Origin of the sequence: Kiloniella antarctica, assembly GCF_042682825.1 — a bacterium.
GTDB lineage: Bacteria > Pseudomonadota > Alphaproteobacteria > Kiloniellales > Kiloniellaceae > Kiloniella > Kiloniella antarctica.
Genome location: NZ_JBHUII010000011.1, coordinates 105,684 through 221,026, shown reverse-complemented (window position 1 = coordinate 221,026; position 115,343 = coordinate 105,684). Strand labels below are relative to the sequence as shown.

Below are 115,343 nucleotides of genomic sequence, written 5' to 3'. Positions count from 1 at the left end.
AAATCTTCAACTTTTAAACTTGCGCCACCGACAAGCGCACCATCAACGTTAGAAACTGCTAGCAATTCTGCGGCATTAGAGGGCTTCACAGATCCGCCATACAGGATGTTAATTTTTTGCGCAGGCTCATCGCCAAAACGTGAAACCAGCAGTCCTCTAATAAAATTATGAACTTCGGCAACATCATCAGGTGTCGCTGTTTTACCGGTACCAATTGCCCATACAGGTTCATAAGCTAAAACAATCTGGTTGGGATCCGCCTCATCAGGAAGAGACTGCACGACCTGCTCTTCAATAACCTTAAGAGTATTACCTGAAACTCGTTCAGATTCTGTTTCACCGATACAAATAATAGGTACAAGTCCTGCATTCAAGGCCGCTTTACTTTTAGCCCTTACGTCTGCATTGCTTTCACCGTGGTCAGTTCTTCTCTCTGAGTGGCCTGTCAGCACATACTGGCAACCAACGTTTTTTAAGAGTTCAGCAGAAGTATCTCCAGTGTGAGCACCCGATACATTTTCGTGACAATCCTGGCCACCTACCGAAAGCTTGGTATTTTTTGTTAAAGCAAGGACGGAACCAAGAAGGGCCGCGGGGGGGCAAACGACAAAATCGGCGGAAACATCTTCTTGCTCAATCCGTGTTAACAACCCACCAACCAGCTCAGAGGCAAAAGAAACAGAACCATTCATTTTCCAATTACCTGCAATGAGTTTACGCACCATAATCGATTCTCCCTAATAAAATATCGGCACCTCTATACATCCTCAATTCCGACAAACCAAGACCGAATAGAAAATTTTCCAGATATTAAAGCCTGATATTCAGGAAGGATTTTGATGTTAAATTTTGACAAAAAGGATCACAACTCCGACACCCAGCGTATAAACTTAAAAAACGCTGTTGCCCCAAGATAGCTCCGTCCTTAATATGCCCGCACGAATTTATATTATTCAATCATTCTGTACAAATTTCACGGGTAAGTTATGGCTCACAAAAAACCAGGCCTTTTCAAGCGTATTGTTGTTATCGCTCTTTTCTCTCTTTTGATATTGAGCTTTGCTGCTTGGGGGATCCAAGACATCTTCTTGAATTTGGGGTCAAATCAGGTCGTAGCCAAAGTTGGAGATATTGAAGTCACCCAGACTGAATTTTCCAACGGTCTCACTCGTGAGACGAACAGCATCGCCCAACAACTCGGCCGTGCTATTGATTTTCAAGAAGCTCAACAGCTCGGACTTACAAATCGAGTAGTCTCTCAACTTGTCAGTCAGGCGTTGTTCACCCTTCAATCAGAAGAAATGGGGCTGACTGTTTCTGAAGCACAGTTAAAGCAAGAAATTTTAAAAATTGATGCCTTCAAAAACGAGTTGGGTGATTTCGATCCTAATCGTTTTCAAAATACGCTTTATCAAGCGGGCATATCTGAAGTTGCTTTCCTTCATGATCTAGCCAAAGACATTGAACGGCAGCAAATTAACAATGCCATCACCAATGCCATTCCTGTACCAACAAAATTAGCTGAACAGCTATACACCTATACGAGTGAAAAACGTTTGGTTGATTATATCGAAATCCCCTACTCCCGGTTCGATAATTTGGCACAACCCACAGATAGTGAAGTTGCCTCCTACTACGAAGCAGAAAAGCAAAATTATCTGGCCCCTGAATTTAAGTCTGTAAGCTACCTCCACCTAGACCCAAAGGAAGTCGCTAAAACGGTTACGCCAACTGAAGAGCAAATCGAAGAAGAGTTCCTTGCCCAAAAAGATAGCCTCTCACTTCCTGATCGTCGTAAACTAGCGCAAATGCTTCTTAGTGATGAAGCACAAGCTAAAGAAGCACATGAGAAACTTCTAGGCGGCGCAGAGTTCAATTTAGTAGCGAAAGAACTCACAGGATCAGATAGCATTGATCTCGGCACCATGGAACAATCAGATCTTCTGCCAGAACTAGGACCAGAGGTGTTTTCTCTCTCGAGCACAGGCGTAACTACTCCAGTTCAATCTCCTCTCGGGTGGCACATCATTTTAGTAGAAGAAATCTCTCCTGCCAGAGAAGCTATTTTTGAAGAAGTCCGTGAGCAAGTCACAAAAGATGCCGCTTTACGTCTAGCAACTGATGAGCTGATCTCTCTTGCAAACCAGTTAGATGATGAAATTGCATCAGGTACAAGCCTGGAAGAAACCTCAAACAAACTTGGCCAAACTTTACTATCTTATACAGAGATCGATGCCGAAGGTCATGATCGCGATGGTCTCCCTCTCATTGGCCTTTCAGAGAACAGTACCTTCCAAGAAGTTCTCAGCCAAACTGGAACTGACGCTGATAGTTTGCTTACTGAACTCGGTGATGGTGGGTATTTTATCCTCAAAGTAAATTCTGTAACGCCGGCTGCACCACGTGAGCTTCAGGAAATCAAATCTGAACTTACTCTGGCGTGGCTTGAAAACCGTAAAAACGAAGAAGTAAAAAAAGTTGCAGAAAAGTTGGCAGACGAAGTACGTAATGGCACAGCTCTTCAAGCTGTTAGCGACGAAGCGGCTGAGCTGATTAAATTCGGCGTTGAGATCAATCGCTTCTCATCAAATGTTGGCGAAGCACTTGCCCCTGCACTTGTCAGAGATATCTATAAAGCTCAAAAAGGTGACGTCCTTAGTGGCCAAAGTGCCGACGGGTATCTCATCGCAACTGTCAGCGGGATTGTACAAGCCGATATAAGTGAGCAAGCAGAAGCTATCGACGATGTGAAAAATTCTGTCGAAGGATCTTATAAAAATGATGTTTATTCACAATATCTTTCTGCTCTACGTCAAGACGTTGGTGTAGAGATTAATCAGTCCTCTATCGAGCAAGTCATCAACCCTTATGGTACGTCTCCATACTAATGACAGACCCTATTTCATACGAAGCCTTTTCGGCAATTTATGACAGCAACAAGCCACAAGTGGTTTGGACGACACTGATTGCTGATTTGGAAACACCGGTATCTGCCTTCCTCAAGCTTGCGGAACAAAGAACGAATAGCTTTCTCTTTGAATCCGTAGAGGGCGGCAATACGATTGGTCGTTACTCCTTTATCGGATTTGATCCAGATTTGGTCTGGCGCTGTAATGGCGCAAAAGCTGAAATCAACAGGCAATACAAATCCAAGCCTAAAGCTTTCGTGCCCGAAAAAGATACCGCACTAGAAAGTTTGCGGAAACTCGTCGCTGAATGCAAATTTGATCTTCCAGAAGACTTTCCTCCTATGGCCGCCGGAATTGTTGGCTATATGGGGTACGAAACAGTCAGACAGATGGAACATCTTCCCACCGATAACCCTGACCTGCTCGGGCTTCCAGAAGGCATGTACCTACGCCCAACGGTAACCGCTATATTTGACCGTGTAGAAGATCAAATTCTGGTTACAACAGCTGTTTGGCCAACTAAAAGTGTAAGTGCACGAGAAGCTTTCGAAGAAGCTCATAATAGACTAGCTGCTGTAACTGCCGATTTCAATGCACCGTTAGAACGCAAACCTGAAGCTTTTGATGGTGACCTTGTGCTGCCTGAAACAGCATCAAACCTTACTCGTGAAGAATTCCACAGTATGATTGAGCGGGCCAAAGAATATATTTTGGCTGGCGATATATTTCAGGTTGTTCTTTCCCAAAGATTTTCTACCCCCTTCACCTTACCCCCTTTTGCACTTTATCGAGCGCTGAGGCGACTTAACCCTTCACCATTTTTATTCTATTTAAACTTTGGTGATTTTTCGGTGGTAGGTTCCAGTCCAGAAATTTTGGTTCGGGTTCGCGATGGTAAAGTTACAATCCGCCCCATTGCCGGAACAAGAAAACGCGGCGTGAATGCAGCTGAAGATAAAGAACTTGCTGCTGACTTGCTGTCTGATCCTAAAGAACTTGCTGAACACCTGATGTTACTGGATTTAGGTAGAAACGATGTTGGCCGTGTCGCTGAAATCGGATCTATTCAAGTAACCGAACACATGATCATCGAATTATACAGCCATGTGATGCACATCGTATCCAACGTCGAAGGTACGCTTGATACCAAACGCGCAGATATGATTGATGCTCTTGCCGCAGGTTTTCCAGCAGGAACTGTTTCTGGCGCACCGAAAGTACGGGCTATGGAAATCATTGACGAACTGGAGCCTGAACGGCGCGGTATCTACGGTGGAGCTGTTGGATACTTTGGTGCCGGTGGCGGCATGGATACATGTATTGCCCTGCGCACTGCCATCGTCAAAGATCAAACCATGTATATTCAAGCAGGTGCTGGTGTTGTCGCAGATTCTGTACCAGAATCTGAATATCAGGAATGCCACAACAAGGCCCGCGCACTCATTAGAGCTGCCGAAGAAGCCGTTCGCTTTGCGGCTCAAAAGAGCAATATATAAAAGAACCAATTCAAATTTAAAAAAGCCGGTTAGAGATTTACTCTACCGGCTTTTTTAGTGTTAAAATTTTTGAGATGGGGACAATATCAAATCCACGGCTTTCTGCTGACTTAACCCATTCATGCAACACTTTAACGGTTGTCCTGTGCGGATGCCCAATGGCAATGGCATGACCGTTTTTGATAGCTATTTTTTCAGTTAATTCTAACTGGGATTCTATTTTATGTGTATTCTGGTAATCGTTATCGATAAAGGTATCCCGCTCAAGAACGGGAACACCAAGTAAAGAAGCTGTCTGCGCCGCGACACTCCGAGGAGAAGTTCGTGAGTCCATAAAGAAATAATCTGTCTTTTCAATCCGCTGCATCACAACCTGCATACCACGTTCCCACCCCGTGAATTTACTACCCATGTGGTTGTTGATACCGATATAACCATCAAACTGCACCATCCCCCATTCCAGACGAGATAAAATTTCTTCATCCGAAAGCTCAGTAAGAAGTGCTTGAGGACCAGGATCAGCACTCCCCAAAGGTTCCATTGGTACATGCAACATAAGCTCATGTCCTTTTTTCTGCGCAGCCTTGGTCATTTTTTGAACATCTGGGGCATAAGTCATAAAGGATAGCGTTATCGCACTCGGTAACTCTATGGCAAGCTCAGCCCCTGTTCTGTTAACCCCAACATCATCAAGTACAATTGCGATCATAGGGCGCTCGGGCCGTCTCCAAACATACTTTTGTTCTCCCGGGTTATCGGGTGGCGGAAGTGAGGCAATCTGCCTCTCTTGTGTACTCGGCTTAGGAACTTCCGTCTGGATATTCTTTGTTGCGGTTTGTTTGCGAGACGGATTTTTTTTGGATGGAGGCTTTGTTACTGTCTTTTGAGGCTCAGAAAGCGTTACATTCGGCGGTAACTTAACAACCTCGGTCTCGGCGCCTTCAACAATGACCGTATCATCAATAGAAATATCACCGAGATTTACTGGGTGCGGTCGATTTGCAGGCGCCGCTTCCAGCGCCTCTGCCCTTGCCTGTTCTTGAGTTTGTTTTGCAGGTGATTTTACTACAGCCAGATCGTTATCACTGCGCTGAAAAACCAGAAGCGAGGCAATTGTTATCGCGAGAAAAAATACAAAACCAGCAACAATAAATAAACTTCCAGTATGAGATCGGCCCTTACTTGGGGAGGATTTTAATTTTCCAGATTTTGATTTACTTTTATTTGACATGAATCCGCTCGTTAATGAGGGTCCATATGTATATCAGCAGTACATAAGTTGATAGAAGAAACTCAACCCCTCCCGGAAATAACAAAAAAATAAGTCATAAGCCAATTTATCACTTATTCTTGCCACTCGTTCGCGCAAAATCATTCAAGATCGGACAATCCGGACGATGGTCACCCTGACACTTGTCTATAAGATCGCTCAAAGTATCTTTCATTGATTGTAACTCGGTAATTTTACGATCAATTTCCGTCACATGACGTCTCGCAAGCTCTTTCACCTGAGCGCTTGCTCTATTGCGATCATTCCAAAGCGTTAACAAAGCAGATACTTCACTAATAGAAAAACCAAGGCTTCTCGATCTTTGGATAAAACGAAGTGTTTGTATGTCTTTTTCCTCATAAGCCCTATAGCCGGAAGATGTTCTTCCGGCTGGGTCGATTAGGCCGATTGATTCGTAATAACGAATTGTCTTCGCAGGCAGGCCTGATTTGCTCGCAACTTGTCCTATTTTCATGATCTTAGTCTATCCGTTTCAAAGAAGAATAGAGAGAGAGTGAACTTGTCATAACAGTAACAGAACTTAGAGCCATTGCGACCCCAGCCAAAACGGGGTTCAGCATTCCTGACGCAGCTAATGGAATACCAATCACATTATACACAAAAGCACCAAGTAGGTTTTGCGCTATCTTTTGACGGATAAGGCGCCCAGTACGGATTGTTTTATACACGAGATAGGGATCACTTACGGTCAAAGAAGCATCGGCAGAGCTAATCGCTACATCTGTACCGTCACCCATGGCTAAGCCGACGTCCGCGCCAGCAAGTGCTGGCGCATCATTGATACCATCACCAACCATGACGACCTTCTCACCCCGAGCATGGAGTTCTTTCAGGTGCGATAACTTATCTGCGGGTAACAGATTTGCCTGCACATGATCAATGCCTAACTCCTTGGCAACCATATCAGCTGCAGACTTCTGATCTCCACTTAACATGATGACTTTTAGTCCATCAGCCTTTAACGCCTTAATAGCTTTATAAGACTGAGGTCTGATTTTGTCTTTTAAGGCAAAAACAGCCCGCACTCTGATTTCATCCCCTGATTTTTCAGCCAGCCAAACGTGGGTTGCTCCTTCTTGTCCTGTTCGTTCTGCAAAATCCTGAAATTCAGTCATTTTTGCGCCTTCATTATCCATTAACTTCGCACTGCCCATAAAGAGTTCACCCTTTTGAGATTCGCCTTTCACACCAAGGCCCGGGATTGCCCGTGAGTTTTCAACTTCAATGGGGTGGACCGTGTTACTTTGTGCAAAGTTGGAAATAGCCTTGGAAAGAGGATGTGAGCTATCTTGCGAAAGTCCAGCTGCCAACGCCAAAGCCTGTGCGCGAGATCCCTCATCTTCGAACAGACTACCAAATACTTCTGGTCGACCGGAAGTTAACGTCCCTGTTTTATCAAATATCACCGTTGTAGCACTCGCCAACCCATCAATAGCATCAGCATTTTTAATCAATATCCCCATTTTCGCAGCCTGGCCGCTCCCAACCATAATCGCTGTCGGAGTAGCTAAACCAAGAGCACAAGGGCAAGCAATCACAAGGACCGTAACCGCATTTATAATGGCCGTTTCAAAGCAAGCCCCCCCGATAAACAACCAGGATAAAAAAGTTGCCAGTGCTATCACCAATACAACAGGTACAAAAATCGCACTCACCCGATCGACGAGTTTTTGTATCCGGGGTTTACTTGTTCTTGCCGATTTAACCTGCTCGATAATCTGAGAAAGTTTAGAATCTTTTCCCAAGGTTGTTGGCTTGACCCGCAACAAGCCCTCACCATTAATAGTACCACCAATCAACAGGTCGCCTACATTTCGGGTGACAGGCATTGATTCACCCGTAACCATTGCTTCATCAATCTGGCTATGGCCCGACATAATAATACCGTCGACTGAAATCAAATCTCCCGGTCGCACGATAACAATATCGCCGTCTTGGACTTTACTCGCGGGGATTTCCTGCTGTTTCCCATCACGCTCAATGATAGCGACGGAAGGCTGTAGCTTCATTAAAGCCAACAGAGCTTCATTCGTTTTTCCCTTCGCGCGCTCTTCAAGAATTTTCCCAAGTAGAACAAGCGTAATAACTGCAGCGGAGGCTTCGAAATAAAGGCTGTGTGCAATATGGGAAGACCAAGAGAGCCATTCAGTTCTATCGCCAAGCATAACCGCCATCGACAGGCCAAAAGCTGCTGTTGTACCGATTGCAACAAGGGTATCCATATTACTTTTCCCATAGCGAAAAGCATGCCAGACTCCCTTGTAAAAACGGGCTCCGGCAACAACTTGAACAGGAAGAGCAAGAAAAAATTGAAACAATGGTGGAATAGTTAAATCTATGCCAAAAGGCATCACGATCATTTGCCCAACCAATGGAATAGTTAACATCATTGAAACAATGAAGATTCTAAAGGATTTAGTCTGTCTCTCTTTCTCGGACAATCCCGAAATTGCCAAAACGTCATTATCCAGAGCAATGGCTTCATAACCAGACTCAGAAATTTTGATAATGAGTTGATGCTCAACTGAATTGAGATCATCGACGTCCTCATTCAGATGAATCCTTGCCGCACCGTTCATCAAATCGACTGAACTGCTAAGCACGCCGGGCACTTGCGCAATCGCTTTTTCAATTGAACTGACACAGCCGGCACAGGTCATGCCTTTGATACTTAAATCAATCAGCTTCTCTCCAGGTGTCAACATTGTTGATACTGAAATCGGGTTAACAACCTTTGCTTTATATCCCTTGGCGGATAATGCTTTCACTAGGTCCGCGCCTTCAACCGTGCCATCGGATGTGACAATTGCCGTATTACTCATAAGGTCCGGCACGGCGTCAAGGACACCTTTAACAGACTTTAACGCCTTACTGACAGATCCTACACATCCAGCACAACTCATACCATCAATGGTTAATTCAATTGCTTCAGACATCTCTTCACTTACTCACCCAATTACCTCGGTTAAGTTTAATATGGAGTTTCCAGTTACTAGAAGGTCAAGCTGTAAAAGCAGAAAAACAGAAAGAGAAATCAGAATCACTCAAAAATCACAGTTTTCTTTATTTCTTCGCCTTCACCTTACTGCTATAACTTTCTAAATTTTTTACATTACTCACTTATGCGAAAGCCCGCGTGCCGATATGTTACTACTCATCGACAACTATGATAGCTTTACCTATAACCTCTACCATTTTCTGGGGGAACTCGGCGCGACCATATCTGTCGAGCGTAACGATCAGATTTCTGTCGATGAGATTCTCGATATGAATCCTGAAAGAATTGTTATCTCTCCGGGTCCTTGCGATCCCTCTTCCGCAGGTATTTGTTTGGAACTCGTTGAACGAGTTGCCGAAAGAATTCCTGTACTCGGCGTTTGCCTCGGCCATCAATCTATTGGTCAAGCATTTGGGGCTAAAGTTGTCAGGGCGCCAACGCCAATGCACGGTAAAACCAGTGCAATACGCCATAACGGCAAAAGTGTTTTCAAAGGATTACCAGATCCTTTAACCGTCACGCGCTATCATTCATTGACCATTGCTCCCGAGAGTATGCCTGATTGTCTTGAAGTGACAGCTTGGACAGATGATGGGGTGATCATGGGGTTACAACACAAGGATCTCGCGGTTCATGGCGTACAATTCCATCCTGAGAGTATCGCTTCTGAAAAAGGGCACGATCTTTTAAAGAACTTTCTCACTATATAATAAATAACCTTTAAAGCTGCGATAAGCTTTAGCAAAACAGGGTTTGTCATAAGGGAGCCGCTCTCCATGTCTAGTTCCAATTCTGCCTCGAGCTCTACATCAAATTCTGCTGTGAGTTCTGCGGCGAGTTCCCATCCTTCGGAATTAAGCGACATTAAATTTTTTATTGCCTACACAGCAGAAGGAAATAGCTTGTCTGCCAAACAAGCAGAACAGGCCTTTGACCTTCTCATGACAGGCGAAGCGACTCCTTCACAGGTGGCAGGCTTGCTTATGTCCTTGCGCGTACGCGGAGAAACCGTCGATGAGATTACAGGTGCGGCACGCGCCATGCGCAGTAAAATGCTGACGGTCAAAGCCCCTAAAGGCGCTATTGATGTTTGCGGCACGGGTGGCGACGCCAAAGGCACGCTCAATGTTTCAACCGCCACAGCATTTGTTGTTGCTGCCACAGGGGTAACCGTTGCCAAACATGGTAATCGTGCTGCTTCGTCAAAAAGCGGTGCATCTGACGTCCTTGGCGCTCTCGGAATTGGCCTGGAAGCAAGCGTCGAAGCGGTTGAGCACGCGCTTGTGTCAAATGGCACCTGCTTCCTCGCAGCTCCGCTTTATCACTCAGCAATGAGACATGTCGGCCCAACCCGCGCAGAGCTCGCTACACGCACCATTTTCAATGTCCTCGGGCCTCTGTCCAATCCATGTAAAGTAACTCGTCAGATTATGGGCGTATACAGTCGTGATCTGGTTGAACCTATAGCAAATGTTCTCAAGGCTCTCGGGCATGAAAAAGCCTGGGTCGTTCATGGCGCAGAAGGTTTGGATGAACTCTCTATTTCGGGATTAAGTTTCATATCTGAGTTAGATCAAGGACGTGTTCACAACTTTGAGATAATTCCAGAGATGGCCGGATTAGAAAGATCCCCGATCGAAGAAATTATTGGCGGAGATGCCGAGTTTAACGCCAAGGCCATGAGATCTATGCTTGGCGGAGAGAAAAATGCCTATCGTAACGCAGTTATTTTAAATTCAGCCGGCGCCTTGATCGTCGCAGGCATTACAGACGACCTTAAAGAGGCAGCCGTAATTGCAGCTAAAGCGATCGACAGCGGTGCTGCCTTGGCAAAACTTGACGGCCTTGTGTCACTTACAAATGAGGGTTCACCATCATGAGCGATGTTCTAAAACGTATCTGTGATGATAAACTAGCTTTCGTAAAAGCACGCAAAGAAACCACCTCTCTGGCTGCCTTGGAAGAACAGACACGCAATCAGAATGCTCCGCGCGGCTTTTATCGCGCCCTTAAAGCAAAATACGATCAAGGTCTCTACGGCTTGATCAGTGAAATCAAAAAAGCCTCTCCAAGCAAAGGTTTGATCCGCGCAGACTTTGATCCTTCCTCCTTGGCCAAAGCATATAAGGCAGGTGGTGCCACCTGTTTGTCAGTCTTAACAGATGAGCCTTATTTTCAGGGTGCAGATCAATACCTGCTGGAAGCAAGATCTGCGGTTGATCTACCCGCTCTTCGCAAAGACTTCATGTTAGAACCATATCAAATCGTGGAATCTCGCGCCCTTGGTGCTGATTGTATATTGCTGATTATGGCTGCCCTTACAAACGAACAAGCCCGCGACCTAGAGGCCCTTGCTTTTGAACACGGCATGGATGTGCTGGTCGAAGTTCACAACGCAGAAGAACTCGAGCGCGCACTTAAACATCTTAAATCCCCTCTTCTCGGGATTAATAACCGGAATTTAAAAACACTGAAAGTCGATATTGCAACAACCGAAGAATTATCCCGGATGGTACCGTCTGATAAGTTACTTATCGCCGAAAGTGGCCTTTATACACCAGATGACCTCAAACGTATGAAAGCAACGGGTGCGACAACGTTCCTCATTGGCGAATCTCTTATGCGTCAGGAAGATGTCGCAGCCGCAACTAAATCACTGTTGGCCCAATAAGCATAAACGAAAGAAATAAGCAGATGTCTGGCAGCACGTTCACACATTTCGACAAAGAAGGTAAAGCTGTCATGGTCGACGTCTCTGATAAAAAAGAGACGACGCGGAGCGCAACCGCGATGGGACGTGTTCTCCTTCAACCCGAAACCATGAAGTTGATCCAAGAAGGTGGTTTTAAAAAAGGAGATGTTCTCTCCGTCGCGCGTCTGGCTGGTATTATGGGAGCAAAAAAAACACCCGAACTCATCCCGCTCTGCCACCCCTTAATGCTGACATCCGTCAAAGTCGATTTCGAACTGCACCCGGATGAAAATGCCATTGATGTAATTGGTACCTGCAAGCTAACCGGACAAACCGGGGTCGAGATGGAAGCGCTCACAGCCGTCTCTGTTGCCGCTTTGACTATTTACGATATGTGTAAAGCCGTTGATAAAGGCATTCAAATTACAGACGTCCGCCTGGTAAAGAAAACTGGTGGTAAATCTGGCACTTACGAGGCAAAATGATGTTATCGGTTGAAGAAGCTTTAGAGAGAATTCTTGCTGGGTTTACCCAATTATCTCCTGAAACCGTTTCTCTGCACGACGCCTTAGGGCGCGTCCTCGCTAAAGACATCAAGGCCCGTCTGACCCAACCACCAACAGATGTATCCGCCATGGATGGCTACGCTGTCAGGTCCGCAGATATTGCAACCATACCCGCTCAGTTAACCGTGCTCGGTGAATCCCCTGCCGGGGGAAGTTATGATCAGTGTCTAAAAGTTGGTGAAGCCGTTAGAATATTCACTGGTGGCCCGGTGCCACAGGGGGCCGATTGCATCGTAATACAAGAAAACACCCAACAACAAGGTGATCAGGTTACTGTAAACCAGAGCGAAAGTGCCGGACGCTATATCCGTCCGGCGGGCCTTGATTTCAAAGAAGGCCAGGTTGGCCTTGAAAAAGGAACAATCTTAACGGCCAGAGATCTTGCCTTGGCTGCAGCCATGAACCACCCTTGGTTGGAAGTATATCGTAAACCCCGCGTAGCGATCCTGGCCACAGGAAATGAAATTGTTCTCCCCGGAGAAACACCAGGCCCGAACCAAATCATCAGCTCCAACACGACGGCACTCATGTCTTTTGTACGTGAATGTGGAGGAGAACCTATTTCCTTGGGCATTGCTCCTGACGATGGCGAAGCTCTCTCAACCATGGCCAGAGGCGCAGAAGGCGCTGACCTGCTTCTTACTACGGGCGGGGCGTCCGTTGGTGATCACGACCTTGTTCGTTCCGTGCTCGGCAAACAAGGATTGGAAATCGATTTTTGGCGTATTGCCATGCGCCCGGGTAAGCCTCTTATTTTTGGGAAACTGGGCAACACCCCCATGATTGGCCTTCCCGGAAATCCGGTCTCAACCTTGGTCTGTGCCTATATTTTTGCACGCCCTGCTCTTTGGAAAATGACCGGACAAGACCCATACTCTCAAAGAAGAGAACGAGCGATACTGGCAAATGATCTTGGCGAAAACGATAAACGTCAGGACTATTTACGCGCACAACTTACGACAAATGATAAAGGGCAATTACTTGCAACACCCTTTAGTCGCCAAGACAGTGCAATGCTTAATTTATTACGCAAAGCAGATTGCCTTCTCATTCGCGCCCCTTTTGCACCAGCAATTAAAAAAGATTGTGAAGTTGAAATTATCCGGCTTTAAGCTCTTTTCAATCACATTTTGGCCTTGACCCCTTAAGAGAACCAAAGTAGAACAAAAGATATGTTTTTGTTTTGTTCTACTGACAAAACGCGATATTATTCGGGGGATTTTCGATGCTGACCAAGAAACAACGTGAGCTTCTATTGTATATTCGGGATCATCTGTCCCGCACAGGAGTTTCTCCGTCTTTTGACGAAATGAAAGACGCGTTGAGTCTAAAGTCAAAATCCGGCATCCATCGGCTGGTGACAGCTCTGGAAGAGCGTGGCTTTATCCGCCGCCTGGCCCACCGTGCCCGTGCCGTTGAAATCCTTCGCCTACCAGAAGATCTTGGACCCGTTCCCCAAATAAGAAATTCAGATCAAACATCAAGCAATAATCCTCTGCTATCCTCAGGCATCCAAGCAGCCAATCAATCTCTATCAGAAAATGAAAGCGTACACCTTCCTCTTTACGGCAAAATTGCTGCTGGTACGCCTATAGAAGCCTTAAACGATCCATCTTCGTATGTTGATGTACCCATGGGCCTCATTGGCAAAGGGGATCATTACGCCCTCATTGTTGAAGGAGATTCAATGATAGAAGCTGGCATTTTGGATGGTGATACTGTTCTGATTCAACGCTGTGATGTTATCGAGAATGGTCAGATCGGCGTCGCCTTTGTCGACAATACGGAAGCAACTCTTAAACATGTCAGACGCCAAAGCGGCAAGATTGAACTAGAACCCGCAAACCCATCTTATGAAACCAAAGTTTATGATGCTGATCGCGTTCAGGTTCAAGGGAAACTTGTTGGACTACTTAGAAACTATCATTAACAAATAATATCAATATATTGAACTACATTTTTAATAAATTAGTTTACTAAGTAAAATACCAAATTATCGCACCCAGGGTCTTGTCCCTTCGTTCTTATACACATTCACGACTTTGAACTTAACACGGGTTTCTGAATGCGAAGTCGTCGGCTGCACGGAAGACGCACCTAAAGGCAAGAGCGTAATACTGTGAACACCTTTTTTTCTTAAGTCCCAATAATCAATAACGAGATGCTCTTTTCCCTGACACCACCCAGGGGCTTTTAAGGCCGTAATAATATAATCTGCTTTAGTACAATCTTCGGCAAAGGCGTTTCCTCTTTTAATAAAAGATATCGTTTTCCCTCCTGCCCTATATAGACAAGCATTCTCGTCACAACGAAAAATACTTTCAGGCAGCTCGCGCCAGTTTCTGGTATGATCTATCGCTAAATTTTGTTGCCAGACTTTTGATATGAAACGCGCCTTTCTGGTGTGATTTGTAAAGAGTTCATTATCAATACGAATAGCAATCAATCCAGTTTTACCATCAATCAAAATATCCTGACGCCGTTCGGTAAAAGTAACAACGAGCACAAAGACTAAAATTGGTAAGCTCCCCAAGAAGCGCATCTTATTTTTTATCAGGCACATCCACAATCCCCCTGTAGACACCAGAGCAAGATAGCCAACAGGAAAGTTTGGTGCCTTTACCTCCCCATTTGGAATTGCGGAAACCCAATCTGCAAGCAATAGTAAAAACTCGAATGCCCACCCCAAAGGGGTCAGTGATAAACCTTCTAAACCAAAGGGTATCAAGACATAACTGAGCAGTACCAAAGGCATAAGAACAAGTGCAGTAAAAGGAACAGCTACTAAATTGGCTAAAATTCCATAAAGAGGTAAACTGTGAAAATGATATAAAACAAATGGTGCTGTCGCCAAAGAAGCAATCAGAGAGCAAAGAACCGTAACCTTCAGCCCACTTATAACTCTTTCGAGAAACGATCTTCCTCTTTCCAGCTTGTTATAATATTCAAAAACGGCGACCAAAGCGATAACTGCAGCAAACGACAGATGAAAGCTCGCTGATATTAAAACTTCTGGTGTTAAAATAAGTAGAACCAATGCCGCAACAGACACCGTCCTCATAGAAATCGCCTGCCTATCGAGGATAATCGCGAAAAGAGATACCCCCGCCATCATAAAAGCACGCTGTGCCGATAGCGGCATACCAATCAGCGCCAAATATCCAAAACAAATAATGAACGTCACAAAGGCTGAGATTTTCTTTATCGGATAGTTCAAAGCCAGAACTGGCACACATGCCATGAAAAAACGAAGCGTAAAGAATATTATTCCCGCAACTAATCCCATATGTAACCCGGAGATTGCGAGAAGATGCGCCAATCCCGACTGACGTATATCATTTCTCGCCTTATTGGAAATTCCTCCCTTTTGCCCCGTTAAGAATGTAATGGCTAAATCGCGTGCATCTCCATGTAAATGGGTTTCAATCCTTTGAACCAAATCGTTTCTCAGGCCATTCCAAAAAAGATCAATGTTCGATAAATCCTTGGTGTTGCTTCTAATGCTTTCGACCCTCCCCCAAATATAACCAACTCCACCAATTTGTTTATAATAAGCATAACGTGCAAAGTTAAATCCAGAAGGATAGACTGGTTGAGATGGTGGCTTTACGATGACCCGCGCCCGTATACGGTCTCCTACCTCGATTTCATTTTGTCGGATGTTCGATCTTAATCGAATGTATTTGGGGACTGTTTGATTTTTAAAACCTTTACGATCCAAGTTACCTAAAACATAGCGCTGCCCGGGAGATGAAGGTTCAATGGAAAGAATAGAGCCCTCAATCATCCGGGGGCCAATTTCATAACTCAACACAGGTGCTTGAACTGTATCCGAACGATATGTAGCAAGACTGACCTCTGATAAAACTAAACTAACAATAAGTAGAGGCAGCCAAGCATTTTCCCCCAAGATCTTACTATACCGGCCAATGATCGTACAAAGCCAAAGGGTTAAACTCAGGGTCGAGACAAGATAAATATTTGGTTCGAATGGTAATGAAAAGTATAGAGCAATTCCTAGCCCAAAAAAGACAGGGATCCAGTTGAGCAGCCGCGATCTTTCGTCCTCAATCATTGACTTCATATACAAATTGAAATGTACCCAACTTATCAGTCCATTCCTTCCACTATCAGATTTACTACAAAAATACATTGAATATAATTGAGATATAAATAACAACTAAAACTAGTATTTAGCACTCATATCCCAATTATATTCACTCTTTGTATGACCATTTGTATGACCATCGAAATTATTTGTAGAAATTCACGTCATCATCGGATAATAAGAACCCGTCTTTTATTGATAAAGACATGTTCTCGGGGCGGGGTGAAAATCCCCACCGGCGGTAATAGCCTTTTGGCTTAAGCCCGCGAGCGCCTTTCAGCTTTCATCTGAAAGGGTCAGCAGACATGGTGAGATTCCACGGCCGACGGTTATAGTCCGGATGGTAGAGAACGGAGTGGCGAAACCTCAACTGAGATTGTTGAGGTTATACCATTACGTGCGCCCTGATTCTCGTTTTGTGTTTGATTGGAAAAATCGATGAATCAGAATTCTAATAGTAAGTATCAAGACATGCACTTTGCTTTTATTCAAGCACAGTGGCACAGCGATATCGTTGGCAATTGTCGAAAAGCATTCTTAAGCGAAATTGAAAAACAATCCAATGGATTGGCCAGGGTTGAAATATTTGATGTCCCCGGTGCCTTGGAAATTCCTCTGGTCGCAAAGAAGCTTGCAAAGACAGGACGTTTTTCTGCGATTGTTGGGACAGCCTTTGTCGTTGATGGCGGCATATACCGCCACGACTTTGTCTCACAAACCGTAATTTCAGGTATGATGCAGGCACAAATGGATACTGACATTCCGGTACTAAGCGCCATATTGACTCCACACCACTTTCATAATTCAGAAGAACATCTTCATTTCTTCCTTGAGCACTTCAAGGTCAAAGGCAAAGAAGTTGCAGATGCCTGTCTCTCGATTTCAACTCTGCATCAAGACATAGCCCGTACAGCGTAATAAAAGAGAGCCCTGCACAAACGTTACAGGGCTCTCTTAATATCCACAAAAACATTTCCTAGATGAATATATTTTCATCTAGGAAGAAGCTAAAATTGATTCACCGACCTCTTCTAGCTTTAACTTTACAGTTCGCTTTAACCCATTGTTACAAGAAGCCCAGACAACAAAGAGAGATAACAATTGAAAACCAAATGAAGACGCAAGTCCAACATAAGACCCGTCAACGAACAAACAACGACACTTTCTCTTTATCAAAGTAAATTTTACGATCCAACACCCGCACAAATGACGAACATCATTTGCGATATCTTAGACAATATGCTAAACATTTGACGAAACAGAAGTCTCTGTTGTTCCTAGATAGGCCTGAATTTGTTCCACAAATCATGAACAACCACCACTGAGACAATACCCAAACACTCTTGATTTACGAAAGATCATTATGAGCCAGCCCACGAAACAGGTTGTAACCCGTTTTGCACCCTCACCAACTGGATTTCTACATATTGGCGGTGCCCGTACAGCATTATTTAATTGGCTTTTTGCACAACATCATGGCGGAAAATACCTCCTGCGAATAGAAGATACTGACAGGAAAAGATCCACGCCAGAAGCTATTGAAGCTATAATAGACGGTCTCGATTGGCTTGGCTTAAATCATGATGATGAGATCACTTACCAATTTTCAGGTGCGAGCAGGCATCAAGAAGTTGCAAACCACCTACTAGCCGAAGGTAAAGCTTACCATTGTTATTGTAGCCCTGAAGAGCTTACCGAAATGAGGGAAAAAGCCAAAGCTGAAGGCCGTCCTATGAAATATGATGGCCTATGGCGCGATCGTCTTGCGTCTGAAGCTCCAGAAGGTATCGCCCCCGTTGTTCGCTTAAAGATGCCTCTTGATGGGGAAACGGTAATCAAGGACTTGGTACAAGGTGACGTGACTGTAGCAAACGCACAGTTGGACGACATGATCCTTCTTCGAGCTGATGGCACACCAACCTATATGCTTTCAGTTGTTGTCGATGATCATGATATGGGCATTACCCACGTTATCCGCGGCGATGATCATTTAACAAATGCTTTCCGTCAGGTACAGCTCTTCAAAGCCATGGGTTGGGATCTTCCTGAATTTGCGCATATCCCCCTTATTCACGGCGCTGACGGCGCAAAGCTATCTAAACGTCATGGCGCACTCGGGGTAGAAGCCTATCGCGATGAAATGGGGTATCTCCCAGAAGCTCTTAGAAATTACTTACTTCGCCTAGGTTGGGGACACGGTGATGAAGAAGTTATTTCCACTGAACAGGCTATTGAATGGTTTGATATCAGTGGTGTCGGTAAATCACCGTCCCGTTTTGACTTCGCAAAGTTGGAAAACCTGAACGGGATCTATATCCGTAATGCAGAAAACACTTATCTTACAGATATCATCGCACCTTTGATTGAGAAAGATGAGGCTATCACCATTACTAATGATGCCAAAAACAGATTAATCAAGGGTATGAGTGGTCTCAAAGAACGCGCTAAAACTGTAAACGAGCTTGCAGAAAGTGCCGCATTCTACGTGAGAGCAAGACCTCTAGCCTTAAATGCCAAAGCTGAAAAACTACTCTCGGATGAAGGTAAGGAGAATTTAAAAAATTTACTACCTTTATTGCAAGAGCACACAGAGTGGAAAGAAGAAATTCTGGAAACAACCGTTAAAACATTTGCAGAAGAAAATGAGATTAAACTTGGTAAAGTAGCTCAACCCCTTCGTGCTGCACTAAGTGGTTCTAATGTTTCTCCAGGTATATTTGAAGTCATGGAGATTCTTGGTAAGGAAGAATCAATTAACCGTATTACAGACCAAATCTAAAGAAGTAAGAGAGTATAACAAATATTGCAGCGCACAATTTGATCTTAAGTAGTAAAAGCATTATGCTGCTGCGCAACAAACCAGTAAAAATAACAAAGAGCAGAGGTTCCAAAAATGTCAGATACCACCCCAAATAACAGCGTTACCCTTACGGACAACCGTACGGGAAAAAGTTTTGACATGCCAATCCTAGACGGAACCTCTGGTCCTAGTGTTATTGATATCCGTAAACTTTATAGTGAGTCCGGATGTTTCACTTACGACCCTGGGTTTACATCTACGGGTAGTTGTGATTCTTCAATTACTTATATTGATGGCGACAAGGGTATATTGCGGCACCGCGGTTACTCTATTGAAGATCTCGCTACCAAAAGCGATTATATGGATACATGCTATCTTTTGCTCAATGGCGAGCTTCCAAACAAAGATCAATCCAAAGAGTTTAAACAAACCATCACTTACCATACGATGTTACATGAGCAGATGATGAACTTCTATCGCGGCTTCCGTCGTGATTCTCACCCGATGGCAATTATGGTTGGCGTTGTTGGCGCACTGTCCGCTTTTTATCACGACTCAACCGACATCCGAGATCCAAACCAACGATTGATTGCATCGCATCGCCTCATTGCCAAAATGCCTACGATTGCAGCTTATGCGTATAAGTATGCGATTGGTCAACCATTCGTATATCCAAAAAACGATTTGAGTTTTGCAGAAAACTTCTTACACATGACCTTCTCTGTGCCATGTGAAGATTACAAAGCAAGTCCGGCACTTGTTCGTGCTATGGACAGAATTTTCATTCTTCATGCTGATCACGAGCAAAATGCATCAACATCAACCGTTCGGTTAGCTGGCTCTAGTGGCGCCAATCCCTTTGCTTGTATTGCTGCGGGTATTGCTTCACTTTGGGGACCTGCCCACGGCGGGGCAAACGAAGCTGTTCTCAGCATGCTTCAGCAAATTGGGCATAAAGACAATATTCCAAAGTATATCGAACGCGCTAAAGACAAAAATGATCCTTTCCGTCTCATGGGCTTTGGCCACCGCGTCTACAAAAACTATGATCCACGCGCTGCAGTAATGCGTGAATCATGTCATGAAGTCCTCGAAGAGCTTGGTATTAACGATCCATTGCTTGAGTTGGCCATGGAACTGGAACGTGTTGCACTTTCTGACCCATACTTCGCAGAGAAAAAACTCTTCCCTAATGTGGATTTCTATTCCGGTATCATTTTACGGGCTATGAATTTTCCAACTTCGATGTTTACCGTTCTCTTTGCTCTTGCCAGAACTGTTGGTTGGGTTGCTCAGTGGAAAGAAATGATCGAAGATCCTCACCACAAAATCGGCCGTCCACGTCAACTGTTCCTCGGCCATGAAGAACGTGAATTTATCCCGGTTGAGAAAAGATAACCTCAAGACCGAGTAAAATACGAGCAAAATAAAAAAGCGCTGCGATATTCGCAGCGCTTTTTTAATAAAGTGTTCCAATCTTAAGCCTCATTTTGAAGTGGCTTATCGCTCAATGAGTTCGATCTTATAACCATCAGGATCTTCAATAAAGGCAATCACAGTTGATCCGTGCTGCATGGGTCCTGGTTTACGAGGTATATTTACCCCTTCTTTTTCCAACTCCGCACACGTTGCATAAATATCTGGCACTCCTAATGCGAGGTGACCAAATCCGGTTCCAAGATCATAGGACTCTTTTTGCCCCCAATTATGAGTGAGCTCGATAACCGTATGATTTTCCTCATCGCCGTACCCTAAGAACGCAAGAGTAAACTCTCCAGATGGGAAATCTTTTTTTCTCAGAAGTTTCATCCCAAGATGCCGCGTATAAAAATCAATAGACTTGTCGAGATCAACGACCCTGATCATAGTGTGTAAAAATTGGAACGATTTTGTATCTGTCACAAAGGAATCTCCTGATAATTTTTGGCCCGGAACGATAATCAGAGAGCTGAGTGTTGTCCAATGACAGCCAAAATAGTTTTTGCCGCTTTTGTACTTGGCATTTCATCACCACATTTCAATAGCTTAATTACTTCACCATAGCTATTAATCTGTTCTTGTTTTCTTGTACCATCCAAAAGTAAACATTCAATATCACGTGCAAGAATTTCAGCCGTACAGTCTTCTTGAATACGTTCTGGTTGGACTTCTCGGTCGAGTAGAATGTTCGGTAAACTCGCAAACTTAATCTTTATTAGAAGACGCGCAATAAAGGCAGTAATAGGTGCAACTTTATAGGCGATAACAGTTGGCACCCGATCGACAGCAAGCTCTAGGGCGACTGTTCCAGACGCCGCCAATGCTGCATTCGCACACCGAAAGGCTTTGTGTTTGCCATCAACACCTTCAACAACCCTAACCTTAACTGGCCAATCACATGTAAGTGCTTCGACGGTGCTTTTTACATTACTTACTGTCGGAATAATACATTGCAGATCAGGGATTGACTTGGCGAGTAAGGCAACGGTTTCCTTAAACACAGGTCCTAGTTTGGCGACTTCACCTCTTCGACTTCCCGGCAATACTGCAAGAGTCGGCGCTTCAGTCGACAAACCTAATTCAGAACAAAGTTGTTCTCTTTTAATTTCAGTAAAGGCACCCTCTGCTTCAATAACCGGGTGGCCAACAAAGGTCGAAGCAAGTCCGTGTTTTTCAAAATACGGAGGCTCAAAGGGGAGTAACGTTAAAAGATGATCCAGATAAGTAGACACTTTTTGTGCCCGTTTTTTCTTCCAAGCCCAAACCGAAGGTGCAACATAATGGATCAAAGGAATTCCTTTACCTTTCAACCCCTTACTAACTTTGAGACTAAACCCAGGCGAATCAATAGTAACCAGCGCAGAAGGCCGTTGCTCTTCAACATCAACTTTAGTCTGCTTGATACGACGAAGGATATTGGGAATATGTGGAAGAACCTCGGCAAGCCCCATGACAGCCAGTTCATGGATAGGGAAAAGACTGACAAGTCCTTCAGCTGCCATCCGCTCCCCGCCAATACCTGCGAAGCGAACCTCTCCCTTAGTTTCATGCTTAAGGGCAGCCATCAACCTTGCCCCCAACTGATCGCCCGAAGGCTCTCCCGCAATCAAATAAATCAGAGGTATCTCATTAGAAATATTATTCATAATCGGAAGGATCAATCCCGATCACAAACAAACCATAACGATCCGCGGCACTTATTAAGGCGTCTCGATCAATAACCAAGGCTCCACCAGCTTCAATAGCAATACCTTTTAACCCTGCATTAACGGCGCCTTTAATAGTCTCCACACCTATCGTTGGTAAATCAGCACGCCGTTCTTGTTCCGGTTTTTTTAACTTAACAAGAACGCCCGAATCACCGCCTCTTTTCAGATCTAGACAACGAGAAAGTAAAGCGTCCGTACCCTCAATGGCTTCAACGCCTAGGACCAAGCCTTGTTGAATCACGACAGACTGACCGACATCGACACGCCCCATCGCTTTGGCAACTTCAACGCCACGCTTAATATCGTCATAAGCAAATGCATCAGGGATAATAGATCCGTAAACACCTTTGGTAGCCAATAAATCATTCAAGAGTTCATCAACCCCTCTAAAAACAAAACCTTCTTCTTCTACTGCAGAGATAACAGATCTAAGAAGCCCATCATCACCAAGACTTTTAGCTCCAATTTTTGCAAAAAACTGTAAGGCTCTCCAATCAGGACGAAGCTCTGCCATAGAGGGTCTTTTTACAGGTCCAATCATTACAAGCTCTTTAACTTGCTGCTCTTTTAACGTTTTTAAGATTTTTCCAGCGGCACCAAGACGAGTCCAAAGGTGTTCAACATCGTTGACCGTTTCTGGGTCTGTCTGTCCTTTGAAGGCAACCAAAAATACTTCTCTGTTCGTTTCTTCGCATAATTTGATCAACCGTCTTGGAAGGTGACCTCCACCGGCAAGTATTCCAAGCTTTGCGTTCATACTATTTCGGCTGGCAGATTGCCCGAGAAGAATCTACGGCAACAAAGTCGATTACTTCTTTGGCTGTTTCATTATCAGAAAATTTCTTTTTTACAGTGTCTAGTCGTTCTGAAAGCGTTCCTTCATCGGAAAATAAATCCTTAAAAACACTCTGCAAACTGGAAATATCTTCACGTGGAAGCCCATGGCGCTTCATACCCACCAAGTTTAGACCACTTAGACGTGCACGTTCGCCCATGACCATGCCAAACGGAATGACGTCATTTTCAACACCTGACATCCCACCAATCATAGCATTACGCCCGATACGAACAAATTGATGCACTGCAGATAACCCCCCGATAATTGCAAAATCATCGACTTCAACATGTCCACCAAGCGTTGCGTTATTCACGAGAATTACATTATTACCAAGAATACAGTCATGTGCTACATGAGCAGACATCATCAATAAGCAATTATCACCGATACGAGTTACAAGCCCCCCACCAGAAGTACCGGGATTTATAGTAACATGTTCGCGAATTTTGTTATTTTTACCAATAACAAGTTCTGACTTTTCACCATCAAATTTTAAATCTTGAGGCTGATGACCAATTGATGCAAACGGGAAAATTTCTGTCCCTTCACCGATGGTCGTATTACCAGCCACAACGACATGGCTGTGCAAAATCATATTCGCTGCTAAAGATACCTTTGGTCCGACAACACAATATGGCCCAATTTGAGCTGTTTTGTGAATCTTTGCACCATCTTCAATGATCGCAGTGGGGTGTATGCTCACAATTAATCATCCATGATCATAGCTTTGAATTCCGCATTGGCGACAACTTTACCATCAACTTTAGCCTTGCCATCAAACTTCCATACATTCCCGCGTTGTTGGACTTTTGTGACATGGATTTTCAATTGATCGCCAGGAACAACAGGTTTACGAAATTTGGCTCCATCTACAGACATAAAATATACAATTTTACCTGCGGCAGCACCATCAAGTGTTTCAACAACGAATACTGCTGCAGTCTGCGCCATAGCTTCAACAATGAGAACCCCCGGCATAACAGGCTGTCTTGGGAAATGCCCTTCGAAAAATGGTTCATTTATAGTGACATTTTTCAAACCAACGGCAGTTTCATTTTTGATAATATTATCTACGCGATCAATGAGCAGAAAAGGATAGCGATGAGGAATCATCTCTTTGATCTCGAGAATACCAACAGAGCGCCCTTCGTCCGTTACTACGGCTTCTTCACTCATACTTTTAACCTTTCTTCGTATTCAATTGTTTTTTCCACATTGCAACCAAACGGAAAAAATCTTTAATTGGCATTGCAGGAGTGCCCGCGACAACTTGCCCAGCTTCTACATCTTTAATAACAGCAGCCCGTCCAGCAATTTGGACACCAGCACCCATACTGATATGACCGGCAACACCGGACTGTGCTCCCATAACAACATAATCATCCAGAGTAGCACTGCCTGCTATACCGGACTGGGCAACAACAACACATTGCTTACCCATTTTCACATTATGCCCAATCTGGACTAAGTTATCGATCTTAGTCCCATCACCAATAATTGTGTCAGGCCCTGCACCACGGTCAATGCATGAGTTTGCACCGACTTCAACGTCATTACCGATGATCACCCGGCCAAGTTGAGGCACATCGATGTAACCGTCCGGTTCCATCGCAAATCCAAACCCTCTATTACCTATTCGAACGCCAGCATGAATTTGGCAATTATCTCCAAGCAAACAATACTCAAGAGATGAATTTGCGCCTAATAAAGTGTTTGAACCAACTTTTACACCGTCACCAATAACCGCATTAGGTTCAATAACACAGCCGTCACCAATCACGACATTTTTGCCGATATAAACTCCGGCAGAAATGTGACACTTATCACCGATCTGTGCACAATCATCAATCACAGCACTGACATGAATACTTGAAGTATTGTGTTGCGGTTTAGGATAAAATTTTTGAGCAATCAAAGCATAAGCTTTGTAAGGCTTTGATGTCAGAATAAGTGCTGTATTATTTGGTTTTTTAGATGAAAACTTCGGATCAACTATACACACACCAGCTTTAGTAATTTCAAAGTCTGATAGATATTTTTTGTTATCCAGAAAACTAACCTGAGTATGATCGCTTGCCTCCAAAGAAGCCACATCATGAATCAATAAATTTGGGTTAGCACCTTCAGATAAAATTCCACCAACAAGATCACACAATTCTGAAAGACGAAATGGACCTGCATTATGAAAAAAATGTGGGTCGGCCATGGTACAGAACTCTCTAATTATTGGAGTACAACGGACGGCAACGATGTATTGAGCTTCTGAACGACCTCGTCAGTGATGTCCAAGCTAGGCTTCGTCCAAACCAACGATTGTTTTGCAATAATTAGATCAAAGCCATGCGCTGCAACCATTTGATCAATAATTTGTCCAAGTTTGCTCTGTATCTGTTTTAAACCTGCATTACGAAGCTGGTTGATACTATTTTTACGTTCTTTTGCTTGGCTTCTTATGATCGCCGCTTGTTTATCAATATCTGCTTTTTTTTGGGCATAGACTTCAGGAGCAAGAATAGATTTTTGGCGAACTAATTTTTGATTTTCCGTTACCAGGTTTTGTTCTTTAAGTTTAAATTCTTGTTGAAATTGTCCACGAAGCCCTTCGACCTTTTGGTTGGTCTGTTTGTAGGCTTGAGAAGCTTGAATTACCCTTTGCGTATCAACGACACCAATCTTTAACTGGGTACTCTGTGCATAAGTCTCCGTTACGCCGCCTATCCCCCCGAGCGAAAGAGACAAAGCTACGGTAAATAATGTAAAGAGTCTTTTATAAGTGATCATTTTTAAAAATTTGTCCCAAAGCTAAAGCTAAATATTTCAGTTTCATCATAATCTTCTTTTAATGCGGCGAAACCAAGATCCATCGCAAGAGGTCCAAAAGGAGATTTCCAGGTCAACCCCGTACCAAAAGAAACTCTTGGGTTTGAAGAATCATCAACACCAGAACTTTGACCATCAATATCCCAAGCTGCACCAAAATCAGAGAAAACCCTGCCTTTAACACCAAATTCTTCAGGTAATCCAAGAGGAAATGTCAGCTCAATGCTACCGTTATAAAAATGTTTTCCGCCTAGAGCATCGTCACTCGCCTGATCTCGAGGTCCAACTCCACCACTTTTAAAGCCACGAAGTTTATCACCACCTAAGAAGAATCTATCCACGATTCGGGTATCTTCATCTAGGCCGATTATATTGCCGACTTCAGCTCGTGATTTTACAACCAAATCTTCTGAGAAAGAGTAATAGTGGGTTCCTCCAAGAGACACTTTCAGATGTTGAACATCTCCACCAAGCCCCGCAATTTCATTTTCCAACTTAAGGAGATAACCATCAGTTGGTGCAATCCTAGAATCAAGTTTATCATAAGTAAGCGTAGAAGATACCGCTGACTTTATCGTCGTACCTTCCTGCTCTTTAACAAGATTGGCAGCATCGTCATCAACATCTTGAATTTCAATATGTTCAAAACGATACCTCAATACCTGTCGTAGTTCCTCAGATAGATCATATCCAATCCGTAACGCCCCACCCGTTTTCTTTTCTTCAAAAGAAAGACTATCTTCGTCACGTGTAATACGAAAAATATCAAACCCTGCGGCTATTTCTTTATCCAAGAAATAGGGTTCAGTGAAACTTACATCTGCTTCAGATCCGGAACCTGCGAGAGCAATATTAAAACGTAAATCTTGCCCACGTCCTAAAAGATTCCGCTCTCGAATACCAACACTACCAAGAGGACCAGATGAAGATGAAAATCCAGCCCCAAATGTCAATTCGCCTGTCGATTGCTCTTCTACTTCTACTTTAATAACCGTACGATCGGGAGTACTTCCCGGTTGGTTATCAACATTTACTGATTGAAAGAACCCTAATTTTTGAATTCTTGAGCGTGAACGCCTTAACTTAGAACTGTTAAACGCATCGCCTTCAACCAACCTAAACTCTCGACGAATAACCTTATCTAGGGTTCGAGAGTTCCCTTCAATATCAATCCGTTCGACGTATACTTTTGCTCCTTCAGAGATACTAAAGACAAGATCAATAACCTTATTCTCAGTATCTTTTTCAGGCTGAGGTCTAATATCTACAAATGCATAACCAAGATTCCCCACAGCATCCGTAAGATTATCAACGGTTTTATCAATTAAATCGGCGTTATACCAATCATTCTCCTCTGGCAAAATTTGATCTTGAACGGTCGTTGGATCAAATTCTTTTAAGGCGCTTTCAACATCGATAGTTCCAAAGGTATAACGTTCGCCTTCAGAAATTGTGAAAGTTACAACAAAAGATTCTCTATTGGACGTTAGCTCCGCAATCACAGATCTCACTTCAAAGTCGGCATACCCTTCTTTGAGATAAAAACGGCGCAAAAGCTCTCTGTCAAATGTCAAACGATCTGGATCGTAAGTGTCCGTATCAGTAAGAAAATTCCAAAACGCGGTTTCTGAAGTCGAAACAGTTCCTTGTAATGAGCTATCTGAAAATTCTTTATTTCCAATAAAATTAACTGTTGTTACATAGCTACGATCGCCTTCAGTAATTTCGAAGACTAGATCTACACGATTTTGAGGAAGTTGAATTACTTTTGGTTCAACTGTCGCTGCAAAGCGCCCTGAACGACGATAAAGTTCTAAAAGTCTTTGGGCATCAGCCTGGGCTTTTGTTCGTGTAAAAACGACCCGTTCACGAAGGGTCGATTCTGTTCTCAGAATATCATCATCTAACCGTTGATTACCCTCGAATGCAATTCTGTTGATAATTGGGTTTTCAACAACGACAACGATAAGGTCACCGCCTTGCCTTTTAAGAGAAACATCCGCAAATAAACCCGTTGCAAAAATGCTTTTCAAAGACCTATTCAGAAGTACAGGATCAAATGTGTCACCCGGATTGACTTCCATATAGGACCGAACAGATTCCGGCTCTATTCGTTGTGTACCCTCAACAACAATGTTGTCAATTGTACCACCAGACATCAAGGCCTGCGCGTAGGCGTGATTTTGAATGTTTCCAACTCCTAGAGTTAGAATCATTCCCCCAATTAATAGTGACAGAAGCGTTTTACGCAACACATTTACCCCCGGGTAATCCGCGTATGTTTTTAATATCCACAAGCAGATCAGAACCATTGTTTCGACACAACATCGTTCCAAGTAACGAATACCATTAAGCTCAATACCAGAGCTAAGCCAAATCTGAAACAATATTCTTGTTTTCGTTCACTAAGTGGACGACCTCGAATAGCTTCATAAACATAAAAAAACAAATGTCCCCCATCAAGCATGGGTACTGGCATGAGATTCAAAAGTCCAAGATTTATAGACAACATAGCCATGAACCAAATATATGTGGCAAAACCAGCTTTAGCTGCCATACCGGACATTTCTGCTATTTTTACGGGCCCACCAAGTTCTTTAACAGAACGGTGACCATCAAACATTTGCCCAATTGCTTTAAAAGTACCAACTGAAATGTCGTAGGTTTCATAAACCGCTGCTCCAATGGCTGAAAATACATCAAATTGTTTGAAAGACGATGCACCTCTTTTTGCATGAATGCCTATCAACCAGCGTTTTGCATCCTGGCCATTAGGACCAGTATAAATATCTACTTTAGGTGTAACACTTAGCTTAACCAGCTCATTGTTCCGCTCGACAACAACATCAATTGCCTCACCAGAACCAAGTTGAACAATCCGTTGAAGTTCTTCAAATCGGTCCACGTTTGTTCCATCGGCCTCAACGACAAGGTCATCAGGTAAAAATCCAGCAACCTCTGCTGCACTTCCCTCTACAACTTGAGAAACAATTGCTGCTGAATAAGGTTGTCCGACAAAAACATACAACCCACTTAAAAGAATTATAGCTAGAATGAAATTAGCAATAGGACCTGCCGCGACAATAGCTGCGCGCTGGCCAACTGATTTTGCCTTAAATGTAGTCGCAATCTCTTCTGGCGTTAAGCTAGAGTCTTCATCCGAAGTGGAACTGGTGACGTCACCATCACCAAACATTTTAACGTACCCACCCAAAGGAATAATACTAAATTTCCAACGAGTTTTATTTTTATCATAAAAGCCAAAAAGTTCTGGGCCAAATCCGACTGAAAAGACATCAACCTTTACACCATTTTTTCTTGCCACCCAATAATGACCAAGTTCATGAAAAAAAACCAGCACCGTAAGAAGCACAAGAAAGGCGAGAGTTGCAGTAAGAAAGTCCATAAAATTTAACTTATATAGTTGTTACGTTATCCATAAGGCACAAGAAGCACCGCATAATAGCTGGTTGAGAAGCTCTTCAAAAGCCCTTTGGTGATTAAATTAGATCATTTTTCTTTTTATTATGTCTGCACTCCAGATCCGTACTTCCTTATCTAACTCAATAATTTTTTCAAGAGTATCATGGGAAGGCGTAACAAAATCTGTAATCGCTTTTTCAACCATCACTGAAATTGCAGAAAATGATATATTTTTCTTTAAAAAATTATCAACAGCAACTTCATTTGCAGCATTAAAAATAACGGTCTTTTCTTCTTTTAAAGCACGTCTAGCCAAGTTTAACGCAGGAAACCGTTCGCAATCAGGATTTTCAAAAGTCAAAGTAGCAACCTCTGCCAAATCGAGCTGCTTAACAGGTGTATGAATACGTTCGGGCCAGGCAAGAGCACAAGCAATTGGCGTCCGCATATCAGGATCGCCCAATTGCGCCAAGACAGAACCATCGACATAACTTACCATCGAGTGAATTATGGATTGTGGGTGTACCAGTACTTTAATTTTATTCTCAGGAAGGTCGAATAAATACGCCGCTTCAATCAACTCAAGCCCTTTGTTAACCATGGACGCAGAATCAATTGAAATTTTAGAGCCCATATCCCAGTTTGGATGAGCCAAAGCCTGTTCAGGAGTAACGTTAGCCATTTGAGATGCACTATAAAGTCGAAAGGGTCCTCCAGAAGCCGTTAACGTAATATGTTCAATTGCAGCCCGGTTTTCACAATCAAAGACCTGAAAGATCGCATTGTGCTCAGAATCAACCGGTAACAGTTTGGCTCCGTGTTTCTCAACCTCATGAACCATCAAATCTCCAGCACAAACTAACGCCTCTTTATTGGCCAATAATATCGTTGCACCGCGCCTAATTGCGGTAAGTGTTGGTGCCAACCCTGCAAACCCAACGATAGCCGCCATAACCATGTCAGAAGGCCGGATTGCGGCTTCAAGAATTGCTTCCGGACCCGCCCCAACTTCGATACCAGTACCAGAGAGCGCTAATTTTAATTCATTATACTTATTGGAGTCAGCCACAACAGCCAATTTGGCGTTTAGCTCAACTGCCTGCTTAGCTAACAGCTCAACGTTTCTATTCGCGGTTAACGCCTCAACAATAAACAGTTCAGGAGACCTCTTGAGCAAATCAACGGTACTCTTACCAACAGAACCTGTCGATCCCATCACAGTAATAGATCGCGGTGACCTTAAAATACCCGCTGCTTGATGAGGGAATACATTATTAGAAAGCATCAAAAACCTATTCCAGAACTAAAAAATGTGTAACCCGCTACAACAATTGAACAAGCCAGTAATCCGTCAACTCGATCAAACAATCCCCCATGGCCAGGAATTAGTTTACTGGAATCTTTGGCATCAAATGTTCGCTTTACATGTGATTCAAAAAAATCACCCGCCTGTGACACCACAGCTAGTAATGCGCCTGCGATCGCAAGTTCCCATCCGGCAAAATTATTGATCCATTGTGCAAACACATAACTGACGATGGCAGCTGATACCATTCCCCCAAAAAGACCAGACCAAGTTTTATTGGGACTAATGGCGGGCGCAATCTTAGGTCCGCCAAATTTACGCCCCGAAAAATATGCGCCGATGTCGGTTGCCCACACAACAAAGAGAACCCAAAAAATTGTGTACAGGCCACTTTCGGAACTATTTCGTATCCACAATAAAGAAAGAGAACTCATTGATATATATAAAGAACCGAACACATACCACAAAGTATTTTCAGTATCTCGGTAAACAGTTAGCTTCAACGCGAGAAAAACGCACGTTGCAACAAAAGTTATTAGTAAAGCTAATTGGAAGTGCCCCAGAACACCTATTAAAATTACACTCGTAACAGATGCAATCAGTAGTAAGCCCAATCGTTCTAAAGAACCACGGCCACATAAATTAGCCCACTCCCAAGCGAGAATGCACGCACAAAAAAGGATCAGAGTGCTACTATAGAGCCCACCAAAGTATACTGCCGCTAACACTGGCGGCCCGAGGACGATTGATGATAGAAACCTTATCAGCAGATCGCTTTTCTTTTTAGGCTGTTTCGGCTGCGGATCCATAACGTCGGTCACGTTTTTGGTACTCCTCAATGGCAAACAGAAGATCTTGTTTTGAAAAATCAGGCCAGTTTTTTTCAACAAAAACCATTTCACTATAGGCCAGTTGCCACAAAAGGAAATTACTGATCCTCATCTCTCCGCTTGTACGGATAAGAAGGTCTGGGTCCGGAATATCGTTGGTGTATAATTCATTTTCGAACAGATCAGAAGTAATTTCATCCGGATCAAGAGAGCCCGACTTTACTTTATTGGCTATATTTCGAGTAGCTTCAACAATCTCCTGGCGCCCGCCATAGCTTAGAGCCATGATCACAGTCAATTTATCATTACTCGACGTCTGACGTTCAGCCTCTTCAATCAAAGCAACGATATCATTCGCCAAACGAGATCTGTCACCGATGACTTTTAATTTAATCCCGGCCTCATGAAATGTTGCAAGTTCGCTTTGAAGATAGCGACGCAACAATCCCATAATATCATTGATTTCATTTTGCGGTCGATTCCAGTTTTCAGAAGAAAAACTGTAAAATGTCATATAGGGAACACCAATATCAATTGCTGCCTTTAACAGCTCTCGCAGAGCTTCAGCCCCCTTACGGTGACCGAAAGCGCGCGGTAAATGCCGCGCCTTTGCCCACCTGCCATTACCATCCATAATGACAGCAATATGATTTGGTATTCCCTTGATCATCGCTTTTCTTTTAAAACCACCCAGGATTAAACCTGCATGATTTCTTCTTCTTTCTGTACTGTAATTTCATCAATAGTTTTGATATGAGAATCAGTCAAAGTTTGAATTTTATCGCTCCAGACATGCATTTCGTCTTGAGAAAGATCCCCATCTTTTTCCATTTTCTTTAAAGTTTCCATACCATCACGACGGACGTTTCTGACTGCAATTTTCCCTTGCTCAGAATACTTGCCCGCAATTTTGGTTAACTCTTTACGACGCTCTTCTGAAAGCGGAGGCAGAGGAACACGAACCAATTGCCCGTCTGGAGATGGATTTAGTCCGAGACCAGAGTTACGGATTGCTTTTTCAACAGCACCAACCATTGACTTATCCCAGACCTGAACGGCAAGCATCCGAGGGTCAGGTACAGTAACTGTGCCAACCTGTGTCAGAGGCATAGCCTGCCCATAAGCTTCGACCATGATGCTATCAAGCAGCGCAGCGGATGCACGTCCAGTTCTCAGTCCAACAAATTCCTTACGGAGGGCATCAAGTGCTCCATCCATACGTCGTAACAAATCTTTTATGAGGGCATCTTGCGACACAGCCTATCCCCTTCTTACTGAATAATTGTGAAACAACCATTTCCGCTAACGGCCTTAGCGAAAGATCCTGTTTCGTAAATAGAAAACACTATAATCGGTATATTATTTTCACGTGTAAGTGCAATAGCAGAGTGATCCATAACCCCGATATCATCGGTAAATACTTTTCTGTACGAAAGAGTGTCATACCGTGTAGCTTCAGAATCTTTTACTGGATCAGCAGTATAAACACCATCTACTTTTGTACCCTTCAAGAGAACTTCACATCCCATTTCTGAAGCACGCAATGCAGCAGCTGTATCCGTAGTAAAGTAAGGATTACCTGTACCAGCACCAAAAATCACAACGCGGCCTTTTGCCAAATGCCTTTCAGCCCGTCTGCGAATATATGGCTCCGCGACAGTTTCCATAGGAATAGCTGTTTGAACACGTGTTGGTACGCCAACCTGTTCCAGTGCATTTTGCATGGCCAAGGAATTCATAACAGTCGCCAGCATTCCCATGTAATCAGCTGTTGAACGCTCCATACCAGCAGCTGCCCCAGATAACCCACGGAAAATATTTCCACCGCCAACAACGATACAAACCTCAATCCCGAGCTCAACAACTTCTTTTATATCAAGGGCGATTTGGTTGACCGTTTCAGGATCAAGACCAAACTGTCCCTTACCCATCAAGGCTTCACCAGAGAGCTTCAAAAGAACGCGTTTATATGGGGGCGTGTCTGTCACAGATATCTCCTAATTTCCACGTACTTTTGATTGTCAAAAAAACTCGCATATCTACTTACTCATAGAATGTGCTCGAAAGATGACTACCATAGTGGAATCTTGTGATTTTGAATACAAAAATGGCCACGACCTGTCCGAATTAATCTGACAAGTCGCGGCCATCTTTAAATAACTTAATTACCGAGTGTCGCAGCCACTTCAGCAGCAAAGTCTTCTTCTTTTTTCTCGATGCCTTCACCAAGCTGGTAACGAACAAAACCAGTTAGTTTAACAGGAGAACCAAGGTCTTTTGCAAAAAGCTCTACAGCTTTACCAACAGTGTTTTCACCATCGATAACATAACCTTGTTCAAGCAAGCATACTTCTTCGTAGTACTTACGAAGACGGCCAACCAGCATTTTCTCGATGATCTCTTCTGGCTTACCAGATGCACGAGCTTGATCAGAAAGAACTTCTTTTTCACGCTCAAGAGCCGTTACATCAACGGAATCACGATCCAAAGCCTGTGGATTAGCCGCCGCAACATGCATCGCAACTTGCTTGCCAAAAGCTTCAAGCTTAGCGGCATCACCAGCAGATTCAAGCGCAACCAAAACACCAATCTTACCAAGACCAGGAGCGGTCTGATTGTGGATATAGGAAGCAACAACACCTTCACTCACTTCAAGAGAAGCAGTACGGCGAAGGCTCATGTTTTCGCCAATAGTAGCGATGCGTTTTGTAAGTGCGTCAGCTACAGTACCATCTTCGCCAGGGAAGGCAGCATTTGCAAGAGCTTCAATGTCACCATTGACAGTCATTGCTTGTTGAGCAACAGAAGCCACAAAAGATTGGAACTGCTCATTACGAGAAACGAAGTCAGTTTCAGAATTAACCTCAACAACAGCACCTTTAGCGCCAGAAGTTGAAACGGCAACAAGACCTTCAGAAGCAACGCGACCAGATTTTTTCGCAGCGGCCGCTAGGCCTTTTTTACGAAGCCAATCAACAGCAGCATCGACATCACCATCAGTTTCAGTAAGCGCTTTTTTGCAATCCATCATGCCAGCACCGGACTGATCACGAAGTTGTTTAACCAGAGCAGCAGTAATCTGGGCCATTTTCCATCTCTTTTCAGAAATTAAATATCATCTTAGATACAAACACGAGAACGGCGGCCTAGTAGCCGCCGTTCCGCATCGTTCACTTGCGAACAGCTTAAGCTTTAGCAGCTACAGCTTCTTCAGTAGGCTTCTCTTCAGAGGCAGCTTCAACAGCTGGGACCTCTTCAGCAACAGGAGCAGCTTCTGGAAGTTGCTCAACAGGAGCTTCTTCAGATGCACCAATGTCTGTACCAGATGCTGTTAATTCTTGCTGAAGACCATCAATTACTGCATCGGCAAAAAGATCACAGTAGAGGCTGATCGCACGGATGGCATCATCGTTCCCTGGAATAGGGAAAGTGATGTCAGCAGGATCAGAATTCGAATCAAGAATACCAACAACTGGAATTTTCAGTTTAGTTGCTTCTGCGATTGCCAGGTGTTCCTTATTTGTGTCGATAACAACGATCACATCTGGAATACCACCCATTTCCTTAATACCACCGAGAGCACGCTCTAGTTTGTCGCGCTTACGTGTAAGATTAAGAAGTTCTTTCTTAGTCAAGCCACCCTGATTGTTTTCGAGGCGCTCATCGAGATCCTTCAAAAGACGAATAGAGTTCGAAACCGTTTTCCAGTTAGTCAGCATACCGCCGAGCCAACGATGGTTAACATAGTACTGACCACAGCGTTTAGCTGCTTCAGCCATTTTCTCACTAGCTTGACGTTTTGTTCCAACGAACAGAACGCGACCACCACCGGCCACAACTTCACGTGTAAAGGCTAGGCCTTTATGCAGCATAGGAACTGACTGCTCAAGATCGAGAATGTGAATGCCATTACGAGCGCCAAAAATGTACTGAGACATCTTTGGGTTCCAGCGACGGGTTGTGTGACCAAAGTGAACACCAGCTTCTAGAAGCTGACGCATTGTAAAAGTAGGAAGCGCCATAGAATAAAACCTTTTCTCTTCCGGTTAAACTTCCGCAGACCGTAATCTCCACTTAACAGTAGAAACACCAGAAACAGCGATTGGATAAACCAACCCCGTTAAGCCCGCGTGTTTTATTAGTAATGCTGCGGGTGATACTCCCCTACAGCAACGGATGCAAGTCTTTTCTCGTACAAAATCATAAACGAGAATAAATCCTTACACCTCTTCCAAGTCAATACCTTCGACCGCCTTGATTGCCTGACGAATTGATGGCGAAACAGTATACCCTTTTGGAAGCTCAAGTTCTAGCTCTTGTCCATCGTTTAAACCAAGGACAATCGATATCCTTCCCCTACCAGGTACAGAATGTTGATCGAGAATAGTTTTTAAGGGCTCCAAAGGACTTTCGCTACTTATATATAACTTTAACCCCGTATCAGTTAGAGAAGCAGCTTCATCTAGAGGCTTAACAGCTTGCAGCAAGAATCGAGGTTCATCATCATCAGGCTTAACTTCACCAGTTAAGGAGACAAGAAGCGGCACATTACTTTCCAAAACTTCCCGACTAGCCACTAAAACATTCGAGAAAACCATTGCTTCAATCGTGCCAAAAGCATCCGAAATTTGAACAAAAGCAAACTTGGATCCTTTTTTAGAGATCCGTTCTTGCTTGCCCAAAACAATTGCCCCAATTTTAATTGGTCCACCCTGGCCTTTATTATTCTTCGTTTGCTGGATAGCCTCTTGAATATTGATAGCTCTTAATCTTTTTAAAATCTGTTCATAGGTGTCGATAGGATGGGATGATAAATAGAACCCAATGGCATCAAACTCATGCTTCAATCGTTCAAGCTCAGGCCAGTCTGGAACTTTAGGTAAGGAAAGTTCAATCAGGGGACCGCTATCACCACCCCCGAACAAATTAACTTGATTACTGTTTCTCTCTTGAGCCGCTGCAGAAATATTTCGTACAATATTCTCTGCGCCGAGATAAACCTTTTGGCGATTATCCATCAAGCTATCAAAAGCCCCTGCTTTAGACAGGTTTTCAATCAACCTCTTATTGATCGTCTTAGCATCAACTCTTGCCACAAAATCCGTTAAATCCTTAAACGACCCATTCAAGCTACGTTCATTGGTTATATTTTCAATAGCCAACTCACCAACATTTTTTACAGCGGCCATTGCATAGCGGACAGCCTTGCTCCCATCCTCCTGAGTTTCCACCATAAACTCTGCATATGAACTATTAATATCAGGCACCAGAAGTGGAATCTTCAAACGCGAGAGTTCTTGCCTAAAAATATTCAATTTATCCGTATTTGTCAGATCATAAGTCATGGAAGCCGCCATAAACTCGACCGGATAGTTCGCCTTCAGATATGCTGTATGATAGGCAACCAAAGCGTATGCCGCCGCGTGACTCTTATTAAATCCATATCCAGCAAATTTATTAACCTGATCAAAGATTTCATCTGCTTTTTCGGCTTTAACTTTGTTTTTAACCGCGCCCTCAACAAAAATTTTACGTTGAGCATCCATTTCTGCTTGAATTTTTTTACCCATAGCACGCCGCAGAAGATCAGCACTACCAAGCGAATAACCAGACAAGAGCTGTGCTATCTGCATGACCTGTTCTTGGTAGATCATGATCCCATAGGTCTCTTTAAGGATATCCTCGATTAATGGATGCATATAATCTGGAGTTTCTTCGCCCTTTTTCCGTCGAATATAACTTGGAATATTTTCCATTGGTCCAGGGCGGTATAGAGCCACAACCGCAATAATATCTTCAAACCTATCAGGTTTCATACGCTTCAATACATCACGCATACCCGTTGATTCCAATTGGAATACCCCGACAGCTTCCCCTTTCCCTAACAGTTCAAAAGAAGCGGGATCATCAAGCGGAACTTCACTCAGGTTAATAGGTGTACCTGCAGAACGAATAAACTCACACGCTCGCTCTAAAACTGTCAGGGTTTTAAGACCAAGAAAATCAAACTTAACCAGTCCCGCTTGTTCAACAAACTTCATATTGAACTGAGTTACAGGCATATCTGAGCGTGGATCGCGATAGAGCGGAACTAATTGATCTAACGGTCTATCACCGATCACAACACCCGCAGCGTGAGTTGAAGCGTGCCGATATAGCCCTTCAATCTTTTGTGCAACTTTTAGAAGATTATCGACGGCTTCATCGGTTCTTGCCATCTCACGTAATTGAGGCTCTTGTGCAATCGCTTCCGGTAACGATGTTGGGTTCGCTGGATTATTTGGTATCAGCTTACTAAGTCTGTCCACCTGAGGATATGGCATCTGCAGAACACGACCAACATCGCGAAGCGCAGCCTTTGCCTGAAGCTTACCAAAGGTGATAATTTGCGCAACTTTATCCCGGCCATATTTGTCTTGAACATAGGTAATTACCTTGTCCCGTTTGTCTTGACAAAAATCGATATCAAAATCGGGCATGGAGACACGTTCTGGATTAAGAAACCTCTCAAACAGCAGCCCCCATCGTAGAGGATCAAGATCCGTAATTGTTAAAACCCAGGCAACAACAGATCCCGCACCAGATCCACGTCCAGGACCAACGGGTATATTATGGTCTTTGGCCCACATAATAAAATCAGCAACGATAAGGAAGTATCCGGGAAAACCCATTTGCTCAATAATACCGAGCTCATATTCAAGGCGCTCATAATAAGGCTTTGCAAGCGCTTTACGTTCATCCTCGTCTATGCCTTCTGTGAAAACATGTCTCTTTAAACGATCTTCCAACCCGACTTCGGATAAATGCCTTAGTTCTTCAACTTCTGTACGCCCAGCTCCCGTATCAAAGGCAGGCAGAATAGGACCAATAGGCTCCACAAACCAAGAGCAACGCTTCGCAACGATAAGAGTATTTGAAATCGCTTCAGGAATATCAGCAAAAAGGCGCTTCATCTCATCTGATGATTTAAAACGATGCTCTCGTGTTAAACGACGACGTTCACTTTGCGAGACATAAGAACCCTCTGCGATACAGATCAATGCATCGTGGGGCAAGTACATGTCTTCGCCCGCGAAAAAGGCTTCATTGGTTGCGACAAGAGGAATGTTGTGCTTGTAAGCCAGATTAATAAAGCGCTCTTCTATTGCCCTTTCTTCAGGCATCCCATGACGCATAAGCTCGATATACAGCCGATTGGAAAAAATTTCTGATAGCTTTACCAGAGACGCTTCGGCTTCACTGTCACGATTTTCGAGCAATTGCCGACCGACAGCCCCTTTAGGACCAGCAGTAAGAGCAATAAGGCCGTCGTGGCATCTAGCCAGATCTTCCATTTTTATCTGAGGGGTAAGCCCGGTTTCCGTTTCCATATAGGCACGAGAAATCAGGTACATCAGGTTCATGTAGCCCTTCTGGCTTTGAGCCAAAAGTACAAGTTGATCAGGTTCCGGAGCAATAGCACCAGTGCGTTGATCCGCATCTTCCCTACAAACCAGAATTTGTGTTCCCAAAATAGGCTGTACGCCTGCGGCTTTAGCTGCGAGGGAAAACTCAAGTGCCCCAAACATATTATTGCTGTCGGTCATCGCCGCAGCAGGCATATCATGCTTTTTGCACAGTTCGACCAGTTCCTTGGCTTTGATCGCGCCCTCAGAAAGAGAATAAGCCGAGTGAACTCGCAGGTGAACAAAATCAGCAAACGCCATGAAACTACCCCAGTGTAAGCTCAATTATTGAGCTAAATAATCTTAACCATTCATACTCCAACCAAGGTGGACTATGCAAAATAAAACCCAGCATATTTTATATGCCAGGTTTTATTTTGTATTCATGTTTAACTTTTGTATCAATAAGTTAAATAGTATTTTCGACCTAAAGTCAGAGCGTAAAATCTTAACATATCTTACCACCTTCAAAGTGCAGCACTCTATCCATTCGATTGGCCAGTTCGTGATTATGTGTTGCAATCAAAGCTGTCAGACCAACGGAACGAACCAGTTTCAAGAGAAGATCAAAGACACGGTTAGCTGTTTCAGGGTCAAGATTTCCTGTCGGTTCGTCCGCCAACAAAACAGTAGGCGCATTTGCCAGGGCACGGGCTATCGCCACACGTTGTTGCTCTCCCCCTGATAGCTCCCCTGGGCGATGAGCCAGTCTTTCTGAAAGCCCTACCATGTCCAGCAATTCACTTGCGCGCTTGTGTGCTTTTTTCTGTGATAAGCCAGTGATCATCTGAGGCAAAATGACATTCTCAACAGCAGAAAATTCCGGTAATAAGTGGTGATATTGGTATACGAAGCCAATGGTGTCTCTACGAAGAGCCGTTCTATGCTTGTCATTAAGAGAGGCAGAAGAAATACCGTTCACCAAAATATCGCCACTATCCGGCTTTTCCAATAACCCAGCACTGTGAAGTAAGGTCGATTTACCTGCCCCTGAAGGCCCAACAAGAGCTACTATTTCTCCGGGAACAAGGTTAAAGCTGACGTCGTTTAGAACGTGTAACTCTTTCGCCCCTTGGTGATAGGTCTTGTTAACCTTGGCAAGAGACAGTCCTTTTTCAATACTACTCATAGCGGATAGCCTCTACAGGATCCAAACGAGCCGCGCGCCAGGCAGGAAAAATTGGTGCAAGGAAAGAGAAAAATAAAGCCATACCTACGATTTGCATAACTTCCGTTGGGTCGACTACAGCAGGAAGTTTAGACAGAAAATAAATCTCTTCATCAAAAAGGTTCGTCCCGGACAAGCCTTCAAGCCATTGACGAATGGTTTCAATATTTGATGCAAATGAAAGCCCGAGAACAAAACCTGCCAAAGTGCCAAATAGGCCAATAGAAGCCCCACTCAAGAAGAACACTCTCAGGATCATGCCTCGCGTTGCACCCATTGTGCGCAAAATTGCAATGTCCCGTCCCTTGTCTTTCACCAGCATTATCTGGCCCGAGACAATATTGAACACCGCCACCAAAATAATGAGTGAGAGAATGAGGAACATAACATTTCGTTCAACTTGAATAGCATTGAAGAAACTTGCGTTTGATTGTTGCCAATCCTGACTGCGAAAACTTGTACCAAGTGATTGAAAGATTTCTCGACGTATCGGCGTCGTCTTTTCAACGTTATCGACAAAGACTTCGATTGTGTTCACTTGTTCAGAGAGTTCAAAGAATATTTGTGCGGCTTCAAGCGGCATATAAATAAAGCTACTATCGTATTCGTACATCCCAACGTCAAAAAGCGCAGCAATCGTATAGGCTTTTAGGCGCGGCATAGAACCAAATACGGTTACCGCGCTATTTGGAGAAATCAACGTTACTTTATCGCCAACACCTAAACGTAAATTTTGAGCAAGACGTGCCCCAATAACCACCACATTCGTGCCTTGAAAATCATCAAGTGAACCTGCAACTATTTTTTCTGCAATTAGTGCCCGAGCTTTTAAATCTTTCGGTGCCATTCCCCGTACAAGGCCACCCGTAGCCGTCCCGCTCGCAGTGACCATAACTTGCCCCTGAACCTGAGGCGTCGCACTTTTTACGCCTTGGATTTTCGAAACCCGTTCCGCAACAGTGTCATAATCTGCGATATTTCCTTCAACGCTCATCACTGCGAGATGACCATTTACACCGAGTATCCGACCAAGAAGTTCTTGGCGAAAACCGTTCATCACCGACATAACTATGATAAGGGTCGCAACCCCTAGGGCGATGCCAACGAGGGAAAATCCGGCAATAACCGATATAAACCCTTCTTTTCGACGGGAACGGAGATAGCGCAGAGCCACCAATCGTTCAAAGGCACCAAAAATCATCTACTCCCCACTCCCCGTCAATGTCAGCCGCTACTTGATTAAAGACCCAGTTTTGAAAGTGCAGCCTCGAGAGACAACTCTTCTTTTTCACCAGTCTTGCGATTTTTTAACTCAACTACGCCATTTTTAAGGCCGCGTGGTCCAATAACCATCTGCCATGGAACACCGATGAGATCCATGTCCTTAAATTTACCGCCAGCAGAAGTATCCCGATCATCATAGAGAACATCGACGTTTGCGTTGCTGAGCTTTTGATAAAGATCATCACAAGCTTTAGTACAGTCTTCGTCTTTGGCTTTTAGGTTGATCAGGCCAACTTTATAAGGTGCAATCGCTTCGGGCCAAATAATGCCATTTTCATCGTGACTTGCTTCGATAATTGCGCCGAGAAGACGGGAAACACCAATACCATATGATCCCATAAAGACAGGAACGTTCTGGCCTTCTTTATTTAATACAGTTGCCCCCATAGGCTCAGAGTACTTGGTGCCGAAATGGAAAATATGCCCGACTTCAATTCCACGACACTGCATGCGCTTGTTTTCTGGGACAGAACTTTCAAAATCTTCTTGGACGTGCATTTCATCTGTTGCCGCGTAAATGCTGGTCCAGTCATCCACAATCGACTGAAGATCACCACTGTAATCAACATCTGCTGATGGAGACGATTTTTCGATAAAATCAGAGTGACAGAAAACTTCTGACTCGCCCGTATCAGCCAGAATAAGAAATTCATGACTGAGCTTGCCGCCAATAGGCCCCGTATCTGCGACCATTGGAATGGCGCGCAAACCAAGACGATCGAATGTTCGCAAATAAGATACAAACATCCGATTATAAGAGGCTTTGGAAGATTCAAAATCAATATCGAAAGAATAAGCGTCCTTCATGAAAAATTCACGACCCCGCATCACACCAAAACGAGGACGAACCTCGTCACGGAATTTCCATTGGATGTGATAGAGGTTTTTTGGAAGGTCTTTATAGCTCTTTACCGAATTGGCAAAGATATCGGTCACCAACTCTTCATTTGTCGGCCCATAAAGCATATCGCGACCATGTCGATCTTGAATACGTAACATTTCCTTACCGTAATCATCATACCGACCAGATTTGCGCCAAAGATCAGCGGGCTGGATCGTTGGCATCAAAATTTCTAATGCTCCAGCACGGTTCTGTTCTTCCCGAACTATTTGTTCAATTTTCCTTAAGACCTTGAGGCCTAGCGGCAACCAGGAATAAATCCCCGATGTTGCTTGGCGAATCATACCAGCACGAAGCATATAGCGATGAGAGACAATTTGGGCCTCGGAAGGGTTTTCCTTCAGCGTCGGAAGGAAATAAGCAGAAAGGCGCATCTCGAGTATCCTGGAGCGTTATTGACGGTTGTACGGGCGGATTTTTCCGACATACATGCGCGGAAAATAATTTGGATCATGTATATGGGATCAGCGATCACTTGTCCATGCAAGACAATACATATCCAGATGAAGTATGATTAGATTATACCTGTATGACTAAAGAGAATAGAATCTCAAAACTATCAACACACTATTGAAGAACTGCCTATTCTTCATTTTTGACTATTTCCTGACATTTGATCGCCAACTCTCGCTGCTCTTCACTTTGAAGAGGCTGACCATTAAAAAACGAACGACCGTTTTTGTATACTTCAACGACCCCAATTTCAGCTTCGGCCCCAAAATTGGCTTTGTTCGCGGGTATATTGTAGCGCTCAAACAGATCAACAGTTATTGGAATTCGAATAACATCCGGTAGGGTTATTGGCTGTGCGTTCAAATCTGCTGGCACGACCTTTTTACCTCTTTTGGTAACACCTGGCACGTAAGTGACATCATCAGCTGGATGATGTTTGATCAATCGTGTACAGTCTTCTCGACTAATTTTTACAATAATTTTAGATGATGTATCCGAAGTTTCCTGAGCATAAACCTGATTAAAGGAAATGCTCATCGCCCCTATGACCAACAGGCACACAACACCCAAGAGTGCAGATAATTTAACAACAACCTTTGACATACTCATCACCAGACGAAAATTAAGCCCCAAACGATAAACAGCCTGAGATAAGAATAACCACAGGCTGTTTAGATACAATGAAAATTAATTCACGCATAAATATCAGTGAATTGTATCTCTTAATTCTACTCAAGTCTAATAAGGCAACTCACCAAGCGTGATTACTTTGTTCGTAATCAGATAGTAAGCAACGCCCCAGAGTACCGCAGTAATTATACTCGTAATAAGCGCCTTACGACCCAACATTGGATTAGCCGGAGCAGATGGTTCATGACCGACTTCCGGATTTTCATGTGGCTTGACGCCAAAAGGTAAGGCCATGAAAAAAATCAGCCACCAAATGACAACATAGACCAATAAGCCTGTTACCCAATTCATAAATTATTCTCACCAAGTTTAGTTGCGCCCAAATAATCAGGCTTGTTCAAGTTCAACCAACGTTCCGCAAAAATCTTTTGGATGTAAAAATAAAACAGGTTTGTTGTGTGCCCCATTTTTTGGCTCTCCATCCCCAAGAATACGTGCCCCATCAGACACCAGTTTATCTCTCGCGGCGATAATATCATCAACCTCATAACATATGTGATGAATCCCCCCTGCCGGGTTCTTCTCCAGAAAGTTCAAAATGGGAGACTTGTCACCGAGAGGATAAAGAAACTCTATTTTTGTATTCGGAAGCTCGACAAAAACAACAGTTACGCCGTGTTCAGGCTGATCCATCGGATCAGTAACTTCTGCGCCCAATATATTTTTATACTGCGCAACGGCAGCTTCCAAATCAGGAACAGCAATAGCCACATGGTTTAATCTGCCGATCATCTCGAGCTCCCTCTATTCAAAAAAGTCATCCAAACGTATGATATGAACATTCGTTACCGGTTTTTTTCCGTAACGCTTATTACAATGACGGCGCACTGCACGACTAACAACTTCACGCACAACCTCATCTCGTTTCATATCTGTTTTTTTGAGTAATTTTATAGCGCCTTTTATAGCCTGCATTGTTTCTTTGAAATCATCGGGCTCATCATCAAGGTCAATAACTCCTTGAATACTTAATTGAGGTGTCACTGCCAATTTAAAGTCTTCATCAATAACAAGCGTTACAACAGCAGAGCCATTATACATCATCTTTTGACGGGTGACGATAATAGGGCTGTCCAAAGGAACCAAACGACGGGATTCAATCGCCAACAATCCACAATTTACTTCGGAAATTTTACCCGGTTTACCTGGTGCAAGGCGGATGAGGTCACCATTTTTGGCAACGATTTGCGTTTCGACACCACATTCACCAGCAAGTTTTGCATGCGCCCGAAGGTGACGAGCTTCGCCGTGTACTGGAATCGATATTTTCGGCTGCACCCATTCATAGAGTTTTTTCACTTCTTCTTTTCCGGGGTGACCAGAAACATGAACATGCTCATCTTTATCCGTTACAATACGAACCCCAAGTTCAGACAGGTTGTTTTGTAAATTATAGATTGATGTTTCATTACCCGGAATGATACGTGAAGAAAAAATAATCGTATCTTCTTCTTCAAGATAAACATTCTTAAAACCGTCAGTAGACAAGCGTGATAGAGCTGAACGTGGCTCCCCCTGACTTCCGGTACAAAGAACGACGACTTCGCTACGAGGCGTATAAGAGAACTCTTCTTCGGATAATAAAGGCGCTACACTTTGTAGATAACCATTTTCACGTGCCGCAGAGTAAATTCTATGCATGGAGCGACCAAGTAGGACAACTCGGCGACCGCAAATTTCAGCAGCCTTCATCACAGATTCAACCCTGGCCACGTTACTGGCAAAACAAGTAACCGCGACCCGACTGGTGCATTTAGACATAACCTCAATCAAACCATTACGGACTGAGGCCTCTGAGCCAGACTCGCTAGAAGACATTACATTTGTTGAATCACTTACCATCGCCAAAATGTCTTCATCTGCCAGAGCTTGCAGACGTTTTTTGTCATAATGCGGTCCAACCAAAGGCTCAGGATCGAACTTCCAGTCCCCGGAATGAAATACAGTGCCACAAGATGTGCGAATTAACAGAGATGTTGGCTCAGGAATGGAATGGGTCATAGACACCAATTCGATATCAAACGGACCAACAGAGAAGCTACCTCCAACTGGTATCACCGTAATTTCTGCCTGATCTTCCAAACCAGCTTCAACAAGTTTTGAATAAACCATTGATTTGGTAAAAGGCGTACAGTAAATCGGGCACCGTAAATCAGCCCACAGATGTGGGACCGCTCCAATGTGATCTTCATGGGCGTGGGTTAAAACCAGCCCGACAAGATTTTCACGTTGATTAGCAATAAAGGCTGGATCAGGCATAATAACATCAATGCCTGGGAACTTGCCGCCATCAGCAAAAGATATACCCAGATCAACCATCAACCACTTACCATTATGGCCATAGAGGTTGAGGTTCATACCAATCTCGCCCGTCCCACCTAAGGGTAAGAACAATAGTTCATCTTTTTTGGGGACCACCGATTTACTCATAATTTTATACCTAATTTATTTCTTCTGGGTATTGAGCTCATAAATAGCAATCAATCCACGAAGAGTTACGTCTTTATCAATGTGATCAATCACATCTGTTGCTTTGATGAAAAGTTGAGCCAACCCACCCGTCGCAACGACAGTCATAGGTTTCCCATACTCATCTTTAATTCGTTTGACCATGCCCTCGACCATTGAGATATAGCCCCAGAATATCCCAGATTCCATTGCAGGAATTGTAGCTTTACCAATGATCTTATCAGGCCGTTTAATATCAATTCTTGGAAGCTTTGCAGACGCCATATAGAGAGCATCAACGGAGAGGTTTACCCCCGGTGCGATAACACCGCCCTCATAAGCACCATCGCCACCGACAATATCAAAGGTCGTGGCCGTTCCAAAATCAATCATGATCAGGTTACCACCATAACGCTGATAACCAGCCACAGCATTTACCAAGCGGTCGGCACCTGCTTGTTCAGGTAAATCAATTCGAACTTCAAGCCCGAGGTTAATTTTGCCCAACTCGACCATCAATGGCTTACAATTAAAATAGCTTTTACAAAGTGAAGTCAGATTATAATTTGATGCAGGAACAACGTTGGCAAGAATAGCACCAGATATATCTTCTGGTGCTATTCCTTTAAGTGCCATCAGTTGTGTCAGCCAAACCGCATATTCATCAGAAGTTTTCTTGCTGTCGCTTGTGGCGCGCCAATAGCCTTTTTGCTCATTGCCATCATACACTGCAAAAACGACATTGGTGTTTCCAGAATCAATTACAAGTAACATCGCTCATCTCTATTTATGATCCAATTTATGACTTTGTGAAAAAGACATCGCCAGCAGTAATCAAACGTTGCTTTCCATTATCCAAATCCAGATCTAACGCACCATCTTTATCTATTGTAACAAAACGACCCGACAGGGTTTCTCCAGGAAGTCGAACATAAATCTTTTTGCCAAGTCCATGGGCCTGATCCAGCCAGGCGGCTCTTACAGCAGCAAAGCCATCTTTGTTCCATAGTTTGTACCAAGGGTCAAAATTATTGAGAAAAGCTTTCAACATTTTACCCGGATGGGGCGTATTCTGATTGATTTGTTCAAACAAACTGGTTGCAGGGTACCTTGCATCATCGGGATAATTTTTGAGGTTCACCCCTATTCCCATGATCAAATATTCAAGTTCTGCAGAAGGTCTGGCCTTACTCTCCAGAAGTACCCCGGAAACTTTCTGTCCTTCGATAAGCACATCATTGGGCCATTTAAGGCTTAGTTTAATGTCAGGCGAAAAGTGACGAATGGCATCGGCCAATGCCAGTGAAGCAACAAAACTTAAGTTTGCAGCCTCTGCTATAGGAACTCTGGGGCGTAGCAACAATGAAAAGTACAGGTTACCTTCAGGACTCACCCAAGTTCGCCCCTGTCGCCCCCTGCCTGCAGATTGACGAAGGGCCCAGACGACTGTGCCGTCCTGGGCCCCTTGTTCAGCAAGAAGGCGGACTTCGTCATTGGTGCTTCCAACTTCATCTCTGCTGTGCAGATTAAACAAAGGTGGCAGCGTTAAGGACGAAGAGCCCTTCATAATACCATTACCCGACAAAAAGTGCCGAAGCTGCTACTGCCGCCCCGTCCATAATTGGGGTAGAAAAAAGGATAAAGAAAACAACAAAGGCAGTTGATACTGTCAATACGAATGTCATTTCTCCACCGATTGGCTTGTCAAAAGACGTACTCGGTTCATCAAAATACATCACTTTGATGATACGGAGGTAATAAAACGCTCCGATCACTGACGTTAAAATACCGATGACGGCAAGCGTTGTAAGCCCTGCGTTAACGGCAGCAGCAAAGACAACGTACTTCGCAAAAAATCCTGCCAAGGGAGGAATACCCGCCATGGAAAACATAAAGATGGTAAGAGCAAAAGCCATCATTGGGTTAGTTTTACTCAACCCTTTTAGATCATCAATATTTTCAACCATGGTTCCTTTTTGGCGCATGCTCAGAATGCAGGCAAAAGTCCCCATATTCATGAAAATATAAATGGTCATATAGATAATAAGACCTGTAATACCTTCTTGCGTACCCGCAGCAAGACCAACCAGCGCAAAACCAATGTTACCGATCGAACTATAAGCCATCAGACGTTTGATGTTTGTCTGCTTGATTGCAGCCAATGACCCCAAAATCATAGAAGCCAACGCAACGAAAACGATAATCTGTTGCCATTCGCTTACAAGAGAACCAAAAGGATCGCTGAGCAAGCGGGCAAAGAGCGTAATCGCCGCAACTTTAGGTGCAGAAGCAAAAAATGCTGTAACAGGTGTCGGTGCGCCTTCGTACACATCTGGTGTCCACATGTGGAATGGAACCGCCGAAATTTTGAAGGCAATCGCAGCACACACAAATACCAAGCCTACAATGAGACCTATTTGTGGAGTTTGATCAGCACTCGCCGCAGCAGATAATACATTACCAAGAATGTCGAAATCGGTTGTTCCCGTAAACCCGTAGATCATTGAACAACCGTAAAGCAGCATTCCAGAAGACAAGGCCCCTAGTACGAAATACTTCAACCCAGCTTCCGAAGAACGTAGGTTTTCCCGACGGATCGCAGCGATGACATAGAGTGCAAGGCTTTGAAGTTCCAAACCGACGTAGAGTGACATCAGATCATTTGCTGAAATCATCATCAGCATACCCAGTGTCGAAAGAACCATAAGTACCGGGATTTCAAACTTGGCCATTCCTTCACGTTCAACAAAACGTTGGGTCATGAGAATACCAAATCCAGATGCCACAAGGACAACCAATTTCATATAGTCGCCATAGGCATCTACAATAAATAATCCTCCGAAAGCGGTACTTGCTGGACGATCACCAAGGAAAATAAGTCCAAATGCAACTGCCAAAACAGCAACGGCCATCGCGGAAACAAAGCTGGCAGTATTTTTACCTGCATATGCCCCATACATCAAAAGAACCGTAGCTGCACATGCCAGGAAAATTTCGGGCAAAGCCAGTGATAGATCTGTTGTGATCATCTTGATAGCCCCTTACTGACCAAAGACCTGCGCAAACATTGGCGCGGCATTAGAGGCTGCGATTGCAGTCTCATAGTTAAGAACGAGATTACTCACAGAAGCGGACATCACATCAAGGAAACTTGGTGGATAAATCCCCATCCAAAGAGTGAGAATAATCAAAGGAGCAAAAATAACTTTTTCACGAAGGCTAAGGTCCATCAAGGACTTCAGATCGGCTTTTTCAAGTTTGCCAAAGATAACTCTGCGATAAAGCAATAGCATGTAAGCAGCGCCAAGAACCATACCTGTAGCAGCCAAGGCAGCAACCCAAGTGTTGGCTTTAAAAGCGCCAACAAGAACAAGGAATTCACCGACGAAACCACCAGTCCCCGGAAGACCAACTGAGGCCAGCATAAAAACCATGAACAACAGCGCATAAACAGGCATACGTTCAACGACGCCACCGTAGCTTGAAATCATACGCGTGTGCATCCGGTCATAAACAACACCGACACATAAGAACAGTGCTGCAGATACCACCCCGTGAGAGAGCATCTGATAAATCGCGCCTTCAATACCTTGCTGATTGGCTGCAAAGATCCCGATGGTTACAAAGCCCATATGCGCCACCGAAGAATAAGCGATTAGCTTCTTCATATCTTCTTGAGCAAGAGCCACCAAAGACGTGTAAATCACGGCAATGATAGACAAAGCGTATATCATTGGCGTGAAATACACAGACGCATCAGGCATCATTGGCAATGAGAAGCGTAAGAAGCCATAGGCCCCCATCTTAAGAAGAACACCCGCCAGAATAACAGAACCAGCTGTTGGTGCTTCTACGTGAGCATCAGGCAGCCATGTATGAACAGGCCACATTGGAACTTTCACTGCAAAGGAAGCAAAGAAAGCGATCCAGAGCCATTTTTGCATATCCAGAGGGAAATCATAGGAAAGCAATTCTGTAATGTCTGCCGTACCAGCCTCATAGTACATCGCCAAAATAGCGACAAGCATAAGAACTGAACCTGCTAAAGTATAAAGGAACAATTTAAAGGCTGCGTATACCCGACGTGCCCCACCCCAAATTCCGATGATCAGGAACATTGGGATCAAAACACCTTCAAAGAAGATGTAGAAAACAACGATATCCAAGGCACAGAACATACCGACCATCATGGTTTCCAGAATAAGGAAAGAAACCATGTATTCTTTAACTCGGGTTTTAACAGGTCCCCAGGAAGAAAGAATACAAATTGGTGTCAACAGTGTCGATAGAAGAACAAACAGGACAGAAATCCCGTCAACTCCCATACGATAGGTCAAGCCCAGGGACGGCATCCATTCAACTTCTTCAACAAATTGAAATTCAGCCGTGCCGCGCTCAAAGCCCGTCCAAAGCAGAAGTGAAACAACAAAAGTGACGCCAGAAACCCAGATGGCAACCCATCGAGAATTCTTAGCAACAGCTTCTTCGTTATCACCACGGATTAAAAGGATGAACAAAGCACCAAGAAGCGGTGCGAAGGTCACGATGGAGAGAATATGATCTTGCATAACTTCTAACCCGCGTTGGTAACAATGTACCAGGTAATCAAGGCAACAACCCCGATCAACATGGCAAAAGCATAATGATAGACATACCCGCTCTGGAGGCGACTTGCACGACCAGCAAGACGACGTGTCAAAGCCGTTACACCATCAGGACCATAAGCATCAATCACGGCGCCGTCCCCTGATTTCCAGAGGAAGCGACCGAGTTTGAGTGCCGGACGTACGAACAAAAAGTCATATAACTCGTCAAACATCCACTTTCTGTAAACAAAAGTGTGGATTGGCTTGATAAGACTGACAAACGTCGCAGGCAAGCTTGGTACAAACATATAGAACACATATGCCAGTACAATTCCGCTGACTGCTGCCGCGAGAGGTACAACTTTAACCCATGTTTCCACATGGTGAGCAGCTTCTACACTGTCATTGCCAGCAAGAACGAAGATCGCATCGCCCCAGAAGTCAACTCTGTCATGGCCGACGAAGTAGCTATATCCCAACCAACCAGCGAATACTGCGCCAATTGCAAGAACGATAAGCGGTATCATCATAGACTTTGGAGATTCGTGAACACCTTGCATGGTATGCTCATCAGCACGAGGATTACCATGGAAGGTCATGATAATCAGACGCCAGGAATAGAAGGCTGTCATGAAAGCCGCTGCAGTCCCAGCCCAAAAAGCAAACGTGCCTTGAGTGGTGTGTGCTGCATATGCCGCTTCAAGAATAAGATCTTTTGAGAAATATCCTGAAAACGGTGGTAATCCAGCAAGTGCGATAGAGCCAATCCACATCAGAATGTAAGTCGCCGGAATCATTTTCCAGATCCCACCCATCTTACGCATGTCCTGCTCGTGGTGCATGGCATGAATAACAGAACCCGCACCAAGGAATAACAAAGCTTTGAAGAAAGCGTGGGTCATCAGGTGGAAGATAGCACCGCCATAAGCAGAAACACCGATCGCAAAGAACATATACCCTAACTGCGAGCAGGTTGAGTAAGCAATTACACGCTTAATATCAAACTGTGTCAGACCAATCGTCGCGGCAAAGAAAGCCGTTGCGGCCCCAACATAAGTTACAACTTCAAGAGCAGCAGGTGCATATTCAAACACTGGTGAGAAACGGCAGAGCATGAAGATACCCGCGGTCACCATTGTCGCAGCATGAATAAGGGCTGAAACAGGTGTTGGACCTTCCATCGCATCCGGCAACCAAGTGTGCAGGCCAAGCTGAGCTGATTTACCCATTGCGCCAATAAAGAGCAAAAGACAAATAATTGTCAGCGCGTGACCTTCAAATGCAAGAAAACTGAACTGGGCAGTTGAAAGAGCCTCAGCCTGAGGAAAAATCTCAGCAAAATTAACAGTGCCAAAAAGAACAAAAACACCCATGATACCCAGTGCAAAGCCGATATCAGCAACACGGTTTACCAAGAAGGCCTTCATAGCAGCAGCACATGCAGATGGCTTATCATACCAAAAACCGATCAACAGGTAAGACGCAAGGCCAACCCCTTCCCAACCAAAAAACATTTGGACTAGGTTATCAGAAGTCACAAGCATCAACATGAAGAAGGTGAATAGAGACAGATATGAGAAAAACCGTGAGATTGACTTATCTTCTGCCATATACCCGACAGAATAAAGGTGAACCATGGAAGAAACCACAGTCACGACAATCAACATAACAGCAGTAAGCGTATCAATTTTCAAGGCCCAGTTTAACTGGAGATCGCCAGAATTGATCCAGGTAAACACTGGGGAAATACGCGCATTACCATCAAGCGCAACATCTTTGAAGACAACAAAAGATAGAACAGCGGATACAAGTAATAACCCTGTTGTTATGACTTGCGCCCCGCGGTCACCGATTGCTTTGCCAAAAAGACCAGCAATGAAAGCACCCAGCAGAGGCAGAAAGACTATAAAGTATTCCATCGTCGGATTAGCCCTTCATCATGTTAATATCTTCAACCGCGATAGACCCGCGATTACGGAAGTAAATTACCAGGATCGCCAAACCGATAGCTGCTTCAGCAGCAGCAACGGTGAGAATAAAGATTGCGAAGACCTGGCCAACCAGATCACCCATATGGGTTGAGAAAGCCACAAAATTGATGTTTACGGCAAGTAACATTAGTTCAATGGACATCAAAATAACGATGACGTTCTTTCTGTTCAGAAAGATGCCAAAGATGCCCAGTGTAAACAGAACTGCCGCAACAATCAGGTAATGGGCTAGACCAATTTCTAACATGGTTAGATTCCACTCCCGCTGGTTACTTTTTTGATTTCAACGGACTCTTCACGGGTACGATTTACCTGGTCTGAAATGACCTGCTTGCGAACACCTTCACGCTTACGAAGTGTCAGTACAATAGCACCAATCATTGCAACGAGAAGGATCATTCCACACGCTTGGAAGAGATATACATATTTGGTGTAGAGAACTTGCCCCAGAGCTCGTGTGTTGTGAACTGCATCAATATTCGGTATTGGCACAGCAGCAACAGCCACGGTATCCGGCGAAGCAAAGGTAGATGAAAGGATAAGAACCAACTCTACCAAGAGGACTAAGCCAATCGCCCCACCAAGAAACAGGTGTTGTTTAAATCCCTGACGCGCTCTCTCAATATTGATATCAAGCATCATGACAACAAAAAGGAAGAGAACAGCAACAGCCCCGACGTAAACGACGACAAGGATCATTGCCAGGAATTCAGCACCCATCAGGACAAAAAGTCCAGCTGCGTTAAAGAAACACAGGATCAGGAACAATACTGAGTGAACCGGGTTCTTAGAAGAGATCACCATGAGAGCCGAAGCTATGGAGATCGTTGCGAATACATAAAAGACGAGAGCCTGAATGATCATTTGGCTACCCTTTCTTTACGAGCCTGGTATTGGCATATGATATTTTTCATAAACACTTTTCTTTATCCCAAGCTCTTAGCGATACGGTGCATCCAAAGCGATGTTTTGCGCAATTTCGGTTTCCCAACGGTCACCATTCGCAAGTAGCTTATCTTTATCGTAGAAAAGCTCTTCGCGTGTTTCGGTCGCAAATTCAAAATTTGGTCCCTCAACAATAGCGTCCACGGGGCAAGCCTCTTGGCAAAATCCGCAATAGATACACTTTGTCATGTCAATGTCATAACGCGTGGTACGGCGACTTCCGTCATCCCGCGGTTCAGACTCAATCGTAATGGCCTGTGCCGGGCAAATTGCTTCACACAACTTACAGGCAATGCAACGTTCTTCCCCATTAGGGTATCGACGCAGTGCATGCTCTCCACGAAAACGTGCACTAATCGGCCCCTTTTCAAATGGATAATTCAGGGTAACCTTAGGCTTGAAGAAATACTTCAATGTTAAGGCCAATCCGGAAAGCAGTTCCGTCAAAAGAAGACTGCGGACTGGGTTTTTCATAAAAGCCATCGTCCTCTATCTCTCCACGTTTATAATTTTTTTATTATTCATAGCCATTACTCTCACTGAGCTGCCGGAAGAAGGTCGAAACCAACAAGAACACCAGCTGTTAGCAACACCCAGAACAGCGTAAATGGCAGGAACACTTTCCATCCCAAGCGCATCAACTGATCATACCGGAACCGTGGGAAGGTTGCGCGTACCCAAAGGAACCCAAACAAAACAAGGGCAATTTTGAGAGACAGCCAAACCGGACCCGGGATCCAGTTAAAAGGTGCAATGTCGAAAGGAGGCAACCATCCACCCATAAACAAAATAGCGGCCATAGCACTCATCAGGATCATGTTTGCGTATTCCCCAAGGAAGAACAGCGCAAAACTCATTGAGGAGTATTCAACCATAAAGCCAGCGACCAATTCTGATTCACCTTCCGGTAGATCAAAAGGCGAGCGATTGGTTTCAGCCAAAATGGAAATGAAGAAGATCACAAACATTGGTAACAACGGGAATGCATACCAATTGAACATGCCATAATCGCCTTTTTGGGCGAGAACAATATCAGAAAGATTCAGCGAGCCAACACACATCAAAACGGTGATGATGACCAATCCCATGGATACTTCGTATGAAACCATTTGTGCGGCAGAACGAAGAGCACCAATAAACGGATATTTAGAGTTAGATGCCCAACCTGCCATGATCACACCATACACACCCAGCGATGAGATAGCGAACAGGTACAAAATACCAACGTTAATATCACTAATAACCAGCCCGTCCCCAAAAGGAATAACAGACCAAGCGACAAGACTCAGGATAAACGTTAACATTGGTGCCATAATAAAGACGATTTTGTTTGAGCCAGAAGGAAGAATAGTTTCCTTCATCATCAACTTAACCGCATCGGCAAAAGGTTGTAACAGGCCAAAAGGACCGACCACATTTGGCCCCTTACGCAACTGCATAGCGCCAATGACTTTACGCTCAAAATAAGTCAGATAAGCAACGGCAATAAGCAATGGTCCAACGACCAGCATAATTTGCGCAACGATAATAATCGTTGGCAGAGCGTATCCTTCCCAGAAATCAACCATTGGTTCCAGTAGCTCCCTGCTCTTTACCTAGTACAAATTGTTCTGTACAGGCAGACATCGTTTCGGATGAACGGCTGATTGGATCAGTCATATAGAAGTTCTCAATATAAGCACCGAATGGCTCTGAAGAGAGCTTATCCTTAGTCTTTGCGAAGTCACCCCATACACCTGTATTGATTTGGTCAATAGCGGCGAACACAGGATTAACATCAATCAAACGTTGGCGAAGTTGACCAATATTATCATACGGTAACGCCGCCTCACCGATCTGTTCAGATAACGCACGTAGGATAGTCCAGTCTTCACGGGCTTCACCCGGTGGGAAAACAGCCAAACGACCAAGCTGAACACGGCCCTCAGTATTTACGTAAGTACCGTTCTTTTCGGTATAGGCCGCACCCGGCAAGATAACATCAGCAGCCGAAGCACCCGCGTCACCGTGATGGCCTTGATAAATAACAAAAGCATTTTTGAGTTTTGAAGTATCCACTTCATCAGCACCGAGAAGGTAAACCGCTTTCACGTTTCCTTTTTCTGCGCCATCCAAAATGCCTTCAACATCCAGCCCATCTTTACCCGGAACAAAACCAAGATCCAGACCAGCTACCCGAGATGCTGCAGTATGAAGAATGTTAAAGCCATTCCAGTCATCCTGAACAAGGTCAAACTTGTCAGTAATCGCTTTTGCCTGAGCCAAGACAGCAGCGCCGTCTTTACGTGCAAGTGCGCCCGTGCCAACAATGATCATTGGCTTTTTGGCTTCTTTAAGTACCTTAGCAAAAGAGTTTTTACCTGATGCAACTTCTTTAAGCGTGTCAGGACCTGCCCCAAGGTATTCATATTCATAAGTAAGATCGACAGCTTCACCGATCACGCCAACTTTAAAACCACCTTCTAGGAAGCGTTTACGAAGCCTTGCGTTTACAAGTGCTGCTTCCCAACGGGGATTGGTTCCAACGAGAAGAACTGCATCGGCCTCTTCGATACCTGCAATAGAAGTATTAAAGAGATAAGCTGAACGATTTGTCGTATCAATTTTTGCACCATCTTGACGGCAATCAAGATTAGTCGACCCTAGATTGCTCATCAGATCTTTAAGAGCCAGCATTGATTCTGCGTCATTAAGATCGCCTGTAATCGCTGCAATCTCATTTCCTTTAAGCGGGGACAGCTTTTCTTTAATTGCAGCAAAAGCTTCGTCCCAAGTGGCAGACTTGAGTTTGCCATCAATACGGACATAAGGACGATCGAGACGTTGTTTATTCAGACCATCTGTAATGTAACGCGTTTTATCAGAAATCCACTCTTCGTTTACATCTTCATGAATACGCGGAAGGACACGAAGAACTTCACGGCCACGAACATCGACACGAATATTCGACCCAACAGCATCCATAACATCAACAGAGTTTACTTTTTTCAACTCCCATGGACGCGCATTAAAGGCATAAGGCTTGGAAGTCAGAGCACCAACAGGACATACATCAACCAGGTTTCCGGACAACTCAGTATTTACAGCCTTTTCCAAGGTTGTAATTTCAACAAGACCACCACGATTAAGAAGTCCCATTTCTTCTATACCAGCAACTTCAGTGGAGAAACGAACACAACGTGTACATTGAATACACCGGGTCATGATCGTTTTGATCAAAGGTCCCATGTATTTCTCTGTCGCCGCACGTTTGGTTTCCTTGTAACGCCCGTGGTCCAAACCAAAAGCCATGGCTTGATCCTGCAGATCACACTCTCCCCCTTGGTCACAAATAGGACAATCAAGCGGATGGTTGATAAGCAGAAATTCCATAACCCCTTTACGGGCTTTTTGAACCACTTCTGTATCTGTCTTAATGACCATTCCCTCACCAACCGGCATTGCACAGGATGCAATCGGTTTTGGAGCACGTTCCATCTCGACAAGACACATACGGCAGTTTCCGGCCACGGAAAGACGCTCGTGATAACAAAAACGAGGAACTTCAGCACCTGCAAGTTCGCATGCCTGAAGAACTGTCAGACCGTCTGCAACTTCGATTTCTTTACCGTCAATCGTCAACTTTGGCATCAGTCTCTCCTATTCCGCAGCTTGGCGAGCTTGCTTGTACTCGTTAATCCTGCGTTCGAGTTCCGGACGGAAATTCCGGATCAAACCCTGGACTGGCCAAGCAGCAGCATCACCTAGTGCACAGATGGTGTGACCTTCAACTTGCTTTGTAACATCCCAAAGCATATCAATCTCTTCAACATCCGCTTCACCACGAACCATGCGTTGCATAAGGCGGAACATCCACCCCGTACCTTCACGACAAGGTGTACACTGTCCACAGCTTTCATGCTGATAAAAATGTGACAACCTACAAATCGCTTCTACAACATCTGTGGATTTATCCATAACGATCACAGCTGCAGTTCCAAGGCCAGATCCTGCCTCGCGAAGAGCATCAAAATCCATCGTCATGGTATCACAGACGTGTTTTGGAAGCATTGGTACCGATGATCCACCTGGAATAATGGCAAGAAGGTTATCCCAACCGCCTCTGACACCACCCGCATGTTTTTCAATAAGCTCACGTAGTGGAATACTCATTGCTTCTTCAACATTACAGGGCTTGTTTACATGGCCAGAAATAGAGAAAATTTTGGTCCCAGTGTTGTTTTCACGACCAAATTGTTTCCACCAGTCTGCGCCACGACGCAAGATTGTTGGCGATACAGCAACGGTTTCCACGTTGGTAACCGTCGTAGGACAGCCATAAAGACCACAAGCCGCCGGGAAAGGTGGCTTCAAACGAGGTTGGCCTTTTTTACCTTCCAAGCTTTCAAGAAGAGCTGTTTCTTCACCGCAAATATAAGCACCTGCCCCACGATGAACATGAACATCAAACGCCCAACCCGAACCGCAAGCATCATCGCCCAACAGACCATCGGCGCGTGCTTGTTCAATTGCCGCTTCCAAACGGGTGGATTCCAAATAGTACTCACCGCGGATATAAATATAAGCCGTATGAGCGCCCATTGCGAAACCAGCAATCAAACACCCTTCGATAAGAGTATGCGGGTCATTGCGCATGATCTCACGGTCTTTACAAGACCCAGGCTCGGACTCATCCGCATTCACTACGAGATAGCTCGGACGACTCGAATCTTCTTTCGGCATGAAAGACCATTTGATGCCAGCTGGGAAACCAGCACCGCCACGACCACGAAGGCCGGAGTCTTTCATCCGGTTAACAATCTCTTCGCGACCAAGAGACACTAAATCTTTTGTATTTACCCAGATGCCACGTTTTTTAGCACCCTCTAAACCCCAGTCATCCTGGCCGTATAGATTTTGAAAAATACGATCTTTATCTTCTAGCAGATGCATCACTCACCCCCTTTTAGGGTTGTGCGCTCGCCTTCAGGCGCCGAGGTTAAACGACCTGTCTGCGACCCGATTGGCACATCTTTACCTGCGCGGAGTTCATCAACAATCTCGCTCATACGTTCTGGAGACAAATCTTCATAGTACCAGTTATTAATCTGAACCATCGGCGCATTGCAACATGCCCCCATACACTCGACCTCGACGACAGAGAAGAGACCATCCTCGCTGACATCACCGGCTTTACTTACACCAATTTTATCCATTGCAGCTTTGAGAATATTATCAGAGCCGTTCAACCAGCAAGGCGTTGTACGACATACTTGAATAAAGTACTTCCCAACCGGTTTGAGATTAAACATGGTATAGAAAGTTGCAACTTCATGCGCACGAATAGGCGCCATATCGAGATATTCAGCAACATATTCAATAGCTTCAGGTGGTAACCAGCCATCATTTTGTTTCTGTACGATATAGAACAAACTGATAATGGCACTGGCCTGACGGCCTTCTGGGTATTTAGCAACAATTTTTTCAGCTTCACGAAGGCTTTCTTCGGTAAACTTGAAATCGCCTGTTTTAGCTTTTGGAAAACTACTGGTTTTCATCGGTCGACCTCGCCAAAGACGATATCCATAGATCCAAGAATTGCCACGCTATCGGCCAACATATGACCACGACACATGTAATCCATGGCCGCAAGGTGCGCAAAACCCGGTGCTTTAATTTTACAACGGTAAGGTTTGTTTGATCCGTCAGAAACAAGATAGACACCAAACTCACCTTTAGGTGCCTCAACGGCCACATAAGTTTCCCCTGCCGGAACATGGAAACCTTCTGTGTAGAGCTTGAAATGATGGATCAATGCTTCCATCGAACGCTTCATATCATCTCGACGTGGAGGCGTTACCTTGTGATTAGGAGCAAGAACAGGCCCTTCAGGCATATTCTCAATGCACTGTTTCATTATACTTAATGACTGGCGCATTTCTTCGATACGGACGAGATAACGATCAAAACAATCGCCATTTTTTCCAACAGGAATGTCAAAGTCGAGCTCGGCATAACAATCGTAAGGTTGGGATTTACGCAAATCCCAAGCAACGCCAGATCCGCGAAGCATTGGACCAGATAATCCCCAATCCATAGCTTCATCAAAGTTCATAACCCCGATATCTACGGTACGTTGACGGAAAATTCGGTTTTCAGTCAATAGACCTTCAAGGTCATCGAGGAATGCAGGATAGTTATCAATAAAAGTAGAGATATCGCTTAGCAGTCCAGCTGGAAGATCCTGATGAACACCACCTGGGCGGAAATAGGCTGCGTGCATACGTGCACCACAGGCTCTTTCGTAAAATTCCATCAAAATTTCACGTTGCTCAAAACCCCAAAGAATGGGTGTCATCGCACCAACATCAATTGCGAAGGTCGTAATATTAAGAATGTGATTTAATATACGTCCAATTTCACAATAAAGTACGCGAATGTATTGACCACGTTTTGGCACCTCAATGTCGAGCATCTTTTCAACAGCAAGCGCAAAAGCGTGCTCTTGGTTCATTGGCGCGACATAGTCAAGTCGATCAAAATATGGCAGAGCCTGAAGGTAGGTTTTATACTCTATCAGTTTCTCGGTACCACGGTGTAACAGACCAATGTGCGGGTCAGCACGTTCAATAATTTCCCCGTCCATTTCAAGAACAAGGCGAAGAACACCGTGAGCAGCTGGATGCTGGGGGCCGAAGTTTAGCGTAAGCGGCTTAATTGTTGCTTCAGCCATTAAGCAGTTCCCCCTTCTTTTTCTTGCTCTGCTTTCTCATCACCAGGAAGATTTATGATACCCTCCCAAGGACTTGAGAAGTCAAAATTACGAAACTCTTGAGCAAGTTTAACAGGTTCGTAGATAACGCGCTTTTGCGTTTCGTCATAACGGACTTCCACATAACCTGTAAGAGGAAAATCCTTACGAAGTGGATGCCCCTCAAAACCATAGTCCGTAAGCATACGGCGCAGATCCGGATGATTGGCAAAAAAGATGCCGTACATGTCCCAGATTTCGCGCTCATACCAGATCGCAGAGCTAAACAAAGGAGCAACCGATTCAATCGGCACATTCTCTGTCGCAGCGATTTTGACTTTTATACGCTGATTGTGGGTCAGTGAAAGAAGACAGTAAACGACCTCGAAACGCAATTCACGGCTAGGATAATCCACAGCCGTTTGCTCTACGAGTTGTCTAAACTGACAATTCTGATTGTCTCTTAAGAACTTTAGCACTTTGAGAAGAGTATCAGCTTTGGCCCAAATAACGAGTTCGTCATTTTTAAGCTCAGAGCCAGTAACTGCTTCGCCCAAAGTGGTAGCGATATAATCGCTTAAGTCCAGTAAAGCCTGATTCATATGGTTCACCAGTTTTAGGAATGCCGAAAAGGCTTACCTGCGGAATTTCGCGGTACGTTTGATTTTCTTTTGGAGCTGCAAGATACCATAGATGAGGGCTTCTGCCGTTGGCGGGCACCCTGGCACATAGATATCAACAGGAACAACACGGTCACAACCACGTACTACAGAATAGGAATAGTGGTAATACCCCCCACCATTTGCACAAGACCCCATTGAGATGACCCAACGAGGCTCTGGCATTTGATCGTATACCTTGCGAAGCGCTGGTGCCATTTTATTGGTCAGCGTTCCTGCAACAATCATCACATCTGACTGACGCGGTGAAGGTCTAAATACCATGCCAAAACGGTCAAGATCATAACGGCTACAAGCCGAATGCATCATCTCAACAGCGCAACAAGCCAAGCCAAATGACATGGGCCACAACGACCCTGTCTGTGCCCAGCCGGCGAGTTGATCCATCCGCGCCAAGACAAAACCGCGATCAGCGAGCTCTTCGCCAACATTTTGCAAAACCAAGTCTTGCTCAGGTCCAGGAGGCAGCGGAGCTCCATCCTTGAGAGCTGGATTAGAGATTACTCCCATTCCAAAGCCCCTTTCTTCCATTCGTATGCAAAACCAATCGTCAAGATAACCAGGAAGATCACCATAGACCAGAAACCAAAAAGGCCAATATCACTTAAGGATACAGCCCAAGGAAACAGGAAGGCGACTTCAAGATCAAAAATAATGAAGAGGATAGCTACCAAGTAGAAGCGAACATCAAAACGACCACGCGCATCATCAAATGCTTCGAAGCCACACTCATAAGAACTCATTTTCTCTAAATCAGGGCGTTGCTTCGCCATGATAACAGATGCCAGCAACATAGCAGTTGCCAAGCCTACCGCTATACCGAGAAAGATCAAAATCGGCAAATACTCTGCCAACATTCCATCTAAGCCCATCTCTCCATTCAATCTGTACAATGGGTATCGTACAAATCGCCTTTCATGTCGTATATGACAAGAAGCCTTAACGGCTCTATTTTTTGGTATGTCCTTAATATCGCCCAAAGACGACATAAGCAAACATAGAATCGCCACAATTTTTAAAAAAATCGTGTATTCCGAGTGCTTGAATCAAGTATTAACCCGAAGAACTTAAGAAATTACTTTAGTCCAGCAGGATACTCGATTTACAGATTTTTGGTATACTAAGAAGTGATGGCGAGGATGACGAGACTTGAACTCGCGACCTCTGGCGTGACAGGCCAGCGCTCTAACCAACTGAGCTACACCCCCGCAGAAGGTGCCATCGACGGAAGATTAAGTGGCGAGGATGACGAGACTTGAACTCGCGACCTCTGGCGTGACAGGCCAGCGCTCTAACCAACTGAGCTACACCCCCACATAATCTTCCCTGCGGACGAGGGTTTATTTAGTGTAGTACCCTCCCCCTGTCAAGCGACTGAATAGATTCTTCTTTGTTTTTTACATCTTTTTTGCAAGAAGGCTAAAAATCCTAGAAAATCCTTTAGCTTCAATGCTCTACGAATCGTATTTGGCGACCAAACTTTATTGATAAATACCGATTAAGGCGCTGGAAGAATTCTCGTTTTAATATAAATGATCGACGATTCTATTCGTGAGAAAAAAGTAATACCGAATCAGTTTTTAATTAGCATTATTTAAAATAATTTCGACGCTTAATCTCTGACCAAAACTTAAAGTCTTTATTACGGGAACAAAACTCGGCTAGGAACAAAATACATCCGATATCGATGAGCAATAGATCGAATATAAAAAAACGGCATCCTATTTCTAGGATGCCGTTTTTATGAAGACGCCTGGTGGGCGATGACAGGCTCGAACTGCCGACCCTCTCGGTGTAAACGAGATGCTCTACCAACTGAGCTAATCGCCCACCAGATGTCCCCGTCTGATGAAGAGGGTTTTAAGGTGATTCGGATACCTTGGCAAGAGTAAAAATACAGAAAAATAACATTAAATATAAAAACTTTGCTTCAAAACAAAAAAAAACCGGTTGGCGAAACGCCAACCGGTTTTTTAACAATAACAACAAACAGTTATTTATTGTTCACAGCATCTTTAAGACCTTTGCCGGCCTTAAACTTAGGCTGCTTAGAAGCAGGGATCTGGATTACTTCACCAGTACGTGGATTACGGCCTTGTGATGCAGCACGCGCGGCTACACTGAAAGTACCAAAACCAACGAGACGAACTTCATCGCCACCAGTTAGTGCGCCAGTAACGGCTTCAAATACACCATCAATAGCTTTACCAGCATCTGCCTTTGACAGACCAGTTTTTTCAGCTACAGCTGCGACCAAATCATTTTTATTCATGTTGACCCCCCCTCTAATGTTACGGGTAAGATTAAAAAAAGTATCTAACGACTTTCTTGATTGTGCGGTGATTGTAGATCGCTATTGGTTGTGACGTCAATGCAAGAAACGACCGAATCCCAAGGGTTTTGACAGCATTTTATCTATCTTGCCCCAGAAAAAGCACAACTAGTGCGTAATTACGCCTTCACGATCACTCTCAACATGCTTTTCAGAGCCTGTTTCCTCCACCCAATCCTCTATAGGTGTTAGATTCTCTGACAACGCTACTTTGAGAACCTCATCAACCGTAGCGCAAGGGATTACCTTAAGTCCCTGAAGCACGTTATCAGGAATATCAGCTAAATCTTTTTCATTTTCACTTGGAATTATAACGGTCTTGATGTTTCCACGAAGCGCAGCCAACATTTTTTCTTTAAGACCACCGATTGGAAGTACTCGACCACGTAAAGTTACCTCTCCCGTCATAGCAACATCATGACGAATCGGTATTCCAGTCAACACAGAGACGATTGACGTAACCATAGCAACACCTGCAGAAGGACCATCTTTAGGAGTCGCTCCTTCAGGAACGTGTACGTGAATGTCTTTTTTATCGAACAAAGAAGGTTTGATACCAAACTCAAGGCTTCGACTTTTGACATAGTACTCTGCCGCTTGAATGGATTCTTTCATCACTTCGCCAAGCTTACCTGTCGCAGATACTTTTCCTTTACCAGCAACAGTTACAGATTCGATGGTTAAAAGCTCGCCACCAACTTCCGTCCAGGCAAGTCCGGTAACCACACCAACTAAATCTTCCTGCTCCGCTTCGCCATAACGATATCTTTGAATACCAGCAAAGTCGCCAAGATTTTCAACAGTAACGTGAACAGTCTCAACTTCACCCATTTCAATATTTTTAATCGCCTTACGCAAAAGCTTGGCAATTTCACGTTCTAGATTACGAACACCAGCCTCGCGCGTGTAGTGCTGGATAAGCTTCCGAAGAGCTTCATCGTCAACTTTCCATTCACCCGCTTTAACGCCATGATCTTTTAATTGCTTTGGAATTAAGTGACGGATAGCAATTTGAAGCTTTTCATCTTCAGTATAACCAGGGATACGAATAATTTCCATTCGATCCAAAAGCGGCTGAGGCATACGAAGCGAGTTTGCAGTCGTAACAAACATTACATCAGAAAGATCGTAGTCGACCTCAAGGTAATGGTCATTAAATGTATTATTTTGCTCAGGATCCAGCACTTCAAGAAGAGCCGATGAAGGGTCTCCCCGCCAATCATTCCCAAGCTTGTCGATTTCATCCAAAAGGAAAAGTGGATTAGAAGACTTTGCTTTCTTCATGCCTTGAACGACTTTACCAGGCATAGATCCAATATAAGTTCGGCGATGACCGCGAACTTCGGATTCATCACGTACACCACCGAGGCTCATACGTACAAAGTTACGACCAGTGGCCTTCGCGATAGACTTACCCAAAGATGTCTTACCAACACCTGGCGGTCCAACGAGACACAAAATCGGCCCCTTAACCTTACGCATGCGTTGCTGAACAGCCAAATACTCAAGAATACGCTCTTTAACCTTCTCAAGACCAAAATGTTCCTGATCAAGTATATCACCGGCACCAGGTATATCTTTTTTGATTTTTGACCGTTTTTTCCAAGGAATAGAAAGAATCCAGTCGAGATAATTACGAACAACTGTCGCTTCAGCAGACATCGGGCTCATATTACGAAGCTTTTTGAGCTCAGCAGTCGCCTTTTCACTCGCCTCTTTGGTCAATTTTGTTTTCGTAATTTTTTCTTCGAGTTCGGCAAGTTCGTCGCGGCCATCTTCCCCTTCACCAAGTTCTTTTTGAATAGCTTTCAGCTGCTCATTCAAATAGTACTCGCGTTGAGTTTTTTCCATTTGGCGCTTTACGCGATTGCGAATTCTCTTCTCAACTTGCAGGACACCGATTTCACCTTCCATGAATCCGTAGATTCTTTCCAGACGTTCAGCAATTGTTTCACATTCCAACAATTCCTGTTTTTCAGAAATTTTGAGAGAAAGATGAGAAGCAACTGTATCTGCAAGTTTACCGGATTCATCAATCTGGTTAATAGACACCAGAACTTCCGGAGGTATTTTCTTATTCAGCTTAATGTATTGCTCGAACTGAGAAACCACACTGCGGGTCAACGCATCAAGTTCACGCTCATCCCCTTCGTCATCATCAAGAGCGACGGCTTCAGCTTGAAAAAACTCTTCATTATCAGAGAATTTTATTATTTTAGCCCGACGCACCCCTTCGACAAGAACCTTCACTGTTCCATCAGGAAGTTTCAGTAACTGAAGAACAGTGCCGATTGTACCTACAGAATAGATATCAGAAGGGCTGGGATCATCTTGAGAAGCATTTTTTTGAGTAACAAGCATGATTTGCTTGTCCTCTTTCATTACATCCTCAAGCGCACGAACGGATTTATCCCGGCCGACAAAGAGAGGTACGATCATATGCGGGAAAACAACAATGTCACGCAAAGGGAGTACGGGATAAATATCTCCGTGAGAAACTTCCAACATATATCCTCACAAGCTCGATGGCTTAAAAACGGAATTGAGGGAGGTGAAAACTCACCTCCCCATAAACTACACTTCTTATTAAATAAGAAACCCTACCAAACCTTCAAGTCCCGGTATCGGAAAATAAGGCTGTTAGGAATCAGTGCCGGTATCTTCTTTGCTCTCGCCATATATATTAAGTGGCTGTGCATTACCGAGCACAACTTCACTATTAATGACAATTTCTTCGACACCTTTTAGACCTGGCAACTCAAACATCGTATCCAGAAGAATACCTTCCATAATGGAGCGGAGCCCACGAGCGCCCGTTTTGCGTATAATTGCTTTTTTAGCAATTTCAAGCAAAGCACCATCTGTAAAGGTAATAGCAACATCTTCCATCTCGAAAAGACGTTTGTATTGCTTGACTAATGCATTCTTAGGTTGAGACAAAATCTCAACAAGAGCATCAGCATCAAGATCTTCCAGAGTTGCGACGACAGGTAAACGACCGACAAACTCAGGAATAAGCCCGAACTTCAAAAGATCTTCAGGCTCAACTTCACGCAGAATATCTCCCATCCGGCGTTCATCAGGACCAACAACATCCGCGCCAAAGCCAATCGAAGACCCTTTGCCACGACTTGAGATAATCTTATCCAGCCCAGCAAAAGCACCACCAACAATGAACAAAATGTTTGTAGTATCGACCTGAAGGAATTCCTGTTGCGGATGCTTACGTCCCCCTTGTGGAGGAACAGAAGCAACTGTACCTTCCATTATTTTTAGAAGCGCCTGCTGAACACCTTCACCAGAAACATCCCGGGTAATAGAAGGATTATCAGATTTACGGCTGATCTTATCTACCTCATCAATGTAAACAATCCCACGCTGGGCGCGTTCAACATTGTAGTCTGCAGATTGAAGCAGCTTTAAAATAATGTTTTCGACGTCTTCACCAACATAACCAGCTTCAGTAAGAGTGGTTGCATCGGCCATTGTAAAAGGCACATCCAATATACGCGCCAAGGTTTGCGCAAGCAGCGTTTTACCGCAGCCTGTTGGACCAACAAGCATTATGTTAGATTTAGCGAGTTCAACATCGCCAGATTTATTACCATGCGCCAAGCGCTTGTAGTGATTATGCACAGCAACAGAGAGCACTTTTTTAGCGTGCGTCTGCCCAATGACATAGTCATTTAAAACGTCACAGATATCTTGTGGTGACGGAACCCCATCGCCAGATTTTACCAGTGAGGATTTATGTTCTTCACGAATGATATCCATACATAGTTCGACACATTCGTCACAAATAAAGACGGTGGGTCCCGCAATAAGCTTGCGAACTTCATGCTGGCTCTTGCCACAGAAGGAACAGTAGAGAGTATTTTTCGAGTCGTTATCGCTCGATTTTGTCATTGCGTATGAGCCTCGAAATCAATTCCCAACTAGGTCATGTTGACAGACAGACCCGACCCGCACAATGGGAAATTATCCATTAATAAACAAAAAACTCAGCGTTAAGCCTGATTTTTCGTCCAATTTGTTAAAGTCTAACAAACCTTCGTTAATGAACAGTTCCCTGTGCAGGTTTAATTATAAAAAAAACTATGATGAGCTTTCATCACCCGTCGCATCACTTTTGCGATGAGAGACCACTTCATCAATCAATCCAAATTTAAGCGCCTCTTCAGGTGTCATGAAGTTGTCACGCTCCATACCCGCTTCAATTTTTTCGATTGGTTGACCACAATGCTGCGCATAAAGATCATTCAAGCGCGAACGTGTCTTGATTATTTCTTTAGCGTGAATTTCAATGTCCGTTGCCTGCCCCTGAAAACCTCCAGAAGGTTGATGGATCATGACTTTCGCATTTGGGAGCGCATAACGTTTTCCCTTTGCACCAGCCATCAGCAATAACGAACCAGCAGACGCAGCCTGACCAACACACACAGTTGAGACCTGCGGTTTGATATACTGCATTGTATCGTACATTGCCAAGCCAGCCGTAACGACACCACCAGGTGAATTAATATAAAAAGAGATATCTTTTTTGGGATTATCTGATTCTAAAAAAAGCAACTGAGCACAAATCAAACTTGCGACCTGGTCATTAACTTGACCAGTTAGAAAAATGATCCGCTCTTTCAGTAGACGAGAGTAAATATCATAAGATCGTTCGCCACGGCTTGTCTGCTCGACAACCATAGGCACGAGAGTATTCATATATATATCGCGTGGATCACTCATGGCTTCCCCTCAAAATAAAACGCGTGTCGTAGATTAACCAACGAGTTTGGGTCGTTAACTATACTGTACCAAAAAGTAATATGGGTTGCGCGAGAGATTCGCACAACCCATACCACACGTTTAGTTATCAAAAAGCCGAGACTTAAGCGTCAGCTTCAGTCTTTTTTGCTGCAGCTTTTTTCGCAGGCTTCTTTGCAGCTTTCTTTGCTGGTGCTTTTTTTGCTGGTTTTTTCTTATCAGCTTCCGCGTTTTCGGCTTCGATTTCTTTCCGTAAATCTTCAGGTGAAATGGACTTTTCAGTCACTTCAGCTAGATCAACGATATAATCAACAACCTTGTCTTCAAAAACAGGAGCACGAAGATTAGCAAGAGCCTGTGGGTTCTTTTGATAAAACTCGAACACAGCCTGCTCTTGACCTGGATAGTTACGAGCCTCTTGAAGAAGCGCACCGTTAAGCTCTTCTTGAGTTACATCGATCTCGTTTTTAGTACCAACTTCAGAAAGAAGCAGTCCAAGACGAACGCGACGTACAGCAATGGCACGATACTCTTCTTTCAACTCGTCTTCAGATTTAGCAGCGTCTTCTTCATCAAGTTTGCCCTGTTCTTTGTCTGCTTCGATCTGTTTCCAGATACCATCAAACTCAGAATCAACCATTGATTCAGGAACTTCAAAATCATGGTTTTCAGCAAGCTGATCTAAAACATTACGTTTTAGGTGAGAATGAGCGATACGGTCGTATTCAACCTTTACTTGCTCAGCAACACGTTCTTTTAGTTTCTCGAGATTCTCTTCGCCGAGTTTTTCAGCCAAAGCGTCGTCGATTTCAGCAGGCGCTGTCTCTTCGATGTCTTTTACCTTAACTTCGAAGATAGCATCCTGACCAGAAAGCTTTTCGTTACCGTAACCTTCAGGGAAAGTAACGTTTACGGTTAAGTCGTCGTCGATGTTTGCACCAACAACTTGCTCTTCAAAACCAGGAATGAACTGACCAGAACCTAGTTCAAGTTTAAAATCATCACCGGCCATACCTGGGAGCGCTTCACCACCAACAGTACCTTTGAAGTCAATCGTAACAACATCGCCTGTTTTTGCTTTACGCTTTTTCTTCAACGGGTTTGTTGTTTTGTGATTTTCAGCGATACGACTTAAAGAATCGTCGACTTCGTCAGCGGGAACATCAACAGATAGCTTTTCCAGTTTCAGTTTGGAAAAATCCATTGGCTCAACATCAGGAATGATTTCGAAAGCTATTGTGTATTCAAGATCTTTACCTTCATCAAATGAAGTAACTTCGATCTTAGGCTGCATAGCAGGACGAAGACTACGTTCAGAGATAACTTCCTGAGATGTTTCATTAACCAGAGCTTCAAGCACTTCACCCATTACGTTTTTACCGTAACGTTGCTTCATCATAGCCATTGGGATTTTACCAGGACGGAAGCCAGGGAGCTTAACTTGTGTACTTAGCTCAACCAATCGGCTGTCGATCTTAGCGTCGATGTCCGCTGAGGACACAACCACCGTAAATTCGCGTTTCAGATTATCCGCGTTAGTCTCAGTTACCTGCATTTGCCGGCGACGCCTTTCATATAACAATAAAAAGACCTGGAAGGACAAAAAGCAAGCTGCCCGGGCAGCGCTGGCCTTCCAGGGTCAAACAAATTATTTTTCGAGTTGGTGCGGGTGAGAGGACTTGAACCTCCACGCCCATAAGGCGCCAGAACCTAAATCTGGTGCGTCTACCAATTCCGCCACACCCGCAATCATTCTCGATTTGGAGGGGTTTAATACATCAAGCCGAGGTACGCAACTAAGACTTTACTGTTTTTTGATTTTTTTTTGATTTTTAAGAAAAATATTTATCAAAAAGAAGCTAAATCCTAGGATTCATACCAATATCGTTACCTTGGTCATTATTTAGATTATTATTTACACCTACGACCCGAAGACGTCTTTAAGAATCTCTGTCGTTCTTGCAACTGGATTCTTACGAATCTGTACTTCTTCTTTTGCCAAATAGTAAAAAAGCCCATCTAAAGCCTTTCCAACAGTATAATCTGTAAGGTCAGACTTCACATCTGGCACAAAGGGAATGGTTTTATAATTTGAAATCATATCCTCATAAGATTCAACAGCACCGACTTCAGACAACGTTTTATCAATAATAGGTTTAAACTTATCTGTAAGATCAGGGGTCATTTTTTCTTTAAAGTAACGTGTCGCTTCGTCATCGCGCCCATTATAAATGCGTTTTGCATCATCAAGCGTCATCGCACTGATTGCATTTAAAAACAATTCTTTGGCTTCAACTGCAGCTTTTTCTGCCCCACGATTAAGTTTGAGTTCTAAGTCATCCGCCATAGAAGAAAGCCCGACCGTACGCAGGGCGCTTTGTACCTTTACTAAAGCGTCCGGAAGCGGGATATGAATTTGCGTATCGCCGTTATAGCCATTTTGCAAACTAACCTGATCAACCACACGCTCCGACCCCACACGCAAAGCCTCTTTCAAGCCCGTTGAAATTTCTCCAACAGACAAATCACCTGCATTCGTCGCCTCTTCACCACCCAACAACTTCAGGCCCTGCCCCAGCAAATCTCCTTGAGCGGGCACTGTGGCCATAGAAACCGCCAACACCAACGGAATACTGTAAATAACTTTAAGCATAATTTTTCTAAACTTCCCAAAATACTATATAGAGAAAATAAGACTGATCGTCTTTCTTGTCATACTCATCAATATAGTTGAAATTAATACAGAAAACAGAACGTAATTATACTTAAATTTTAAACGTAAAATTATCGATTCGCTTCGCGTCCCATTTAAACCACACAAAAAAGCCTCGAAAGAATACCTCCAAGGCTTTTCAAATTCATATGATCAAATGTAATTACGATTAATTTAGCTAAATGGCTTCGCAATACCGTTCAGAAAAACTTGATAAACCAAGAGTTCTAAAGTCCTCAAATCCTATACTGCTGTCACCATCAACAGAAATAGCAAAGTGAACGTGCGGAATACCAAAAGTATCCGTTTTGACTGTAAGAACCTTAGCTGTCTCAATAACTCGATGTGGATTTACATATCGATATTTGTGGCCAACCTTAACTTCATCAGATTCACGTCTGAACTTATAAAAACTGTCGACAAAAGACATACCATCTACCTTATTTGCGAACACACCTGTCTACATGACTAAGTGAGTAATAACAGCCAGCTATTAAATAATCGTAAATAAATAGATCAAACACTTGCTAATTTTTTTGTAACTTAAAGGACTTAGCTAAAACAAACTATACTCTACCTCTTAACACTTCGAAAAAATATTTTTCGTAACAAGCCCATCGCTTACTGGCTGATTATGTCCAGCCAAGTCAGCCACAGCACAACTTACAGCCGCTTCAGGCACTCAGAGTTCCGGGCACCACTTACATCATCCCCCTCAAGACCTTGCGCAAAGTATTTCTATAATAATACCGACAAGGAAATCCCCTGCACTACTCCAAGTAAAATGCCTTGTTATATTTGAATTGATAACAATACGTCCTATTCTGAGAGTGACTGGTTATTCCGGAGCTTAATCACGAATAAGCGCAATTTATGGAAATCATTTAACTTAAACAAGTTATCACTTAAATTATAGACCGGAGCTATCGACGAGGATTAAATTTTGGCTTGGGAACAAAAAGAGAGCCAATTCCAGCATACCCGCGTGGGTTTTTAACAGGCTTGGAGACATCAGAAAATTTAATGACAGACTCTGAATCAATTTTTTCTGGTGCAGGGTTAAAGTCAGGTGATTTAGCTTCACCATCTGTAACAGGAACACTGACCACAGAAGCAGAAGTCTCGGATAACACCTCAGGAGATACAGGAACATTTAACCCCGACAAATCAGCGTCTAAAATTTGCGTTTTCGGCTGTTCTTTGATTTCAGAAATTGCAATTTCAATTTCAGCAGCCTTTGCTACGGCACGTTTATTACCTGCTTTTGCTGATTTTTGATACCATTTACGCGCCTCAAAATTATCCTTTGGGACCGACAATCCCAGACGGTAAACCTCACCCAGTGCGTATTGCGCGCCATCAACACCATTATTTGCCGATTGATGAAACCAAAACACTGCTTGTTCTATATTTTGCTCAGTTCCTTCTCCGCGAAAATACGCTAAACCAAGATTGTATTGAGCCATCGCATGCTTAGACTGCGCAGCTTGTTGCCAATATGTGACGGCCTTTTCCTGATTCTCTTCGACACCGAGCCCCCGAGCGAACAGTCGACCAAGATTATTCTGTGCAGCGGCTCCCCCCTGATCGGCGGCCTTGCCATACCACTTAATTGCTTCTTTATATTGAGGATTCCCACCCTGATCTGCCGTTTCATACAGCTTCCCAAGGCTATATTGCGCTCTTCCATCTCCAGCTTCCGCAAGAGGCAGCCAAAAAGATAACGCCAAAGCGTGATCCCCCTGCTCAAAGGCCTCTACGCCCTCCAGATAGTCATCTGCATAACTAGGATTGAATGAAAATAAAAAAAGACTTACTGCAATCACAGTAAAACTAAAGGCTCGTGTCATACGTCTGGTGCCCTACGAATCTAAATGTATGTAAAGAACCTACATAAGAGATCAATATGGCTCAACAATGTCCTTGAACTAAATATTATTTGATTTGTTCAGGCACATCTTTATCGGGGTACAAAGCAAGACAGGTGAATTGCAAAAGCTTTTCACGATTACCAGAAGACATAATGACGCGAACACCAATTTGATTTTCACCATGCCACATCACTTCACCTTGGAAATTACCTGCAATTGAATGCGTTAACGTAACTTCCTTACCCACATCAGCACCAAGGTTGCCCTTGAGACAAAATCCACCAAAAGACAGATCCGCAATGGTCGTCATAACAGACTGTCCATCTCTATCCACGACTTTGAGTGATATTGGCTCTGAAGCAGAAAACCTTTGAGCCTGGCGCCTATCTTCTCCAACGGCAGCACTATTTTCCATAACCCTTGCCTTTAATTTGATTCAACATTCCTATAAAATTAATGATAAATCACAACAAACTAAGCAGTGGTTAATAAAACAAACAACGCCTGACAGTTACCACCCCCAACGCTTTAACCATGTTCTTTTAAAGAATTTTCCAACGGCCTATATAAAATATAGACAAAAAAAGCGGCCTATTAAATATGGCCGCCATAATTAGCGCAATCACGCTCAAGGTTTAAGATGAAATGGGGTGGCTGAGGGGACTTGAACCCCCGGCCCCCGGTACCACAAACCGGTGCTCTAACCAACTGAGCTACAGCCACCACAAAGTCATCGTCAATCGAGTATAGTCTCGACCGATGAGCGAGCTTTTATACGCATCCGCCGAGTGCGTCAAGCGCAACTATTCACTTCTTGAAAATTGTTTAACAAAATCACATTATATGTCCATAAATATGCACTTAGTCATTCAAAATAATTTAAAATCAATGAAGTCATTGATGATGCAGTGGATAGTGCCACTTGAGAAACTACGTAGCAGTTTTTATGATTTTGTATAACTAGCAAAAATGAATTGTCTCGATGACTTAAATCATACAAAAAACAACATCACTGCCCTTTTAATAATCAACATATCTCCTACATGCACATTTATTGTGCACTTATAGTTTTATTTTTAATCAATATGTGACGCAGAATACCAAGAAACCCCAAAACCCTACGTAAAATAGTTGGCACACATCATGCAATAATACGGGAAAAGAAAATGGACGAAAGAGCCGCCCCTTACTGATGCTGGAGCATTCGGACACATGAAAAAGATTGAAGCGATCATTAAGCCCTTTAAGTTAGACGAAGTGAAGGAAGCCCTTCATGAGGTTGGTATCAAAGGCATTACAGTTACAGAAGCTAAAGGATTTGGTCGCCAGAAAGGCCATACAGAACTTTACCGCGGCGCAGAATATGTTGTTGATTTTCTTCCTAAGGTAAAAGTTGAAATTGTGCTTGAAGACGAACTTGCAGAACGGGCCGCAGAAGCGATACAACAAGCGGCACAAACTGGCCGTATAGGCGATGGTAAAATCTTTATTAGCCACATCGAAGAAGTCATCCGCATCAGAACAGGCGAACGCGGTAGCGACGCTATTTAATTATCTATCAAAAATACTCCACTAAGGAGTACATATAAGTACAAAGGAAAGAGCTTTATGTCTGACGTACAAAGCGTTCTTGATCTAATCAAGGAAAACGAAGTTGAATTTGTTGATTACCGTTTCACTGACCCTCGTGGCAAATGGCACCACATGACAATGTGCGCGTCTGCCGTAGGTGAAGACGAACTAGAAGACGGCATCCTGTTTGATGGCTCTTCCATCGAAGGCTGGAGAGCAATTAACGAATCAGACATGATCATCAAGCCAGACCTAACAACTGCCGTTATGGATCCCTTCTCTGCACAGTCACAGCTCATTCTTAGCTGTACCGTCTACGAACCAGATTCAGGTCAACTCTATAACCGTGACCCACGTGCGACTGCTGAACGTGCAGAAGCCTACTTACAGTCTACGGGAATCGGCGACACAGTATACTTTGGTCCAGAAGCTGAATTCTTCCTTTTCGATAACGTTCAGTTTGACACCAACAGTCACAGCACATTCTTCCAACTCGATGATGAAGAATCTCCGCACATGACTCGTGCTGAAATCGACGGCGGCAACTCAGGCCACCGCCCTCGGATCAAAGGTGGCTACGTTCCAGTTGGCCCCGTTGACACTGGTACAGATATTCGTGCAGAAATGGTTACTGTTCTCAAAGCTATGGGCGTCGAAGCTGAAAAACATCATCACGAAGTTGCCCCTTCCCAGCACGAACTCGGTGTTAAGTTCAGCACTCTGGTTCGCGCTGCTGACGAACTTCAGATTTACAAATATGTTGTTCAGAACGTCGCCCACTCTTACGGCAAAACAGCAACCTTTATGCCAAAGCCAGTCGCAGGCGATAACGGGTCTGGCATGCACTGCCATATGTCAATTTGGAAAGAAGGCGTACCTACTTTTGCGGGAGAAAGTTATGCCGGACTATCTGAATCATGCCTTTATTACATTGGCGGTATAATAAAACACGCAAAAGCTTTGAACGCCTTCACCAACCCATCAACCAACAGTTACAAACGTTTGGTGCCCGGTTTTGAAGCACCTGTTCTTCTTGCTTACTCAGCTCGCAACCGTTCTGCATCCTGTCGCATTCCACACGGATCAAACCCGAAAGCTAAGCGTGTTGAGGTCCGTTTCCCAGATCCAGTTGCAAACCCATACCTTTCATTCTCAGCATTGTTGATGGCTGGCCTTGACGGTATTCGCAACAAAATCCACCCTGGCGAAGCAATGGACAAAGATCTTTACGATCTTCCGGCAGATGAACTTAAAGATATCCCAACTGTTTGTGGCTCTTTAAGGGAAGCTCTCGATGCCTTGGAAGCTGATTACGAATTCTTAATCGCTGGCGACGTCTTCTCCAAAGACCAGATTGACGCATACATTGCACTTAAAAAAGAAGAAGTACTCCGTTATGAAATGGCGCCTCATCCTATCGAATTTGATATGTATTACAGCGCTTAGAATTAAGAGTTAACCAACCCACTAACAGCGGTTGGAACCTAAAATGATAAAAGCCTCCAGTTTTCTGGAGGCTTTTATTTTACGTAACAGATCAATTTAATACAGGTGGCTTATTAAAAAACTCGGGGCAAAACTAAAATAATCGTAACATCGCAATTTATGGATCGCGCTATCTTTAAAGAACGAAATATGATCAGAGTTCCAACCACCTCATCTTTTTTTATTTAAAGTAGCCAAACAATTGATTGCTTCAAGCAGGCGCCAAACTTGTATCACCAGATCCTGCAAGGAAATACAATCGCACCATTTCCGGTAAACTCTTTACTTCAAGCTTCTCCATAATTCGAGCCCGATGAACCTCAACTGTTCGAGTACTAATACCTAACTCATATGCGATTACTTTATTGAGTAACCCCTCTACAAGCTTGTCCAATACTTCTTTTTCCCGCGGAGTAAGCTTAGAAATTGTAGCTTCAGCCTGTTGCTTTAACTCCGCTTGCACAAAGTTAGTTTTGCTAACCTCAATTGCTTCAGTAACAATATTGATAATCTCAGTATCCGAAAAAGGTTTTTCAACAAAACTGTAGGCTCCAGCCTTCATAGTTTCCACCGCCTTCGGAATATCACCATGTCCAGAAATCATAACAACGGTAAGATTGCTTTCTTCCATTTTTATTCGTTTAAGAACATCGACACCGTTCATTCCCGGCATCCGAATATCTAGCAATACACATCCTGTAGACGAAAACAGGTCAGCAGACAAAAACTCCTCCCCCGATGAGAAGGTTTGAATTGTTGCCTCCAAATCAGATGATGCAATCAACAATTGCGTAGATTCACGTACAGCATCATCATCATCTATAATGTAAACATACATGGAATAACTCTCTATTTCTCAACTTTACCCAAAGCACAATCTAGGATTTACTAGACTATAAACTCACTGAAGAAGCCTACCGCGTCAATTAATCAATCCATTACCCTAAACTTGAAGAGCCAAACAAGATTAAGTTTAAACACTCGTAACTACAATATACAGGCTGACAAAATGGCCAAAGCCCAGAAGGTATTTTCACTTTAAATGATATTTTTAAAAAAACTATACTCTCTGTTGCATAGATTTTTCACAATTAGCTCCTTAATGGCAGCCATTGTATTTTCCTTAATATTCCTACGCCTTAGCGATCCTTGGCCTGTTAAAGTTTTGAGGTACAGCACCTTTGACAGCATGCAGGAGATTTCTCCTCGAGAAAAAGAATCAGATCAAATTGTTTTAGTTGAAATTGATGAAAACAGCTTAAGTAAAATTGGACAATGGCCTTGGCCGAGGAGTTCACTCTCTAAATTAACTGACACAATTTTATCTCAAAACCCAAGGTCACTTGGCATTGATATTATTTTTCCAGAGCCTGACAGAACATCACCGGACCTTATTGCCGCCCAAAATAAAAACCTGCCCAAGGGGATAAAAGATGCATTAGCAGCACTCCCATCCAACGATACCCAACTGGCCGAGAGCATTGATAACAACCCCGTAGTTCTTGGTATGGCCGTGGGATATGGGACCCAAAGAAAGATTCCGGATTCAACATCTGATAGCATCCTTATGATTGGCAAAGATGTTCGAAACGCAATACCCGAATACTCTCAAGTTCTAAGAAACATCCCTAGATTGGAGCAAGCTGCAAAAGCACAGGGCATATCAAATATCGCCCAAGACCCTGATGGTCTTATTAGAAGAATTCCTTTTGTATACAATATCAACGGCACTCTAGTCCCGGCGTTTGAAACGGAAATTTTAAGAATCAGTTTAAATAACACCCCCACAGAAATCATTTCAAACAACTCAAAAATCAAACAAATCAATGCGGGTGGCCTGACATTCAATACAGACCAAAGTGGCAGTGCCTGGATCTATTTTTCAAACAAACCAAACACGCAAACTGTTTCTGCAGAGTCTGTATTATCAGGAAATGTTTCAAAAAGCTTTTTTACCAACAAAATTGTTCTCGTGGGAGTAACGGCCGTTGGTATAGCCGATTACACTCCTTCTCCCACAGGCCAAAACCTTTCCAGTCTGTCGCTCCACGCCCAAGCGTTAGACAGTATGCTAACAAACACCCTACTATCACACACACATCTATCTACCAGTATTGAACTCATATTTTTTCTTATAATAGGTATTGTTTTGATATGGGTGGCAAACAGTTATGCCGCGTTGGAGTTAACAGTTGCATTTGCTATCCTATGTTGGTCAATCATTCTGGTCTCTTGGGGCGGCTTTTCATACCAAAAGCTTCTTATTGACCCCACTCTAGCTCTCATCCTCACCTTATCACTTTACCTGATTGCAGCATCTGCAGGTTTTTTCCATGAACAAAAGCAGCGACGTTCGGATGCCAAGGAAGCTTTCCTTAGAGAGAGAGAGAAAGAAACTCGCATTCGCAAACTGCAAAACGAACTTATGCACACCATAGGCAAGAGTTCCGTTCAAAAGCTATCCTCTTCAATCGCGCACGAAATGAACCAACCTATGGCCGCGATATTCAATTACACAAATGCTGCTCGAAGAATTCTTGAAAAAGATGACACAGATAAAGATATGCTAAAATCTGTCCTCGGAAAAATTCTTACCCAAGCAGACCGTGGTAGCGATATATTAAAAAGTATTAGAGAGGGTGCCGAAACAGGTAAAACCTCTGTAAAAGCCCTTGATGTTAACCGCATCATAAAAGAAGAGGTAGAGCTGATAAAAGATGTCGGCGACGTGGAAACAGTCCAAATCATTCTGGCTTGCGATGGCGACTTACCGCTAGCTCTGGCAAATGAGATTCAACTCCACCAGGTTCTTTTAAACTTGATCAGAAATGCCGTTCAAGCAATTACCCACTCCGATACAGGCAAGAGCCTAGAGGGTGAAATAGAGATTAAGACAACTTGTAACTCCGATGGTATGATTCAAGTATCCATTAGTGATTCTGGCCCTGGCTTAAGCGATCAAGAAAAAGAAACCTTGTTTAAACCGTTTTACACAAGCAAAGAACAGGGCATGGGGCTCGGCTTAGCGATTTGCCGGTCCATATTAGAAGCATTGGGCGGATCATTATGGGTCGAGGAAAACAAAAAAGGGGGCGCAGTGTTTCACTTCACTCTCCCCCCTAGTTGATTGAGAAAACTATGCTTCAACGTAAAACCATGACTACACGTCGGTTCAAGGCTTTTTCTTTAAGCACATCCCCATCAGACAAAGGATCTTCTTCCCCGAGAGATTTAATATCTATCGCAGAAGCAACCACATCGTTTTGAAGAAGTAAATCACGTAACTGTCCTGCACGACGTAATCCTAATGCTCGATTATATTCAACTGATCCCGTAGAATCTGTGTGGCCAATCAAGCTGATATCAACGGTTTTTCGAGTTTTAATTTCAGCTAATACAGCATCGAAAATCACGCGAGAATCTTCTGTGAGGACATCGCTATCGAAACCAAAGAAGAAAAAGAATGAAAGTGGCTTAGGCGGTTGCGCCTCTTCGGTTTCAGCAACCAACTTAGCCACGATATCCTCAGACAATTCCCGAGGTTTTTTAGGGGCTTTATTATCAGAAGTTTCTACAACCGAATTAACTGCAGAAGTAATTTGAGTTCCATGCTCATTTGTAACGCTAATTTCACCTGCTTCTCCACCTTCTTCTGCGAGGAGAATAACATAATTTCCCCGAGGCGTAGAACAAGCAGCCAATGCAAGTAACGTTAAGGGAGCCAAAAGTCTCAGTATCGTTTTATTATTCATTGTTAAAGCACTCTCAGATTATGTCCAAAATAACCTTTGGATCTCTTCCGTAAATTTTTGGACGATTTCCCAATTTTTTATTCGGCATTGATAAAAAGGCGGGTCCCACGAACTGTAACAGTACCAGCAGGGGTCGTAATCTTCAGGTCTTCGTCTGGATTTTTACTTAATTTTGAGATTAACCCTGAAATATACAAAAGTGTCCCCTGAAAGATCTCCACCGCAAAAGCCAATTTATTATTATCTGGATCAAATGCAAAGTTTTCTAACTTCATCAAGGAATTACTTCCCAAAGAAATCAGCGTGTTATCTCTAAATGATACTCCCATAGAAGACTGCTCTTGGGTTTTCAAAATATCATCCTTAAAGAGAGGATCACCAAGCTTAAGAGGACGCTCTACAGAACCATTGATCGCAATACAGGCACCATTCAAAACCTTAACATAAGCAATAATTGGCCTATCATCAGCAAAGGCTGTAGAGCCAGCAAATAAAGGAAATGAAAACATCATCAAAAAGGCAAAAATCGACATTATTTTGCGGAACAAAAACATAGTTTCACAACCTTTGTGTTTAAAGATCAAAACGATACTCATATTAATACTGTGTTTAAATGAAAAACTGTTAAGCCACAATAACACAGTACGTTTTTACAATACCTATACTAATTAAGTTAAAATTGAAAAATGAAATAATAAATTTGAAGAAACGAGATCTTTCTTACATTCCTCATAAAGAGAATATATTAATAAAACATAACCTATAGATCATATTTAAAAAAAATTCTAAAAAACTAATCAATTTAATTACACTTATATTCCGCATTTTGATACTTCAACTACAAATCAAATAATCTAAAAACTGTTTTGTATGTATAAAATTGACATAAAAATTATTAAGAGACGCTAAAAAATACCCCCCACACAACTCTTCCACAAAAATAAACAACTATAACGTTAAAAAACATTGAACTTCATCAAAGACAATCACACAATTAAATGGTATTTTAGATAAAATAATAAATACTTTCTTTAAAAGAATCGCAGGGCTTTAATGTATATCCCCCCACTCTACTCGCGGACGGGAGCGGTTGTTACGCCAGAACCACCTCCGAACAGGGGCGCAGGTTTAAAAGCTGCGGCAGATACCATCTTAGAAGCCCAACCAATCAAACAAATATCCAGTGGAAATAATTCTAACCAAAAAACTCTGCCTCCGGCCACAGATGGCAGAGGAAGTCGTGTGGATATTCTTGTTTAATATTACAAATCATTTAACAGTTTATTATACATATGGAATCTGGAAAAATGAGTGCTCTCAAAAGCCATGGACCAGCTCAAATAATAAAGCATTTATATAAAATACCATGCTTCAAACACAACAAAAGCGCGGTCACATAGATCCGCGCTTTTGTTGTGTGTCTATAGTTCGTACTAAAACTTAAGCAGCAATACCTTCGCGCCAAGCGGTAGAAGATTTGCATGTCTTACAAATACGTTCACCAGGCCATTCGCTAACGAATTTTTCCCGGCACTTTAGACAGTTACGTTTTTTCTTTTCATAGATCCGGTCAGAAACCGGCTTAGTATTGGACTGATCGCTCATTCATCCCTCCGTAGGATCCGGCATCTTACACCTTACGAACCGTAGTCCTAGGTAATAGATAATTTTCTAACTTCTTCTATAGATTACATAGAAGAAATCGTCTCCAAGGCTCGTCTAGAGCCATCACAATCCGACACACCCCTTTTAGGGAAGTCATATGTTAAGTCAGATGAGAACTTAAAATTTGCTCTCGAAACAACAAATCATAAATTTGTGCCTATGAGATCGTGGCGATTCCGACAGTTTGCTACGCAGAGACAATGGTAGCTAGGAACGGAACAGAGACACACCCAAGGCGCTTTGTGCATTGCACACATACTAAATAGTGTAGTTGAGAAAAAAAATCAACAGTCATCTTGGAAATTCTAACATGTCAACGTATTTTCTGATACCCTTTTTGTGTGAATTCAATCAAACGACACTGTCTGTGTTTGGCCGCTATAGCCATCGACACTATCATGCGCACGTACGATAACAACTTTCACGCCTGCTGGAATTTTCACAGAAGACAAAGACCTCGTAAAGGGTTGCTCATTTTCATGGGGGTGGTGCAAAACTCTGGTGGCTATGACTTCCCCCGTCTCAGTGACAATATCCCACTTGTTCGCATAGTGGTCCCAACCTGTGTCATCGTGTCGCACTGTAACATTGAAACGCCAGCCTCCCCGACCATCCTTATGGGTTTCCACGGCAAGGACATCAGCTTCACCCGCTAAAGAGGTGTTCACAAGAAGCATCCCCATCGAAAAAAATATGATTAGGAAGACAGGGATATTTAAAACAAAATTTTTATGGCACTTCATACTAAATTACAACTCCAGAGAAAGCACAAAACAAATAGTTGCGATTTAAACAAGGATACCACCTGTATATCAGGGAATGATCCATCCAATCACTCACAAATTGGTGAAGCTTATTCTTCCCTTATATAAGTATGGTTTATTCAACTTGAATCGGAAATTTATTAAAGAGATTTTCAACTTCTAAAATCGGAAACAAAGACCTCCTCAACAATTACGATCTTAAATTGCATAAATATGGAACAAACCGTGATTTTCCTCTCATGAGGATCTTGCCTTCCGCTCAGCTGCAACTCATAATGCGATCATGTCAGATCTTTTTCAAACTTCCATCGCAGCTGAAACCTCCGAAGATTATTCCGCTAAGGATATTCAAGTCTTGGAAGGTCTCGAACCTGTCAGACACCGCCCGGGTATGTATATTGGCGGCAATGACGAACGCGCAATGCACCATTTGGTCGCCGAGGTTCTCGACAATGCAATGGATGAAGCAGTTGCTGGACACGCGACAAGAATAGATATCGAACTAGGCTTGGACAACCACGTAACCATTCGCGATAACGGACGCGGCATTCCTGTCGATGCCCACCCAAAATATACCGATAAATCAGCACTCGAAGTAATTTTAACGACCTTGCACTCTGGTGCAAAATTTACCCAGAATGCCTATGCCACATCTGGTGGACTACATGGCGTTGGCGTATCGGTCGTAAATGCCCTCTCTGATATCATGTACGTTGAAGTTGCCAGAGATCGACTGCTCTATAAACAAGAATACAGTAAAGGGCATCCGCAAACCAAACTGGAACAAATCGGCAAAACGAATAATCGTCGGGGGACCACCATATCGTTTCACCCCGACCCAGAAATATTCGAAGAAGGCAGTAGTTTCCGTCCCGCCCTTCTCTATAAAATGACACGATCAAAAGCCTACCTTTTTAAGGGTGTGCAAATTCGCTGGACATGTGAACCTTCCCTTTTAGAAGGCACAAAAATTCCAGAGACCGAAACCATTCATTTTCCGAATGGCTTAAAAGACTTTATCTCCTCACAATTGGGAGAGCGTCCCGCGCTAACCGCAGAATCTTTTGCTGGCGAAGCCGACTTTTCTGACCAACAAGGTCGTTTGGAATGGGCTATTTGCTGGCCTCGAGATGAACAAGGCTTTGTGAACTCCTATTGCAACACAATACCAACACCCGACGGCGGCAGCCATGAAAGTGGAATGCGCAGCGGACTGTTACGTGGTCTAAAAGCGTATGGCGAGCTTACAGGTGTAAAAAAAGCTGCCCAAATCACTGGTGATGACCTTTTAAACGGTAGCATCGCAGTCCTGTCAGCATTTATCAGAGATCCACAATTCCAAGGACAAACAAAAGATCGACTTGCCACACCTCTTGCTGCCAAACTTACCGAAGCGACAATCAAAGATCACTTTGATCTGTGGCTTTCGAGCAACCCTGAGAGTTCACGCCTGCTGCTTGAACGTATTATTGAGCGCTCTGATGACCGATTACGCCGACGTCTCGATCGTGAAACCAGCCGTAAAACTGCCACGCGCAAAGTCAGGCTTCCCGGTAAGCTTTCCGATTGCAGCAGCGGGAAATCCTTGGACACAGAAATCTTTCTGGTAGAGGGAGATTCTGCTGGTGGTTCTGCCAAACAAGCCCGTGACAGAAAAACCCAGGCTATACTCCCGCTTCGGGGCAAGATCTTAAATGTTGCCTCTGCTACTCCTGACAAAATAAAAGCAAATCAAGAAATTGCCGACATCTCTCTTGCGCTTGGATGTGGTACAAAAGGCCAGTTCGATAAAGAAAAACTTCGGTATGAACGCATTATTATTATGACGGATGCGGATGTCGATGGCGCACATATCGCTTCGCTTCTTATGACATTCTTTTATCAGGAAATGCCGGGGCTAATCGAAAGCGGTCATCTATATCTTGCTCAACCACCGCTTTACCGCCTCACTCAGGGCAGTAAGACAGTATACGCCATGGATGACGATCACAGGATTGAGCTGGAGAAGAAAGAGCTCACCGGACGCGCAAAAATCGAAGTCAGTCGATTTAAAGGCCTCGGGGAAATGCCCCCACGTCAGTTAAAAGAAACTACAATGGATCCGGCAAAACGAACCTTACTTCGTGTCAACATTCATAATAATGACGACCTGGACCCTGCAGAAAGCCAGCGAGATGCCGCAGACCGCGTAAATTGCCTGATGGGAAAAAAACCAGAATTGCGTTTCAACTTTATACAGGAAAACGCACAGTTCGTATCAGATATAGATATATAACTTAGCAGTCCTAAATTTACAGAAAAAATATCCTTCTGAGGATCGCCAAAAGCACTGATGAGACATCCTCATCGGTGCTTTTTCATGTCCGCCAAATCAACAAGCAAAACACAAAACATCCCCAAATTGCCGCTTTTTAGTCACAAACCACCTCCGTTTGAGCACAAAAGACATCCATACGTAGTGATAGACAGTGTGTACTTCTACGTAATAAGGCGGCAACTAGCAGGGCAATGGCATGATAAAAACACTCAAAAGAAACATAGAGAAGCGTCCCCTTTATCCTGAACATATTAACCGTATTTGGAAATCAGCTCTCATTGCCTTAGTCATGCTGTCTTCGACATCCGCACATGCAAACAGCGTCATCACTCCAACGCCTCAACCCTTTTCACAAGCAGGCAATCCATTCTTGGTAACGCCCAACGATATGAAACGGGGGTCACTACTTCTAAACGCGACAGAAGCCGGAAAAATGGTCGAGGCCACTCAGTTAGCGACAAACGTAGAGATAGATGTTAGTGGCCCTATCGCCAGAACAAAAGTCACTCAGCGATTTAGAAACCCTTCTCAAGGTTGGGTCGAGGGAACCTACGTCTTTCCCCTACCGGAAAATTCTGCAGTAGACACTCTTAAGATGCAAATTGGAGATCGCTTTATCGAAGGCACAGTCAAGCCGAAAGAAGAAGCAAAGATAATCTATGAGGAAGCAAAACGTACCGGTAAAAAAGCGAGCCTCGTTGAGCAACTCCGGCCTAACATGTTTACAAACTCGGTAGCGAACATTGGTCCTGGCGAAATTATCGTTGTTCAAATTGAATACCAGGAAACAGTAAAGCAATCGGATGGGATTTTCTCTCTTCGCTTTCCTATGGTCGTTGCCCCAAGATACAATCCAAAACCAACCATCGTGGAAACGGTTACTTTCAATGAAGACAGTAAATCAGGTAACAGCGGTTGGGGCATTATAAATGACCCAGTTCCTGATAGAGACAAAATCACCCCTCCTGTCTTTAACCCTGCAGAAGATTCAAAAACTAATCCCGTGTCTCTAACCATGCAATTGTCCTCGGGCTTCCCAATCGAAGAAATTAAAAGCCCATTTCATAATGTGATCACTGATTACAAATCCAAAGATCAAGTCACGGTTTCCCTGGCGGATGACATTGTCCCCGCAGATCGTGACTTCGAAATTACATGGAGAGCGCAGGCCAACTACGAACCCAGAGTGGCTTTATTCAAAGAAAACACGTCAAAAGGAGATTTTATTCTCGCTTTCGTCACCCCACCAAAACTGGAAGATATTCAGGGAGTTGAGTTCCAGAAAACGCCACGCGAAGTTATCTTTGTACTCGATAATTCGGGCTCTATGTCTGGTCCCTCTATGCGTCAAGCAAAAGATAGTTTGATATTCGCCTTGAGCAAACTATCACATCAGGATCGTTTCAATATTGTGCGATTCGACGATACATATGAAGTATTATTCTCTTCCGCTGTCGATGCCACCCAAGATAACATCAAAGTCGCCAAAAAGTTCGTCTCATCCCTAGAAGCGGACGGAGGTACAGAAATGTTACCTGCATTAAAAGCCGCTCTTTATGATGCAACTCCAGAAAATAACGATCTTTTACGTCAGGTAATATTTTTAACTGACGGAGCCATCGGTAATGAGAAAGAAATGTTTGATACTATCGTCAAACAACGCGGACGCTCACGTATCTTCACAGTCGGTATTGGTTCCGCCCCCAACAGTCACTTTATGAGCCGCGCCTCTGAATTTGGACAAGGTACCTTTACTCATATCGGCTCTGAACAACAGGTAAAAGAACGCATGACAGAGCTTTTTAACAAGCTTGAAAACCCTGTCATGACCAATTTAACAGCCACATGGACACACACAAACAATGTGGAGAGTAGCCCCTCTTCTCTTCCTGATTTATATAGCGGAGAACCCATTGTCATTTCAGCAAAATCTACTGCTTTCAGCGGAGAACTGGAGCTTTCCGGAAGATATAACAATCAACCGTGGACGATAAAACTTCCCTTAGATAAAGCCACAAATGGCCAAGGGATCGACAAACTCTGGGCAAGAAGAAAAGTTGCCGAATATGAAGGACAATACTTTCTCAGCGACGACTGGAACTCATTAGACAAGTCAATCACACAAACGGCTATCGATTATCATCTCGTCAGCCGTCTCACCAGCTTGATTGCTGTCGATACAACTCCTACGCGCCCTTTGGGTCAAGAGCTTACCAGTAAAGACATCTCCTTAAACCTTCCAGAAGGTTGGGACTTTGAAAAAGTATTTGGTGAAGGTTACTCAGATACATCGTCTCCATTACAAGATGCATCCCGTGATCAAACCTATGACTTGATTTCGATGAAGCCCACCAAAGCTGCAATGAACTCAGGAAGCGCAAAATCTATCCCTCTTCCTTCAACAGCAACTACGGCGGAGCTTAGAGTAATTGCAGGCCTCTTTCTTCTTCTCTTGTCTCTTTTCGTCTTTTTTCTTACTCGAAAAGGGGAGTTTAAGAGGCAAAGTAGGGCATAATGTCTTTCTCTCTATTTCATATAAAGCGAGGCGTAATCAAGCGCCTCCTTTTTATCCCCCTTCTTGTTGCTGGTATAATTCTAATAGGACAGGGATCTTACATAAATATCAAAGCTGCCGTCGCTCAGATCTTACTTGCAAAAGCATGGCAGGAAACAGTTGAAACAGGTTTAAAATCAAAAGCATGGCCATGGGCTGACACATTTCCAGTAGCGACTATTCAAATTCCCGGTAAAAGCGACGGGCGGGTCATCGCACTAGATGGCAGTAGCGGAGAAGCACTCGCTTTTGCACCAGGGCATCTTCACAACACCGCCCAACCTGGACAAACAGGAACCGCAATTTACGCCGCTCACAGAGACACCCATTTTGCTTTTCTAGAACAAACCCGTAAAGACGATATCATTGTGATTACTGATAGATTTGGCAAAACCCACAAATATCAAATTGATCAAATGCGTATCGCCCCTTGGGATCAATCCGGCATTAACATCCACACCGGAGGAAAACGAATAGCCCTCGTGACCTGTTGGCCCTTTGGCGCGACCACACCCGGCCCTCTACGATATATCGTAGAGGGCCGGTACCTCGGACAAAACTCTATAACAGAAGCAAAGTTACATAGGTCTTTTTAACCAAGCATCAAGTGCCGTGTTCACGAGATTAGGTTCTTCTACATTTGAAAGGTGGCCGCAGTCTTCAATTACCAACAAATCCGCCTCAGAAAGTCCTGCATGCATTTCTTCTGAACACTCCAATGGCGTAATAAGATCCTGTCGACCGCATATGATTTGTGTTGGACAGGTGATATTGTTCAGAATATCCAAATGACTTTCCCTGTCCAATATCGCCGTTTGCTGACGAACGAAAGCTTGTTGCCCGACCTCTTCGGCCATTTTGTAAATCTCACTCGTCAGAGACGTATCTTCCATTCGGTCTGGATGAATAAGCAAAGGCATCAAATGAGGAGTTACTCCTTTGAATTTACCTCGCCCTGCAAGGCTGAGAAGACCGCGTCTTCTTCGCTTCTGTTCAGGACTATCTGCCCGGGCCTTGGTATCAATTAATGCTAACCGCTTCACCCTTTCTGGAGCAATCCGCATTAACTCCAGCGCGACATACCCCCCCATGGATAAACCAACTAAATTGAACCTTCCTCTCACACTCTTCAAAACCGACAACGCCAGCTTTTCGATACTGTCTTCTTGCGCAAGGTCCGGGACCTCACACATATAGTGATCTTGAAAATAAGAAATTTGAGGCGCCCAAAGGCGCGCGTTACACAACAAACCCGGCAACAAAACCAAGCGTTCTTTTTCTGACATAAAACTACTTAACTTCTTTCAATAAACTCGAGAGGGCCTTGAATTCAGGCGTCCCAGCCTTTTTAAGCATTTCGAACATCACCATTTCACTCGATACAACTTCAGCACCGGATCTAATCATTCGCTCAAGACCCAACCTTTTATTTTCTTCGGTTCGAGACCCAACAGCATCTGCAACCACAAATACATCATACCGTTCGTCCAAAAGCTGGAGCACTGTTTGCATGACACAGACATGTGTCTCTGTTCCTGTCACAATAATCTGCGTCCGCCCCAAAGCGGCTAGAGCTTCCATAAAAGAGGCACAACCCACAGAGCTAAACGAAAGTTTTTCAAAGACGTTTTTAGAATCATAAAACCCTTTGAGACGCTCAATCGTACGTCCAAGACCTTTTGGGTACTGTTCCGTCACAAAGACGGGTACGGATAATTCAGTAGCTGTCTTCAAAACCAGATCATGTGATTGTAGTATTTTATCCAAGTCATTGATGGCAGGCGCCAATCTTTCTTGAACATCAATAACAACAACAACTGAATTCTCAGCATCCATTAGCATTTTGATTGCCCTATTTTTAAATAATCATCGCGACATAGGCATGTTAACGCTACAAATAAAGAGAGAAAAGCAGTCTAATTATTGAGCTATATTTTGACCTACAAAGCAAAGTAATACATTTTTTCACTCGAAATCGTAGTAAAAATTGACTTTTTCAAAGCAATCCGTATTATGCGCACGTCACTTCAGGAAGGCACGCGCTGAATTCGGCGTATTGCTGCTTTTTTTGACTATCGCTCAAACGCACTAAGGAATACATGAGCTTCTCTGATCTTGGATTAAATCCAAAACTCCTGCAGGCTGTCGAGGAAGTCGGATATACGACACCTACGCCTATTCAGGAACAAGCAATTCCCTACGTATTAATGGGTCGTGATGTTATGGGCGTAGCTCAGACAGGAACAGGTAAAACTGCTTCATTCACGCTTCCTATGATCGAAATGTTGTCCAGTGGTCGGGCACGCGCAAGAATGCCGCGCTCTTTGATCCTGACACCAACACGGGAGCTTGCTCACCAGATTTCGGAAAATTTCGAAAGCTATGGCAAGTACAGCAAACTAACGAAGGCGCTCCTTATTGGAGGCACTTCTTTTGCTGAGCAAACAAAGTTACTTGAGCGCGGGGTTGATGTTCTCATCGCCACGCCTGGCCGCCTGCTCGACCTCTTCGAGCGCGGCAAGATTATGCTCATCGATACCAAACTTTTGGTGATTGATGAAGCAGACCGGATGCTTGACATGGGCTTCATACCCGATGTTGAAAAAATTGTCTCTCTGTTACCACCTCTACGCCAGACGCTATTTTTCTCAGCGACAATGGCGCCTGAGATTAAGAAGCTTTCTGATAAGTTTTTGAGTAATCCAAAAGCAATTTCGGTTTCCAAGCCTGCCTCTACCGCAGAAAATGTCCAACAGACGATCATTAAGATCGACGGCGGGGCAAAGGAAAAACGTGAAGCCTTACGGCAAATCATGGTTGGTGAAGGTGATATTCAATCTGCAATTCTTTTTTGCAATCGTAAAAAAGATGTCGATATTTTGAACAAATCATTGAGTGCACATGGCTACTCTGCAGCAGCGCTTCATGGTGATATGGCTCAATCATCACGCTCGGAAACTCTTCAAGAGTTCAAAGATGGTAAAGTCAAATTGCTTTGCTGCTCTGATGTTGCCGCTCGTGGACTAGATATCCCAGCCGTTTCACACGTCTTCAACTTTGATGTTCCGATCAATCCTGAAGATTATGTACACCGCATAGGTCGCACAGGACGGGCTGGACGTGATGGGAAAGCCTTCACTATTGCCACAATAGAAGACTACAAAGCGCTTAAGAATGTATTGAGTACCATTCATACCAATGTGCCTGTCGTCTCGCTTGAAGGCTTCGAAAGCTGGTCAGATGAAGAAGCCGCATCCCTCAAAGGACGTCGCCGCAGACGCCCAACAAAACCAACCAGTACAGTAAAGCCAGAAGCTAAGGAAGCGAAGCCCAGAGGACGCCGCAAAAAAACGGAAACTAGTCCTGCTGAAACAACTGTAGAGGCAAATACTCCTGAGCCATCAACTTCTCCTGTATCAATACAAGATGAGAAGCGCACAGAAAGAAAAGCTCCACGGTCATCAGCACCGCAACCGCGTCGCAAGGCGAGACCTTCTGCTGTAATTGGCGAGAGAGAGCCCTCATCTGAACCGAGCAACCCTACGAGTTCTTTTGGTGACCACACACCAGCCTTTATTTTGCGTGAAGCTAAAGTTGCGTAGATCTTTAAATACTGGTCTATAAACCATTGATAAAAAGGCGACTCTTGTAGTCGCCTTTTTTTATTAAAGATAATTATCCAATATAATACCGCACAACAATCTATTGCCAGACAACCAAAGAGTGGTAGGTTATCAACGACCTCAAATCGAGGTTATCTTTTTCTACATTTCTGATTACACTTTACTTGTTATAATTTTCGGGCCCTCAAAGCCTGCTCGCTTCTTATACGTACTATTTTAAAGAGACAGAGATTTGATCAATCGACTGGGCATTCCTTACTCACTCTTTTACATCTTCGTATTTATGACTATGGGAATCATTCTCGTATTCTGGCCAATTTGGCTGGAAACTAAAGGCTTATCCAAATCAGAAATCGGTTGGATCTTGTCCCTTCCCCCCTTTCTGATGATCTTTATTTCACCCAGCATCGCTTATTTTTCAGAAAAGAGTGGCCGAAGCAGAACTGTATTATCGATTACGTCGCTAATATCTGCTTCTTTCTTTTTGTGCTTTTACATATCAGATGGGTTCTATTCCTACCTTGCCTTACAAGCAGGTGCATCTTGTTGTTTTCTATCCCTTATTCCATTGGGAGATAGCCAAACCCTCAAAGCAGTTCGGTTATATGATCTCAGTTATGGGCGAATCAGGTTGTGGGGATCTCTGTCTTTTATAGCAACAAGTTTCGGAGCTGGATATCTTCTAGATCTTATGGGTATCGACTGGACATTATGGTTAATTATCTGTGCGCTCCTGGTCGTAGCCGCATTTAGTTTTTCTCTCCCCTTGCTTCCAAATGAACAAAGTCAGACCTCTGGAAATCCACGTATCTTTTTAAAAAAGCCTTCTTTTTTACTCTTCATCCTAGGGGCAGGCATGATTATTGGCAGCCACGCTGCTTATTATGCATTTGGTTCTCTTTACATGATCTCACTTGGTTACAGCAAAACTTTGATCGGTTTTATCTGGGCTTTTGGCGTGATGGCAGAAGTAATCCTTTTTGCCTTCAGTAATAAAATATTTAAAAGCGCCCGATCACTTCATCTCATTCTCATAGGCTCAATAGCCGGTATAATAAGGTGGGGCACACTCGGATTTGATGACTCTATGGTCGTTATTATTGGCATCCAGCTTTTACACGCACTTACCTTTGGAGCGACCCATTTGGGATCTATGTCTTTCATCTCCAGACATGCTCCAAAAGATGTTACGGCTTCAGCGCAGAGCCTATATTCCAGCATTGCCAACGGTCTTATGATGGGGATCGCAATATTAATATCAGGACGTCTATACGATATTGACCCATCCTATGCTTTCTTTGGCATGACCCTTCTTGCTGCCACAGGCGGCTTAATCATACTTACTCTGTCAAGATTTGTCCCACCTAGCAAAGCCCCACCCGCTGAAAAATACACCCATCAGGAACTTCCATAACATGGTATTACAAAATTTAATTTAACCACGCTACTGAGAAATATTTTAAAAAACAGAACCACAGGCGCACCTTAACTCTATTGAAAGCCATAGCATGTTAATGTACTCATACGAAGTTCAATCTTACACGTAAGTAATGGATTTAGCGCATTGAAAATAAAGAAAACCATCTATATTAGTACAATCGTTATCTCCCTCGGTTTATTTAAACTTAGTCTTGCCGATACCACGTTAAGATCAGTTAAAATGGCATGTAGCCCCTTCCCTCCCTTTAAAATTGAGAACACAGAAACTGGTGAAAAAGGCATTGATATTGATATCATGCTCGAAATATTTGCCCTTTCAGGAAGGAAGGTTGAATACTCCTTTTACCCTTGGAAAAGAGCTGTAAAACTGGTCGAAACAGGAAAGGCTGATGGGCTTTGCGGCTGCTCTTACCATCCAGATAGAGAAAACACCTTTAAGTACTCTGATATTGTTGGTCAGCATAGCCAAGGAGTCTTCCTAGCGGATGGCGTAGAACTAGAAAAATTTGATTCCGTAAGTGATCTCCAAGGCCTCTCACTTGCAACCGTGCGAGGCTACACTATTCATAAAGAGTTAGCAGAGGCGGGAGTTAAAACACATAAAGCCAGTGGTGATGACGAACTACTGCTCATGCTTGAGAACAAGCGCGTTGACGCCATCTATACCTATCGGGATATCTTCTTGCACAATCTATCCCGCAGTGGAAAAAGTACCGAAGTAAATTACAAAGAACTGGTCAGCAAGGCCTATTATTTCTGTTTTTCAAATGTCCCGGCTGATATGGATGAGATTGTAGATGAGGTTAATAAAGGTTTACGCACAATAAGATACAACGGCACCTACGATAATATTTGGAAAAACTATCAATAAACCTTGATCTGAGACATCCACAAAAAAAGCCCCGAAAAAAATCAGGGCTTTTTATAACACTTACGGTAAATCTTAATAATTACTTTGTGCCGTAAATCCGATCACCAGCATCGCCAAGGCCCGGGACAATATAACCGTGTTCATTCAATTTTTGATCAATTGATGCGGTAAAGACCGGAACATCCGGATGCCCTTTACGAAACTCCTCAAGACCTTCTGGCGCAGCAAGCAAGCATAAGAATTTGATGTTTTTTGCTCCGTCTTTTTTCAAACGATTAATTGCAAATACAGCAGTGTGCCCCGTCGCTAACATGGGATCTACAACAATAACCTCACGATCACTGATATCCGTAGGAACTTTGTAATAGTATTCGACAGCTTCAAGGGTTTCCGGATCCCGGTATAATCCCACATGCCCTACACGTGCAGAGGGAAGGAGGTCCATCATACCGTCCAGAATACCATTTCCCGCCCGAAGAATAGAGATAAAGCATGGCTCTAGATCTCTAAGAACAGGGCACATCGCCCGCTCAACAGGCGTTTCAACTTCTCGCTCGGTCAAAACCAAATCTCTGGTAACTTCATAAGCCAGTAACAGTGATATTTCTTTTAAGAGTCTACGAAAATCGGGTGATGCCGTTTCTTTTGAACGCATTTGGGTAAGCTTGACCTGAACAAGCGGATGATCAACGACAGTCACATTAGCGGTCATACGGATACCCTTTATCTTTGGTTTAGTTGCGATGTTTCTATAAAACTACCCTTTTATTACCTTCTTAAGCCCAATCTGTCGACCCCCGCCCAACTGATTTACCGAGTGTTTTTTATCAAAAAGTAAATTTTAAAAAACTTAATTGCGATAGATATAAAAATTTGAGTTCTCATAAAGATGCATTTAAAAGGTGACAATAGGTCGCGATGTTCATAAATGGCTTTGACTAAGGGTTTGTCATTATTATATTTTCTTCAATAATAGAATATTACACCTAATTTTGAATACACCGTCCAGACCAAATAAACTATTAAAAAGAGGTTGCAATTATGTTTATTTGAGCTATTTAAAAAACTGGACTAAAATGGTCCAGTATGGAGAAAAGCTATGTTCCGCCTTACGCGTCTAACAGATTATGCCGTCGTTGTGCTTGGGCAAATGTCTATGCAAAACGAACGCATTGTAACTGCACCACAGTTAGCAGAAGAAACTGGGTTGCCGTTACCAACTGTTGCTAAAATTTTAGGACTGCTCTCCAGACAAGGACTAATTACATCATTGCGCGGTGCTGGAGGCGGCTATCTCAGTCATCAAGACGCAAAGGAAATTACAGTCGCAGATATCATTCAATCAATCGAAGGTCCGATTGCCCTTACCGCTTGTGTCGAAGGAGCAGTTGATAATTGCTCTGTCGAGAATATGTGCCCCATGCGCGGCAACTGGAACAGGGTTAATCAAGTTGTGGCAGATGCCTTAAAAACTGTGACCCTTGCTGATATGATTGATTTCGAAAATAGTTTTATTCTAGAAAAATCAAAATCGGACGTGAGCTCAGCCAAGCTCAACTGACGTTTTACAAAATAAGTCCGATAGGAGAGTACAAAAATGGCTGCAACCCAAGAAACTGTTGAACAAGTCCAAAACCTTGAGATGGACAAGTATAAATATGGTTTTGTTACCGATATCGAAACCGACAAAGCCCCGAAAGGCTTAAGCGAAGATACCGTACGCTTCATCTCAGCGAAAAAGAACGAACCAGAATGGATGCTGGAATGGCGCCTTAAGGCTTATCGCCTTTGGCTGACAATGCCAGAACCCAAATGGGGAAAACTGGACCTTCCAGAAATAGATTATCAAGACTCATATTACTATTCCTCCCCAAAAAGTATGGAAGACGGGCCTCAAAGCCTGGATGAAGTCGATCCAGAACTCCTGCGCACCTACGAAAAGCTTGGCATTCCAATCAAAGAACAGGAAATGCTTGCGGGTGTCGCTGTTGATTACGTATTTGATTCCGTATCCGTCGCAACAACATTTAGAAAACAACTCTTGGACGTCGGCGTTATTTTTTGTCCTATATCAGAGGCCATTCAGGATTATCCTGAACTTGTAAAAAAATACATGGGCTCTGTTGTCCCTCAAGGAGATAACAAGCACGCCTGTTTGAATTCTGCTGTATTTACAGATGGCTCGTTTGTTTACATCCCCAAAGGCGTTCGTTGCCCGATGGAATTGTCGACTTACTTTCGTATTAATGAGCTTAATACGGGACAGTTTGAACGGACATTAATCGTTGCTGATGAAGGTTCATACGTCAGCTACCTAGAAGGTTGTACAGCGCCGCAACGTGATGAAAATCAACTGCACGCAGCTGTTGTAGAATTGGTCACGATGGATGATGCCGAGATTAAATACTCTACGGTACAAAACTGGTATCCCGGCGATGAAGATGGCAAAGGCGGTATCTTTAACTTTGTGACCAAACGTGGGATCTGTAAGGGTAAAAATTCAAAGATCAGCTGGACACAAGTTGAAACTGGCTCCGCTATTACATGGAAATATCCGAGCTGTATTCTACAGGGCGATAACTCTGTAGGAGAGTTCTATTCTGTTGCCATCACCAATGGTCGCCAACAAGCAGATACAGGTACCAAGATGATCCATCTTGGTAAAAACACAACTTCACGTATTATCTCTAAAGGGATTTCAGCTGGAAAGTCACAGAACACATATCGTGGCTTGGTTCGTGTCGCCGCTAAAGCCGAAGGTGCAAGGAATTTTACACAGTGTGACTCTCTTCTCGTTGGTCAAACTTGTGGAGCCCACACCGTTCCTTATATCGAGAGTAAAAATCGTTCAGCCCGCCTCGAGCATGAAGCTACAACGTCCAAAATCAGTGACGATCAGCTCTTCTATTGTCGCCAGCGCGGCATCTCGGAAGAAGACGCCGTTGGTCTTGTCGTTAATGGGTTCTGTCGAGAAGTCCTGCAAGAGTTACCAATGGAATTTGCTGTTGAAGCCCAACAATTGGTCAAAATCAGTTTAGAAGGCAGCGTCGGATAAAGATGCGCCACCAAGCCCTTTAGAGGGTTATGACTGAAATTATGAGAAAATAGAGTAGAGAATTAAAGATGTTAGAAATTAAAAACCTTCACGCCGAAGTCGATGGCAAATCCATTCTTAAAGGCATCAACCTCAGCATCAATAAAGGCGAAGTACACGCTATCATGGGCCCCAATGGCTCTGGTAAATCGACCCTGGCAAATGTACTGGCTGGTCGTGATGACTATGACATCACCGAGGGCAGTATTTCTTTTGACGGCAAAGACATCGCTGATCTTGAGCCAGAAGAGCGTGCTGGTGAAGGCATCTTCCTTGCTTTTCAATATCCAGTTGAAATTCCAGGCGTAACAAATACCACCTTCCTCAAAGAAGCCCTGAACGCACAACGCAAATACCGTGGAGAAGAAGAGCTCGGTGGTATGGAATTCGTAAAATTGATTCGTAGCAAAACCAAAGAGCTCGGCATCAAAGACGATATGCTAAAACGTGCGGTTAATGTTGGCTTCTCTGGTGGCGAAAAGAAGCGTAATGACATTCTCCAGATGGCGGTTCTTAATCCTAAACTTGCCGTCTTGGATGAAACTGATTCTGGCCTTGATATTGACGCTCTAAAAATTGTTGCTGAGGGCGTTAATAAGTTACGCGCTGAAAACAACGCAATTCTGGTTATTACTCACTATCAACGCCTGTTGAACTATATCGTCCCAGATAAAGTTCATGTTCTTGCTCACGGAAAAATCCAACGCACAGGTGGAAAAGAGCTCGCACTAGAACTCGAAGAAAAAGGTTATGCTGATTATTCTGGTGAGGCAGCCTAATGGTTACGCTTGCATCTGATAAAGAGGCATTCATTGCCCAATACGTCCAGAGCAAAGACCATTTACCTGGATCTGATATTGCTTGGCTTTCTGATTTAAGAGCAAAAAATATTGCTTTGTTTGATGAAGTTGGCCTTCCCTCAGGTAAAACTGAACTTTGGAAGTTCACCAACCTGAATCCATTAAAGAAGCAAACTTTCTCAACGCCTGCATTAAAAGAGAATATTTCTGCCAACAGTAACGAACTTCCAAGGTTACTGGAAGAAGGTTCTTGCTATCGCTTGGTATTCATTGATGGGCATTACAGTGCAGACTTGTCTGATGACAAGCTTCCCACAGGTGTCTCACTTAAAAGCTTATCCAATGTAATCTCTACTGGTGCAGCTGGCTTGGAAGCCTCAATAATTCCTCGCGAACGTGCAGAAGAGCAACCACTTGTTGCTCTCAATACCGCCTTAATGAGCGATGGGTATATTTTAAACATAGCAGACAATGTTTCTATTGATCACCCAATCGAGATTTTACATTTGGGTGGTGGTAAAGCAGAACAGTCTTATCATAACCGCAATGTCATTTCTGTTGGTTTCGGTAGTAAGGTGACCATTGTTGAAAACGTCACTGATAGAAGCGAAAACGTTTATTTCTCTAACTCAGCAACTGAAGTCTCTGTTGGTGAGAACGCTACCCTCCACCATTATAGAGTTCAAGCCAGTAACAAAGCGGCTTTTCTTGTTTCCTCTACAGAGGCTGTTGTGGGTAAGGGAGCAAGTTACGATAGCTTCCTCCTCAACACAGGAGCACGTCTATCTCGGACAGAGACAAATGTCAGTCTTGTTGCTGAAAACTCATCTTGCCATCTAAACGGGGTTTATATGGGGACCGGTGATCAGCATTGCGACATCACAACCCGGGTTGATCACAAATCGCCTCACACAACTTGTGATGAAGTGATTAAGGGGATACTTGGCGGCAAAGCTCGGGGAGTTTTCCAGGGTAAAATTATTGTTCACGAATTGGCTCAAAAAACTGTCGGCAATCAATCACACCGCGCAATGCTGCTTTCTGATCGTGCAGAAGTCGATGTGAAGCCAGAGCTCGAAATTTTTGCGGATGACGTTATTTGCAGTCACGGTTGTACGTCCGGGCAAATTGACAAAGAACAACTATTTTATCTACGTTCACGCGGTCTATCAACGGATCAAGCTCAGGCACTTTTGGTAAATGCCTTCCTGGCTGATGCCGTAGAAGCTGTTCAGAACGATAGTTTAAAAGATTTGTTCTTGGTTAAAATTGCAGACTGGCTTGAACAGAACCCGAACTAAACGCTCAGACATATAAGGACACCGTGATGAGCATAGGAAACGCAATAAAAGCAGAATCAGGAAACATCAAAGCTGGAGATAACTCTCTACAAGCTTTTGATGTTGATCTTATACGCAAAGACTTCCCTATTCTTCAGCGTGAGATTTATGGTCGCCCATTGGTCTATCTTGATAGTGCTGCATCTGCTCAAAAACCACGTCAGGTTTTGGATCGGATGAACGAAGCCTATGAAACTTATTATTCCAATGTTCACCGCGGGGTCCACAGTCTAAGCCAAACTTGTACAGAAGCTTTTGAATCAGGAAGAACGGCTGCAGCACGCTATATTAATGCAGAGACGCCAGATCAATGCATCCTTACTAAAGGGGCAACTGAGGCCATCAACCTGGTTGCTCAAAGCTACGGTCGTCACTTTTTAAAGGCCGGAGATGAAATCATCATCTCTCACATGGAACACCACTCTAACATCGTTCCTTGGCAAATCCTGCGCGACCAAATCGGAATCGTGATTAAAGTTGTTCCCATCGACGGGGATGCGAACTTCCTGTTTGACGAATATGAGAAATTGTTTTCGGCCAAAACCAAATTGGTTGCGATCACCCATATTTCAAATGCAGTCGGAACAGTAACTCCGATAAAAGATATCATCCGGGTCGCTCATCACTACGGCGCTAAAGTTCTTGTAGATGGATGCCAAGCTGCTCCGCACGCACATATTGATGTACAAGATCTCGATGCCGATTTCTATTGTTTCTCTGGACATAAAGTCTATGGACCAAGCGGCATAGGTATCCTTTACGGGAAAGCTGACCTGTTGAATTCAATGCCACCTTATCAAGGTGGTGGTGAGATGATTGATCTCGTGACGTTCGAAAAAACAACTTACAAAGAAATTCCCCATCGCTTTGAAGCTGGAACCCCAGCTATAGTAGAAGCCATTGGCCTTGGCGCTGCTATTGAATATATCGAAGCCATCGGTAGAGAAAACATTGCCGCACACGAGAACGGCATCCTTGCCTATGCGACTGAACGCTTGAGCCGCATATCAGGATTAACAATCATTGGCCGAGCCAAAGAGAAAGCAAGCATCCTTTCTTTTACAATGCAAGAGGCTCATGCTCATGACATTGGCACAATACTTGATCGTCGCGGCGTAGCTGTGAGAGCGGGTCACCACTGCGCTCAACCTCTTATGCAACGCTTTAATCTTCCCGCTACGGCTCGCGCTTCATTTGGCATATATAATACCCGTGCCGAAGTCGACGCCCTAGCGGATGCATTGGAAAAAGTACAGGAGCTCTTTAGCTAATGTTTGATGACGGTAAAAGCTTTACTGATTTTCTGCCAAGTGCAGAAGAAGGCTTTAAAGCGCATGCAGGCTCACCAATAGCCGAAGGCACTCCCTTAGCAACTAAAGAAGCCATTATTGACGCTTTCCAATCAGTTCATGACCCGGAAATTCCCGTAAACATCTATGACCTTGGCCTGATTTACGGCCATAAAATAGACCCAAAGGGAACTGTCACAGTCGACATGACACTTACGGCCCCAAACTGTCCTGTGGCAGGAGAGCTCCCTATCCAGGTTGCTGAGGCTGTCGCTGCGGTTGAAGGAGTTGGTGAAGTCACCGTAATCCTCACTTGGTCACCGCCTTGGAATAAAAACATGATGAGCGACGATGCTCAACTCGCCCTGGGGTTATTCATGTAGGGCCTTTAATATGTAGGGATAACTCCCTACTTGTTATATAGTGTTCCCTTAAATCGTATTGACGAAGAGATATAAAGCCGATGATGCCCAAACTCATCACCCTAACAGATGCAGCCGCTGCACGCGTGAAAAGCCTAATGGATCAAAACACCGATGATGCTGTCCTCGGTCTTCGCGTAGGTATCAGCACCAAAGGTTGCTCAGGACTTAGCTATGTCGTCGAATATGCGAAAGAACAAAAGAAATTTGAAGACATCGTTGAAGATAAAGGTGTGAAGATTTTTATTGAACCTACAGCCGTTATGTATTTAATCGGTTGCGAGATGGACTTTGTAACAGACAAATTCCAAAGTTCGTTTGTCTTTAATAATCCAAATGAAGCTGGTCGATGTGGGTGTGGCGAGAGTTTTCATGTTGCTCCGGAGAGTAATAAAGCCGAACTCATCACATAAACTCCCTTTAGTTTCGTAATCTCCCTCTCTCGACGAGCAAACTATGACTTACGCTTTTCCACCCGCCCCCATTGTAACGCTTCCGGTTACTGATTCCGATGAACTTTTCCCCGTTCGACGCATCTTCTGTGTTGGTAGAAATTATGCTGATCATGCGAAAGAAATGGGCGAAAACCCTGAATCCGAAACACCGATGTTTTTCATCAAACCTGCTGAAACACTGGTGCTAAACGGAAATAATGTCCCTTACCCAAGTGCGACTACAGATCTTCACCATGAAGTTGAATTGGTTGTCGCGCTGAAGAAGGGTGGAAAAAATATTACACCAGACACTGCCAATGCGCACATCTATGGTTATGCCGTTGGAGTAGATCTGACCAGACGTGATTTACAAAAAGTTTGTAAAGACAAACGCCACCCTTGGGATGTTGCTAAAAGTTTTGACAATTCTGCACCTTGCGGAAGCATTACTCTTGCTGATAATAGTCAGTCCCTCCTCGCTTCGGCTGAAATCACTTTATCTGTAAATGGTGAAATAAAACAAAAAGCCACTCTGGGTGATATGATATGGTCAGTGGAGAATATCATTTACCACCTTAGTCGGTTGTTCGAATTACGTTCCGGCGATATCATCATGACAGGCACACCAGCCGGTGTAGGCGCGATCAATGTGGACGATGAAATAGAGTGTCAAATTGATGGCCTTGAAAATCTTACCTTCAAAGTAATTTAACATAGTCACATACGACTATAATTTAATATCTACTTGTAACCGGCCAGAATCAGTATTTGATCAATATCTACTGATTCTTCTATGTGCTGAGCAAGGGCGTCAAGTGTCTGGTCAATTTCGTTCTCAAACGAAACTGAACTTGCCTCTCTGTTTTTTATCCTAGATAAAAAAGCAGATCTGTAGCTATCAGATGAAAATAACCCGTGTACATAGCACCCCGATATCCTTCCTCCGTTAGTACACACCCCGTCATCAATTCCTTCCAGATTAAGCATTGCTGTAGTGTGAAGCGCACTACTGAGGATGGTCGTAATGCCAACATGCATTTCATACCCAAAGACACCTTCGCCGCTTAAATGGTCAATGCCGGATACTTTCGTTAGTGTCTTTTTCGATGTGAGCACAGTATCAACAGATAACAAATTGAGACCATCTATTGATCGGACATCTCCTTCAATACCGTCAGGGTCAGAAATCATGCGGCCCATCATTTGATAACCACCACATATCCCAAGCACATGCCCTCCCCTTCGAACATGAGCCGCAATATCAATATCCCACCCTTGCTCTCTAAGGAATAGAAGGTCAGAAATAGTTGCTTTCGATCCAGGAAGAATAATCAGATCAGTACTTGCAGGAATGACATCTCCCGGGTGAATAAAAGTAAGTTCCACATCAGGCTCTGCAATTAAAGGATCAAAGTCATCAAAATTTGAAATCCGAGAGATTAACAATACCGATATGAAAATTTTCTCGTCGAGCCCCTTCTTGTCACTCTCCTTTATTACCGGTCTTTGTTTAGACTGAACACTCACAGCATCTTCATCAGGCAATTTACGGGCCTGTTTAAAGAAAGGAACAACTCCGAGCGAGGGAAAACCACTTTTTTCTTCTATAACCCGTATCCCCGGTTCAAATAAATTAAGGTCACCTCGAAACTTATTTATCAAAACACCTTTTATGCGCTTTTTCTCCTGAGGTTGGATGAGTTCGCCTGTTCCAACAATAGAAGCAATGACCCCACCTCTATCAATATCCCCAATAAGAATTACTGGAATATCGGCAGCCTCTGCAAAGCCCATATTTGCAATATCGCCTGAACGAAGGTTTATTTCAGCAGGACTGCCCGCTCCCTCAACCAAAACAATGTCCGCCCCTTTTGCTAGACGACTAAAACTTTCGAGGACGATCGGCATCAACTCATGCCGTTTTTGCCAATAATTGTTAGTATTCGTATTTCCCCAAATTTTCCCCTGAACAATCACTTGAGATCCAAGGTCGGTTTGTGGTTTTAATAAGATCGGGTTCATGTCGGTAGATGGCTCAATACGACAAGCTCTTGCTTGCAAGGCTTGGGCGCGTCCAATCTCCCCACCATCAGGTGTAACCGCAGCATTATTGGACATATTTTGAGGTTTAAAGGGTCTAACACTTAAACCACGGTTCGCCAAAGCGCGTGCCAAACCTGCTACCAACAAAGATTTACCCACATCTGAGCCAGTTCCCTGAAACATGATCGCTACTGTCAATTGCTTATCACCTTTAAAACTTCTCAAAATATTATTTCTCGAGGAAATCAACAGGGCTTACATACATTTATATTGAAAAATATCCAAGCTGGGAAATAACCCTCATATCCTTTTACCCAATGTGAATATATAGCTTTATATTTTATATAAAATTTTAAATGCATTAAGTATAAATATAAATTTAATATACGATTACTTTAACAAATATCATTTCTATAATATTAAATACATCTATTCTTATATTTTTAAATATTAATTTTTCCATTTACTATTTGTTAACAGTTAGCCTTCATAATAACCCCAAGTTCAAATAGAGGAATAGGAGCCTACAATGAGCAAGTTTATTAAATCTTTTATCACTGACGATTCTGGTGCGACAGCTATTGAGTACGGTCTAATTGCCGCTTTGGTATCCGTTGCAGCTATTACCGCACTTGGAAGCATGGGTGATTCACTCGTAGCTATTTTCGGTAAGGTTGATACAGAGCTTACTACTGCTGTTGCTCCATAAACAGCATTCAAATTACGTTCAAAAAAAGCTGGCTCAAATGAGCCAGCTTTTTTTGTTATATTAAAAAACTTTGCAACTTCAATTTTCCGCTCATTCATTAATTATATAAAGTTGCTAGAAATCAAAATTTTTACAAAACGTTTACCCTATTGCCCTACCATTAGCCTATGATGGCCAAACGAATAATTCTAATACTTATTGCCTTGATGTTAAGCGGCGGTACAGCTTATGTAGCCAACAACTGGTTAAAAGCAAACAAACGCACTGTACAATCAGGCCAAACCATAGCTGTAAAGCCACAAGCTGAGCTTCAAATCCTGACGGCAAAAAAAGACATTCCAATTGGTAAATTCGTAAATGAGAACGATTTTGCTTGGCAGTCTTGGCCCGAAAATTTTGTTTCAGATCATCACTTAACAAAAGAAAAATTTAAAATTGAAGAATTAAACGGACGTGTTTCACGGACCGGTATCCCTGCTGGAGAACCAATAAATATTAAAAAATTGGTTAGTCCTGGAGAAAGAGGCTTTCTGGCCGCGGTTTTAAAGCCTGGACACAGAGCACTTTCAGTTAATATATCGAGCGAAACAAGTGTAAGTGGGCTCGTTTATCCAGGTGACCGGGTCGATATGATTTCATCAATGACAATCAAAAATGATGAAGATAGTAAAGATAAACGCAGAGTAAGCGAAACTATCCTTACAAATGTAAGAGTTCTTGCCCTTGGAACATCTTTAGAAACAGAATCAGGAAAAACGAATGCTGGTGCTAAAACAGTGACCGTAGAACTCACCCCGTCTCAAGTTGAAATTGTATCTGTATCTGCAATTTGGGGCAAAATATCGTTAGCCCTTAGACCACTTGCAAAAGACGAAGAAGAATTACAAATACTTATTGAAACAGGTGACATCGCTGAAGATGGAAGCCCTTCCAAGGGAGATAGTTACACTTGGGACTACGAAGCAACAGAAGCACTCGTTAAAAGCGCTAGTCCAGCAGGCAATACATTGGTGATTTCCAGAGGCAACTCTTCAGTCATAATCGGGGGCAACTAATGAAGGTTAACTTTCAAGCTGTTCTCTCATTAACCCTGATACTTATCCTACTATCCTTTAAATCTGTTTCTTCTCAATCTTTCCAAACGATTGAGGCTGATTCTGACCAGATGGAAATAGAAATTGGTGAGGGAAAACTTATTAAACTACCCAAGTCTGCTTCAAATATTTTTATAGCCAACCCAGAAATTGCAGACTTAAACGTCAAGTCCACAAAATTAGTCTATGTATTTGGTCGCAAAGCAGGAACAACAAGTTTATTTGCAATTGGTAATAACGATCAAGTGCTTGCAAGTATTCCCATAAAAGTAAACCACAATATAGAATCACTTAAAAAAGCAATAGATCAGGCCATTCCAAACAATAACATTGAGATACACTCAATAAATAATGGTATTCTTTTAACTGGAGAAGTTAACAATGCTACGGATGTTGATAATGCAAGAAGGCTAGCCCTTCGTTTTATTGATCCAGAATCTGAGAACGTCATTACTCAGATGTCCATTAAAGCTTCTGATCAAATCCATCTTAGAGTGCGAATTGCCGAGGTCAGAAATGATGTACTTGAACAATTTGGTTTTAACTGGACAGGTAGTAATTTCAACGATGGCCTCTCAAACGTTTCATTAAGCACAACAACTTCCACTGTACTTGCGACAAGTCCTCCAAATTTTTTGGGTGTGACATCTAGTATTGGTAAATATTTCAACTTAAATGTTTTAATAGATGCCCTCGCCCAAGATGAATTGGTAACAATTTTGGCCGAACCCAACTTAACAGCCGTCTCCGGTGAAACAGCGACGTTTTTAGCTGGCGGCGAATTTCCTGTCCCAATCGGCTCAGAAATTTCTGATGGTTTAAGAAGCATAATAATCGAATTTAAAGAATTTGGCGTAAGCCTCGCATTTACTCCAACAATTGTTGGTGAAAATAGAATTTCCTTAAGGGTTAGACCGGAAGTAAGTCAACTTTCTTCTGATGGTGCTGTTACTTTGGGTGGTGTTGAAATACCCGCACTTTCAACCAGACGTGTTGAAACAACTGTAGATCTCGGTTCAGGACAAAGTTTTGCCATTGCAGGACTTATTCTTAACAATCAGACACAGGTTAACAACAAAGTTCCTGGCCTAGGAGATCTACCAATACTTGGTCGCCTTTTTAAAAGTGAACGTTTTCAAAATAGCGAGAGTGAGCTTGTTATCGTTGTGACTCCTTATATTGTTAAACCAACCAACTCCCCGATCCCTCTCCCAACAGACCCTTATGTATCTCAAATAAATGAAACTGTAGCCCCACCAAAATTAGCTAAAGAACAAAAAAATGACGTAAACAAAACAACCTATTCGACACAACAAGTAAAAACCTCAGAACCCACCTTTATCGTGGAGTAATCTATGTCGATTTTGAATATTTGTTCCAAGAATGTATACTACGTCCCCATTGTCGTAATATCACTACTTACTGCCTGTACAGAACAACAAGAATTTAAAGTAACCAACCCTTTTGATCAAACTATACAAGCAGGGAGAAATTTATTAAACACAGGTAGTTGGCGCCCATTACCGACCTCATCTAGAGCAAGGACATATAGCTACATTGCCTCCGAAGGCTTTATGATCCCATCAGGTTATGTCGAAACCTCAAGGTTAAATAAAGAGCTCCAAGATTTCATCCAAGCCTACAATATCGACTCATCTGATACGATCCTTCTTGACGGGCTACGCAATAAAACAGGGGCAACTACGGATGATTCAGAAAATGCAATATCCAGAATCAAACTTTCACTACAAGAAATAGGTTTCAAAAGTAAAAAATCATCCACACCAATAGCGATACTAGACTCAAATCAACATAATGCAGCAGTAATGATACACCGGAAGATGATCGTTTCCCCTGATTGCGAGATCCCCCCGCACCCAACAGGAACACGCCCTTCAAGACAGATGTTTGGCTGCGTACAAGAAGTTAACCTCGCAAATATGGTCGTAAGTCCAGATGCTTTAGACGGAACTCGGGCAATGTCATCGGCGGACTCAACGGCAGTCACTCTAGGCATTGATAGATATAGAACAGGAAAAGTTACGCCACTTGATACGACTGGTGTAACATCAAGTAGTTCTGAATAAAGGGACAAAACACAACAATGCCAACAAATAATGTTGACGATATATTTGGTGACCTGGACAGTGATTTAGATTCAGCGCCAGTAATGGTCGGCTTCGTCAGTGACGGGCAAACACATGATGTCGCACTATCTGTTGCTAAACAACTTGGCTTACCTGCAGAAGTAAGGGATGGGGGGTGTCATGATGCAATGTCCTATCTTATTGAAAATTCCCCTCCTAGCTATTTAATCATTGATATTGGAAGTGATGAGTTATCCGCAGCAACATCAATTTTCTCCCTTATTACCGCTCTTCCCGAAAAGACTAAAGCTATCGCAGTTGGATCGGTAAATGACATTGGTTTTTATCGTGAAATGATTGAAATTGGCGTCTCAGATTATTTACTAAAGCCCTTAACAGAAAAAGTCTTGCTCGCAGCAATACACAAAGCCGACAAAGAAGACGAGATCCTATTCAATTCAAATGAACCAATTCTAGATACGTATAACAACAAAATAGTCGTGATCGGTGCAAGAGGTGGAATAGGTACAAGTACAATAGCTGTAAATCTCGGCTGGATATTTGCTGAAGAACAATCGATAAGAACGGCCTTACTCGATATGGACATTGAATTCGGTACAATTGCCCTAGCCCTTGACGTTGAGCCAACAAGAGGACTTCGCGAGGCTCTTGAAAACCCCGAACGGCTTGATAGTCTGTTCATTTCTAGCACTACAGCTAAACTGTCAAATAATCTTGCCGTAATGGCCACAGAAGAAAACTTAAGTGACGACGTTATTTTTACACATGATGGCATTGCCATTCTAATGGAATCTCTGGCGCGAGAGTATCAACAACTCATAGTCGATGCACCGAGATCGGCCGTGAAGTTAAGGAAAAGCATACTTTCAGAGGCTGGCACTATTGTTCTCGTAACGGATTATAGCTTACCAAGCTTGAGAGATACAATCAGAACTCATAGCGCAATAAAGACGATTAATTCGGAATGTAAAATACATATAGTAGCAAATAAAACGGGTGGCCAACATACAGCTATGTCTCCTGGGGAGTTTGAGAAAGCACTTGGAATAAAAGTGACCGCCAACATTCCTGAAGATAACAAACTGGCGATAAGGGCTGCAAATAATGGAAAGCCAGTTGTTGCTCTTGAAACAAAATCCAAAATGTCGAAAGCTTTATTTGCCTTGGCAAATGAACTTATTCCAGAAGATGATCCTTCTACATCTATTGGTAAAAAGGCCCCTTGGTTAAAAATCATTGGCATAAAATAATGCACGAAAAATTAGAAAATAATAAAGATACAGATCCTGGACAAGCTGACCAATTAAAAGCGCTATTAAAATCAAGCCTTTCCGGCCAAACTATTGCCGTGATGTCCAGACCTGAATTAAGTTTAAAAATTGGGCATACAATTACAGAAGAGCTAGAACGAAGAAGCAGCCCACTCAATCTTTTACAAAGACGTACTTTGATAACTGAACTAATCAACTGGTATGTTGAGGATACAGAAAAAAATCAAAAACCAGATACAGAAATAATTCCTGTAGCTTCACTTGCCAATTTTGAAAAAAGACCTCATCCATCAAATCGACCTCAATCACAACCAAAAAAAACAGACATCCAAGCATCAACGGCATCTGAAACAGTTGAAAAAGCAAAATCCATAATTCAACCCAAAGTGATGGATCGGCTAGATATTTCTGCAGCCTCAAAACTACCGAAAGACGAACTGTCAAGCCAACTTGGTGAAATCGTAGGGGAAATTCTTTTTGAAGATAAGCTTCGCCTAAATGCCCCAGAAAAAGCAGCCGTCATAGAACTTATCCTTGCTGACATGCTTGGCCTCGGCCCTCTTGAACCCCTATTAGCAGACGAAGGCGTGACCGATATATTGGTAAATGGACCTAACCAAGTATACGTGGAAAAGGGCGGAAAATTACAGCTTACTGATGTGAAGTTTAGAGACAACGATCATGTTATGAATATAGCACGACGTATCGTGGCTCATGTAGGGCGTCGTGTCGATGAAACAACCCCTTTATGCGACGCACGACTTGCAGATGGCAGCCGTGTTAATATTATTATCCCGCCACTCGCCATCGACGGATCGTCTATTTCCATCAGGAAGTTTGCTGCTCAAAGTATCACTCTCGATATTATGAAAAAGCAAAACAATATTTCAGCAGATATGGCAACAGTAATGAAGATTGCCTCTAGAAGCCGCCTAAACATCCTTATTTCCGGTGGTACTGGTTCAGGTAAGACAACACTACTCAATGCCTTGTCACAAATGATTGACCACGGCGAGCGCATCGTAACAATCGAAGATGCTGCCGAACTACAACTACAACAACCTCATGTAGTACGCTTGGAAACCCGTCCTCCCAATCTTGAAGGGGAAGGCGCGATCACCATGCGAGATTTGGTAAAAAACTCCCTCCGAATGCGCCCAGATAGAATTATTCTGGGTGAGATACGTGGGTCTGAAGCTGTAGATATGCTTCAGGCAATGAATACAGGTCACGATGGGTCACTCGGTACTGTTCACGCCAACCGTCCCCGTGAAGCTCTAACGCGCCTAGAAAACATGGTTGGCATGGCAGGAATCAACCTTCCAGCAAAAGCTGTAAGGACCCAAATAGCTGATGCATTGGACATGATCATACAGGTCTCCCGTATGAGAGATGGTATGCGAAGAATTACGCACATTACCGAAGTAATCGGAATGGAAGGAGACGTTGTAACAACTCAAGATCTCTTTACATTTGATTTTAAAGGTGAAGATGAAAACGGAAATCTCTATGGTGAATTCACATCTACTGGGCTAAGACCATTTTTCATGCCAAAAGCTGAGTATTTCAGTCTTGGTAAGCATTTAATGAGTGCTATGGGATGATAGAACTATTTCAGAATATTCAAAGTGGAGAGATTTCTAACTCAAGTCTAATTGTAATAATAACAGCTTTCGTCTTTATTCTTTTAGTTCTCCTTTATTATATTTTTCGCCCTTCAAAAGACACAACAAAAGAACGAATTGAAAAAGTTCTTCTTTCTGCTGGAAAAAAGAGCGGTATCCCTCTTTCTCAAATAAATATTCGCAGAAAAGAAAATGGCAGCGGTAATGCGACCTTAGATAAAATAATTAACGGCCTAACCCCTCGGCCAGAATTATTAAGGGAAAAAATGCATCGGGCTGGTTTGCAACCGAACTTAGGTCGTCTCTTAATTATTTCAATATTAATCGCAATCTGCTCATTTGCGATAATTAAGATAAGTTTAGCTGTTCCATTAGCTGTCGTCATAATCTCAAGCATAGCAATTGGGTTGGGATCGCCTCACTTAGGACTCCTTATTTTAAAAAATAGACGACACAACAAGTTTATCAGTATTTTCCCTGATGCAATTGATCTTATGGTCAGAGGTTTAAAAGCCGGATTACCCATTACAGAGTGTATAAAAAATGCAGGGGAAGAGTTTCCTGATCCAGTTGGTACTGAATTTACAGCAGTTACCGACGGTGTAAAAATTGGCGGCAAATTACCTGAAGAGTTAAATAAAGCTCAAAAACGACTTGGCTTACAAGAATTTCAATTCTTTACTGTTGCCTTATCTATACAAACTGAAACCGGTGGTAATTTAGCCGAAACCCTAGCCAATCTTTCCGACATTTTGCGTAAACGTAAGCAAATGAAACTCAAAATAAAAGCAATGTCCTCTGAAGCGAAAGCATCGGCGTATATTATTGGATCTTTGCCGTTTATTATGTACATGATTATCTACATGATGAACCAAGGGTATGCGACAGAATTGTTCACCGATGACCGTGGACAAATAGCTGTTGCAATTGGCCTTTTCATGATCGTCTTAGGCTGTGCTGTAATGTATAAAATGGTGAAATTCGAAATATGAATTTATCAGATTTTATATCAACAAGTTTCACAGAAGATGAATTTTTAATTCTGGCTGCTGGTTTGTCTGTGTTTATGATATGCATAGCTGTTTGGTATTCCCTGCTTGAAACCGACCCCAGCAGTAAGAAGGTCAAAGAGATGTCAACGCTTAGAGAAAGTATGCGTGGCGATTATCTTAACCCAATTCAAAGAAAGAAATTAACGGGTAACTCAACAAACCAAATGAAGCGGGTCGTTGAGTTCTTTAAACTTTTGAAAAATGAGCAAGCCGAAAAATTGGCTTTTGCTTTGTCACAAGCGGGAAAAAGAACTCCAGAAGCTCTCTACCGGTTGCTTTTTTATAAACTAATAGCCCCTATCGTAGCCGCCACTGTCGCTTATGTATATGTCTATGTCCTCAAAGCTGTGGATCTAGAACCAATGGCTAAAACTCTAGTCACAATAACAGCAACAGTTATTGGAGCAAAAATACCCGACATTTTGCTCAAGAACTCAATAACTAAGCGACACGATCTCGTCAAAAAAGCCTTACCTGATGGCTTAGATCTCATGGTAATCTGTACAGAAGCAGGACTAAGTTTAGATGCAGCTTTTACCAGAGTTTCAAAAGAAATGATTGCTGTTGCTCCAGAACTTGCAGATGAGCTCTCACTTACATCACTTGAACTTGGCTTTCTGCCAGAAAGAAACAAAGCCCTGGCTAACCTTGCTGCCCGTGTAGATATCCCAATGATGCGCAGTCTTGTAAATGCGCTCATTCAGTCTGAAAAATTTGGTACGCCACTTTCCCAGTCCCTCAGAGTTATGAGCGCAGAATTAAGGCATGAGCGCCTTTTAAAAGCAGAAGAAAAAGCAGCGAGACTACCCGCCATCATGACCGTACCCATGATTATTTTTATCTTGCCCCCCCTATTCATCGTATTACTCGGACCAGCAGTAATGCGAACGGTTGATGCTCTTTCCGCAATGTAATGTTGAATAATTATCAGTTTAAGTCGAGGTCGGCTTTGGATATAACTGTCGATATACATTCAAAACCGTTTGTTCTGTGCTGTTTACCGTCGCATTTGAAAACAGCCTTACTTACCCTCAAGGCCTTTAGATCTAAGAACTTTTCCAAGCCCTGAGCATCGCCTCTGGTAAGAAAATAGGTACTGAATCTCCTCCGACTAAAGTCAGAGGGTTCTGTCTAATGAGCGCCGTTGGCGCCTGATTGCATATCTATCCGACTGAAGTCGGAGAACTTAATCAATTTTTGGAAATTAAAAATCCAATACAAATCGATAAAAATACAGGATCGCAACCTCACACTTCCTACTTAAAAAACCTCGCCAATACAAGTGAGGCACTTACTGTGGAAGAGACTCAATTTCAATGATGTCAATTTTTTCCGCATAAGATGGCTCAGCCGATTGAAGGGAATGAAAATAGCGCATTCTCTTTGCAACATCTACATCATCCATATCAATACGTGTTGTCTGCTCTGCAGCGTCAAAATCACCAGCTAAAGAATAGGCCATTGCCAATAATTGCCTGTGCCGAACTGTTGCAGCGGGTTCTTTAGATAAAGGGTAAAGCATAGCAATAGCTTCATTATGTCGGCCTTGATAGGCCATCGACAACCCATAGTTACTACGTAGAGAGAGGTTGTTTTGATCAAGTTCTAACCCTTCTAAATAGTAGCGTTGGGCAGTTTGTCGTTCACCCTTTTGATCATAAGCAACACCCATAACATTCAACAGTTTCGTATTTTTTTCAATCGCCAAGCCATCTGCAAATTGTTCAATTGCAAGATCAGTTTGACCTCGTTTCATAAACGTAATACCCAAACCGCGTTTGGCCTCTACATTAAGGGGGTCAACGACTAAAACTTGACGATACGCCTGCCCAGCAGCCAGAGGTTCACCATGGTCGCTCAAAATTTCCCCAACCCGTAGCATCGGCTGAGGATTATGAGGACTCAGCTCAAAAGCTCTCTGATAGAGACCAATGGCTGTTCTAACATCACCTCGTCTATATGTTTCTTCAGCGATCTTATAAATTTGAGCCGTCTCTTCATCAAGCTCTTCAGTCTCTATCGACGTACTTCCTTGAGCGACAGAATCAACTTTAATAGAAGCTCCAACCACGTTAGAAAAATCGTTAATATAGGAACAACCCGACAACATGAACGCTATTCCCATAAGGAGTATCATTCTTTTGATATAAACCAAGGTCATACCAATTCCTCCGTCCTGAAGCTTGTAAATTACAGTTATCGTAACATACAAGTAATCTACTTAACCTTTAGTTAAGAAAATTTCTTTTATTAACAAATAGATAACTGTAAACTTTAGCTCAAAAACCCCTATACGAGCCTAGTTTTTGTAAACTATACGTTATTCCCAATCCGCCCAACCAATCCCCTCGTCGTTTTCAGATTCCGTTGGCTCAAGATCGCCTTGGTTTTTGTAGATGACTTTGTGCAGGTTCGGACCGGTAATGCCGACCATACCACTAAGGCCGTCTCGGGTGTGTTCTTCCAATAACCGATACGCATATTCAAGGGCGGGCCGTTCCATATCGACTTTATCAAACACTTCCTTTTTCACAATCCTGCCAGTGTGGTCGTAGACGGTGAATTTATATGTCGGCTGGTAGGGGGTGCCATATGAAGAGTGTGCCATAATGAGAACGTATAGAGAACATGTTAAGAGTTGGTCAAGAGGGTGGTATCACGTGATACCAGAAGTTTTGTTATGAATTTCAAAACTCAGTTGTGGAAAATATAATTTCTTCACGGAAGAGTGCGTTTTATCCCGTAATTTATAGTCTTCAAAATTAAATAACAACTATTGCGCGTCTCAACTTTGAATGTAACTATCACATAAAAAATGTGTGTTTATTTTCAGGGATAAAAAAACTTGGCAGACCATACTGAACGCCTCGAAATACTAAAAACAATTGAAGAACAACGTGGATCCAAAGCAATACTATACGTTACCGGGGATAGACCGGGGCTCGAAACTCAGATAGCTAAAGATGTACACGACATCTTTGTAGACCATTTAGATGCAATTGGGCCTACCGAGAAAATATCTCTTATTTTGCACACAAACGGAGGAGATACCGCTGCTGCTTGGCGTCTAGTCAATCTTCTTCATATTTTCAGCGAAAAGCTTGAGGTTATTATCCCAAGCAAATCTCTAAGCTCTGGGACAATAATAGCCTTGGGTGCTGATAATATCGTAATGACAAAGCAGGCTGTTTTAGGCCCTATCGATCCAAGTGTTAACAGCCCAATGAACCCTCAAATCCCAGGAGCGGCTCCTAATGCAAAGTACCCAGTAAGTGTAGAAGCCGTGCAGGGTTACCTAAATATTGCAACTGAAGAACTCGGTATGAAAAGCGATGATGCTCTTGCGCAAATTTTCACCCAATTTTCCAACCAAGTGCATCCATTAATCCTCGGTCAAATTTACAGATCTCGATCACAAATAAGATTACTCGGCACTGAGTTACTAAAAAAACAAGTAAAAGATTCTATGAAAATTGATCAGATTGTCTCATTCTTGTGCTCAGAAACAGGTAGCCATGATTACACCATAAACAGACGAGAAGCGAAAAATCTTGGATTAAATATTGAAAATCCAACTCAAGAATTTTATGGAATCGTTAAGAGTTTATATGGTAATTTCACAGAGGATATGGAACTAAGAAACCCATTGAATCCTGTGAATTATCTTGACGAAGACGGTAAGGGTGACTATCAGTTTACTAGATTAATTGTTGAGAGTACTGCAAAAGAGCCAGATCACTTTGTATCTAAAGGGACATTTACAAGAGTTGATAATCAACCTGCCCCCAATGGTTTGGTGACCCAATTAATTCAAGACAACAGGGAATTTGAAGGATGGATAAGACTGTGATTTATGCTGACACTAATTCATCGGATACTAGTTATATCAAATCTGAGACATCCGCATCTCAAGGAGTTGGCATATCGCCTTCGGTATCTCCAGATGCTTATATCACGATGATAGAAAATCAACTGTTTGATGCTAATTTACCGTACTTGGATTTATCAAATGTTCAAGGCGGCACAAAATCATATCCATAAATATTGATTTGAATCACAACAATAACCCCGCCCTCACAGCGGGGTTTTTCTTTACCTGTAATCCAGACAAAAAAAAGAGCCCCGCCGAAGCGAGGCATCATTTAGTTGGCGTCAACGATATGGTCAACCACACCACCCCGACCGTTTCCCACCGCTGTACTTTCGACCCAATCCAGCAGCAATTAAAAGCTCTGTCAGATTGCGTCCGTCTTCCAGATACACATCAGCGACGACACGCCCGGCGTACTTACCACGCTTGACGTTTTTGAGTATCACTGATTCACCAAGAACTTCGCGCACGTAATCTCGGGCCGCAATGGCTGTATCTTTTTCAGCTTGGCACTTCCCCCTAATCTCGGGAGTATCAACTCCGTTTACACGGATAGAGACTTTCATAGTCATTCCCGGCCAAGGGTGCGCCTGTGCCTTGAAGGTATCGCCGTCATAAACGGAAAGAACGTCTGCAGGAACGGTAAGCCCGTCAGCTAAGGCGGGTGCTGATACCATGAGAGCGATTAGGGAGAGTTTAAGAGATTTAAGCATTCTCTCTTTTATCTTTGATGGTCTGATAACTCCAGCCCCCAAAATATTTAACCGCCGAATACATGAGAGTACGACGTAACCGCCCTACCCCGGCTTGTTCCATACCAACACGGAATAGTAGGTCGGCATCGTCTTTACTTAGCCACCGCATAGACGGATCGCGGTAGCACCAATCATGAGCTACTGCTGGTAGGTTCTGCCCTCCGATTTGAGGGATAAGCCAGCGTAACAAGCGAGGAATTGAGGCGAGATCCGTGCCAAATCCAGTTGGCACGGTAAAGGATCGCCGCTCATTATCGTCCAGCACAAAGGACACGGTAATAGGCTCGATAAGAACCCACACCTGTCTTGCTGATATCCATTGCAATATGGGGTCGTTGGAAGAATAACGAACGAAAAACACCATTCTACTTCCCCGCCGCGTCCCATTCTGCCCAAGCGTCATCCAGCTTGGCAGAAATAGGCTTCCATTCTGCGCGAATTTCATCGGGCGTTTTATCACCGTTCTGAACTGCGCGGATAGACTTGAAAGTAAACAGGCCGATTTCGATCAGGGCATTTACAGTTGCAATTGTTGCGGGGTTCATGCTTCTACACCTTTCTTGACGGTCAGGAGGATATACGCGGTTTCCTGTAAGGTTTGGAGTGCTGTCTCATAGTCTGTGACCTCACCAGAACAAAGCTTGACCGTGGACGGCATCAGGTCAGATACGGTCTTGATCGTCTGATCTGACAATTGGCCGGCCGCACGGTATCCGGACAGAATACGAACAGTCGAGATAATGCCCTCACAAGTGATTTGCACCTGCTGTTCAGTCGAGAGCTTGTTGCCTGCTGGCGTCGTACAAGCAGACATAAAAAAAGCCGCTACAAGAGCGACTGTCATCAATATGCGTTTCATGGTTAGTGTACTCCTTTTCAGTACGTCCAAGCGACACCGTTGCCGCGATCTAAGTAAGGGTGTTTATCGTCCAGATGAACAAAGCTCTTTCCGGTGCCTATGCCTTTCATCCCAACTCTCGGCGCTTGGCTTATCAGGATATAAAGCTGTGATCCATTTGAGTAAGAGATGTCAGCCGCATGGCCGATAGAGTGGGCGCCACCACGTTTTTTCTTGCGCTCTTCTGGATGGTTTGGGCAACGAAACCCGCTTGTGATGCGCATCGGGCCAAACTGGT

General features: G+C 43.4%; 108 protein-coding genes, 5 tRNA genes and 1 riboswitch (1 of these 114 only partly in view). Of the genes, 38 read left to right on the top strand and 75 right to left on the bottom strand.

All coding sequences use genetic code 11. The annotated features are described in order from the left end of the window. Positions 1 to 725, bottom strand: the 5' portion of a protein-coding gene (tpiA, locus tag ACFSKO_RS17050) for a triose-phosphate isomerase (RefSeq protein ID WP_380253849.1). The gene continues 22 nt to the left of window position 1, outside the view; 725 of the gene's 747 nt are visible here — the first part of the coding sequence; its start codon is at positions 723 to 725; its stop codon lies beyond the left edge, outside the window. Positions 726 to 986: 261 nt separating this feature from the next. Between tpiA and ACFSKO_RS17045 the strand changes: the two genes are divergently transcribed. Continuing rightward, positions 987 to 2,888 carry a SurA N-terminal domain-containing protein gene (locus tag ACFSKO_RS17045; RefSeq protein WP_380253847.1) on the top strand — a complete coding sequence of 634 codons (1,902 nt, stop codon included), beginning with the start codon at positions 987 to 989 and terminating at the stop codon, positions 2,886 to 2,888. Further along, positions 2,888 to 4,405, top strand: a complete 1,518-nt coding sequence (trpE, locus tag ACFSKO_RS17040; protein ID WP_380253845.1) for an anthranilate synthase component I — start codon at positions 2,888 to 2,890, stop codon at positions 4,403 to 4,405. The genes ACFSKO_RS17045 and trpE overlap by 1 nt, the downstream gene beginning before the upstream one ends. A gap of 37 nt (positions 4,406 to 4,442) precedes the next feature. Here trpE and ACFSKO_RS17035 read toward each other — a convergent pair whose 3' ends face one another. From ACFSKO_RS17035 to ACFSKO_RS17025, 3 genes are all read right to left on the bottom strand, one after another. Next, on the bottom strand, positions 4,443 to 5,636 hold the full coding sequence (locus ACFSKO_RS17035) for a divergent polysaccharide deacetylase family protein (protein WP_380253843.1): 1,194 nt from the start codon (positions 5,634 to 5,636) through the stop codon (positions 4,443 to 4,445). Positions 5,637 to 5,745: 109 nt separating this feature from the next. Next, positions 5,746 to 6,150: a Cu(I)-responsive transcriptional regulator gene (gene cueR / locus ACFSKO_RS17030; RefSeq protein ID WP_380253842.1), complete on the bottom strand. Its 405-nt coding sequence runs from the start codon at positions 6,148 to 6,150 to the stop codon at positions 5,746 to 5,748. A gap of 4 nt (positions 6,151 to 6,154) precedes the next feature. Then, complete coding sequence (locus tag ACFSKO_RS17025; protein ID WP_380253840.1) at positions 6,155 to 8,632, bottom strand: heavy metal translocating P-type ATPase; 2,478 nt, start codon at positions 8,630 to 8,632, stop codon at positions 6,155 to 6,157. A gap of 208 nt (positions 8,633 to 8,840) precedes the next feature. Here ACFSKO_RS17025 and ACFSKO_RS17020 point away from each other — a divergent pair, with 208 nt between their 5' ends. The 6 genes from ACFSKO_RS17020 to lexA all read left to right on the top strand — a co-directional run bounded on the left by ACFSKO_RS17020 (position 8,841) and on the right by lexA (position 13,882). After that, positions 8,841 to 9,404, top strand: a complete 564-nt coding sequence (locus ACFSKO_RS17020; protein WP_380253838.1) for an anthranilate synthase component II — start codon at positions 8,841 to 8,843, stop codon at positions 9,402 to 9,404. A 66-nt stretch (positions 9,405 to 9,470) separates the two neighbouring features. Next, positions 9,471 to 10,574 carry an anthranilate phosphoribosyltransferase gene (gene trpD, locus ACFSKO_RS17015; protein WP_380253836.1) on the top strand — a complete coding sequence of 368 codons (1,104 nt, stop codon included), beginning with the start codon at positions 9,471 to 9,473 and terminating at the stop codon, positions 10,572 to 10,574. Next, a complete protein-coding gene (trpC, locus tag ACFSKO_RS17010) occupies positions 10,571 to 11,365 on the top strand; it encodes an indole-3-glycerol phosphate synthase TrpC (RefSeq protein WP_380253834.1) in 795 nt (264 codons plus the stop codon). The genes trpD and trpC overlap by 4 nt, the downstream gene beginning before the upstream one ends. Positions 11,366 to 11,388: 23 nt before the next feature. Then, on the top strand, positions 11,389 to 11,871 hold the full coding sequence (gene moaC, locus ACFSKO_RS17005) for a cyclic pyranopterin monophosphate synthase MoaC (RefSeq protein ID WP_380253832.1): 483 nt from the start codon (positions 11,389 to 11,391) through the stop codon (positions 11,869 to 11,871). Beyond that, positions 11,868 to 13,064 (top strand): molybdopterin molybdotransferase MoeA, encoded by a 1,197-nt coding sequence (locus ACFSKO_RS17000; RefSeq protein WP_417458033.1) that lies wholly within the window; start codon positions 11,868 to 11,870, stop codon positions 13,062 to 13,064. Before moaC ends, ACFSKO_RS17000 begins: the two co-directional genes overlap by 4 nt. A gap of 113 nt (positions 13,065 to 13,177) precedes the next feature. Further along, positions 13,178 to 13,882, top strand: a complete 705-nt coding sequence (lexA, locus tag ACFSKO_RS16995) for a transcriptional repressor LexA (RefSeq protein ID WP_380253830.1) — start codon at positions 13,178 to 13,180, stop codon at positions 13,880 to 13,882. Between the two features lie 63 nt (positions 13,883 to 13,945). Here lexA and ACFSKO_RS16990 read toward each other — a convergent pair whose 3' ends face one another. Next, entirely contained in the window at positions 13,946 to 16,027 is a 2,082-nt protein-coding gene (locus ACFSKO_RS16990) for a ComEC/Rec2 family competence protein (protein WP_380253828.1), read from the bottom strand. Between the two features lie 237 nt (positions 16,028 to 16,264). Continuing rightward, positions 16,265 to 16,416, top strand: a riboswitch (FMN riboswitch). A gap of 82 nt (positions 16,417 to 16,498) precedes the next feature. On the opposite strand from ACFSKO_RS16990, the gene ACFSKO_RS16985 reads away from it, so the two are divergent. From ACFSKO_RS16985 to ACFSKO_RS16975, 3 genes are all read left to right on the top strand, one after another. After that, the gene (locus tag ACFSKO_RS16985) at positions 16,499 to 16,978 is read left to right on the top strand and encodes a 6,7-dimethyl-8-ribityllumazine synthase (RefSeq protein WP_380253826.1); all 480 of its coding nucleotides are present in this window, start codon (positions 16,499 to 16,501) and stop codon (positions 16,976 to 16,978) included. Positions 16,979 to 17,423: 445 nt separating this feature from the next. After that, positions 17,424 to 18,839, top strand: a complete 1,416-nt coding sequence (gltX, locus tag ACFSKO_RS16980; protein ID WP_380253824.1) for a glutamate--tRNA ligase — start codon at positions 17,424 to 17,426, stop codon at positions 18,837 to 18,839. Between the two features lie 114 nt (positions 18,840 to 18,953). Continuing rightward, on the top strand, positions 18,954 to 20,258 hold the full coding sequence (locus ACFSKO_RS16975) for a citrate synthase (RefSeq protein ID WP_380253822.1): 1,305 nt from the start codon (positions 18,954 to 18,956) through the stop codon (positions 20,256 to 20,258). Positions 20,259 to 20,360: 102 nt separating this feature from the next. On the opposite strand, the gene gloA is transcribed toward ACFSKO_RS16975, so the two are convergent. From gloA to ACFSKO_RS16705, 54 genes are all read right to left on the bottom strand, one after another. Next, positions 20,361 to 20,726 (bottom strand): lactoylglutathione lyase, encoded by a 366-nt coding sequence (gloA, locus tag ACFSKO_RS16970; RefSeq protein ID WP_380254450.1) that lies wholly within the window; start codon positions 20,724 to 20,726, stop codon positions 20,361 to 20,363. Positions 20,727 to 20,800: 74 nt separating this feature from the next. Beyond that, positions 20,801 to 21,985, bottom strand: a complete 1,185-nt coding sequence (lpxB, locus tag ACFSKO_RS16965) for a lipid-A-disaccharide synthase (protein ID WP_380253820.1) — start codon at positions 21,983 to 21,985, stop codon at positions 20,801 to 20,803. Continuing rightward, positions 21,978 to 22,805: an LpxI family protein gene (locus ACFSKO_RS16960; protein ID WP_380253818.1), complete on the bottom strand. Its 828-nt coding sequence runs from the start codon at positions 22,803 to 22,805 to the stop codon at positions 21,978 to 21,980. The genes lpxB and ACFSKO_RS16960 overlap by 8 nt, the downstream gene beginning before the upstream one ends. A 1-nt stretch (position 22,806) precedes the next feature. Further along, positions 22,807 to 23,592 carry an acyl-ACP--UDP-N-acetylglucosamine O-acyltransferase gene (gene lpxA / locus ACFSKO_RS16955; RefSeq protein ID WP_380254448.1) on the bottom strand — a complete coding sequence of 262 codons (786 nt, stop codon included), beginning with the start codon at positions 23,590 to 23,592 and terminating at the stop codon, positions 22,807 to 22,809. Next, the gene (fabZ, locus tag ACFSKO_RS16950; RefSeq protein ID WP_380253817.1) at positions 23,592 to 24,062 is read right to left on the bottom strand and encodes a 3-hydroxyacyl-ACP dehydratase FabZ; all 471 of its coding nucleotides are present in this window, start codon (positions 24,060 to 24,062) and stop codon (positions 23,592 to 23,594) included. The genes lpxA and fabZ overlap by 1 nt, the downstream gene beginning before the upstream one ends. Positions 24,063 to 24,066: 4 nt before the next feature. Next, entirely contained in the window at positions 24,067 to 25,092 is a 1,026-nt protein-coding gene (gene lpxD / locus ACFSKO_RS16945) for a UDP-3-O-(3-hydroxymyristoyl)glucosamine N-acyltransferase (protein ID WP_380253815.1), read from the bottom strand. Positions 25,093 to 25,109: 17 nt separating this feature from the next. Beyond that, complete coding sequence (locus ACFSKO_RS16940; RefSeq protein WP_380253813.1) at positions 25,110 to 25,667, bottom strand: OmpH/Skp family outer membrane protein; 558 nt, start codon at positions 25,665 to 25,667, stop codon at positions 25,110 to 25,112. A 2-nt stretch (positions 25,668 to 25,669) separates the two neighbouring features. Further along, positions 25,670 to 27,961 carry an outer membrane protein assembly factor BamA gene (bamA, locus tag ACFSKO_RS16935; protein WP_380253811.1) on the bottom strand — a complete coding sequence of 764 codons (2,292 nt, stop codon included), beginning with the start codon at positions 27,959 to 27,961 and terminating at the stop codon, positions 25,670 to 25,672. A 47-nt stretch (positions 27,962 to 28,008) separates the two neighbouring features. Continuing rightward, positions 28,009 to 29,112: an RIP metalloprotease RseP gene (gene rseP, locus ACFSKO_RS16930; RefSeq protein WP_380253809.1), complete on the bottom strand. Its 1,104-nt coding sequence runs from the start codon at positions 29,110 to 29,112 to the stop codon at positions 28,009 to 28,011. Positions 29,113 to 29,211: 99 nt separating this feature from the next. After that, positions 29,212 to 30,414, bottom strand: a complete 1,203-nt coding sequence (locus ACFSKO_RS16925; protein ID WP_380253807.1) for a 1-deoxy-D-xylulose-5-phosphate reductoisomerase — start codon at positions 30,412 to 30,414, stop codon at positions 29,212 to 29,214. Continuing rightward, positions 30,414 to 31,256, bottom strand: a complete 843-nt coding sequence (locus ACFSKO_RS16920) for a phosphatidate cytidylyltransferase (RefSeq protein WP_380253805.1) — start codon at positions 31,254 to 31,256, stop codon at positions 30,414 to 30,416. The genes ACFSKO_RS16925 and ACFSKO_RS16920 overlap by 1 nt, the downstream gene beginning before the upstream one ends. After that, on the bottom strand, positions 31,219 to 31,935 hold the full coding sequence (locus ACFSKO_RS16915) for an isoprenyl transferase (protein WP_380253803.1): 717 nt from the start codon (positions 31,933 to 31,935) through the stop codon (positions 31,219 to 31,221). The genes ACFSKO_RS16920 and ACFSKO_RS16915 overlap by 38 nt, the downstream gene beginning before the upstream one ends. A gap of 26 nt (positions 31,936 to 31,961) precedes the next feature. Next, positions 31,962 to 32,483, bottom strand: coding sequence for a ribosome recycling factor (frr, locus tag ACFSKO_RS16910; protein WP_380254446.1), 522 nt, complete (start codon positions 32,481 to 32,483; stop codon positions 31,962 to 31,964). A gap of 53 nt (positions 32,484 to 32,536) precedes the next feature. Continuing rightward, entirely contained in the window at positions 32,537 to 33,253 is a 717-nt protein-coding gene (gene pyrH / locus ACFSKO_RS16905; RefSeq protein WP_380253801.1) for a UMP kinase, read from the bottom strand. A 173-nt stretch (positions 33,254 to 33,426) separates the two neighbouring features. Beyond that, positions 33,427 to 34,353 (bottom strand): translation elongation factor Ts, encoded by a 927-nt coding sequence (gene tsf, locus ACFSKO_RS16900; RefSeq protein WP_380253799.1) that lies wholly within the window; start codon positions 34,351 to 34,353, stop codon positions 33,427 to 33,429. A 97-nt stretch (positions 34,354 to 34,450) separates the two neighbouring features. After that, positions 34,451 to 35,287, bottom strand: a complete 837-nt coding sequence (gene rpsB / locus ACFSKO_RS16895) for a 30S ribosomal protein S2 (RefSeq protein ID WP_380253797.1) — start codon at positions 35,285 to 35,287, stop codon at positions 34,451 to 34,453. Positions 35,288 to 35,485: 198 nt separating this feature from the next. Next, positions 35,486 to 38,971 (bottom strand): DNA polymerase III subunit alpha, encoded by a 3,486-nt coding sequence (dnaE, locus tag ACFSKO_RS16890; protein ID WP_380253795.1) that lies wholly within the window; start codon positions 38,969 to 38,971, stop codon positions 35,486 to 35,488. Between the two features lie 187 nt (positions 38,972 to 39,158). Further along, a complete protein-coding gene (locus ACFSKO_RS16885) occupies positions 39,159 to 39,839 on the bottom strand; it encodes an ABC transporter ATP-binding protein (RefSeq protein ID WP_380253793.1) in 681 nt (226 codons plus the stop codon). Beyond that, a complete protein-coding gene (locus tag ACFSKO_RS16880) occupies positions 39,832 to 41,079 on the bottom strand; it encodes a lipoprotein-releasing ABC transporter permease subunit (RefSeq protein ID WP_380253791.1) in 1,248 nt (415 codons plus the stop codon). Before ACFSKO_RS16880 ends, ACFSKO_RS16885 begins: the two co-directional genes overlap by 8 nt. A gap of 38 nt (positions 41,080 to 41,117) precedes the next feature. Beyond that, positions 41,118 to 42,437 (bottom strand): proline--tRNA ligase, encoded by a 1,320-nt coding sequence (gene proS, locus ACFSKO_RS16875; RefSeq protein WP_380253789.1) that lies wholly within the window; start codon positions 42,435 to 42,437, stop codon positions 41,118 to 41,120. Positions 42,438 to 42,645: 208 nt separating this feature from the next. Beyond that, positions 42,646 to 43,119 (bottom strand): hypothetical protein, encoded by a 474-nt coding sequence (locus ACFSKO_RS16870; RefSeq protein ID WP_380253787.1) that lies wholly within the window; start codon positions 43,117 to 43,119, stop codon positions 42,646 to 42,648. Between the two features lie 135 nt (positions 43,120 to 43,254). Beyond that, a complete protein-coding gene (locus ACFSKO_RS16865) occupies positions 43,255 to 43,497 on the bottom strand; it encodes a DUF1467 family protein (protein WP_380253785.1) in 243 nt (80 codons plus the stop codon). A gap of 36 nt (positions 43,498 to 43,533) precedes the next feature. Then, positions 43,534 to 43,938, bottom strand: a complete 405-nt coding sequence (gene mce, locus ACFSKO_RS16860) for a methylmalonyl-CoA epimerase (protein ID WP_380253783.1) — start codon at positions 43,936 to 43,938, stop codon at positions 43,534 to 43,536. A 12-nt stretch (positions 43,939 to 43,950) separates the two neighbouring features. Further along, positions 43,951 to 45,636, bottom strand: coding sequence for a ribonuclease J (locus ACFSKO_RS16855; RefSeq protein ID WP_380253781.1), 1,686 nt, complete (start codon positions 45,634 to 45,636; stop codon positions 43,951 to 43,953). Between the two features lie 15 nt (positions 45,637 to 45,651). After that, positions 45,652 to 46,428 (bottom strand): type III pantothenate kinase, encoded by a 777-nt coding sequence (locus ACFSKO_RS16850; protein WP_380253779.1) that lies wholly within the window; start codon positions 46,426 to 46,428, stop codon positions 45,652 to 45,654. Between the two features lie 25 nt (positions 46,429 to 46,453). Beyond that, a complete protein-coding gene (locus ACFSKO_RS16845) occupies positions 46,454 to 47,221 on the bottom strand; it encodes a biotin--[acetyl-CoA-carboxylase] ligase (protein WP_380253777.1) in 768 nt (255 codons plus the stop codon). 7 nt (positions 47,222 to 47,228) lie between these two features. Further along, entirely contained in the window at positions 47,229 to 48,683 is a 1,455-nt protein-coding gene (nuoN, locus tag ACFSKO_RS16840) for an NADH-quinone oxidoreductase subunit NuoN (RefSeq protein ID WP_380253775.1), read from the bottom strand. Between the two features lie 12 nt (positions 48,684 to 48,695). Further along, positions 48,696 to 50,222 carry an NADH-quinone oxidoreductase subunit M gene (locus tag ACFSKO_RS16835; RefSeq protein ID WP_380253773.1) on the bottom strand — a complete coding sequence of 509 codons (1,527 nt, stop codon included), beginning with the start codon at positions 50,220 to 50,222 and terminating at the stop codon, positions 48,696 to 48,698. Positions 50,223 to 50,227: 5 nt separating this feature from the next. After that, positions 50,228 to 52,159 carry an NADH-quinone oxidoreductase subunit L gene (gene nuoL / locus ACFSKO_RS16830; RefSeq protein ID WP_380253771.1) on the bottom strand — a complete coding sequence of 644 codons (1,932 nt, stop codon included), beginning with the start codon at positions 52,157 to 52,159 and terminating at the stop codon, positions 50,228 to 50,230. Between the two features lie 7 nt (positions 52,160 to 52,166). Next, positions 52,167 to 52,478: an NADH-quinone oxidoreductase subunit NuoK gene (gene nuoK, locus ACFSKO_RS16825; RefSeq protein ID WP_380253769.1), complete on the bottom strand. Its 312-nt coding sequence runs from the start codon at positions 52,476 to 52,478 to the stop codon at positions 52,167 to 52,169. Between the two features lie 2 nt (positions 52,479 to 52,480). Further along, positions 52,481 to 53,095, bottom strand: coding sequence for an NADH-quinone oxidoreductase subunit J (locus ACFSKO_RS16820; RefSeq protein WP_380253767.1), 615 nt, complete (start codon positions 53,093 to 53,095; stop codon positions 52,481 to 52,483). Positions 53,096 to 53,170: 75 nt separating this feature from the next. Beyond that, complete coding sequence (gene nuoI / locus ACFSKO_RS16815) at positions 53,171 to 53,659, bottom strand: NADH-quinone oxidoreductase subunit NuoI (RefSeq protein ID WP_380253765.1); 489 nt, start codon at positions 53,657 to 53,659, stop codon at positions 53,171 to 53,173. Between the two features lie 53 nt (positions 53,660 to 53,712). Beyond that, positions 53,713 to 54,744, bottom strand: a complete 1,032-nt coding sequence (gene nuoH / locus ACFSKO_RS16810) for an NADH-quinone oxidoreductase subunit NuoH (RefSeq protein ID WP_380253763.1) — start codon at positions 54,742 to 54,744, stop codon at positions 53,713 to 53,715. Continuing rightward, positions 54,737 to 56,806 carry an NADH-quinone oxidoreductase subunit NuoG gene (nuoG, locus tag ACFSKO_RS16805; protein WP_380253761.1) on the bottom strand — a complete coding sequence of 690 codons (2,070 nt, stop codon included), beginning with the start codon at positions 56,804 to 56,806 and terminating at the stop codon, positions 54,737 to 54,739. Before nuoG ends, nuoH begins: the two co-directional genes overlap by 8 nt. A gap of 9 nt (positions 56,807 to 56,815) precedes the next feature. Beyond that, positions 56,816 to 58,102: an NADH-quinone oxidoreductase subunit NuoF gene (gene nuoF / locus ACFSKO_RS16800; RefSeq protein ID WP_380254444.1), complete on the bottom strand. Its 1,287-nt coding sequence runs from the start codon at positions 58,100 to 58,102 to the stop codon at positions 56,816 to 56,818. A gap of 5 nt (positions 58,103 to 58,107) precedes the next feature. Beyond that, the gene (gene nuoE, locus ACFSKO_RS16795) at positions 58,108 to 58,713 is read right to left on the bottom strand and encodes an NADH-quinone oxidoreductase subunit NuoE (RefSeq protein ID WP_380253759.1); all 606 of its coding nucleotides are present in this window, start codon (positions 58,711 to 58,713) and stop codon (positions 58,108 to 58,110) included. After that, positions 58,710 to 59,888 (bottom strand): NADH-quinone oxidoreductase subunit D, encoded by a 1,179-nt coding sequence (locus tag ACFSKO_RS16790; RefSeq protein ID WP_380253757.1) that lies wholly within the window; start codon positions 59,886 to 59,888, stop codon positions 58,710 to 58,712. Before ACFSKO_RS16790 ends, nuoE begins: the two co-directional genes overlap by 4 nt. Continuing rightward, on the bottom strand, positions 59,888 to 60,508 hold the full coding sequence (locus ACFSKO_RS16785) for an NADH-quinone oxidoreductase subunit C (RefSeq protein WP_380253755.1): 621 nt from the start codon (positions 60,506 to 60,508) through the stop codon (positions 59,888 to 59,890). Before ACFSKO_RS16785 ends, ACFSKO_RS16790 begins: the two co-directional genes overlap by 1 nt. A gap of 33 nt (positions 60,509 to 60,541) precedes the next feature. Further along, positions 60,542 to 61,096 carry a NuoB/complex I 20 kDa subunit family protein gene (locus ACFSKO_RS16780; protein WP_380253753.1) on the bottom strand — a complete coding sequence of 185 codons (555 nt, stop codon included), beginning with the start codon at positions 61,094 to 61,096 and terminating at the stop codon, positions 60,542 to 60,544. Then, positions 61,087 to 61,458, bottom strand: coding sequence for an NADH-quinone oxidoreductase subunit A (locus tag ACFSKO_RS16775; protein WP_380253751.1), 372 nt, complete (start codon positions 61,456 to 61,458; stop codon positions 61,087 to 61,089). The genes ACFSKO_RS16780 and ACFSKO_RS16775 overlap by 10 nt, the downstream gene beginning before the upstream one ends. A 259-nt stretch (positions 61,459 to 61,717) precedes the next feature. Continuing rightward, positions 61,718 to 61,794: transfer RNA gene (locus tag ACFSKO_RS16770), tRNA-Asp, on the bottom strand. A 29-nt stretch (positions 61,795 to 61,823) separates the two neighbouring features. Continuing rightward, positions 61,824 to 61,900: transfer RNA gene (locus ACFSKO_RS16765), tRNA-Asp, on the bottom strand. A gap of 440 nt (positions 61,901 to 62,340) precedes the next feature. Continuing rightward, positions 62,341 to 62,416 (bottom strand) — tRNA-Val (locus tag ACFSKO_RS16760). 163 nt (positions 62,417 to 62,579) lie between these two features. Beyond that, complete coding sequence (locus ACFSKO_RS16755) at positions 62,580 to 62,858, bottom strand: HU family DNA-binding protein (RefSeq protein WP_380253749.1); 279 nt, start codon at positions 62,856 to 62,858, stop codon at positions 62,580 to 62,582. A gap of 168 nt (positions 62,859 to 63,026) precedes the next feature. Next, positions 63,027 to 65,426, bottom strand: coding sequence for an endopeptidase La (lon, locus tag ACFSKO_RS16750; protein ID WP_380253747.1), 2,400 nt, complete (start codon positions 65,424 to 65,426; stop codon positions 63,027 to 63,029). 132 nt (positions 65,427 to 65,558) lie between these two features. After that, entirely contained in the window at positions 65,559 to 66,824 is a 1,266-nt protein-coding gene (clpX, locus tag ACFSKO_RS16745) for an ATP-dependent Clp protease ATP-binding subunit ClpX (RefSeq protein ID WP_380253745.1), read from the bottom strand. A gap of 189 nt (positions 66,825 to 67,013) precedes the next feature. After that, complete coding sequence (gene clpP / locus ACFSKO_RS16740; RefSeq protein WP_380253743.1) at positions 67,014 to 67,655, bottom strand: ATP-dependent Clp endopeptidase proteolytic subunit ClpP; 642 nt, start codon at positions 67,653 to 67,655, stop codon at positions 67,014 to 67,016. A 142-nt stretch (positions 67,656 to 67,797) separates the two neighbouring features. Continuing rightward, a complete protein-coding gene (gene tig / locus ACFSKO_RS16735) occupies positions 67,798 to 69,228 on the bottom strand; it encodes a trigger factor (protein WP_380253741.1) in 1,431 nt (476 codons plus the stop codon). A gap of 106 nt (positions 69,229 to 69,334) precedes the next feature. Then, a tRNA-Leu gene (locus tag ACFSKO_RS16730) sits at positions 69,335 to 69,420 on the bottom strand. A gap of 174 nt (positions 69,421 to 69,594) precedes the next feature. Further along, positions 69,595 to 70,326, bottom strand: a complete 732-nt coding sequence (locus ACFSKO_RS16725) for a DUF4197 domain-containing protein (protein WP_380253739.1) — start codon at positions 70,324 to 70,326, stop codon at positions 69,595 to 69,597. Positions 70,327 to 70,564: 238 nt separating this feature from the next. Continuing rightward, positions 70,565 to 70,816, bottom strand: a complete 252-nt coding sequence (locus ACFSKO_RS16720; RefSeq protein ID WP_380253737.1) for a hypothetical protein — start codon at positions 70,814 to 70,816, stop codon at positions 70,565 to 70,567. Positions 70,817 to 71,309: 493 nt separating this feature from the next. Beyond that, positions 71,310 to 72,236 (bottom strand): tetratricopeptide repeat protein, encoded by a 927-nt coding sequence (locus ACFSKO_RS16715; protein WP_380253735.1) that lies wholly within the window; start codon positions 72,234 to 72,236, stop codon positions 71,310 to 71,312. An 85-nt stretch (positions 72,237 to 72,321) separates the two neighbouring features. After that, on the bottom strand, positions 72,322 to 72,672 hold the full coding sequence (locus ACFSKO_RS16710; protein WP_380253733.1) for a PilZ domain-containing protein: 351 nt from the start codon (positions 72,670 to 72,672) through the stop codon (positions 72,322 to 72,324). A 231-nt stretch (positions 72,673 to 72,903) separates the two neighbouring features. Beyond that, positions 72,904 to 72,980, bottom strand: a tRNA-His gene (locus tag ACFSKO_RS16705). A 489-nt stretch (positions 72,981 to 73,469) separates the two neighbouring features. On the opposite strand from ACFSKO_RS16705, the gene ACFSKO_RS16700 reads away from it, so the two are divergent. Both ACFSKO_RS16700 and glnA read left to right on the top strand, forming a co-directional pair. Then, the gene (locus ACFSKO_RS16700) at positions 73,470 to 73,808 is read left to right on the top strand and encodes a P-II family nitrogen regulator (RefSeq protein WP_380253731.1); all 339 of its coding nucleotides are present in this window, start codon (positions 73,470 to 73,472) and stop codon (positions 73,806 to 73,808) included. A gap of 57 nt (positions 73,809 to 73,865) precedes the next feature. After that, the gene (gene glnA / locus ACFSKO_RS16695; RefSeq protein WP_380253729.1) at positions 73,866 to 75,275 is read left to right on the top strand and encodes a type I glutamate--ammonia ligase; all 1,410 of its coding nucleotides are present in this window, start codon (positions 73,866 to 73,868) and stop codon (positions 75,273 to 75,275) included. A gap of 250 nt (positions 75,276 to 75,525) precedes the next feature. On the opposite strand, the gene ACFSKO_RS16690 is transcribed toward glnA, so the two are convergent. After that, the gene (locus ACFSKO_RS16690) at positions 75,526 to 76,152 is read right to left on the bottom strand and encodes a response regulator transcription factor (protein WP_380253727.1); all 627 of its coding nucleotides are present in this window, start codon (positions 76,150 to 76,152) and stop codon (positions 75,526 to 75,528) included. Between the two features lie 264 nt (positions 76,153 to 76,416). Between ACFSKO_RS16690 and ACFSKO_RS16685 the strand changes: the two genes are divergently transcribed. After that, positions 76,417 to 78,441, top strand: a complete 2,025-nt coding sequence (locus tag ACFSKO_RS16685; protein ID WP_380253725.1) for a CHASE2 domain-containing protein — start codon at positions 76,417 to 76,419, stop codon at positions 78,439 to 78,441. 16 nt (positions 78,442 to 78,457) lie between these two features. Here ACFSKO_RS16685 and ACFSKO_RS16680 read toward each other — a convergent pair whose 3' ends face one another. Both ACFSKO_RS16680 and ACFSKO_RS16675 read right to left on the bottom strand, forming a co-directional pair. After that, the gene (locus ACFSKO_RS16680; RefSeq protein ID WP_380253723.1) at positions 78,458 to 79,066 is read right to left on the bottom strand and encodes an OmpA family protein; all 609 of its coding nucleotides are present in this window, start codon (positions 79,064 to 79,066) and stop codon (positions 78,458 to 78,460) included. Between the two features lie 77 nt (positions 79,067 to 79,143). Further along, positions 79,144 to 79,620 carry a FecR family protein gene (locus ACFSKO_RS16675; RefSeq protein WP_380253721.1) on the bottom strand — a complete coding sequence of 159 codons (477 nt, stop codon included), beginning with the start codon at positions 79,618 to 79,620 and terminating at the stop codon, positions 79,144 to 79,146. A 499-nt stretch (positions 79,621 to 80,119) separates the two neighbouring features. On the opposite strand from ACFSKO_RS16675, the gene ACFSKO_RS16670 reads away from it, so the two are divergent. Further along, a complete protein-coding gene (locus tag ACFSKO_RS16670; protein WP_380253719.1) occupies positions 80,120 to 80,326 on the top strand; it encodes a hypothetical protein in 207 nt (68 codons plus the stop codon). 180 nt (positions 80,327 to 80,506) lie between these two features. Here the strand turns inward: ACFSKO_RS16670 and ACFSKO_RS16665 are convergent, their stop codons facing one another. Next, positions 80,507 to 80,671: a hypothetical protein gene (locus ACFSKO_RS16665; RefSeq protein ID WP_380253717.1), complete on the bottom strand. Its 165-nt coding sequence runs from the start codon at positions 80,669 to 80,671 to the stop codon at positions 80,507 to 80,509. Between the two features lie 407 nt (positions 80,672 to 81,078). Then, complete coding sequence (locus ACFSKO_RS16660; protein ID WP_380254442.1) at positions 81,079 to 81,408, bottom strand: hypothetical protein; 330 nt, start codon at positions 81,406 to 81,408, stop codon at positions 81,079 to 81,081. Positions 81,409 to 81,778: 370 nt separating this feature from the next. Here ACFSKO_RS16660 and parE point away from each other — a divergent pair, with 370 nt between their 5' ends. The 3 genes from parE to ACFSKO_RS16645 all read left to right on the top strand — a co-directional run bounded on the left by parE (position 81,779) and on the right by ACFSKO_RS16645 (position 86,962). Next, a complete protein-coding gene (gene parE, locus ACFSKO_RS16655; RefSeq protein WP_380253715.1) occupies positions 81,779 to 83,770 on the top strand; it encodes a DNA topoisomerase IV subunit B in 1,992 nt (663 codons plus the stop codon). Positions 83,771 to 84,008: 238 nt separating this feature from the next. Further along, positions 84,009 to 86,327: a marine proteobacterial sortase target protein gene (locus ACFSKO_RS16650; RefSeq protein WP_380253713.1), complete on the top strand. Its 2,319-nt coding sequence runs from the start codon at positions 84,009 to 84,011 to the stop codon at positions 86,325 to 86,327. Further along, positions 86,327 to 86,962 carry a class GN sortase gene (locus tag ACFSKO_RS16645; protein WP_380253711.1) on the top strand — a complete coding sequence of 212 codons (636 nt, stop codon included), beginning with the start codon at positions 86,327 to 86,329 and terminating at the stop codon, positions 86,960 to 86,962. Before ACFSKO_RS16650 ends, ACFSKO_RS16645 begins: the two co-directional genes overlap by 1 nt. Here the strand turns inward: ACFSKO_RS16645 and ACFSKO_RS16640 are convergent. Beyond that, complete coding sequence (locus ACFSKO_RS16640) at positions 86,945 to 87,652, bottom strand: alpha/beta fold hydrolase (RefSeq protein WP_380253709.1); 708 nt, start codon at positions 87,650 to 87,652, stop codon at positions 86,945 to 86,947. The two genes, ACFSKO_RS16645 and ACFSKO_RS16640, sit on opposite strands and share 18 nt — an antisense overlap. Before the next feature lie 4 nt (positions 87,653 to 87,656). Next, positions 87,657 to 88,208: a hydrolase gene (locus ACFSKO_RS16635; RefSeq protein WP_380253707.1), complete on the bottom strand. Its 552-nt coding sequence runs from the start codon at positions 88,206 to 88,208 to the stop codon at positions 87,657 to 87,659. A 257-nt stretch (positions 88,209 to 88,465) separates the two neighbouring features. Between ACFSKO_RS16635 and ACFSKO_RS16630 the strand changes: the two genes are divergently transcribed. The 3 genes from ACFSKO_RS16630 to ACFSKO_RS16620 all read left to right on the top strand — a co-directional run bounded on the left by ACFSKO_RS16630 (position 88,466) and on the right by ACFSKO_RS16620 (position 92,300). Then, the gene (locus tag ACFSKO_RS16630; protein ID WP_380253705.1) at positions 88,466 to 89,968 is read left to right on the top strand and encodes a DEAD/DEAH box helicase; all 1,503 of its coding nucleotides are present in this window, start codon (positions 88,466 to 88,468) and stop codon (positions 89,966 to 89,968) included. 253 nt (positions 89,969 to 90,221) lie between these two features. After that, positions 90,222 to 91,403 (top strand): MFS transporter, encoded by a 1,182-nt coding sequence (locus ACFSKO_RS16625; RefSeq protein ID WP_380253703.1) that lies wholly within the window; start codon positions 90,222 to 90,224, stop codon positions 91,401 to 91,403. A 150-nt stretch (positions 91,404 to 91,553) separates the two neighbouring features. After that, positions 91,554 to 92,300, top strand: a complete 747-nt coding sequence (locus tag ACFSKO_RS16620) for a substrate-binding periplasmic protein (RefSeq protein WP_380253701.1) — start codon at positions 91,554 to 91,556, stop codon at positions 92,298 to 92,300. 79 nt (positions 92,301 to 92,379) lie between these two features. Here the strand turns inward: ACFSKO_RS16620 and upp are convergent, their stop codons facing one another. Further along, the gene (gene upp / locus ACFSKO_RS16615) at positions 92,380 to 93,012 is read right to left on the bottom strand and encodes a uracil phosphoribosyltransferase (protein WP_380253699.1); all 633 of its coding nucleotides are present in this window, start codon (positions 93,010 to 93,012) and stop codon (positions 92,380 to 92,382) included. A 387-nt stretch (positions 93,013 to 93,399) separates the two neighbouring features. Between upp and ACFSKO_RS16610 the strand changes: the two genes are divergently transcribed. The 8 genes from ACFSKO_RS16610 (at position 93,400) to ACFSKO_RS16575 (ending at position 100,391) form a co-directional block, all read left to right on the top strand. After that, the gene (locus ACFSKO_RS16610; protein WP_380253697.1) at positions 93,400 to 93,861 is read left to right on the top strand and encodes an SUF system Fe-S cluster assembly regulator; all 462 of its coding nucleotides are present in this window, start codon (positions 93,400 to 93,402) and stop codon (positions 93,859 to 93,861) included. A 36-nt stretch (positions 93,862 to 93,897) separates the two neighbouring features. Continuing rightward, positions 93,898 to 95,355, top strand: a complete 1,458-nt coding sequence (gene sufB / locus ACFSKO_RS16605; protein WP_380253695.1) for a Fe-S cluster assembly protein SufB — start codon at positions 93,898 to 93,900, stop codon at positions 95,353 to 95,355. Between the two features lie 68 nt (positions 95,356 to 95,423). Continuing rightward, positions 95,424 to 96,173, top strand: coding sequence for a Fe-S cluster assembly ATPase SufC (sufC, locus tag ACFSKO_RS16600; RefSeq protein ID WP_380253693.1), 750 nt, complete (start codon positions 95,424 to 95,426; stop codon positions 96,171 to 96,173). After that, complete coding sequence (gene sufD, locus ACFSKO_RS16595; RefSeq protein ID WP_380253691.1) at positions 96,173 to 97,495, top strand: Fe-S cluster assembly protein SufD; 1,323 nt, start codon at positions 96,173 to 96,175, stop codon at positions 97,493 to 97,495. Before sufC ends, sufD begins: the two co-directional genes overlap by 1 nt. Before the next feature lie 26 nt (positions 97,496 to 97,521). Beyond that, positions 97,522 to 98,805 (top strand): cysteine desulfurase, encoded by a 1,284-nt coding sequence (locus ACFSKO_RS16590; RefSeq protein ID WP_380253689.1) that lies wholly within the window; start codon positions 97,522 to 97,524, stop codon positions 98,803 to 98,805. Continuing rightward, a complete protein-coding gene (locus ACFSKO_RS16585) occupies positions 98,805 to 99,206 on the top strand; it encodes a DUF59 domain-containing protein (protein WP_380253687.1) in 402 nt (133 codons plus the stop codon). The genes ACFSKO_RS16590 and ACFSKO_RS16585 overlap by 1 nt, the downstream gene beginning before the upstream one ends. An 80-nt stretch (positions 99,207 to 99,286) precedes the next feature. Beyond that, complete coding sequence (locus ACFSKO_RS16580; RefSeq protein WP_380253685.1) at positions 99,287 to 99,658, top strand: HesB/IscA family protein; 372 nt, start codon at positions 99,287 to 99,289, stop codon at positions 99,656 to 99,658. A 43-nt stretch (positions 99,659 to 99,701) separates the two neighbouring features. Next, positions 99,702 to 100,391, top strand: coding sequence for a fumarylacetoacetate hydrolase family protein (locus ACFSKO_RS16575; protein ID WP_380253683.1), 690 nt, complete (start codon positions 99,702 to 99,704; stop codon positions 100,389 to 100,391). A 29-nt stretch (positions 100,392 to 100,420) separates the two neighbouring features. Here ACFSKO_RS16575 and ACFSKO_RS16570 read toward each other — a convergent pair whose 3' ends face one another. Next, positions 100,421 to 101,920 carry a cobyric acid synthase gene (locus tag ACFSKO_RS16570; protein ID WP_380253681.1) on the bottom strand — a complete coding sequence of 500 codons (1,500 nt, stop codon included), beginning with the start codon at positions 101,918 to 101,920 and terminating at the stop codon, positions 100,421 to 100,423. Between the two features lie 331 nt (positions 101,921 to 102,251). Between ACFSKO_RS16570 and ACFSKO_RS16565 the strand changes: the two genes are divergently transcribed. The 8 genes from ACFSKO_RS16565 (at position 102,252) to ACFSKO_RS16530 (ending at position 110,495) form a co-directional block, all read left to right on the top strand. Further along, positions 102,252 to 102,431, top strand: a complete 180-nt coding sequence (locus tag ACFSKO_RS16565; protein ID WP_380253679.1) for a Flp family type IVb pilin — start codon at positions 102,252 to 102,254, stop codon at positions 102,429 to 102,431. A gap of 170 nt (positions 102,432 to 102,601) precedes the next feature. Next, positions 102,602 to 103,486 carry a Flp pilus assembly protein CpaB gene (gene cpaB, locus ACFSKO_RS16560; protein ID WP_380253677.1) on the top strand — a complete coding sequence of 295 codons (885 nt, stop codon included), beginning with the start codon at positions 102,602 to 102,604 and terminating at the stop codon, positions 103,484 to 103,486. After that, a complete protein-coding gene (locus ACFSKO_RS16555) occupies positions 103,486 to 104,877 on the top strand; it encodes a type II and III secretion system protein family protein (protein ID WP_380253675.1) in 1,392 nt (463 codons plus the stop codon). Before cpaB ends, ACFSKO_RS16555 begins: the two co-directional genes overlap by 1 nt. Before the next feature lie 3 nt (positions 104,878 to 104,880). Next, positions 104,881 to 105,612, top strand: coding sequence for a CpaD family pilus assembly lipoprotein (locus tag ACFSKO_RS16550; RefSeq protein ID WP_380253673.1), 732 nt, complete (start codon positions 104,881 to 104,883; stop codon positions 105,610 to 105,612). Positions 105,613 to 105,629: 17 nt separating this feature from the next. Continuing rightward, a complete protein-coding gene (locus tag ACFSKO_RS16545; RefSeq protein ID WP_380253671.1) occupies positions 105,630 to 106,883 on the top strand; it encodes a P-loop NTPase in 1,254 nt (417 codons plus the stop codon). Next, positions 106,883 to 108,508 (top strand): CpaF family protein, encoded by a 1,626-nt coding sequence (locus ACFSKO_RS16540; RefSeq protein WP_380253669.1) that lies wholly within the window; start codon positions 106,883 to 106,885, stop codon positions 108,506 to 108,508. The genes ACFSKO_RS16545 and ACFSKO_RS16540 overlap by 1 nt, the downstream gene beginning before the upstream one ends. After that, positions 108,505 to 109,521 carry a type II secretion system F family protein gene (locus ACFSKO_RS16535; protein WP_380253667.1) on the top strand — a complete coding sequence of 339 codons (1,017 nt, stop codon included), beginning with the start codon at positions 108,505 to 108,507 and terminating at the stop codon, positions 109,519 to 109,521. The genes ACFSKO_RS16540 and ACFSKO_RS16535 overlap by 4 nt, the downstream gene beginning before the upstream one ends. Next, a complete protein-coding gene (locus tag ACFSKO_RS16530; protein WP_380253665.1) occupies positions 109,518 to 110,495 on the top strand; it encodes a type II secretion system F family protein in 978 nt (325 codons plus the stop codon). The genes ACFSKO_RS16535 and ACFSKO_RS16530 overlap by 4 nt, the downstream gene beginning before the upstream one ends. Positions 110,496 to 110,872: 377 nt before the next feature. On the opposite strand, the gene ACFSKO_RS16525 is transcribed toward ACFSKO_RS16530, so the two are convergent. Together ACFSKO_RS16525 and ACFSKO_RS16520 are read right to left on the bottom strand one after the other, a co-directional pair. Next, a complete protein-coding gene (locus tag ACFSKO_RS16525; protein ID WP_380253663.1) occupies positions 110,873 to 111,742 on the bottom strand; it encodes a tetratricopeptide repeat protein in 870 nt (289 codons plus the stop codon). Between the two features lie 159 nt (positions 111,743 to 111,901). Continuing rightward, positions 111,902 to 112,114, bottom strand: coding sequence for a hypothetical protein (locus ACFSKO_RS16520; protein WP_380253661.1), 213 nt, complete (start codon positions 112,112 to 112,114; stop codon positions 111,902 to 111,904). A gap of 312 nt (positions 112,115 to 112,426) precedes the next feature. Between ACFSKO_RS16520 and ACFSKO_RS16515 the strand changes: the two genes are divergently transcribed. Beyond that, the gene (locus tag ACFSKO_RS16515; RefSeq protein ID WP_380253659.1) at positions 112,427 to 113,431 is read left to right on the top strand and encodes an SDH family Clp fold serine proteinase; all 1,005 of its coding nucleotides are present in this window, start codon (positions 112,427 to 112,429) and stop codon (positions 113,429 to 113,431) included. 314 nt (positions 113,432 to 113,745) lie between these two features. Here the strand turns inward: ACFSKO_RS16515 and ACFSKO_RS16510 are convergent, their stop codons facing one another. The 5 genes from ACFSKO_RS16510 to ACFSKO_RS16490 form a co-directional block, all read right to left on the bottom strand. Then, positions 113,746 to 114,165, bottom strand: coding sequence for a thermonuclease family protein (locus ACFSKO_RS16510; protein WP_380253657.1), 420 nt, complete (start codon positions 114,163 to 114,165; stop codon positions 113,746 to 113,748). After that, the gene (locus ACFSKO_RS16505) at positions 114,158 to 114,571 is read right to left on the bottom strand and encodes a DUF1353 domain-containing protein (RefSeq protein ID WP_380253655.1); all 414 of its coding nucleotides are present in this window, start codon (positions 114,569 to 114,571) and stop codon (positions 114,158 to 114,160) included. Before ACFSKO_RS16505 ends, ACFSKO_RS16510 begins: the two co-directional genes overlap by 8 nt. A 1-nt stretch (position 114,572) precedes the next feature. Then, positions 114,573 to 114,752: a hypothetical protein gene (locus tag ACFSKO_RS16500; RefSeq protein ID WP_380253653.1), complete on the bottom strand. Its 180-nt coding sequence runs from the start codon at positions 114,750 to 114,752 to the stop codon at positions 114,573 to 114,575. Continuing rightward, positions 114,749 to 115,066, bottom strand: coding sequence for a hypothetical protein (locus ACFSKO_RS16495; RefSeq protein ID WP_380253651.1), 318 nt, complete (start codon positions 115,064 to 115,066; stop codon positions 114,749 to 114,751). Before ACFSKO_RS16495 ends, ACFSKO_RS16500 begins: the two co-directional genes overlap by 4 nt. A gap of 17 nt (positions 115,067 to 115,083) precedes the next feature. After that, the coding region (locus ACFSKO_RS16490; protein ID WP_380253649.1) for a D-Ala-D-Ala carboxypeptidase family metallohydrolase at positions 115,084 to 115,343 on the bottom strand (260 nt) is incomplete at its 5' end.

Excerpts from the sequence above, each read along its gene's own strand:
- nuoI (WP_380253765.1), bottom strand. The coding sequence starts at position 53,659 with ATGGCTTTTATGAAAAACCCAGTCCGCAGTCTTCTTTTGACGGAACTG.
- ACFSKO_RS16585 (WP_380253687.1), top strand. The coding sequence starts at position 98,805 with ATGTTTGATGACGGTAAAAGCTTTACTGATTTTCTGCCAAGTGCAGAA.
- ACFSKO_RS16785 (WP_380253755.1), bottom strand. The coding sequence starts at position 60,508 with ATGAATCAGGCTTTACTGGACTTAAGCGATTATATCGCTACCACTTTG.
- ACFSKO_RS17045 (WP_380253847.1), top strand. The coding sequence starts at position 987 with ATGGCTCACAAAAAACCAGGCCTTTTCAAGCGTATTGTTGTTATCGCT.
- ACFSKO_RS16960 (WP_380253818.1), bottom strand. The coding sequence starts at position 22,805 with ATGAACGCAAAGCTTGGAATACTTGCCGGTGGAGGTCACCTTCCAAGA.
- rseP (WP_380253809.1), bottom strand. The coding sequence starts at position 29,112 with ATGGACTTTCTTACTGCAACTCTCGCCTTTCTTGTGCTTCTTACGGTG.
- tsf (WP_380253799.1), bottom strand. The coding sequence starts at position 34,353 with ATGGCCCAGATTACTGCTGCTCTGGTTAAACAACTTCGTGATCAGTCC.
- clpX (WP_380253745.1), bottom strand. The coding sequence starts at position 66,824 with ATGACAAAATCGAGCGATAACGACTCGAAAAATACTCTCTACTGTTCC.
- fabZ (WP_380253817.1), bottom strand. The coding sequence starts at position 24,062 with ATGAGTGAAGAAGCCGTAGTAACGGACGAAGGGCGCTCTGTTGGTATT.
- clpP (WP_380253743.1), bottom strand. The coding sequence starts at position 67,655 with ATGAGTGATCCACGCGATATATATATGAATACTCTCGTGCCTATGGTT.
- ACFSKO_RS16680 (WP_380253723.1), bottom strand. The coding sequence starts at position 79,066 with ATGAATAATAAAACGATACTGAGACTTTTGGCTCCCTTAACGTTACTT.
- sufD (WP_380253691.1), top strand. The coding sequence starts at position 96,173 with ATGGTTACGCTTGCATCTGATAAAGAGGCATTCATTGCCCAATACGTC.
- tig (WP_380253741.1), bottom strand. The coding sequence starts at position 69,228 with ATGCAGGTAACTGAGACTAACGCGGATAATCTGAAACGCGAATTTACG.
- ACFSKO_RS16675 (WP_380253721.1), bottom strand. The coding sequence starts at position 79,620 with ATGTTTTTGTTCCGCAAAATAATGTCGATTTTTGCCTTTTTGATGATG.
- ACFSKO_RS16700 (WP_380253731.1), top strand. The coding sequence starts at position 73,470 with ATGAAAAAGATTGAAGCGATCATTAAGCCCTTTAAGTTAGACGAAGTG.
- ACFSKO_RS16645 (WP_380253711.1), top strand. The coding sequence starts at position 86,327 with ATGTCTTTCTCTCTATTTCATATAAAGCGAGGCGTAATCAAGCGCCTC.
- ACFSKO_RS16820 (WP_380253767.1), bottom strand. The coding sequence starts at position 53,095 with ATGATCATTCAGGCTCTCGTCTTTTATGTATTCGCAACGATCTCCATA.
- ACFSKO_RS17020 (WP_380253838.1), top strand. The coding sequence starts at position 8,841 with ATGTTACTACTCATCGACAACTATGATAGCTTTACCTATAACCTCTAC.
- ACFSKO_RS16720 (WP_380253737.1), bottom strand. The coding sequence starts at position 70,816 with ATGTCTTTTGTCGACAGTTTTTATAAGTTCAGACGTGAATCTGATGAA.
- mce (WP_380253783.1), bottom strand. The coding sequence starts at position 43,938 with ATGATCGGCAGATTAAACCATGTGGCTATTGCTGTTCCTGATTTGGAA.
- gltX (WP_380253824.1), top strand. The coding sequence starts at position 17,424 with ATGAGCCAGCCCACGAAACAGGTTGTAACCCGTTTTGCACCCTCACCA.
- nuoG (WP_380253761.1), bottom strand. The coding sequence starts at position 56,806 with ATGCCAAAGTTGACGATTGACGGTAAAGAAATCGAAGTTGCAGACGGT.
- ACFSKO_RS16535 (WP_380253667.1), top strand. The coding sequence starts at position 108,505 with ATGATAGAACTATTTCAGAATATTCAAAGTGGAGAGATTTCTAACTCA.
- ACFSKO_RS17035 (WP_380253843.1), bottom strand. The coding sequence starts at position 5,636 with ATGTCAAATAAAAGTAAATCAAAATCTGGAAAATTAAAATCCTCCCCA.
- nuoN (WP_380253775.1), bottom strand. The coding sequence starts at position 48,683 with ATGATCACAACAGATCTATCACTGGCTTTGCCCGAAATTTTCCTGGCA.
- ACFSKO_RS16670 (WP_380253719.1), top strand. The coding sequence starts at position 80,120 with ATGTATATCCCCCCACTCTACTCGCGGACGGGAGCGGTTGTTACGCCA.
- ACFSKO_RS16545 (WP_380253671.1), top strand. The coding sequence starts at position 105,630 with ATGCCAACAAATAATGTTGACGATATATTTGGTGACCTGGACAGTGAT.
- sufB (WP_380253695.1), top strand. The coding sequence starts at position 93,898 with ATGGCTGCAACCCAAGAAACTGTTGAACAAGTCCAAAACCTTGAGATG.
- cpaB (WP_380253677.1), top strand. The coding sequence starts at position 102,602 with ATGGCCAAACGAATAATTCTAATACTTATTGCCTTGATGTTAAGCGGC.
- trpC (WP_380253834.1), top strand. The coding sequence starts at position 10,571 with ATGAGCGATGTTCTAAAACGTATCTGTGATGATAAACTAGCTTTCGTA.
- ACFSKO_RS16525 (WP_380253663.1), bottom strand. The coding sequence starts at position 111,742 with ATGACCTTGGTTTATATCAAAAGAATGATACTCCTTATGGGAATAGCG.
- ACFSKO_RS16725 (WP_380253739.1), bottom strand. The coding sequence starts at position 70,326 with ATGCTTAAAGTTATTTACAGTATTCCGTTGGTGTTGGCGGTTTCTATG.
- ACFSKO_RS16835 (WP_380253773.1), bottom strand. The coding sequence starts at position 50,222 with ATGCAAGATCATATTCTCTCCATCGTGACCTTCGCACCGCTTCTTGGT.
- ACFSKO_RS16610 (WP_380253697.1), top strand. The coding sequence starts at position 93,400 with ATGTTCCGCCTTACGCGTCTAACAGATTATGCCGTCGTTGTGCTTGGG.
- frr (WP_380254446.1), bottom strand. The coding sequence starts at position 32,483 with ATGGATGGAGCACTTGATGCCCTCCGTAAGGAATTTGTTGGACTGAGA.
- ACFSKO_RS16855 (WP_380253781.1), bottom strand. The coding sequence starts at position 45,636 with ATGAGTAAATCGGTGGTCCCCAAAAAAGATGAACTATTGTTCTTACCC.
- ACFSKO_RS16550 (WP_380253673.1), top strand. The coding sequence starts at position 104,881 with ATGTCGATTTTGAATATTTGTTCCAAGAATGTATACTACGTCCCCATT.
- ACFSKO_RS16715 (WP_380253735.1), bottom strand. The coding sequence starts at position 72,236 with ATGACACGAGCCTTTAGTTTTACTGTGATTGCAGTAAGTCTTTTTTTA.
- ACFSKO_RS16565 (WP_380253679.1), top strand. The coding sequence starts at position 102,252 with ATGAGCAAGTTTATTAAATCTTTTATCACTGACGATTCTGGTGCGACA.
- ACFSKO_RS16590 (WP_380253689.1), top strand. The coding sequence starts at position 97,522 with ATGAGCATAGGAAACGCAATAAAAGCAGAATCAGGAAACATCAAAGCT.
- rpsB (WP_380253797.1), bottom strand. The coding sequence starts at position 35,287 with ATGGCGCTTCCTACTTTTACAATGCGTCAGCTTCTAGAAGCTGGTGTT.
- ACFSKO_RS16710 (WP_380253733.1), bottom strand. The coding sequence starts at position 72,672 with ATGGAAAATAGTGCTGCCGTTGGAGAAGATAGGCGCCAGGCTCAAAGG.
- ACFSKO_RS16575 (WP_380253683.1), top strand. The coding sequence starts at position 99,702 with ATGACTTACGCTTTTCCACCCGCCCCCATTGTAACGCTTCCGGTTACT.
- ACFSKO_RS16985 (WP_380253826.1), top strand. The coding sequence starts at position 16,499 with ATGAATCAGAATTCTAATAGTAAGTATCAAGACATGCACTTTGCTTTT.
- ACFSKO_RS16885 (WP_380253793.1), bottom strand. The coding sequence starts at position 39,839 with ATGAGTAGTATTGAAAAAGGACTGTCTCTTGCCAAGGTTAACAAGACC.
- ACFSKO_RS16505 (WP_380253655.1), bottom strand. The coding sequence starts at position 114,571 with ATGGTGTTTTTCGTTCGTTATTCTTCCAACGACCCCATATTGCAATGG.
- ACFSKO_RS16790 (WP_380253757.1), bottom strand. The coding sequence starts at position 59,888 with ATGGCTGAAGCAACAATTAAGCCGCTTACGCTAAACTTCGGCCCCCAG.
- cueR (WP_380253842.1), bottom strand. The coding sequence starts at position 6,150 with ATGAAAATAGGACAAGTTGCGAGCAAATCAGGCCTGCCTGCGAAGACA.
- ACFSKO_RS16880 (WP_380253791.1), bottom strand. The coding sequence starts at position 41,079 with ATGATTTTTGGTGCCTTTGAACGATTGGTGGCTCTGCGCTATCTCCGT.
- ACFSKO_RS16630 (WP_380253705.1), top strand. The coding sequence starts at position 88,466 with ATGAGCTTCTCTGATCTTGGATTAAATCCAAAACTCCTGCAGGCTGTC.
- sufC (WP_380253693.1), top strand. The coding sequence starts at position 95,424 with ATGTTAGAAATTAAAAACCTTCACGCCGAAGTCGATGGCAAATCCATT.
- ACFSKO_RS16865 (WP_380253785.1), bottom strand. The coding sequence starts at position 43,497 with ATGAATTGGGTAACAGGCTTATTGGTCTATGTTGTCATTTGGTGGCTG.
- ACFSKO_RS16665 (WP_380253717.1), bottom strand. The coding sequence starts at position 80,671 with ATGAGCGATCAGTCCAATACTAAGCCGGTTTCTGACCGGATCTATGAA.
- ACFSKO_RS16775 (WP_380253751.1), bottom strand. The coding sequence starts at position 61,458 with ATGGGCTTAGATGGAATGTTGGCAGAGTATTTGCCGATTTTGATCTTT.
- lexA (WP_380253830.1), top strand. The coding sequence starts at position 13,178 with ATGCTGACCAAGAAACAACGTGAGCTTCTATTGTATATTCGGGATCAT.
- trpE (WP_380253845.1), top strand. The coding sequence starts at position 2,888 with ATGACAGACCCTATTTCATACGAAGCCTTTTCGGCAATTTATGACAGC.
- ACFSKO_RS16555 (WP_380253675.1), top strand. The coding sequence starts at position 103,486 with ATGAAGGTTAACTTTCAAGCTGTTCTCTCATTAACCCTGATACTTATC.
- ACFSKO_RS16685 (WP_380253725.1), top strand. The coding sequence starts at position 76,417 with ATGGCAGCCATTGTATTTTCCTTAATATTCCTACGCCTTAGCGATCCT.
- lpxB (WP_380253820.1), bottom strand. The coding sequence starts at position 21,985 with ATGAATAATATTTCTAATGAGATACCTCTGATTTATTTGATTGCGGGA.
- trpD (WP_380253836.1), top strand. The coding sequence starts at position 9,471 with ATGTCTAGTTCCAATTCTGCCTCGAGCTCTACATCAAATTCTGCTGTG.
- ACFSKO_RS16510 (WP_380253657.1), bottom strand. The coding sequence starts at position 114,165 with ATGCTTAAATCTCTTAAACTCTCCCTAATCGCTCTCATGGTATCAGCA.
- ACFSKO_RS17025 (WP_380253840.1), bottom strand. The coding sequence starts at position 8,632 with ATGTCTGAAGCAATTGAATTAACCATTGATGGTATGAGTTGTGCTGGA.
- ACFSKO_RS16580 (WP_380253685.1), top strand. The coding sequence starts at position 99,287 with ATGATGCCCAAACTCATCACCCTAACAGATGCAGCCGCTGCACGCGTG.
- ACFSKO_RS16500 (WP_380253653.1), bottom strand. The coding sequence starts at position 114,752 with ATGAACCCCGCAACAATTGCAACTGTAAATGCCCTGATCGAAATCGGC.
- moaC (WP_380253832.1), top strand. The coding sequence starts at position 11,389 with ATGTCTGGCAGCACGTTCACACATTTCGACAAAGAAGGTAAAGCTGTC.
- ACFSKO_RS16915 (WP_380253803.1), bottom strand. The coding sequence starts at position 31,935 with ATGATCAAGGGAATACCAAATCATATTGCTGTCATTATGGATGGTAAT.
- ACFSKO_RS16975 (WP_380253822.1), top strand. The coding sequence starts at position 18,954 with ATGTCAGATACCACCCCAAATAACAGCGTTACCCTTACGGACAACCGT.
- ACFSKO_RS16780 (WP_380253753.1), bottom strand. The coding sequence starts at position 61,096 with ATGGGAGTAATCTCTAATCCAGCTCTCAAGGATGGAGCTCCGCTGCCT.
- lon (WP_380253747.1), bottom strand. The coding sequence starts at position 65,426 with ATGTTGGAAGTTTCTCACGGAGATATTTATCCCGTACTCCCTTTGCGT.
- ACFSKO_RS16660 (WP_380254442.1), bottom strand. The coding sequence starts at position 81,408 with ATGCTTCTTGTGAACACCTCTTTAGCGGGTGAAGCTGATGTCCTTGCC.
- ACFSKO_RS16990 (WP_380253828.1), bottom strand. The coding sequence starts at position 16,027 with ATGATTGAGGACGAAAGATCGCGGCTGCTCAACTGGATCCCTGTCTTT.
- ACFSKO_RS16495 (WP_380253651.1), bottom strand. The coding sequence starts at position 115,066 with ATGAAACGCATATTGATGACAGTCGCTCTTGTAGCGGCTTTTTTTATG.
- gloA (WP_380254450.1), bottom strand. The coding sequence starts at position 20,726 with ATGATCAGGGTCGTTGATCTCGACAAGTCTATTGATTTTTATACGCGG.
- ACFSKO_RS16635 (WP_380253707.1), bottom strand. The coding sequence starts at position 88,208 with ATGCTAATGGATGCTGAGAATTCAGTTGTTGTTGTTATTGATGTTCAA.
- ACFSKO_RS16530 (WP_380253665.1), top strand. The coding sequence starts at position 109,518 with ATGAATTTATCAGATTTTATATCAACAAGTTTCACAGAAGATGAATTT.
- nuoK (WP_380253769.1), bottom strand. The coding sequence starts at position 52,478 with ATGTTAGAAATTGGTCTAGCCCATTACCTGATTGTTGCGGCAGTTCTG.
- nuoL (WP_380253771.1), bottom strand. The coding sequence starts at position 52,159 with ATGGAATACTTTATAGTCTTTCTGCCTCTGCTGGGTGCTTTCATTGCT.
- glnA (WP_380253729.1), top strand. The coding sequence starts at position 73,866 with ATGTCTGACGTACAAAGCGTTCTTGATCTAATCAAGGAAAACGAAGTT.
- nuoE (WP_380253759.1), bottom strand. The coding sequence starts at position 58,713 with ATGAAAACCAGTAGTTTTCCAAAAGCTAAAACAGGCGATTTCAAGTTT.
- ACFSKO_RS17000 (WP_417458033.1), top strand. The coding sequence starts at position 11,868 with ATGATGTTATCGGTTGAAGAAGCTTTAGAGAGAATTCTTGCTGGGTTT.
- lpxD (WP_380253815.1), bottom strand. The coding sequence starts at position 25,092 with ATGGCCGACCCACATTTTTTTCATAATGCAGGTCCATTTCGTCTTTCA.
- ACFSKO_RS16845 (WP_380253777.1), bottom strand. The coding sequence starts at position 47,221 with ATGAAGGGCTCTTCGTCCTTAACGCTGCCACCTTTGTTTAATCTGCAC.
- parE (WP_380253715.1), top strand. The coding sequence starts at position 81,779 with ATGTCAGATCTTTTTCAAACTTCCATCGCAGCTGAAACCTCCGAAGAT.
- upp (WP_380253699.1), bottom strand. The coding sequence starts at position 93,012 with ATGACCGCTAATGTGACTGTCGTTGATCATCCGCTTGTTCAGGTCAAG.
- ACFSKO_RS16755 (WP_380253749.1), bottom strand. The coding sequence starts at position 62,858 with ATGAATAAAAATGATTTGGTCGCAGCTGTAGCTGAAAAAACTGGTCTG.
- ACFSKO_RS16650 (WP_380253713.1), top strand. The coding sequence starts at position 84,009 with ATGATAAAAACACTCAAAAGAAACATAGAGAAGCGTCCCCTTTATCCT.
- ACFSKO_RS16925 (WP_380253807.1), bottom strand. The coding sequence starts at position 30,414 with ATGCTTTCTAATAATGTATTCCCTCATCAAGCAGCGGGTATTTTAAGG.
- proS (WP_380253789.1), bottom strand. The coding sequence starts at position 42,437 with ATGCGCCTTTCTGCTTATTTCCTTCCGACGCTGAAGGAAAACCCTTCC.
- ACFSKO_RS16850 (WP_380253779.1), bottom strand. The coding sequence starts at position 46,428 with ATGTTACTTGTAATTGATTCTGGAAACACCAATGTCGTTTTTGCAGTG.
- ACFSKO_RS16540 (WP_380253669.1), top strand. The coding sequence starts at position 106,883 with ATGCACGAAAAATTAGAAAATAATAAAGATACAGATCCTGGACAAGCT.
- dnaE (WP_380253795.1), bottom strand. The coding sequence starts at position 38,971 with ATGGCGTTTGCTGATTTTGTTCACCTGCGAGTTCACTCGGCTTATTCT.
- nuoH (WP_380253763.1), bottom strand. The coding sequence starts at position 54,744 with ATGGTTGATTTCTGGGAAGGATACGCTCTGCCAACGATTATTATCGTT.
- ACFSKO_RS16940 (WP_380253813.1), bottom strand. The coding sequence starts at position 25,667 with ATGATCACTTATAAAAGACTCTTTACATTATTTACCGTAGCTTTGTCT.
- ACFSKO_RS16870 (WP_380253787.1), bottom strand. The coding sequence starts at position 43,119 with ATGTCAAAGGTTGTTGTTAAATTATCTGCACTCTTGGGTGTTGTGTGC.
- ACFSKO_RS16640 (WP_380253709.1), bottom strand. The coding sequence starts at position 87,652 with ATGTCAGAAAAAGAACGCTTGGTTTTGTTGCCGGGTTTGTTGTGTAAC.
- ACFSKO_RS16690 (WP_380253727.1), bottom strand. The coding sequence starts at position 76,152 with ATGTATGTTTACATTATAGATGATGATGATGCTGTACGTGAATCTACG.